Source organism: Acinetobacter sp. UC24323, assembly GCF_024151445.1.
In the GTDB taxonomy this organism is placed as follows: domain Bacteria; phylum Pseudomonadota; class Gammaproteobacteria; order Pseudomonadales; family Moraxellaceae; genus Acinetobacter; species Acinetobacter baumannii.
Genome location: NZ_JAHIBY010000011.1, coordinates 1 through 115343 on the forward strand (window position 1 = coordinate 1; position 115343 = coordinate 115343).

Consider the following 115343-nt stretch of genomic DNA (forward strand, 5'->3'; position numbering starts at 1 on the left):
TAACTCTTTTGAATGCTTCGGAATTGGCATAGGGCACACCTCATAAGTTTAAAAAGTCTAACTTATGGGGTGCAGTTCAGGACGGGAGAGGGACACCTTCGGGTGTGCTGGCGTCTAACCAGTCTGTCAACCTTCTCTCGTTCTGCCACCATAATCATTTGACAGTGATTCGGTAGAACTTCTTTAGACATGAGGAGTTTTCTATGCGTACTATTTCTTCTTATTTATTGGCCTTTGCCAAATTCTCTCTATTTATACCGCCTAAACAGTCATTAAAACGGCTCAATAGACCGTAGGTTTTCTACGCCTTAAGCATCGTTACGACTCAAAATCATAGCAACAATAAACCCGAGATAGGCGAGCACACCATTTTGTGCGGTTTTCGCATGCCTGTATTTAGCACTCATTTTAAGAGTGACGGCATTTTTATCTCTTTTTACATACAACAAAAAATTATTTTAAGCGGTATACATGAAAAATTTAATCACTTCATTTAGAGCATTACACGTGCTCCACATAGCATCGGATTTATTTAAACAATACGGGTTTCATAAGGTTGGGGTAGACCGAATTATTAGCGAAACTAAAATTTCCAAAGCTACTTTTTATAACTACTTTCATTCAAAAGAACGTCTGATTGAAATGTGCCTTCTACTTCAAAAAGACACATTAATGGAAAAAGTAAGAGTGGAGATAGAAACGACTCACTATTCAACTTTCGCTCATAAACTCAGGCAAATTTATCTCTTACATGCCAATTTAAAGAGCGCTTATTATCTGTTGTTTAAAGCAATTTTTGAAATTAAAACGAGTTATCCTACAGCTTACCAAACGGCGATACGTTATAGACGATGGATTAAAAATGAAATTTTCTGCCTGCTTATGGAAACTAAAAAAGCCGTTTCATATGCCGAAGCGGAAATTTTTATATTTATGATAGATGGGGCAGTTTTAGGACTTTTGACTTCAGACAGAGTCGAAGAACAAACCAAGTTGTTAGATTACTTTTTAGTGAGGGTTGACTAAATTGATTTAGCTAAAGATTCACTATTTTAGAATGAATTAACTATCTTTTTATTTTGAAATAATGGTTTCTTAATTAAAAATTAACATGATTTATCTTTTATTTTATTGTTCTAGATTTTAAAAAGGACAAGTTATTTAGACTGAAAACTCACCAAATACTAAGAAAGAGTGAGTTTATAAAATCTGAAATAAAAATAGATGAAGACTTAACAATATAAATTTTTGGAGAAATTCGTGGATGATCATCATTTAAAAAGAAAAGTCGGCACGCTTGAAATGGTCGTAGCCATGCTGCTTTCAGGGAGTATTGGTCTATTTGTGATTAAGTCAGGTCAATCACCCGTTAATATTGTATTTTTCCGTTGCCTTATTTCAGCACTGTGTTTAATACCGATTTGTTACTACTATGCTCATTTTAAAAAAGTATACTTCGGTAAAAAAGAACTGTTTTTAATGGTGACTTCGGGCCTTCTAATTATTTTTAACTGGGTTCTACTGTTTGCCGCTTTTCCTAAAACTTCTATTTCTTTAGCGACGATTGTTTATCACGTGAACCCGTTTGTCATTTTATTTTTAGGGGCTTTGGTCTTTCATGAAAAGCTCAATAAAAATGATGTGCTATGGACCATCATTGCTTTTATAGGGCTAATCGTGATTATAGGCTTAGGTAGTGCTTCGGTGAACTCTAATGAGTTAGTCGGCTTGGGGCTGGTTCTTATTGCCACAACACTTTATTCAATATCGGTATTAATCACTAAAAAATTAAGTAATACACCGCCGTTATTAATTGTATTTATACAAACTCTGAGCGGGGCGATTGTCATGGCTCCGTTTATTTCGGTTTTTGAAAACCCGCCGATCGGTCAACAATGGCTGTTTGTGGTCGGATTGGGAGTTTTGCATACTGCATTTCTCTACTATTTAATGTATTCGGCAATTAAGAAAATACCTTTAAATAATATTGCGATCTTATCTTTTATTTATCCAATATCGACCATAGTGATTGATTATTTCTTCTTTGATCATGTGTTGACGAGTACTCAAGTTTTAGGTGCAGGTTTAATTTTATTAGGCGTATTGGGTGTGAAGTTGCATTGGAATATTTTTGCGTTGAAGAGCGCCTAATTTTATTCAAATACAATATCCATTTAATTTTAAACGTGTTAAAAGCTCCTTTGAGAAAAGGGGCTTTTAGTTCTTTTTCTTTTATTTAATAAGATAATTCATTGATGCGGTCACTAATTTTTTCTTGAAGAAATGAGATTAGTTTGGCACATTGCTTATAAATACTATTTTAGGCAAGCGTTATAGCAAGCAGTTATTAGCACAGTAAAACGATAAATCTTAGAGTATAACTATGAAGCTTAAAGAATTAGCAGGTTGTGAGGAGTGCGATACTGTCTATCGTAGAGTCCCGCTTGCTTACGGGAAAAGAGCTTATTGTGTCTGCTGTGGTGCAGAGCTTTATCGGCATACCAAGCCTTTTACTACATTGTTAGCTCTAATTTTAACGGCCCTCATTGTATTTGTTATTGCCAATAGCTTTCCCATTGTCAAAATTGAACTGCAAGGCAATATATCTGAAACCACTTTACTGGGCGCTGTGTGGGTAATGTTTCATTACGATCGGGCATTTGTCGGTGTTCTTATTTTAATTACTACATTCATTGTGCCACTTACATATTTGTTATTGCTGGGTTATGTACTTGGTACGGTCAGTATATTAAAGAAACGGCCTCAATTTTTAGTCGGTGCCTTGCGAACACTTTATTTTATGAGAGTGTGGGGAATGGTTGAGGTGTTCCTGATTGGAATTCTGGTCACGCTTGTAAAACTAATGGGCATGGTTCTTGTTATTCCGGAAATTGCTCTATGGGCATTTGCGGTCTTGAGCCTATTAATGGTTTATATTACTTCCGTAAAGGTGAGTGATATATGGAATGAAATTGATAGGTCACAGCCATGGCAAAAATAAAAAATGTGACTCCTGAAAAAATCACAAATACCAATATGGTTTTAAAACAATATCCAAGAGCCAAAGATCTTTCACTGATATTGTGTCATTGCTGTGGCTTATTGAATTCTTCAAAAGTAAATAAAACTGATGCTCATAAAAAACAAATTCTCCGCTGTGTTAGATGCCATAGCGTTTTGCACGAGCGTAAGCCGGGAAGTTTAAATCGTACCTTCGCTTTAGTGGTGGCTGCGACCATTCTCTATATTCCTGCAAATGTCCTTCCTATGACGGTAACTGACTCTCTTTTGGGCCGTCAGCAAGATACCATCATGAGTGGGGTCATTTACTTTTGGCAAAGTGGAGACTATTTAGTATCGGTGGTCATTTTTATGGCGAGTATTTTTATTCCGATGCTAAAGCTTCTTATTTTGTATTTCCTGTTGTTGGTTGTATATATACAGTCATCCGCGGCGTGGAAGTTTGCACCGGAGCAATGCATTAAACTCTACCGCATTGTTGAGTTTGTAGGGCGCTGGTCCATGATAGATGTGTTTGTGGTAGCCTTACTTACCGCTCTCATTCAAATTCAATCACTTGCAACTATTTTAGCGGGACCGGGTTCAATTGCTTTTGGTGCGGTTGTGGTTTTAACCATGTTTGCATCTTTAAGTTTTGACCCACGTATTATTTGGGATAATTTTTATGCATCTCAAAATACAAATAAACCTAACCGTGTTTCTTCGGAAAAAAACACAATTATTCAGGCAGAACATTCGCCTTTGAATAATGATTCCATTAATCCCAGTCAATAAAAGAACAATGAGTATGTCTGAAAACAAAACAACCAGTGAGACCTCAGATCATCATGAAACAGATGTTGAACTGGAAAACATGAATGATTTACCAGAACCCCAAGAAAAGAAAAATCGGTGGAAGCCTCTACTAATCTGGATTATTCCACTTATTGCGCTGCTGATTGCGCTTTCTTTGGCGGTGAAAGCATTACTTTCTAATGGACCAACCATTGAAGTATCTTTTCGTACCGCCGAAGGTTTAGTCGCAGGTAAAACAACAGTGCGCTATAAGCAGGTAGACATTGGGGTGGTACGGCAAATCGATCTTGCAGAAGACCGATCTCATATTATTGCGCGCATTGATTTACGTAAGGATGCAAGCAATTTTGCTGCTCAAGATTCACGGTTCTGGGTAGTGCGTCCACGGATTGGGACAAGTGGGGTTTCAGGCATCGACACTTTATTGTCGGGTTCATATATTGAAGTAGATGGCGGGAAATCACCCGAGAAAAAACTTGAATTCACAGGTCTGGAAATACCGCCAGTGATTACGTCCGATGTGCCGGGCAAAGAGTTTTTCTTGAAAGCCGATGATTTGGGATCTTTAGATATTGGTTCGCCAATTTATTACCGGAGAATTAACGTAGGACAAATTACAGCTTATAAGCTATCTGATGACGGTAAAAGCGTAGAACTTCAGACGTTTATCCGTGCGCCGTACGATAAATTTGTAACGACTGACACACGTTTCTGGCAGGCAAGTGGTATTGATGTGACGTTAAATGCTTCAGGCTTTAACTTAGATACTCAATCGCTTGCAAGTATTGTGGCTGGTGGTATTGCGTTTGGTTTCCCTGAAAACTCAAATGCGACTGTCGCTGCTAACAAGAGCCGTTTTAATCTTTGGGACTCAAAAGCTGAAGCATTAAAAGAGCCAGACGGTCTACCACGTGGCGTGATTATGTATTTTGATCACTCATTACGTGGTTTGGCTGTGGGTGCGCCAATCGACTTCATGGGAATTGAAATTGGTAGCATTAAATCAATTAATGCAGAGTTTTATAACAACTATAAGCAGATTCGCATGCGTGTTGAGGCAGTGATTTATCCTTCACGTGTTGAAAACGGCCAAGCACTTAATCCAAATAGCGACATTTTCAAAGATTTTGTTGAGCATGGATGGCGTGCCCAAATGAGAACTGGCAACCTCTTAACGGGTCAAAACTATATTGCTTTAGATAAGTTCCCTAAAGCAAAACCTGCAACTCTACAAATCTTGAATGATGGCCGTGTAGTAATTCCAACCACTGCAACAGAGTTAAGTGGTTTACAGGCACAGGTTTCCCAAATTGCTGATAAGTTAACGAAATTCCCACTAGTCGAAATTGGGCAGGATGTTCGCAAAACGCTTAAGAATATGAATACAGCCATTGAGTCTACCGACAAGCTGGTTAAACAGTTAGATGGTAAAGTTGCTCCTGGTTTACAAGCAACCTTAGACGATGTTCGTAAAACTGTAAGATCTTCCGAGTCTATTTTGTCGAGCGATGCGCCGTTACAACAAGACGTACGTAAAGCACTACAACAAATGACTCGTGCGGCTGCGTCATTACAGTTAATGGCAGACTATATTGAACAACATCCTGAATCTATTATTCGTGGTAAGAGACCAGAGGCCAACGATGAAAAATAAAAAGAACCGATCATTGCAACACTCTAAAGTAGCCAAATGGCTGCTTGGGAGTGGAGTGCTTTTGACAGCAATAGCCATGACAGCATGTTCTAGTTCACCAACACCAAACTATTATACGCTTACACCTAAAGTGACTCCGGTCTCGAACTCGACCGTGCAGGTGATTGAGGTCTTGCCGGTCGGGATCCCAGATCGTTTAGACCGTGCACCATTGGTGCTACAAGAGAGTAATGGTAAGTCGACTGTACTTGATAATGAGCGCTGGACATCGACTTTGGGTACACAATTACGCGATACCTTATCGGCGGGTTTGCAGCAAAAATTAGGAGCAATTGACAGTTATAGCAGTGGGCTTTCTGGAAACAATCAGCCTCTATATCGAGTTTCTACTGACTTTTCTCATTTTGATATTGTAGATAATAGCAATATCAACGTTGCCGTATCTTGGGTAGTGAAGCGTCAAATACCGCCTACTCAACTAGAATCAACGAATCCGAAAGTAATCTCGAATAGAGGAGCTCAGCTCAATTGTAGAATTGCGTTTAAACAGCCGATTGATCAAAAAGCTAAAAAAATGGAAGCAATTGTAAGTGCTTCAAATGAAGCGATGAGTCAAATTATTAATACCATCTCTTCTTCAATTATGGCGCTAGATTCAAATAAAAAGATGAACATCAATAACGGTATATGTTCATCTTAATAAAGGCTTATTTGTTATACGTTTAATTTAAAGCTCCTTATGGCTAAGGAGCTTTTTAAGTTAAAAGCATGTGAGGAAAAAATTACTCAATGTGAGTGTTTTGAATCCCATCCTTTTTCGATACAAATTTGATCAAATGATTTTGCAAGATCGGCTAGGGTAGTTCCTTTTAAGCGCTGGATCAAAATCGCCTGTGCAGCTTGAATACTTGCATCTAGAGCTGCATTGACGACTTGTTCTACTGCACATTCTGGATTTTGTCTTTCATTGCCGATTGCAAAAATTGTAGGTTCACCAACAGCATTATAAATATCAAAAAGCGTAATTTTTTCTATATCACCAATTAAATGCCAGCCACCACCAGGCCCTTTTTCTGATTGTACGAAGTTAGCCTGTTTTAATCCAATCATAGTGCGACGAATGACTACAGGATTAGTTGATAGCATTTTTGCAATTTCTTCAGAAGTAAAACTGCGATTTTGCCTTGCCATATGTAAAAGTACGTGAAGTATTCGGGAAAGTTTATTGTCTGTACGCATAAGCAAAAAAAACAGCGCAATTAATAGGATGGATAAAATGTAACATGAAAAGTTGCAAATTAAAATAAAAAGCATTAGTGTAACTTCATAAGTTACTTATTAATGGTGCACAAAATGCTTTACGACGTTACGATTATCGGCGGCAGTTATGCGGGTTTATCAGCAGCAATGCCGTTAGCCCGCGCACGTAGAAATATTGCGATTATTGATGCAGGGCAAAGAAGAAATCGTTTTGCTGAACATTCTCATGGGTTCCTTACCCAAGATGGAACTCGAGCTAGTGAAATTGTTGAAATTGCAAAAAATCAATTAGAAGCATATAGCACTGTTCACTGGAAAAATGGATGGGTTAAACAAATCGCAAAAATAGATGAAGGCTTTTGTATTTGTATTGATGGGGTAGTTTCTATTCAGACAAAAAAAATTATTATTGCGGCAGGAGTTAACGATCAGTTGCCGGAAATATCTGGTTTGGCTGAGAGATGGGGAAAAACGATTTTTCATTGCCCATATTGCCATGGATATGAATTACAACAAGGGAAAATCGGTATTTTGGCCACTTCTGAGCACAGCCTGCAATTGGCGATGATGTTGCCTGATTGGGGGCCAACTACACTTTTACTTAATGGAGATGATCAACTCATCCATACAGAATGGCATACTTCCTTGCAAAAACGTGGTGTAGTTGTAGAACCAGGTTTTATTCAGGAAATTAGAGCGAATGCTGAGGTAGTTTTTACAGATGGAAAGATTATTGCCCTGGATGGACTGTTTGTTCCTACACGTACCTATATTACTCAACCTTGGGTGGCTGAGCTTGGATGTGAAGTCGAAGACACACCGTTTGGACAAATAATCAAAACAAGCGCGACAAAAGACACCACAGTAAATGGAGTTTTTGCTTGTGGGGATATTGCACGTTTAGGTGGTTCAGTACCATTCGCAGTTGCAGATGGAATGATGGCTGGGGTGAGCGCTCACCGTTCACTTGTTTTTAATGTGTAATTTTAAAATACCTTAAAATTTTAGAATAAAGCTTGTACATTCTTCACATATACATAATCACGCATCGATTTTATTTAGGCAATTGCTGGCTAAAAAACCTATGTGCTGATTGGTAACTATTTCTGCAAAAAGCTCTGCTACTCCTTGGTTACAGCAGAGCTTCTTTTTCATTTTTTAGTAAAAACTATTAAGAAGTACAATTGTCCCCCCACTTAAAATGCTAAAAGTAGAAAGAATGTAAAAAAGCAATTTTATTCTAACTGTCTATTTATCTAAGAAGATATAGATAAGCTTTAGATTCAGCAAAAGGTTTAAATAATGAAAACAATTGGTTTACTCGGCGGCATGAGCTGGGAGTCTACAGCACTTTATTATCAACAAATTAATAGAATGGTTCAGAACAAGTTAGGGAAACTACATTCAGCCAAAATCATTCTAAATAGTGTCGATTTTGAAGAAATAGCAGCCTTACAAGCGAAAGGTTTATGGCAAGAAGCTGGAGCCTACTTAGCTGAGCAAGCACAAAATTTAGAAAAAGCAGGGGCAGATTGTATTTTAGTCTGTACTAATACCATGCATAAAGTAGCGCCTCAAATTGAAGATGCCATTACGGTTCCATTTATACATATTGCTGATGCCACAGCAAAAGAAATTTTAAGTCAAAATATCCGAAAAGTTGCACTGTTGGGAACCGCTTTCACCATGGAGCAAGACTTTTATAAAGCCAGATTACAAGATCTTGGAATTGAGGTGATTATTCCAAATGATGCAAATCGGAAAATAGTACATAGCATTATCTATGACGAGCTTTGTTTAGGTGTGATCAACCCCGATTCGCAACATAAATACACGACCATTGTTGAAGAGTTGATTGGGCAGGGTGCCGAGGGCATTATTTTGGGGTGTACCGAAATTTGTATGTTGATTGGTGATATCAAATTTTCTGTGCCTCTATTTGATACCACCACCATTCATGCGAAAGAAGCTGTAAATTTTGCATTAAAGCAAAAAACGGCAGCCCGTTCTATTGCTGCTGGTTCGGTATAAATACTCATCAGCTTTTAATTTATTCTGAAATAGGAACGAATCACAGCCCAATTTGTTGAAAGCCAGCAGATAAGTGAACCCGCCGTGACCATGGCTGTACCTTGCCAAAAGCTGATTGATAATTCTGTCTGTAAAACCAGCATGGCAAGTAAAGATGAAATGATGGGGGTAAAATAAGAAGCAACCACTAGCATGGTAATGTTGCCATGAATAATGCCAATATTCCATGCTGCATAACCGAGACCAATTGCAGCAGAAGCAACGATTAAAGATAAAATTGTATTTAAATCGAGTGAAGGCAAACTCACTTGGCCGCTAAAAAGCAATTTTAGCCATAAGGTTATGGCAACACCAAGAAAGAAAATAGAAATAGGGTTTTGTCCTTTACCCATTTTCTTGGTCAACACACAGTAAAAAGCCCAAATAATGGCACCTATAAAGGCCAAAACATAACTTAAAGGATTACTATGAAAATTATCGACAACACGACCTAAACTAAAATCTCCGTTCCCGGTCTGAATAAAAATGATACCGGAAATTGAAATGAGTAATCCTAAAATAATAAACACATTAAATTTTAACTCTCTAAAAATCACAAAAGCTAAAACAGTCAGGCTTGGCCAAAGGTAGTTCACAATACTTACTTCAATCGCTTGTTGCGCCGTCTTTGAATAGGCAAGTGCAAACGAAAAGCAAAGCTCATAAGCAATAAATAAAATTGCCCCTAAAATTAAGTATTTTTTAGAAATTAATTTAAAATTTGGCACCCTAAAAATAATGAGCAGGAGTAAAGCACTTAAGGAATAGATCAGCGTAATGCCAACATCTGGACCGATTGCGGTCGTAATATGTTTTACGAAGCCTACCATAGAGGCCCACATTAAGATGGCACTTAAACCAATCAAGGTTGCTAAATTTTTTGACATAAGAAATAAATGAACTTAATTGAACACCTGAGCTACAGTGAAAGTTAAAAATAATTAAAGTAAGTCAGGGTAATGGAATTTTTAATTAAAAAATAGGCACGATAGACCAAATTACCTAATAAGTATTATCAGCCAACATAAATACTTTTGGTAATTAAACTAAATGCCAAGTATTAATTTATAGCTAAGCATTAGGGTAAGCTAAACCTCTAGAAAACACCCAGTTATGTATTAAAATTTTAAAAATATAGACTGTAATGCTCAGTACAGTTAAATAAATCAACTATAAGTCTCTCTTCTAAAGCATTACCCTGTGTTTATTGCGAAAAAATAAAAAATGGAGATAAAAGATGCTTACACGTTTTTTACTGCCGATTTTGGGCACTACCGTTTTAGTTACAGGCTGTGCTTCTTCCTCTCAATATCCGATTAACGAGAGTTATGGTCCGGAACCAAAGTTGCCTGAACCGAAAACAAGCTTATTTCCAACCGTAAATATAGCACCGGCACAAGGTTGGCCAAGTGGTGTTATGCCGACTCCAGCAGAAGGTTTAAAAGTAAAAGCATTTGCTAAAGGACTTGAGCACCCACGTTGGCTCTATGTATTACCAAATGGTGATGTGCTGGTGGCTGAAACGGATGCTCCGCCTAAACCTGAAGACAGCAAAGGGATTAAAGGCAAGATTATGACCTTCGTAATGAGACGGGCAGGATCATCTCATCCAAGTGCAAACCGAATTAGTTTACTCCGTGATACGAATGGCGATGGTATAGCTGACCAAAAAACGATATTCCTTAAAAACCTAAACTCACCGTTTGGTATGGCACTGGTAGGTAATCATTTATACGTTGCCAATACGGATTCACTCATGCGTTTTCCTTACCAAGAAGGTGAAACCCATATTACTTCAACCGGTACTAAAGTATTGGACTTACCGGGTGGGCCTCTAAACCACCATTGGACCAAAAATGTTATTGCCAATCGTGAAGGTACAAAGCTCTACATTACCGTTGGCTCCAATAGTAATGTGGCCGAAAATGGTCTAGATCAAGAAAAAGGCCGTGCACAAATTATGGAGTTTGATATTGCAAGTGGTCAGTCACGTCCATTTGCAACAGGACTGCGTAATCCAAATGGTATGGCTTGGCAGCCTCAAAGTGGCAAACTTTGGACAGTTGTAAATGAGCGCGATGAAATTGGTAGTGATTTAGTGCCCGACTATATGACGTCGGTACAAGATGGCGCTTTTTATGGCTGGCCTTATAGTTACTATGGTCAACACGTAGATGTACGAGTCAAACCACAAAATCCTGACATGGTAGCTCGTGCAATTAAACCAGACTATGCTCTAGGTAACCACACTGCTTCGTTAGGTCTTGCATTTTATACAGCCGAACTCATGCCACAATTTAGAGGCGGAGCATTTATTGGACAGCACGGTTCTTGGAACCGTAAACCACATAGTGGATATAAAGTCATTTTTGTGCCATTTAGAAGTGGTCAGCCCTCTGGTCCACCGCAAGATATTTTGACAGGATTTTTAAGTGAAAAAGGCAAAGCGTATGGGCGTCCTGTCGGGGTAGCAATTGATTTTTCCGGTGCAGTATTAGTCGCAGATGATGTTGGTAATACGATTTGGCGTGTCTCACCAGTTGCTGAAACAACTTATGAGAGTCCAACCCAGCAATCCATTCGTAGTTCAGTAACTCAACCTTAAAAAGGTTGGGCAAAATAGGTTTATTTTATGCAAATATTACGGTTATCTGATTACCCTCAATACAAAGAAATGGCTGCACAGTGGTTTTCTGAAAAATGGCAAATCCCTGTGGAAGCCTATCTTGAGAGTATTCAGATTTCCATTGATCAAAGGCATGCTATTCCACAGTGGTACATTGTTTTAAATGAAAATAAGCATTTAATTGCTGGAGCAGGAGTCATTGATAATGACTTCCATGAGCGTAAAGATTTAACACCAAACTTATGTGCTTTATTTGTAGAAGAGAACTATCGAAACCAAAATATTGCAAAACAGATTTTAGATTTTGTACGTGAAGACTTGAGTAATCAGGGCATCCAAACACTTTATTTAATAACAGACCATACCGAGTTTTATGAAAAATGTGGTTGGCGGTTTTTAACGTTGGTAAAGGATGAGGAAGGCGAGATGGTACGTATGTATGTAGCAGATACTTTTTAATAGAACTTAAAAAATATTAGATAAAAAGCCTTTAATATGAAGGCTTTTTTAACTATCTTATGTAATTCATGAAACTTTTGAGTGGAATAAAGCATTTAAATTTGAGTAAAAAATATGATTAATAGATATTGACTCACTCTCTTGTAATATTCCGTTATATAAAATACCCATCCAGATGGGAGCCACAATAAGTAGTGCAAATTCTGCAGGTGTACAGGTTAGAGAGATTTCTTTACGCTCGTGGGCAATCGTAGCTAATTTTTCAAACTCACGTAGATATGGAGTCACCATCTTATTAAAATAAATTTCTTTAAGCTGAGGAAAGTTTTGTCCTTCTTTAATCACTAATTTAGAAATACCATCACGTCCTGATGAATAGATAGATTCAATAATCTGTTCAAAATGTTTATATAAAAACTCATATACGCTTTGATCTGGCTTTAGAGTATCCGCTTTAACCACCATAAATTCTTCATTCAACATAATATTAATGACCCCTTCAAAGAGATCTTCTTTGGTTTTGAAATAACAATAAACAGTGCCCACCCCGACTTGAGCCAAATCCGCAATATCTCTAATTTTGGTATTTGCAAAGCCGACTTCTAAAAATTTTTTTAAAGCGGCCTTTAAAATTGAATTTTTAGTAGCTTCGGTTTTTTCTATGCTTGGACTACGATTTCTTTTAACAGTATTCATAAATAAATATATATAAGAAAGATCCCATACAAAAATAGCCTCTATATAGAGGCTATATAACTAATAGTTAGTTAATTATTTTGCAGGAGCAGCTTCAGATGCAGCTACTTCCGAAGCTGCTTTATCTGTATTAGCTACAGGTACTTCAACAAATTTTGATGGAGAAGCTTGGGTAGTTGGTGTAGCTGTAGTTTGCTCAGCAGCAAAAGTTTGAACTGATGCAAAAAGAGCAAGACCCGCAAAAGATAATTTAACTAATTTCATAACTATACCTTTAAATTAAAACATACACTACAGAACGGAATGTTTTTAATTGAATTAATAAAATTGAACAAAAGTTCATTTTTAATTTTATTTTAAGACTAGATTCTAAGTCAATGTGTTAGAAATAAAATTTAAGAAAAACTTAATAATTTAAGGAGTTATTTAATCCTTAAACTGAATTATTTAATTTTTAAATAATTGAACAAAAAAAATACTAATTGGACTTTATAAGCCAACTTCTCAAAAATGAATATGTGAAAACGATAATGATGTTTAAGGAACAAACACATGAATACATATATTCGAATTGCCGTGGTTGGTGGTGGTATTGCTGGTCTGGCTTTAGCAAGTAATTTAAGTAAACACGCCCATTTAGACGTGCAAATGTTTGAATCTGCACCTCAGTTTTCTGAAATTGGGGCAGGGATTTCTTTTGGTGCCAATGCAGTTAAAGCGATTGAACTGTTAGGTTTAACCAACGAATATCATGCGATTGCAGATAAAGTATCGGCTCCATTTCAAGAGGTTTGGTTTCAATGGCGCAATGGCTATACCGATAAATATTTATCTGCATCTATCGCGGCAGGTGTAGGGCAGTCATCTGTTCATCGTGCTGATTTTCTAGATGCAATTATTCCTCACATGCCTACGCAAAATGTCCATTTTTCTAAACGTCTAGAGGCGATTGAAGAACAAGATGATCAGGTGATTTTGCATTTTAATGATGGTACTCAGCATGAATGTGACTATTTGATAGGGGCGGACGGTATCCGCTCTGTGACACGCCAATATGTTTTAGCTTCTCATCATTTACCACCAGTTCATCCTCGTTTTTCAGGAACTTGGGCATATCGTGGCATTATTTCTCACGCTTCATTTAAAGAAGCTTTGCAGCAAATAAATGGCGATACAGATTTAGCAGATATTCCCCAAATGTTATTGGGCAAAGATAAACATATTTTAACGTTCCCAATTCGTAAAGGGGAGCAAATTAATATCGTTGCTTTCTGCTCAAACCGCGAAGATACGGTATTACCAGCCGATACACCGTGGACTAAGCCTGTAGATAAAGCTCAAATGCTTTCCGATTTTTCAGACTGGAGTGAAAGCTGTCAAACATTACTCGGTTTAATTGAACAGCCTACTATTTGGGCCTTACATGAAATTGAAGAACTCTCGACTTATCAAAGCGTCTCGGGACGTGTGATTCTTATGGGTGACGCTGCACATGCCATGTTACCTCACCAAGGTGCAGGGGCAGGCCAAGGTCTTGAAGATGCATTAATCCTTGCAACTTTATTGTCGACAAAGAACTTACAAGCAGATCAATTAACCGATGTGTCTGCCATCTATGAAAATTTGCGTTTAAAACGCGCTTGTCGTGTTCAACAAACTTCTCGTGAGTCTGGCGAAATTTATGAATGTTATTCAGCTCAATACCCAACATTTGCCGCAATTGGCGAACATCTTGAACATCGTTTTGACTGGTTATGGCAACACGATCTAGAACAGGATGTTGCAGAAGCACAGCAACAATTACATCAGCTAGGAATGGCAACTATTTAAATAATTTTTTGTTTTACACACAATTTGCTAAGGAAAGCAATTATGGAAAAACTAAATGCAAATCAATTGATTGATGATGCAAGATTAACGTCCTTACATTGGCGAGTGATCTTGCTGAGTGCACTCATAATTATTTTTGATGGCTATGACTTAGTCATTTATGGCGTTGCATTACCCAAGCTTATGCAACACTGGCAGTTAGATAGTATGACTGCTGGATTGCTGGGCAGTGTCGCATTATTTGGCATGATGTTTGGTGCCATGATTTTCGGTAGCTTAGCTGACAAATTAGAGTCCTATGGCTTTAGCCGTAAGCGTTTAATTATGCTGTGTGTCCTTATTTTTAGTGGTTTTACGGTGTTATGTGGTTTTGCCAACAGCCCCAAAGAGTTTGCCATTTACCGTTTTATTGCCGGCCTGGGTTTGGGCGGAGTAATGCCGAACGTTATTGCTTTAATGACCGAATTCGCCCCAAAGAAATTAAGATCAACTTTGGTATCGCTCATGTTTAGCGGCTATGCGATTGGCGGGATGAGTTCAGCACTTTTAGGCATGTGGTTGGTTCCTAAATTTGGTTGGCAAATCATGTTTATTCTGGCGGGTATTCCACTCATTTCATTACCGATTATTTGGAAATTTTTACCTGAATCAATTGATTATCTGGTTCGCCAAAAAAAATGGAATGAGGTGCGTGACTTACTTCAACAATTAGCACCAGAACAAAGCATAACTGATCATACGAGCATCGTATTACACCAAGAAAACCAACAAACTGCGGCTCGGCCTTTGGTTGCTCTATTTACCGAGAACCGTGCTTTAGTCACTGTATTTTTCTGGCTAAGTGTATTTATGGCTTTACTCATGGTGTATGCGCTCGGCAACTGGATACCAAAACTCATGGTCGAGGCAGGATATGATTTATCAACCAGTCTGGTCTTTTTACTGGCACTAAACTTGGGCGGGATGCTGGGCGCAATCGGTGGAGGATACTTTGCTGATCGTTTTCACCTTGGTAAGGTCATTTGTTCACTCTTCTTTGCAGGTGCAGTGTCGCTCTACTTGCTAAGCTATGCTTTACCCATGGTCATTTTATATTTCTGTGTTGCCATTGCAGGTGCAGCGTCTATCGGTGGGCAAATTTTATTGCTCGCTTATATGGCTCAGTTCTATCCTTCACCAATTCGCAGCACTGGCATTGGTATGGCTTTGGGTGTAGGTCGGATTGGGGCGATTTTAGGTCCGATTTTATGCGGTTGGCTTTTAAGTTTGCATCTACCCATTGAATATAATTTTATCGCGCTAGCCATTCCTTGTGTGCTAGCAACCTTAAGTGTTATTGCCATAAGTATTTGTAATCGAACCAAACGTGTAATGCTAAATTCAAGTATATCTCCATAAGAATTAAGCATTTTTATTCCTGTAAAAAGAACTAAACTCTAAGCAAAGAAGTTAAAGTCTTTGTTTAGAGTATTTAAAGGATCAGAACCATGGATTTAGGTTTGATTAAAGTTTTTGTCTGTATTTACGAGTCTCGGCATATTAGTAAAGCTGCGGATAAATTGAATTTGAGCCAGCCTTCTGTAACTTATAATTTGAATCGTTTACGCCGTCAGTTAAATGACGAGTTGTTTACCCGAAGCCGAGGCGGTGTCGAGCCGACAAAAGTTGCACATGAGCTTTATCCAATTTTTCATCAAGCAATTTTTAATATTGAGTCAGCGATTGCTCAAGCACAGGAATTTCATCCTCAAAATTCAAATAAAACTTTCAGAATTGGATTGTCTGACGCAGGGGAAATTTGTCTCTTGCCTAGTCTTATGGCTTTTTTGCAGAAAACAGCACCCTCTATTCAAATTGAGATTGAAGAGATTCAGTCGTCTAAGGTTGAGCAGTGGCTTATTGATGGCTTTTTAGATCTGGCCGTATTTAATAGTACACAGACCATAATGCCCAAAATAGAAACACGTACTTTATTTGAAGAAAGATATGTATGCATTGCTAGAGCTGACCATCCAAGGCTACAACAGCAACTGACGTTAGAACAATATTTGCAAGAAGATCATGTTGCCATCAAGTCATCGACAGGGCATATCCAAGTTGAGCAATATTTAAAAACAATGGATTTGAAGCGACGAATTCGTTTAGAGGTTCCACATTTTAGTGTTTTACAAGGTGTTTTGCAGAGTTCAGATATGTTGGTGACCTTACCGTCGCGAGCAGCTCGGCATTATTTAGCTCATGGTAATGTCCAAATGTTTGAATTACCTTTTGCTATGGATTCTTTTAAAGTGAGCTTAAACTGGTTTAATCGTAGTGATGATATTATTGCCAGAAAATGGCTGATTCAATCTGTAGGTCAAATATTTGAAGTTTTATAAGAACAATTTACAGCTATTTAAAATTTTATTTTCAGATTAAGAGGTTTGATCTAAGAGGTTAAAGTTATTTCCAATTTATTATTAAACTTTGATAGCATTCGCGTTATATATAATAAGAACTTTATATGAATTATGACCGATCAATTAAGAGCAAAATTTGAAAATTTAGAGCTTAATGCTGGTTTAGGAAAAATTAGTGCCTTTATCTCCATGGTATTAAGTTTACTTTGCTTATTTGGTGCTTTATGTTTTTTATTTCCCAGTGTGTTGACAACTCCTGAGTTACGTCCACTTTATGCAAAGCACTATAGTCTTTTTTATTATGGCCTGATCACAGGCATTATTATTAGCGCAGGTTTTGGAGCATTTAGTGCAATCATACGAAAAAATAGATATGGCTTTTATGGTTTATGCTTTGCATTCATAGCAGCAGTATTAGGCTGTGGTGTAATTCATGCTCCAGTCATTCCAAGTGTACCATTTTATGCAGGTATTGATTATTTTGTACTTACCTTAGTCATCTTGGCTTTTATTTTCATACCCCTTGAAGGATTTTTTGGTAAAAACCCTGAACAAAAGATCTTAAGAGTGGGCTGGGTGACTGATATGAAATATTTCATGGTCAGTCATATTGGCATTCAACTATTTAGCTTCTTAACGGTTATGCCAATTCAATATTGGATTACACATTTGCCTGATAATCCAATTGTGCCGTATGTTCAAGCTCAACCAATTTGGCTGCAATTCATTGAATTGCTCATTGTGGTTGATTTTACAGTGTATTGGTTGCATCGAGCCATGCATGAAGTTAACTTTTTATGGCGGTTTCATGCGATTCATCATTCGACCGAGTATATGGATTGGTTAGCATCTTCCCGTTTACATGTTGTTGAAGTCTTAATGACTCGTTTTATTGCCACTTTACCGATTTTTCTTTTAGGGTTTCATACTTCTGCTGTTTTTGCTTATTTAATTTTTATTTCGTTTCATGCGATTTTTATTCATTCGAATGTACGTTTTCGCTTTCCATATCTACGTTGGTTTATCGCAACACCAGAATTTCATCATTGGCATCATTCTTCAGAAAAACCTGCGATTGATAAAAATTATGCTGCTTTTATTCCACTCTATGATGTCATATTTAAAACCGTATATATGCCGAATCACTTGGCAAGTGTATATGGAACAGTAGGTTATAAAATTCCAAATAGCTTTGTAAAACAGTTTACTTGGCCATTTAAAAAATACATGAAAAGCTTTTTAAAGCATTGGCGTGATCAGTAAATAAAAAATAGCCTCTAGTGAGGCTATTTTTTATGGCTTATTTATTTTTAAAATTTTTAATAATCATTAGAAGGGCGACCAGTGACAATAAGATAATAAAACTAATATAACTATTTGCCGTACTCATCAGCCCAATTTTACCTACAAAATAGCCAGCTAAAATTGCAGGAATACTAAAAGCCAAATAGCTTTCAACAAAAAAAGCAGCCATAAGACCCGCACGTTCTTCGGGAAGCGCCAATGGCATTACACTACGAATAGCCCCCATAAATGCTGTACCAAAACCAACACCAGTAATAATAGAACCTAAAAATAGAACTACAGCATTGGTTAGATTAATGGCGATGAATAAGACAATGGCACCAATAGCAATCGATAGCGTACCGGTTAATAAAATACGGAAATTTGTCGACTTCCTAAGCGTTAATATACCTACCGCACCGGAAAGGGCGAGCGCCATAAACATAATCCCGTTTAGCCATGCCGATGACGTGTGGAAAATTTTTGCCAGTAAAGAGGGCATAAGCGATAGGAAGAAACCACTGACCATCCAAAGTGCAATGTTAATTGGACTAATACTCAATAAAGCGCTTTTTGTCTGTGGCGGAATGGCCATATTGGGTTTTAATGAAGCAAGTGCACCGGATCTTCTTTGTGCGGTTTCTGGAGTAAGAAAACTTAAAATGAGTTCACAAATAAGAAGAAAACATAAGAACTCAAAAACAAGCTGTAAGGGGTGGGCAGAGAATTGCAAAATAGAACAAGTCAGAAATATACCAACAGCCATACCTATCATTGGTGCAATACTATTAATTAGTGAACCATGAAGCTTACTAAAATCTAAAATTGCTGCGCCTATAGCTGAAACAGCAAGCCCTGTTGCGATTCCTTGTAAGCCTCGTGCAATGAATAACATCGAAACATCTGAAGCAAATAAGAAAAAGCTCATTGAAATAATTTGCAGAGAAATAGCTGCAATAATGACTGGGCGGCGTCCAATATAGTCAGACAAAGAACCAATAATGAGTAATGAGCCAAGCAGCGTAAAAGCATAGGTGGCGAAAATCAAAGTCAATGTAACTGGTGAAAATTGCCAAAGCTGTTGGTATAGGCGGTAGAGTGGTGTCGGCGCACTAGATGCAGCCATGAATGTCATGAGCGTGATGGTATTAAGTGTCAAAGCACTTGCTGCATCTAATTGAAAAACAGCTCTTGACCGTTTTGAACTTGAATTGTTCATATAAGATGAATAACATAAAAGCAAATATTTAGCTTTTATACATTATTTTTCCACTAAAGCAAATCCTTAGCTTTAGTGTATTTTGTATATAGTTATAAATATTTATAAGTTTTTTGATCCCTTTACAGAGTTTATAAATGGCAAAAGTTGTTACTGGATTACGCCCTGGTGGACGCAGCGAAAGAATACAAACTGCGGTACATCAAGCTGTAAAAGAACTACAAAAAGATTTTGAGCAGAGCCAAATTACTATTCCTATGATTGCAGCGCAGGCAGGGGTTACGCCTTCAACCATTTACCGTCGATGGGGTGACATCAATCAATTATTTTCAGATGTAGCTTTAAATGAACTCAAACCTGACATGGAACCCAAAGATTTAGGCTCGTTCCAACAAGATATTACAGCATGGGTTGAGCAATATTTTGAAGAATATGCTTCAGAGGTTGGGCAAGACTTATTGCGAGATGTACTCTATACATCAAACTCGGATTCTAATGCCCGTAAATGTGAGACTTTAATTATCCAGCAACTCGATATTATTCAAAACAGGGCAAAATTACGTAATGAGCTTACTATACCTAATCAGGAAATCATCGAGGCAGTAATTGCACCTATGTTATTTCGAATTTTATTTACCAATCATGATCTTAGTCTTGACTATGTATATGACCTTTTAAACCGTCTTTTTATAAAAAATAAGTAGATAAAATCTATAAAAGGACTAGTCCCTTGTTTTTATTAAATAAATATATATCAATCTTTCTTATTATTTAAAAAATAAATTCTCATAATTTAAGATTGATATGAGGGTGAGTTAATCATTTATTTTTAAAATACTTGTTCTGGTCATTTAAAAATCAAAAATAAACATAGATAATGCATGATGTAATTAATTAAATTATTTTATAAACATGCATTTATATAAATTTTTAAAGACTGCGAGTTTTATGAAACTTATTGAGATAAATATTTTCTATACAAAAATATGCATGGTTTTTAAATTTTACATTTTTTAAATTTATGACACAGAGTGTTTTTTATTCTTTACAATGGCTCCACTTCATTTAAAGCAGCTTGTGGTGCACGCTTTATATTTTATTTTTTTATCCCCATCGAAAAGGTATTTAGATAATGGATTTCAATACCCTTGACCAAGAAACGGTACAGAAAAAACAAAAGTTTCATCAAATTTTGTATGTACAGGTCATCTTTGCAATTATTTTGGGCATTTTAATTGGTCATTTTTACCCAGAACTTGGCGAGAGCTTAAAACCGCTTGGTGATGCATTCATCAAAATCGTCAAAATGATTATTGCTCCCGTAATCTTTTTGACAGTGGTTACTGGTATTGCCAGCATGACAAACATGAGTCGAGTTGGGCGAGTGACAGGTAAGGCAATGCTATATTTCCTTACTTTCTCTAGCCTTGCGCTTGTGGTTGGTATGATTGTGGCTAATATCATTCAACCTGGTAAAGGCCTAAATATTGACCCGGCAACCTTAGTCAACGATAAAGTAAATAGTTACGTTGAAAAGGCTCATGCTACAAATATCACTGACTTTTTCATGAATATTATCCCGCAAACATTAGTGAGTCCGCTTGCTGGTGGTGAAATTTTGCAGGTTCTATTTGTGGCAGTCCTATTTGGTATTTCTTTAGCTGCATTGGGTGACCGTGCACGTCCAATTACTGATTTTTTAAATAACCTCACGGCTCCGGTTTTCTATTTAGTTGGCATGTTAATGAAACTTGCACCAATTGGAGCTTTTGGTGCTATGGCATTTACTATCGGTGCGTATGGAATTGAATCAATCGGTAATTTATTACTATTGATTATGACCTTCTATATCACGGCAGTGCTGTTCGTATTAATCATTTTAGGGGCTGTAGCACGCTACAATGGCTTTTCAATTATCGATTTAATTCGTTACATCAAAGACGAACTCTGGTTAGTTCTAGGTACAAGTTCTTCTGAAGCTGCTTTACCATCTTTAATGGATAAAATGCAAAAAGCAGGTTGTGAAAAATCTGTAGTAGGTCTAGTCATTCCGACAGGTTACTCATTTAACCTTGATGGAACTAACATCTATATGACTATGGCGGCTTTATTTATTGCACAAGCATGTAATGTTGATTTATCAATTGGTGAGCAGGTTGCATTGCTTTTAGTGGCAATGGTGAGTTCTAAAGGTGCGGCAGGGGTAACGGGCGCAGGCTTTATTACACTCGCAGCTACTTTATCGGTAGTACCTGCTGTACCAGTGGCAGGTATGGCGCTTATTTTAGGTATTGACCGTTTTATGTCGGAGTGTCGTGCATTAACCAATTTAATTGGTAATGCATGTGCAACCATTGTGGTTGCCCGTTGGGACAAAGCTCTGGACAAGGACGTTCTAGATAAAGCTTTACGCAAATCGAAAACGAATTAATTTTTTAATTCGAAATAAAAAACCTGTAGCAACTGGCAAATCGGGAGAGGTGCTGTGCTACAGGTTTTATTATTTAATGATCAAAAAAATATAATTTAAAAACTATCTACTCATTAATAGTTATTAAGGAAAGCCACTATAAAAATTTCACAAATTTTCGTATAGAACTACTTTTTAAAAAGCAGAACTTTTGAGTTATCTACACTATAAAAATAGTATACAAACTAGCCTAGGTTTATGCTTTTAAGTGATCCTCAAATTCTTCACCTAACTGCATTGCTAAAGCATTACCTGCCAAATCACAGGTCACTAAGCCATATTCTTTTTTAAAACTGAAAGTAAAACCTTTTCCATCAGCAAGGTTTTTAACCGAATACCCTAATTTTTCTAACCAAATACGGAACGCAATTAAATTTTTCGCTTTAACAACCTTTTTCACGTGAGAACTCCTTCTATCCGTGTCTTACACCTTATTTATTAATAGGGATTTACTCGAATTTTTTAAAGGGGGAAAACTTTGTTTTATTTTGCATCTTGTAAAAAAAGTAAAATAGATAAAGCAATATCCTTCATTTTATAAATTTATTAAGTTTTTATGTAATTAATCTGGATATTTATAAATTTTAAGTTTTTGTTTTTCATATAGATTTTAAAATAATGATATTGGGTTAAAATTTAATCAATTTAAATTAATCTAAAATCAATAAATGTAAAAAATAATTTCATGCAACATGCTTTATTCAAAAAGATACAGTTCTTAAAATTAAACTGTATCTTGGTTGAAAGCTTATAATTTTAAAAATTGTCTTTTAAGCTACGTAAGTGAGCGAACTCATCTACACTTTCAGCACGTAAAAAGGGATTTGTTGCTAGTTCAAGTTCAATACTACTTGGCAAGGTAATTTTACCTTCTTGACGAAGCATACGGACTTGTTCAGCACGTTCTTGCAGTGCGTGGTTTTCAGGCTCTACACTCAAGGCAAATTCCGCATTAGAAAGTGTATATTCATGTGTGCAATACACTTTTGTTGCAGTGGGTAGTGCAGCAAGACGATTTAGTGAGTGGTACATCTGTTCTGCTGTACCTTCAAATAGTCGCCCGCATCCCATTGCAAATAAGGTATCTCCACAAAAGAGGGCATTAAGCTCTTCAATAAAATATACAATATGACCTAAGGTATGGCCTGGTGTTGCAATAATCTCTACTTTTAAATCATTAAATTTTAGATGATCATCGTGTTGTAAGGGATGAGTAATGCCAGGGATTTTACTTAGTTCATCTCTTGGGCCATATACCGCCATAGGCGTGTTAGCCGTTAAATCAGCAACACCGCCGATATGGTCTTTATGCCAATGGGTAAGCCAAATCTGTTTTAGAGTTAATTGATGTTCTTGGCAAAAGTGGGTGACTAACTCAGCCTCTGTTGGATCAACTGCAACAGCTTCATGAGTCTCAGTATCTTCTAAAATCCAGATATAGTTTTGTAGGGCATTTTGCACATCAATATAATGAATTCTATAACGCATTTTTTTATCCTGAAACTAAATCCAAAAGCAGTATCTACGGGCTAATTTTGATAATAACAGAAATTACCTTGAGTAACCTGTCTAATAAAATGCTCTATAAATTAGACTCTCTAAAATAAAAAAAGCCCTCATAAAAGAGGGCTTTTTTAGGAGTTCAATTAGCGCATTTTTGCGAGCCAATTTCCTAGCATTTGAACGATTTGTACCAAAAGTAATAATACAATAACCGTTAAAATAACGACGCTTGTATCAAAACGTTGATAGCCATAAGAAATTGCCAAGTCACCAATACCACCAGCACCAACTGCACCAGCCATAGCGGTTGCACCAATAAGGCTAATCGTAGCAGTCGTTAAGTTCAAAATAAGCGAACTACGAGCTTCAGGTAAGATAAAGCGCGAAATAATCTGCCAAGGAGTTGCACCCATAGCTTGAGCAGATTCGATAATTCCTTCATTTACTTCAAGCAGGGAAGTCTCAATAAGACGTCCCATATATGGTCCAACGTAAATTGTTAAAGGAACGATCGCTGCCCATGTACCAATTGAAGTTCCTACCAATAATTTGGTCAGTGGAATAACTGCAATAAGTAAAATAATAAATGGCAGAGAACGTAAAGCATTTACAATTGGGTTGAGTAAATGATAAATGAATTTATTCGGCAAAATGCCTTCTGGGCGGGTTACAAGTAGAATAATCCCTTGAATGAAGCCCCAAATACCACCAAATAAAAGCGCAAAGAACACCATATGGAAGGTTTCTTGCAATGCAGTTACAAACTGGTCAATTGAAAGAGAACTGTGCCAGAAAGGTTGAGTAAGTTCAGTTAACCACTGTACGATTAAATCTCTCATACTTGATCTCCTGATTGAACTACACTCACTTCATTTTTCTCTAAAAACTCAATCGCCTGACGAATCAACTGTGGATCACCTAAAAGCTGTACAAACATCTGACCAATGACGGTGCCGTTAATTTCAGTCATATTGGCAAATAAGATATTTAAACTAATATCAAATTGTTTAATAAGCGACTGAATCACAGGCTCTTGTGCTGAACGCCCTAAGAACTGTAAGCAATAAATGCTGTGATGATGCTGGTTTTCCAGTTGATTTAAAATATTTACAGGCAACTGCTGATGTAAAACAGTTTGTATAAAGTTTTTAGTTGTCGGATGTTGTGGATTACTAAAGATATCAATGGTTGAGCCTTGCTCAATCACTTTACCAGCTTCCATGACAGCAACATGGTCACATACAGTCTCAATCACATCCATTTCATGAGTTACCATGACGATTGTGATTTTTTGCTCTTGGTTAATTTTCTTTAATAATTCTAAAACCGACTTTGTCGTTTGTGGGTCGAGGGCAGAGGTGGCCTCATCACACAAAAGAATTTTAGGGTGGTTGGCTAAAGCACGAGCGATACCAACACGTTGTTTCTGACCGCCAGATAATTCATCCGGATAAGCATCTTTTTTATGCTTAAGATCAATGAATTCAAGTAACTCATTTAAACGCTTTTCACGTTCTGCTTTGCTGTAATTTAGCAGACGCATTGGCATTTCAATATTTTCAGCAACTGTTTTGGTTTGAAGCAAATTGAAGTGCTGGAAAATCATACCAATATTTGCACGTTCCTGACGTAATGAACGCGCATCCAAAGCAGTGAAGTCCTTTTGATTAATGATAACCTGACCTTCATTTGGTCGTTCAAGTAAGTTAATCAGGCGGATTAAAGTACTTTTACCTGCACCACTATAGCCGATAATGCCGAAAATACTGCCTTCAGGAATTTCCAAATTAATTTGGTCCAGTGCACGTATAGTTTGGCCTTTAAGCTGATAGTGCTTTGAAATGTTTTTAAATTGAATCATGTCGTCAAAAACTATGCTAAAAAGAAAAAACAGGCAAAGAGTCTTTGCCTGTTTCGCGTTGCAGCTATTATATTACTATTTAGCTTGCGTGAGGTAGCTGATTGGCTGATTCACGTCAACTTTTGTACCACCAAAGTGTTGTTCAACGTATTTTTTAACAGCTTCAGTGTGGTAAAGCTGACCAACTTTCTGAAGAACAGGGTCATCTTTACGTGATTCAGCAGTTGCAAGAATATTTACATTCAGCTTTGTACTTTGGTCAACTGGCTCATAATAGATAGAATCTTTAAGCACATTTAAACCACCTTCCATTGCTAAAGTATTACCTAAAACAATTGCATCAACTTCGTCTTTTACACGAACAGCAGTTGCCATTTGAATTGGTTTAATGTCAATTTTTTTGCTGTTGTCAGTAATATCGCTTGGAGTGCCTTTCGCTGGATCAAAGTCAGCTTTAAGCTTGATTAGACCTGCGCTTTGTAACAATAACAATGCACGAGCTTCGTTCGCTGCATCATTAGGAATAGCAATGCTTGCACCTTGAGGGAACTCATCAACTTTTTTGTATTTACTCGAGTAAATACCCATTGGTTCAAGATAAGTTGTAGCAACAGGAGCAATCTTATCTTTATTTGAAGCATTAAATGCAACAAGGTAGGCATAAGATTGGAATGCATTTAGGTCAACTTCTTTGTTTGCAGTAGCTGTATTCATTGCAACATAATCTGTGAAGTTTTTTACCTCAAGTTTAAGACCGGCAGCTTTAGTTTCCGGTAAAGTTGCAATATAGCGCCAAATATCAGCGTCAGAACCAGTTGAAGCAATGACTACAGTTTGTAACTGAGCAGAGTCTTTGCCATTTTGTGGTTCATTTTGCTGTTTGCCGCAAGCTGCAAGTAATACTACAGACACGCTTAAAAAAAGACTGATCAGCTTTTTCATGTAAAAAAAGTCCTGATTATGAGAGATCCCAACCATCCGGGTTGGCTCTCAGCTGGGAAAATTGGTGATGTTGAAAGTTCCAACGGTTTAACCAATCATAACAATAAAAACATATTCAATATAGTGGACATGTTTCGTTCTTATTAATCAGAATTGAATAAAAATTAAGATTAATATGAATATTTGTGATAAGTGAATAAGCAAAATAAAAAAGCCCTCATAAGAGAGCTTTTTTACTATTTAAATTTTTATTCAGCTTTTTCACGAGCAATAGCACGGTAACCGATGTCACTGCGGTATTGCATACCTGTGAAGGTTACTTGCCCACATACTTCTAAAGCATTGATTTGTGCTTCAAGAACGCTGTCACCTAGAGCAGTCACGCAAAGCACACGTCCGCCAGAAGTAACAATATGGCCGTCTTCACGAGTAGCAGTACCTGCATGGAAGATTTTAGTATCTTCTGGTGATTGACCGATACCTGAGATAACGTCACCTTTACGCACGCTGTCTGGGTAACCTTCTGCTGCAAGTACAATACCGATTGACTTACGCTCATCCCATTCTGCTTCGCTTGGTAAGTTACCTGCGATACCTGCTTCAACCAAATCAACAAGAGATGACTTCAAACGCATCATGATAGGCTGAGTTTCCGGATCACCGAAACGGCAGTTAAACTCAATTACGCGTGGTTGACCTTGTTCATCAATCATTAAACCAGCATATAAGAAGCCAGTATAAACATGTCCATCAGCAGCCATACCATCAACAGTTGGGCGCATAATTTCATTCATTACACGCTCAAAAACGTCTGGAGTCACAACTGGAGCAGGAGAGTAGGCACCCATACCACCTGTGTTAGGACCTTGGTCACCTTCAAAAATACGTTTGTGATCTTGTGAAGTTGCCATTGGTAAAATGTTTTTACCGTCAATCATACAAATGAAAGAAGCTTCTTCACCAGCAAGGAACTGTTCAATTACAACACGTGAGCCTGCATCACCAAATTTGTTGCCTGCAAGCATGTCATCAATTGCTGCAAAAGCTTCTTCATTGGTCATTGCAACGATAACGCCTTTACCAGCCGCAAGACCGTCAGCTTTAATTACAATTGGTGCGCCATTTTTTTCAACATAAGCTTTTGCTGCATCAACTTCCGTAAATACTTCATAAAAAGCAGTTGGAATGTTGTGTCGTTTTAAAAAGTGCTTAGCAAATGCTTTTGAACCTTCAAGCTGTGCTGCATATTGAGTAGGTCCCCAAATTTTTACGCCTGCTTCACGTGCAGCATCAACAACACCATTTACTAATGGCGCTTCTGGGCCAACAACAATCAGTTCAACATTATTTTCTTTAGCAAAAGCAATAATTGCAGGGTTGTCTAAAATATCGAGCTGAACGTTAACGCATTTTGGTTCTGTTGCAGTTCCTGCGTTACCAGGTGCAACGAAAACTTGAGTAACTTTGGCATCTTGCGCGATTTTCCATGCTAAAGCATGCTCACGCCCACCACTACCTAAAACTAAAATATTCATTTTTAATTTGTTCCTTAACTTTAATCCTTTTTCATCCCCCTCTATTTCTCAAGGTGGAGAGATAGTTCCATTATTGTGGAAAACCCTCCTGAATAAAAGGAGGGTTAGGGAGGACTAAATTTAAATTAGTGGCGGAAATGGCGCATACCAGTGAAGACCATTGCAATGCCAGCTTCATCAGCAGCTGCAATAACTTCTTCATCACGCATAGAACCACCCGGTTGAATAATACATTTAATGCCAGCTTTCGCTGCATTATCAATACCGTCACGGAACGGGAAGAATGCATCAGATGCCATAACTGCGCCTTCAACAACCAGACCAGCATGCTCAGCTTTAATTGCTGCGATACGTGCTGAGTTAACACGGCTCATTTGACCTGCACCTACACCAATAGTTTGACGGTTTTTCGCATAAACAATAGCGTTTGATTTTACGTATTTCGCAACTTTCCATGCAAAAATAAGGTCATCAATTTCTTGTTCAGTTGGTGCACGTTTAGTCACAACTTTAAGATCATCTTTAGTAATCATGCCCAAGTCTTGGTCTTGAACAAGTAAACCGCCGTTAACGCGTTTATAGTCAAGTTGTGGAGCACGTGCATCAATTGCAGGTAATTCACCACATACTAAAACACGAACATTTTTCTTCGCGCCAGTAACTTCAAGTACACCATCAGCAATACTTGGAGCAATAATTACTTCAACGAATTGGCGGTCTACAATTGCTTGGGCAGTAGCAACATCTAACTCACGGTTAAATGCAATAATACCGCCGAAAGCAGATTCTGGATCTGTTGCGTAAGCTAAATCATAAGCAGCTTTAATACCGTCTAAAGAAACGGCAACACCACAAGGGTTAGCATGTTTTACGATGACACAAGCTGGTTTTGCAAATGATTTCACGCACTCAAGGGCAGCATCAGTATCAGCAATGTTGTTATAAGACAATTCTTTGCCTTGTAATTGTTTTGCAGTAGAAACAGAAGCTTCTTGTGCATTTGCTTCAACATAGAAAGCAGCAGATTGGTGTGGATTTTCGCCGTAACGTAAATCTTGTACTTTGTTTAATTGGGTATTGAACGTACGAGGGAATAAATCTGCTTCACCTTCGGCCTTACCAACGCGAGCGCCTAAGTAAGAAGCAATCATGCCGTCATATTGAGCTGTATGTTCAAATGCTTTAACCGCTAAATCGAAGCGTGTTTCGTAAGAAAGTGAACCAGAAGCTTTTAATTCGCTAATAACTGTATCGTAATCTGAAGCATTTACCACAATACCGACAGATGCATGGTTCTTAGCAGCAGCACGTACCATTGTTGGACCACCGATGTCGATATTTTCGATAGCATCAGCAAGAGAACAGTTAGGTTTAGCTACTGTAGCCGCAAATGGGTAAAGGTTAACGACAACTAAATCGATTGGATCGATGTTGTGCTCTTGCATAACAGCTTCGTCTAGACCACGACGAGCCAAAATACCGCCATGAATTTTTGGATGTAGTGTTTTAACACGGCCATCCATCATTTCCGGGAAACCGGTATGTTCAGATACTTCAACAACAGCAATATTATTATCTTTAAGCAACTTGTATGTGCCGCCTGTAGATAATAATTCTACCCCTAAAGCTGCAAGGTTTTGAGCAAATTCGACAATTCCTGTTTTGTCTGATACAGAAATCAAAGCACGTTTAATAGTCATGATGTTCAAGTCAACAATTTCAAGTCTACGGATTAAAACCAATTAGAAGCACAAAAAAAATGCCCACGAAGCCGTGAGCATTTTATCATTTATTCACTCATTAAACCGTGAGCTTTTAACTTTTTACGTAAAGTGCCACGGTTGAGTCCAAGAATTTCTGCGGCACGTGTTTGGTTACCACGAGTATATTCTAGAACTACAGATAAAAGAGGTTTCTCCATTTCTGCTAGCACCATGTCATATACCTGAGATGGTTGCTCACCTTGCAATTGTGCAAAATAATGGCGAACTGCGCGATCCACGTGGATGCGAAGAGCAACATCAGATTGTGCAGTAAAAATAGGAGATTTGCTATTCATGCGAGTTAATCCGAAAATCAAATACTAGCTTGGGTAAAGTAGTATATAAATGTGGTCTAAAAATACGGAGTCCTGTTTTAGATCCTAAAACAGTGACTCTAAAACATAAGAACAATTAGCTTGCCATATTTCTTCGTATTGAGTAAAAAATAAGCGTAACAATAATTAAATATTTGTTACAGCCCCCTCAAAAACAAAAAAAGTTAGGCTATGCGCTTAATGTAGAAAAGCACACATGCTTAACAGTATATTTTTTGAATTGAGAGCGAGGAGTATATGAGTCAAAGCTTTCGTGGCGCGTATCATACCATTGTCTAGGAAAAAGTGAGCAAATTAACTGCATTTTTTTTTAATTTTTTTTCACTTTTTTTACAAATTAGGGGTGGACAATTTCTAATCGATAATTTACTAGGCTTTTTTTGCTTTTATTTAGCTCAACTTGGAATCTAAAAGGTGTATTGGTCGGAATACGTTGAATACCCCGTAAATTTTCGACCAAGTATTGTTGAGGGGTAAAAATGATTTCTTCTTGATCGGTTTCTTTGCCAAAGCTGAGTTTTAGGTTGGGCAACTCAATACTTTTATTATTCTGATTTATGAGAACACCTGAAAGTTGAGTATGCTCTGTACCAATTTTACGTAGCTTTACCTTTTCTATATAAAGAAGTTGATATTGTTCAGCTGACTTGTTGCAATGCAATATTTGACAAACATAATTAAAGGCATGGCTAATCGCAGGGCTTTGTTGCATGAGTTTAGGGTTAAACCAAAGAATCTGAAAAGTAAAAACCAAAATCAGAATCAGATTTGCAGAACTCCAAAGCGTATAGTACAACCAGCTATGCTTTTTACCGTTATCTTGTTCAGGAGAGGTTGCTTGCTCAGCCAAATTAAGATTAGGAAGAGCATTAATAGGTTCATTATGGAAGTAATTTAAATTATTCAAATAAGTCAAAAGATCAATATTAGAGTTTTCAACTTTTTGATCAAAGATATCTAACACATGAGAATGGGTCATATATCGTGTTTGCATAGAGCCATGAGCTAAAGCAGATGAGTTTACCGTTTCCGGCTGCTCAACATTTACTAAATTAGTCAGAGCATTAAAATTTAAATTACATTTAGGGCAACAAACCATACCCTGAGCAACAGTTAACTGAGTAAGAGAAACTTTATAAACTGTTAGACACTTAGGGCAGCGGGTTTGTTTTTCATTCATGAGTTAAAACATCTCAATTTGTTGTTTTACGTTTTCCTGAAATGCGGCACCAGTTTTCTTCGCGCTTTTCGACATCTAATATATCAAAAAATTCAGAATAAACACCTGAAACATCAGCAACTTGCTCTTCGATTACACCAGCAAGTGCGAAGTCACCATCAGATTTAAGTAATTTTGCAAACTCTGGCGCAAGTGCCATTAAAGGACCCGCTAAAATATTTGCGACTAAAACATCTGCTTGTTGAGGTTTGAATTCTTGATCAAACTCTTCAGGAAGACCTACATATAAACGGTCTAATACACCATTGAGTTCTGCATTTTGTTTAGTTGCTAAAACTGCTTGTGGGTCGATGTCTGTCGCATAGACTTTCTTAGCGCCTAATAATAAAGCTGCAACACCTAAAATGCCTGAGCCACAGCCATAATCAATCACGATCTTATCTTTAACATCAGTTTTACCTAACCATTGTAAGCATAAGAAAGTACTTGCATGATTACCTGTACCAAAAGCAAGGCCTGGATCAAGCTTAATATTTGTAGCATCTGCTTCTGGTGGCTCTAACCATTCAGGAACAATCCAGAATTTTTCCCCAATCTGAATTGGTTCATAATAATCCATCCATGCGCGTTCCCAAACTTGATCTTCAAGTTCTTCATGACGCATTGGCACATCTGGAAGTTGTGCTTTTAAGAAAGCTTCTAAAGTATCAACATCAATTGGGTCTTGTTCGTCTTGTTGGTAAATACCAGTAACAATGACTTTGTTCCAGAGTGGTGTTTCACCTGGTAATGGTTCCAGTAAAGCCTGATCTTCGGCATCATCCAAAGTTACGCTTACCGCACCTAGAGACATTAAAAGTGTTTCTGTGAATTCAACTTGTTCTTGATCAACGGTAATGTGTATTTGTAACCACTTCACGAAAAGGACCTAAAATTTTATTTAAAGGCATATTGTAGCCGACTAGAGTAGTTTAAAAAAGAAAACGGCCCATCTTTAATGGACCGCTTTTTGAAAATGATGATGTGATATAGAAGAATATAAAACGATTTCTCTATATCTTAAGTCAAAACTGTATTAAGGAGCAGGGGCCTTGAATTGTAATTTGCCATTTTCGTTCGGCTGGCAAGTACCATTAAAGGTTACACCGTTGTGATTGTAAGAAACCCATTCACCTTGCTGTTTTTTTGCACACACTCGAATTTGTTTTTGAGTTTCGGCTTTGCTCGTGTCAGCAGCGTGTGTAAAAGTGACGCCTGAAAAACAAATTAGAGATGCTGTTAAGATTTTCAACATGGTCGTTTTCATTTTGTGTTCCTTCTAGTTGCGTTAATTTTAAAGTCATAGAAGTGCTGTACGTTTTTTATTCTAAAATGAAAAAGTTTTAAAAACATTCACTTTGTATTGAATTCATGAAACAAAATGTCAAAACATGTGGCTTACCGTAAATCATGTCACGACAATTTTGTAATTATGTACATCTATAACCAGATAATTTTGCTATAATGTTCCGTCTTTTTTTTCTGGTGTTTTTGTACTCATGCACTATCCTAAAGTTTATGATGTTATCGTTATCGGTGGCGGTCACGCAGGTACGGAAGCGGCGCTTGCTGCTGCGCGTATGGGACGACAGACTTTGCTTTTGACCCATAACATTGAGACTTTGGGTCAGATGAGCTGTAACCCAGCGATTGGTGGTATTGGTAAGTCACACTTAGTTCGTGAAATTGATGCGCTTGGCGGTGCAATGGCTTTAGCTGCCGATAAAGGCGGTATTCAATTCCGTATTTTAAACTCGCGTAAAGGTGCAGCAGTACGTGCAACGCGTGCTCAGGCTGACCGTGTTCGCTATAAAGCTGCGATTCGTGAGACCTTAGAAAATCAAGCAAATCTTGATATTTTCCAACAAGCGGCTGATGACCTGATTGTTGAAGGCGATACAGTTAAGGGTGTTGTGACCCAAATGGGTATCCGCTTTGATGCAAAAACTGTTGTGTTAACTACTGGTACATTCTTGGGCGGTGTTATTCACGTTGGTTTAGAGAAATCAAGCGGCGGTCGTGCTGGTGATCCTCCTTCTATTGCTCTTGCTCAGCGTCTTCGTGAGTTGAAATTACCGGTAGGCCGTTTAAAAACAGGTACACCTCCACGTATTGATGCACGTTCAGTTGATTTTTCTGTTATGACACCACAACCAGGCGACTTCCCGTCTCCGGTAATGTCGTTCATGGGTGATGTGGCTATGCACCCAGAACAAGTGAACTGCTATATCACGCATACTAACGAAAAAACTCATGACATTATTCGTGGTGGCTTAGACCGTTCACCAATGTATACCGGTGTTATTGAAGGGGTAGGTCCACGTTACTGTCCTTCAATTGAAGATAAGATTCATCGTTTCTTTGATAAAGACTCGCATCAGGTATTCTTAGAGCCAGAAGGCCTTGATACACATGAACTTTATCCAAATGGTATTTCGACTTCATTACCATTTGATGTTCAGTTTGAACTTGTGCGCTCGATTCGCGGTATGGAAAATGCCCATATCTTACGTCCGGGTTATGCAATCGAATATGACTATTTCAACCCGCAAGCTTTGAAATTTACCCTAGAAACCAAAGCAATTAACGGCTTGTATTTTGCAGGGCAAATTAATGGTACTACCGGTTATGAAGAAGCGGGTGCCCAAGGTTTACTTGCAGGCTTGAATGCTGCACGCCGTGCATGGGAACAAGAAGAATGGACACCTAAACGTGACCAAGCTTATATGGGTGTATTGGTTGACGACTTGATTACCCTAGGTACGAAAGAGCCATACCGTATGTTCACTTCACGTGCGGAATATCGTTTGATGTTACGTGAAGATAATGCCGATCAACGTTTAACAACTATTGGTCGTGAGCTTGGTTTGGTTGATGATGTTCGTTGGGCGGCTTATTGCGAAAAAATGGAAGCAGTTGAGCGCGAAACATCTCGTTTACAACATTTATGGGCGGCACCTAACAACCCAATGGGTAAAAAGTTTGTTGAAATGACAGGTGCTGACTTAAGTAAAGAATGTAGTGCGATTGATTTGCTTAAACGTCCTAATATTAATTTTGCTCAAATTGCGGAACTTACAGGTTCTGAAGTTTCACAACAGGTCGGCGAGCAAATTGAAATTGCTGTTAAATACGAAGGTTATATCAACCGTCAGCATGAAGATGTGGCTCAATTAAAACGTCTTGAAGAAACTAAAATTCCTGCTGATTTTGATTATGACGTCGTTTCAGGCTTATCTCGCGAAATTACTCAGAAGTTGAAAACAGTTCGTCCGGAAACATTAGCTCAAGCGAGCCGTATTCCTGGTGTTACCCCAGCCGCTGTTCAACTTGTAATGATCACGATTCGTAAAAATAATATGACGAAAAAAACGGCTTAATTATTTAAGCGTGTAAAAAAGCCCGGTTAAGACTGGGCTTTTTTATTTTCTGATCAAAAAATATATGGAATTTTCCTAAGCATCAAAAGAGATTTTGCATCCTTTTTTTCTTATTTCACAAGTTTTAAAGCGAAAGTTATATTAAATTCACGTTCAAACAAGAGGGCTTTAAACATGACAATGAAATCAATTCGCTACAATGGATATGAAATGGCATGCCAATGCTCATGTTCAACATAGCGCAAAAGAAGAAGCAGATCAGTTTTGGTGGGGGAAAACACATTGATCTGAAAATAAATAAAAGTATAAATGCCAATATAAAATTAAGAAAATTACAATTCAAAATCTAAAGAGAACCATATGGTTCTCTTTTTTATATCTACTGATTATTTGCTATCAGGCTCAATTTCTCGCACAGCATTGTGTACTTGAACTGGCTCAATATGAAGCAGTTTTTTACCAAAACTCCGTAACCACCATACGAGTTGGGATGTAAATGGAACGGTCGCCGTAACTTCGACAATATTTTCTTCAATTGGGGTAATGGTCTGATCTTTACTTAACTGACTTTCATAAAAAGTTTTAGCAGTTTGCTCGGTCATGGTTAAAGTAAGCTGAATAGATTCAGTGGGTTGGTTGTAATCTACTCTGAAACCTAAAGCCCCTGAGTCAATATAATGGTCAATATCGAAATTGACAGGGTGTAAAGCCCGACTTTCTAAAACTTTAGCGGATTTGAATCGATGCAAGGCAAATGTTTGTACTTCAGTTTTATCATGGCGAGTACAAATTAAGTAAATCACAGCACCTTTTTGGACCAAAGCAAGAGGATTTAAAATATAAGTTTTATCTTCACCTTGATTTACACGGGCCCGATAGACACACTCAATCTGTTTGTCTTGTAGTAGACCTTCATAAATTGCCTGCTGAGCGGCACGGTCCACTACAGGTGGAATAAGAGGTTGGCTTGCTGGCACAATACGGACACGATTAATCCACTGTCTTACATTATTTTGTGTAGATAGACTACGTTTTGCCAAATCGAACCAAGGCCCCATCTCATCAAGTAGACTGGGTGGAAGTAAATGTTTGAGATGTTCCTCAACCATCATAAAAGTTACAGCTTGAGAGCTTGTCATATGCGGTAAGCTTTGAATTGGTGCATCTGATTGCCAACGCCAGCCTTGAGGTACAGCTTTATTACTTTCAATTGGAAAACGCTGAGCAATTTGGTTTAAATCACGCTGAATAGTCCTTAAACTGATTTCAATACCTTCACGCTCAAGCATTTCTTGCAATTCTCGAGTTCCGATCCATTTACCGGTAGGAAGGCGAGATAGAATCTGCCATTGGCGATATAAACTATTTGAAGTTTCTTTTTCTGTTACAGACATAAGCGTAATACATCTATATCCAATTGCTTTGGTGTCAACACAATAAAAAAACTTTACAGATTTAGCAAGTTTGTCAGATTCGGTTTATAGCAGCTTTTACAATCAATGCTAAAATTTAGAAGAAAGTTATAACAATGATACTCAATAAGCATTATAGATATATAAGTGGCACTGAAATTGCTTATTTAAAAATGAAATATAGATAAATGATAAGACGAGGTTGCTATGTCAGAACAAGAGAAAGACCTACAAGCCGATATTGATTATTTTTTACAGGAACAGGCGACCAACGCATTACTTAACCAAACTTCGTTTATAGAAAATCTTTCCGTACAGTCGAACCTATTTGAACAACTAAAATCGCAGTTTTTTAATGAGATGTTGGATGATGCGACGTCTAATGGTGTGGCCTCTAAAAAAATTGAACAATGGCTGAGCATTCGTACTTTGGATGAGTTGAAACAATTAAATGCGGAGGCTAAGCAACATTTTCTCTATCACGGCATTACATTTAACGTATACGGTGATAAGGAGGGAGTGGAGAGAACGATACCTTTTGATCTCATTCCAAGGGTTATTGAAAAAAAACAGTGGGAAAAAATCGCAGCTGGCTGCGCACAGCGAGTTAAAGCGCTTAATTATTTTTTAGATGACATCTATCATGGTCAACATATTTTAAAAGAGCAATTAATTCCGGAAAGTCAGATTATTTGTCATGAGGCTTTTCAGCCCCATATGCTTAAACACACGCTTAAAGGCAAAATTTATTCTCAAATTAGCGGAATAGATATTATTCGTGATAGTGAAGGCGAGTTTTTTGTACTTGAAGATAATTTAAGAACACCATCGGGCGTATCTTATATGATTGAATGCAGGAATATTAGTCAGCAACTCATGCCTGAGCTCTGCGCTGCTAACAATCTGCAAGGTATTGAACACTATCCAAGCTTATTAAAAGAAATACTTCAAGAAAACTCTGAAGTTGATCAGCCTTTTATTGTGGTCTTAACGCCAGGACGTTTTAACAGTGCTTATTATGAACACGCTTTTTTAGCACGTGAAATGGATGTGCCACTGGTTACCAATCGAGATTTATTTGTAGAAAATGATCAAGTATTTGTAAAAACGATTCGCGGCCGTCAAAAGGTTGATGTGATTTATCGCCGTTTAGATGATGATTTTTTAGATCCACTTGCATTTAGACCTGATAGTGCTTTAGGTGTGGCAGGTTTAATGTCTGCTTATTTACAAAAAAATGTAGTGATTGCTAATGCACCCGGCACTGGAGTAGCTGACGATAAATCGATTTATCCATATGTTGATCAGATGATCCAATATTATTTGGGTGAAACACCAATTTTGAAGAATGTACCTACTTACCAGTGCCGTGAGAAAGAACATCTGGACTATGTACTGGCTCATTTAGATCAATTGGTCATTAAGGAAGCTCAAGGATCGGGTGGATATGGCATGTTAATTGGTCCTAAAGCAAGCTCATGTGAAATTGATGAATTTAGACAAAAACTGCTTGCTACACCGCATGAATATATTGCCCAGCCAACATTGGCTTTATCGGTTGCACCGACTTTAACTACAGCAGGGGTGGCTGAGCGCCACATCGACCTACGCCCGTTTGTACTCAGTTCTCCTTATCGGACCGAAATTGTGCCGGGAGGTTTAACACGAGTAGCCATGCAGGCAGGTTCTTTAGTCGTTAATTCCTCACAGGGAGGAGGTATTAAAGATACATGGGTCGTTGAAACGCTACATTCTTAATGGTTGGTTAAAGAGGAAATTTATGGTTTTACTCAATTCGAGTGCGCACCACATTTATTGGTTGGGTCGTTATTTAATGCGAATTCAATTTGCTGTATCACATTTGCCATTTACAGATAATGCTAAAGCAGCCCAATTTGCAGCAGCATTTGGGCTAGTCATTGATCAAGCAGAATTACTGAATTGCTATATGTTGGATACGAAACAAACATATTCGTTACTGAATCAGTTCGCTATTGCTAAAGATAATATTCAAGAGTTAAGAGGAATATTATCTTCAAATGCCTATGCAGAATTAAATCATGCGATTAAGGGAGTCCAAGCTCATCCTGATTCATTAAAGCAGGCTTTAGCGAAATGTAATCAAATACTTGATGCTGAACATGAAGATATAGCGTTATTTCTGCATTTAGGACAAAAGATAGAATTATTTGATATACAACTACGTTTTCAGCAAGACCTTACACAGCTCTTGCAGGAGTTAGAACAATTACTTCAACAGCTGAATGACTTAGGGTGGAATAAATTAACTCAACCATGGCAATTATTAAAAGATCATCCAAATTGGGAAGCTTATTATAATTTTACCCAGCAGTTGGAATATATGTTCGAGGCATAATTATGAAATTGATGGTTAATCATCAAACGCATTATAACTATACTGAAACTGCTAAAAACAGTATTCAGTATATCAAGATGATGCCTCAAACATCGCTGCATCAACATGTTATGAATTGGGCAATCAGTGTGCCTGGTGACAAGACGCTCAAAAGAGATATTTTTAATAATATTTGGATAACGGCTAGCCAGCGTTATGAGTATCAGCACCTTACTTTTATGGCACAAGGTATTGTAGAGCTTCTAAATACAGAAATAGGAGGAGTAGATGTATCTATACCAATAAATCTATTTCTCCAAAGTACAGAGGCCACTAAATATGATGCTGAAATGTTGGATTTTGCCCAGAGAATTGTAACTGTCAAAGATCGACAACATATTGCTTTGCTCAGTGAAAATATTCTGCAAAAGATGCCATATCAACCGGATAGTACATCTGTTCATACAACGGCTACGCAAGCCTTTCAGGCAGGTCAGGGGGTGTGTCAAGATCATGCACATGTTTTAATCGCTATGTGCCGTGCGTTACAATTACCAGCACGTTATGTCTCTGGTTATCTATTTGATCAAAATTCTCCACACCTTGCCAGTCACGCTTGGGCGGAGGTATTTTTAGATAATCAGTGGTATTGTTTTGATGTGAGCAATCAATTGTTTACACCAAAGCATCATATTTATCTTGCTGTTGGTCGGGACTATCTCGATGTTGCGCCCATTAGGGGAGTGCGAGAAAAAGGTGGTACTGAAAATATGATGTCTGTGGTTCAAGTGCTGGCTTGTTGAATGTAAAGAGAACGAAATGACCTATTGTTGTGCGCTGAGATTGGAACAGGGTTTGGTGTTTATAAGTGACACTCGAACTAATGCCGGGGTCGATCATATTTCTGTGTTCCGTAAACTGCATACTTTTGGAGTAACGGGAGAGCGGTTTATTGCCTTGCAAACAGCAGGCAATTTAGCAACTACACAAGCGGTTATCGGGCATTTGCAAAATGCACTTATTTTGCAACAAGAGCCTAATTTATATAGCATTAATACTATGTTTGAGGTGGCTGATCTAGTCGGTAAAACCTTGAAAAGCGTTTTAGAAGATATCAGTTCAGATACCCAAGAACAAATGAATTATGCCTGTAGTATTTTAGTGGGTGGGCAAATCAAAGGCGGAGATATGCAGCTTTATAATGTTTATCCGCAAGGCAATTTTATTTGTGCCACCACAGATACGCCTTACTTTCAAATTGGCGAAAGTAAATATGGCAAACCTATTTTAGATCGAGCTTTATATTATGCGATGCCATTAGATGATGCTCTTCGTTGTAGTTTAATTTCATTTGATTCTACATTGCGTTCTAATGTCTCTGTTGGTTTGCCGTTAGATGCATTGGTTTATAGTAAAGATAGTTTTGTGATCCCTATGGGTAAGCGAATTACTGAAGATGATCCATATTTTTCACAAATTAGTCGTCAATGGTCAGATACGTTACGCCGTGGTTTACAGGAAATGCCAAAACCTACAGATGATTATTGGCGCTAAAATTTATTCAAAAAAAATCCAAGCAGTGCTTGGATTTTTTATTTAGTGAACTTTAAGTACCCTGACGGACTGGGCGAGAACTTAGACGGCAAAGTAATTCATAGCCGATTGTGCCATTTGCTTCAGCCACATCATCAACTAAACGGTGATTTCCCCAAAGTTCAACTTGGGTGCCAAGTTTTACTTGAGTATTTGTGACATCAATCGCAATCATATCCATACTTACACGGCCCACAACTGGGCAAAGTTTGCCATCAATAGCGACAAAATTTTGCTTAACATAAGCTCTTGGATAACCATCACCATAGCCAATAGAAACAATGGCGATATCCATAGCCTGTTGAGCACAAAAAGTAGAGCCATAACCTACGTGTTCACCAGCTTCAATATGGTTTAACGCTATTATTTCTGCAGTAAAAGTCATGACAGGTTTCAAATCAAGATCATGCACTGTTTTATCTGCAAAAGGTGAAGCGCCGTAGAGCATAATACCAGGACGTACATAGTCAAAATTTAGTTCTGGCCATTTAAAGATGGCAGCTGAATTACAGCATGATGCTAAAATTGGATCGCAAGTTTCTTTAATATGCAAAAATTGCTGTTTTTGTTGTTCATTTAAAGGGTGATCTACATCTGCATTTGCAAAATGCATAGCAAGTACACATGTAAAACCTTCAGACTTTAATGTCTTAATCACTTCAATAATTTCTGGGTCTTTAAAACCTAAACGGTTCATACCGCTATTTAATTTAACCCATACTTTTAAGCCTTGGGCAATATATGCTTGTTTGTGTTTAATTAACCATTCAAACTGTTGTTGATGGTGAATGACGCATTCAAATTTTTGTTCAATTGCGACGGGCATTTCATCTTCAGAAAATACCCCTTCAATTAAAGTAACTGGTTGTTCGAAACCGAGTTCACGGATTTCTAATCCTTCTTGTAGGCAGGCTACACCAAAGGCATCTGAGGCATTTAAGGCTGCTAAACAGTCTTTGACTCCATGTCCGTATGCATTGGCCTTTACCATGCTTACGATTTTTGAATTTGCTGCGAGTTGTTTGACACGGTTTAAATTATATTGAAGCGCTTGGCGATCAATATAAACTGTTGCTTGACGCACCCTCATTTACTCCTTTGGGCTAGAGATAGAGTTTATTCTTCATCATCATATTGGCTGTAATACTCAGGAGAGAGATTACTAAAACGAGTATATTGGCCTTCAAAGGCAAGGCGAACGGTACCAATTGGACCATTACGCTGTTTACCGATGATAATTTCTGCGGTGCCTGCTTCTTTCGATTCTTTGTTATAGACTTCATCACGGTAAATAAACATGATTAAGTCGGCATCCTGCTCAATCGCACCAGATTCACGTAAGTCAGACATTACTGGACGTTTATTCGGTCGATTTTCCAGACTTCGGTTAAGCTGAGATAGTGCAATCACAGGACAGTTCATTTCTTTAGCTAAAGCTTTTAAGCTACGTGAAATTTCCGAGATCTCACCAACACGGTTGTCACCCATACCCGGAACTTTCATCAACTGTAAATAGTCGACCATGATACAGCCAATTTTACCATCATGCATTTTTGCGATACGTCTAGCTCGGGCACGAACTTCAGTAGGTGGTAGGGCAGAGGAGTCATCAATATACAAATGCATTTGTTGAAGTTGCAGAATGGTACCCGTTACTTTAGTCCATTCATCAGCATCCAAATTACCTGAACGTAAATGCCCTTGATGCACTTTACCCATAGCTGAAATTAGACGCATCGCAATTGAGTCTGCTGGCATCTCCATAGAGAAGACGAGAGCTGGGAGTTTATTGTATTGCAAAACACTTTCAACCAAGTTCATGGCAAAAGTAGTTTTACCCATAGACGGACGTGCTGCGACAATAATCAAATCACCCGGTTGCATACCAGAGGTTTTATTATCGAGCTCTAAGAAGCCAGTCGTTAAACCAGTAATATTTCCGTCTAATTTTGAAAGTTCATCAAGTTTACTAATTACATCGGCAGTTACAGAACTAATTGCTTTAGGTCCAGAATCTTTTTTATTGTTGTTATGTTGTTCTGCTAAAGAGAAAATACTCGTTTCGGCTAAATCTAAAATTTCACTTACACCTCGACCTTTTGTGTCGTAAGCATTTTGTAAAATTTCAGTACTTACCTTAATCATACTGCGTAGTGTAGAAAATTCTTTAATTTTAGTCGCATAAGTTTCAAGATTATAGAAACTCGAAGGTGAGTCAGCCATAAGCTGCATCAAATATTCTTCACCGCCAATCGCATCGAGTAAGTTTTGTTTTAAAAGCCAGTCGTTGACCAAAACCGCATCATACGGTGAGTTTTCCTGTGCTAATTTTTCAATTGCACGATAAATATATTTATGGCGAGTGGCATAAAAATCATTTTCTTTGAGTAAGTCACTGACTTGTTCAAAAGATTCAGCAACGGTCATCAGCGCAGCAAGTACAGCTTGCTCAATGGCTAAATTGTGTGGGGGAGTGCGAAACTCTTTAAGTTGGCCTGATTCACTCGTCTTATTTTCTGTTGGAGATGAAAGGGTTAAAGAAGTGGCATTCGCCTGAGACATAATTAGACCTGATGATAAAATGTGTACACAAAAAGGGTTTTAAGCCGAGAACTATCTTAAAACAAAACTAAATAAACTACCTAATTAAAAAACCAATTAAACTGAAGAACTGATCAGGAATTAATATATCTAATTTTATTGCTTAAATTTAAGAGATAAAAAAAGAGCATGCGTAAGCATGCTCTTTTTTTGATGAGAAATTACTCAGATACGATAGTAACGAGAACTTCTGCAACAACATCATGGTGCAATTGAATTGCGATGTTGAATTCACCAGTGTGACGAAGCGCACCGTTTGGTAAACGAACTTCTGCACGGTCAACTGTAAGACCAGCATTCGTTAACGCGTCAGCGATGTCACGAGTACCGATAGAACCGAAGAGTTTACCTTCGTCACCAGCTTTAGCAGTGATAACGATGTTAACTTCGTTCAATTGTTCAGCACGTGCTTGAGCAGCAGCTAATACTTCAGCTTCTTGCTTCTCAAGTTCAGCACGACGAGCTTCGAAAGCAGCAGTGTTAGCTTCAGTAGCTGCAACTGCTTTACCTTGAGGGATAAGGAAGTTACGGCCGTAACCAGCTTTAACTGATACTTTATCGCCTAATTTACCAAGGTTCTTAATGCGTTGTAATAAGATAACGTCCACAGATCACCTCACTTATGGTTGTCAGTGTACGGAATCAAAGACAAGTAGCGAGCTTGTTTGATAGCAAGCGCTAATTGACGTTGATAACGAGCTTTAGTACCAGTGATACGGCTAGGAACAATCTTGCCGTTTTCAGTGATGTACTGTTTTAAAGTATCGATATCTTTGTAGTCGATGTACGCAACATTCTCAGCTGTAAAGCGGCAGAACTTGCGACGACGGTAAAAACGTGCCATTGATGTTCTCCTTATTCAGCTTCTTGAGCAACTTGCTGTGCTTCTTCACGTTGAGCTTTACGCGCACGCTTTTCTTCAGCACTCTTAGCAAGCAATGACTCTTCAGTGATTGCGTGTTCACGACGGATGATAAGGTTACGAATGATCGCGTCGTTATAACGGAATAATTCTTCTAACTCATCAAGCGTAGATTGACCACATTCAACATTCATAAGAATGTAGTGCGCTTTGTGAATTTTGTTAATTGGGTAAGCCAATTGACGACGGCCCCAATCTTCTAAACGGTGAATTTGACCATCAGCTTCTTTGATCTGAGAGATATAGCGTTCAACCATACCTACAACTTGATCGCTTTGGTCTGGGTGTACCAAAAGTACGATTTCGTAATGACGCATTGTCAGCTCCTTACGGTTTAAACAGCCCCTAATAAAATTAGAAGCAAGGAGTCATAGCTAAAAATATAAATAGCTACGTCGCAAAAAATGCGAAGGCTGAATTATAGGTAAAAATTAGACTAAAAACAAATCTTTTGATGAGAAATATAAAAGTTATTTGAGAGAGGAGGAAATCCTCCCTTAATTAAAAGAGAGGAAGATTTGGAGCAGAGGATTGATAGGTAAAGCTAAAACTTAAACTTAGCAAAGTAATTAAGATTACTGAGTAAAGGAAAAAGCGTTTAGCCCAAAGTTGGTCGTTTTCAGCTTTAAATCCAATAATTGATAAATAAAACCAGTATGCGGTCAAAGCATTAAAGGTAATCAAGAAAAATACATTGGTGTAGCCAAAACAATATAACCCATTCAAAACAGCTGCAAATAACAGGATATAGATTACACATTCAATTTTCGTGCGATAAATGGAACGTGCTACAGGCAAGATAGGAATTCCCGCATTTTTGTAATCATCAAAACGATAAATTGCAATTGCCCAAGAGTGAGGCATTTGCCATAAAGCGTATGCTAAAAACAAAAGCAAGGCTGCCACATCAAATTGATGAGTTACTGCTGTATAACCAATAACAGGAGGGCTCGCTCCGGAGATACTACCAATGACGGTTTGGTGGATTGAGGTACGTTTAGTCCACAAACTATAAAAACCGACATAGACAATAAAACCAATCATTGCAAACAAAAATGCGTAACCATTTACACCAAACCACAAAATGCTAAAACCCATTACTCCGAGTACGAAAGCATATACAAGCGCAACAGTAGGAGAGATGGTTTTTTTAACAAGTGCACGGTTTTGAGTGCGCTGCATCTTTGTATCAATATCTTGATCTATAACATTATTAACCACACAACCTGAAGCAACAACTAATGTTGTTCCAATGAGAGTGAGCAATAATAATAAGATGTCTATAGAGCCTTGGGCGGCTAAGAAGAAGCCGCCCAAGGTGGTAATAAAATTACCGAAGAGAATTCCTGGTTTAGTCAGGAATAAATACTTTTTCAACATGACAATCAGTTTAGATCATCATATTGTAGTGAAGGTAATTCATAATCCACACAGAACCGATTAAAAGTACAGCGATACATAGGATTGTGTAGATAAATGCAATCATATTCCAACGTTGTTCAGATGATGTATTCATGTGTAAGAAGTACACAAGTTGTACAAGAACCTGAGCAACGGCAGTGATTGCAATCACTGTAACCAAAAGACCGCGGCTGAAACCACCCGCCATCACCATCCCGAATGGGATGATGGTAAGGATGACAGAAAGAATAAAGCCAACAGTGTATTGCTTAAAGTTACCGTGTGACGCACCAGCAGCATTATGCTCATGACTACTCATTAGAGAACTCCCAGTAAGTAAACGACGCTGAATACACAGATCCAAACGATGTCAAGGAAGTGCCAGAACAAGCTTAAGCAAGCAAGACGACGTGTATTCGGTAAAGTCAAACCTTTAGTTTTGATTTGATACATCAGTACCAACATCCACACTAAACCAGAAGTTACGTGGATACCGTGCGTACCTACCAAAGTAAAGAACGATGATAAGAAAGCACTGTGAGTTGGACCATGACCTTCTTCTACAAGGTGATGGAATTCATAGAGTTCCATCCCGATGAAGGTTGCACCAAAAAGGAATGTAATAAATAACCAAGTGATCACTTGATTTACATTCTTTTTATAAGATGCAAGTACCGCAAAACCGAAAGTCACCGATGAAATCAATAAGGCAAATGTTTCAGTTAACACGTAGCCTAATGATTCATGGAACAGGTCATATGCACTTGGAGTTCCTGGTGGAACATGACTGCTTAATACAGCGAACGCAATGAAGAGTGATCCGAAAAGAATCAAGTCACTCATCAAGTATGTCCAGAAACCAAAGACCGTTAAGTCAGTATCATCATGTTCATGATGACCATCATGGCCGTGGTTGTCGTGATGAAGTACTTCAGCCATTTCCTTAGTCCTTCTTCAAGTGTTTTTCAAGTAAAGCATAGCGTTCGTTTTCAATACGCTCAACTTCTGCAGCTGGAACATAGTAATCAACATTCTTAGTGAATGAGCTTACGATCAAGCTAACAACAGCTGCAACGAATGAAACAACAACGAGCCACCAAATATGCCAGATGAGTGCAAAGCCAAGAAGAGTAATGAACATTGCAATGACAAAACCAGCAGCACGATCAGTCGGCATGTGGATGTCTTCATATTTAGTATTACGTGCGTATGCTACACCGTTCTCTTTGTCAGTCCAGAAACGGTCAATACCGCTTGCATCTGGTTCATGAGCAAAGTTATAGAATGGAGCAGGGGAAGAAGTAGCCCATTCAAGTGTACGAGCATCCCATGGATCGCCTGTGTAGTCCATGTTTTGGTGACGTTGTAAGAAACCAACGATGATTTGCATTAAGAAACATGCAATACCAATCGCAACAAGAACAGCACCGAATAATGCAATCGCAAGGTATGGGTCCCATTCAGGGTTGTCATATGTATTCAAACGACGAGTCATACCCATGAAACCAAGGATATAAAGTGGCATGAATGCAAAATAGAAACCGAAGAACCAGAACCAGAATGCAGCTTTACCCCATGCTTCATTGAGCTTCCAACCAAACATTTTTGGCCAGTAGTAAATGATGCCGGCAAACATACCAAACACCACACCACCGATAATTACGTTATGGAAGTGAGCGATCAAGAATAATGAGTTGTGTACAAGGAAGTCCGCAGGTGGAACAGCCATAAGTACACCAGTTAAACCACCGATACCGAATGTTACAAGGAAGCCAAGCGTCCATAACATTGGAGTAGTAAAGGTGATGCGACCTTTATACATGGTGAATAACCAAGAGAAGATTTTCACACCAGTAGGAATCGCAATAACCATGGTCATGATACCGAAGAACGCGTTAACGTTCGCACCAGCACCCATGGTGAAGAAGTGGTGAAGCCATACAACAAATGCTAATACAGTAATTGCAATTGTCGCATATACCATAGACTTGTAACCGAACAACGCTTTACGAGAGAAGGTTGCAACGATTTCTGAGTATAAACCAAATGCTGGTAATACCAAGATATATACTTCAGGGTGACCCCATGTCCAGATCAAGTTCACATAAAGCATTGGGCTACCGCCAAGCTCATTTGTGAAGAAATGGAAACCGAAGTAACGGTCTAATGTAAGCATCGCAAGAGTACCTGTTAATACAGGGAAAGATGCAATGATTAATACAGCCGTACAAAGTGAAGTCCATGTGAAAATAGGCATATCCATCAATTTCATGCCAGGCGCACGCATTTTGATGATGGTAACGAAGAAGTTAACACCAGATAAAAGCGTACCTAGACCAGAAACCTGAAGTGCCCAGATATAGTAGTCAACACCTACACCAGGAGAATATTGAATACCAGACAGAGGAGGGTAAGCCATCCAACCAGTCGCAGCAAATTCACCTAATACAAGTGAAAGCATCATTAAACCAGCAGCACCAGCGAATAACCAGAAGCTTAAAGAGTTTAATAATGGGAAAGCAACGTCACGAGCACCGATCTGTAAAGGTACAGAGATGTTCATCATACCTACAACTAGACCCATTGCTACGAAGAAGATCATGATTACACCGTGTGCGGTGAAGATCTGGTCGTAATGGTCAGGATGTAAATAACCTTCACCACCGCCTTTAGCGAGGAAAAGTTGTAAACGCATCATGATCGCATCGGCGAAACCACGCAAAAGCATGACAACAGATACGATGATATACATGATACCAATCTTTTTATGGTCTACAGTTGTAAACCATTCTTTCCACAAATATCCCCATTTTTTGAAATAGGTGATACCGCCAAGCACAGCAATTGCACCAAGTGCCATAAAGACCATGGTGACAAGTACGATTGGCTCTGTCGGGATAGAGTCCCAACCCAATTTACCAAAAATCATATCCATGTCTTATTCCCCTTGAGCAGCGTGTTCAGCTGCAACATGAGTTTCTGCTGTTGTATGTGCAGCAGAGTGGTCAGCACCATGATAGTTACTCATATAGTGGTTGATAATTGTTTCAAACAATTTTGGTTCAACTGAAGAGTAATAAGTCACAGGGTGTGGCTTAGTCGGGAACGGTTTCATCGCTTCTGCTTTAGCAAGCGCTTCTTGGTCACCAGCAGCTTTAGCACGATTTACTAAATGCTCGATTTGGTGCTTAGAACGATCGCCATCACGTAAGGTTGCCAATTCAGCTTGGTCAAGCGTAGTTTTTTGAACTGCTTCTGGGTTAATGGTTGTACCATTACCTGCTTTAACAGCCGCTACCCATTCGTTGAATTGTTGCTCTGTAACGCTATGCGCTTTGAAACGCATTTGAGAGAAACCATAGCCTGAGTAGTTAGAAGAGAAACCACGATATACACCAGTTTCATTTGCTAACAAATGAAGGTGAGTTTGCATACCTGCCATTGCATAAATCTGACCGCCTAACTGTGGAATGAAGAATGAGTTCATCGTGAAGTTAGAAGTGATTTTGAAACTTAACGGAGTTTTCTCTGGGAAACGTACTTCGTTAACAGTCGCAATGTTTTGTTCAGGATAAATAAAAATCCACTTGAACTGTTCAGCAATAACCTGAATAGTTAAAGGTGCTTTATCTGATTCTAAAGGACGGTATGGGTCATACTTGTGGGAACCCCACCAAGTTAACCAAGCTAAAATACCAATAATAATGACAGGAATACCCCATACTACAACTTCAATTGCAGTTGAGTGTGCCCATGTAGGTTTATAGTCTGCATCTTTATTTGACGCACGATATTTCCAACCAAACCATAATGCCATGATGATTGAAGGAATCACCACAAGTAACATTAAATAGATCGCAGTCATCATAAGGTCACTTTGACCTTGACCAACTGGACCTTTAGAGTTTAGAAGTACCATATCACCACCACACCCAGTCAAAAGTGCGGCAAGCGTTGATAAAGACAATACAGCTAAAATCGTTTGTCTCATTTTACAACCTCGGTGAAGAGTCCCATTCCCTAATTAAATATGGGATAGCGATTAAAGTGTCGCATGATTGAGAACGCTAGTCTTAAAAATTAGACTTCTCAATGATGTGACACCGCTACGTTGTAGGGCATTATGCCTCATATCGACAAACTAAGCTACACATAAAGTCGTCTGAAATAATTGTTTTAAAACCCGATTTTTTTTGTAGGGTATCTAATTTCAACAGAGCTTTTATTTAAATATCAACTCTCTATGGAAAAAAAGGAGGCGAGGTGCCTCCTTTTTTTTAGACATTAAATGAATGAGTCATTTACTATCATTTGATCACTTTTGTTCTTGCAATTTTGTCATGTAGAGCTTGTCGCTTTTGTCCTAATGCAAAAGCATAGTCAATAATTGTACTAATAGGCATAAATAGTAAGTTTAATATAATGAAAACGACACTTCTTAGAAGGAAGATACGCGTTAAATTAACTTTACCATTGGTTTCGGCATCGACAATTCTAATTCCGACAATTTTTTTACCAATACTTTGCCCAAACTTGGTCAATAAAAATGCTTGAATAGCGAGCATTATCACGACATAAAGTAGCATTGTGTGCCAAGCTTCTATAGGAATAAGGGTAAAAAGCTGCTGTTGAAGTTCAGCTGCTTTAGTTGATGCAACTTCTGCAGATTGCATCTGTTTTTGTAACTCAAAAAGTTGTTTATATTGAGCTTCATTAAAGAAAAAAGACGGAATAGCTGCAATAGGTAGCCAAAGTAATAAGTCAATAATTTTCGCAAGAGCACGAGACGAAATTGAAGCAAGCTCGTGTGTTTTAGTTTCTACACGAATGTGCTGAATGGTCTCATTATAAGGCGTATTTGTATTTGCTGAAAAAGCAGAATAACCAGTAGGTTGATATACAAGTTTACCTTGGGTTAATTCTCCTAAAGCTTTCCATTCTGTCATGCCTTCATGCCAAGCTAAATCAGTAAGCAAAACTTGTTGACTTGCCAACATTTGATTTAGTTGTTCTAAGGTATAAGGCCCAGCTTGTTGATTATTACGTGCCAAGTAAATTTGCATAAGTAAAAATTCTCTATTCTAAAGATGAAAAAAGACCCACGGATGGGTCTTTTTTTATAACAAATTAGATTTGCTTGATTTTTTCTTCAGCAAGGAAGAACCATGTGTCTAAAACCGAGTCAGGGTTAAGAGATACTGATTCAATGCCTTGCTCCATTAACCATTTTGCAAGGTCAGGGTGGTCTGATGGTCCTTGACCACAGATACCGACATATTTACCCGCTTTACGACAAGCATGAATTGCCATAGAAAGGAGAGCTTTTACAGCAGCATCACGCTCATCGAACAAGTGAGAAACAATACCAGAGTCACGGTCAAGACCAAGTGTTAACTGAGTTAAGTCGTTAGAACCGATAGAGAAGCCATCGAAGTGTTCAAGGAATTGTTCAGCTAACAATGCATTAGTTGGTAATTCACACATCATGATGACTTTTAAGCCATTCTCACCACGCTTCAAGCCATTTTGAGCTAATAACTCAATAACGCGTTTCGCTTCAGACACTGTACGTACGAATGGGATCATGATTTGGATGTTAGTTAAACCCATTTCATCACGAACTTTTTTAAGTGCGCGGCATTCAAGCTCGAAACAGTCACGGAAATTATCCGAAACATAACGGCTTGCGCCACGGAAGCCAAGCATTGGGTTTTCTTCTTCTGGCTCGTATAACTTACCGCCAATAAGATTCGCATATTCATTTGACTTAAAGTCAGACATACGAACAATAACTGGTTTGTCAGCAAATGCTGCTGCAAGTGTAGCAATACCTTCAACTAGTTTTTCAACATAGAATTCTACAGGTGATGCATAACCAGCTGTACGGGTCATTACCGCAGCACGAGTTTCGCGAGGCAAGCTTTCAATGTTCAGAAGAGCTTTAGGGTGAACACCGATCATACGGTTAATAATGAACTCTAGACGAGCAAGTCCAATACCTTCGTTTGGAATTTGAGCAAAGTCAAAGGCACGGTCAGGGTTACCTACGTTCATCATGATTTTGAATGAAAGTTTAGGCATAGATTCGATAGAGTTACGTTGAACTTCAAAATCTAACGCGCCTTCGTAGATGAAACCAGTGTCGCCTTCAGCACAAGAAACAGTAACTTCTTGACCGTCAGTCAATACTTCAGTTGCGTTACCACAACCTACGATTGCTGGTACGCCAAGTTCACGGGCAATAATTGCAGCGTGACAAGTACGGCCACCACGGTTAGTAATGATGGCAGCAGCACGTTTCATTACTGGTTCCCAATCTGGGTCAGTCATGTCTGATACAAGTACGTCACCGTCTTGTACTTTGTCCATTTCTTTAATTGAGTTAACAATACGGACTTTACCGGAACCAATACGTTGACCGATTGAACGACCTTCACAAAGTACAGTACCTTTTTGCTTGAGTAGGTAGCGTTCCATTGTGCCGACATTTTGACGGCTCTTTACAGTTTCAGGACGAGCTTGAACAATATAGATTTGACCATCGTCACCATCTTTTGCCCACTCGATATCCATTGGAGCGCCATAGTGCTTTTCGATAATAAGCGCTTGTTTCGCTAACTCTTGTAACTCGTGATCATTTAACGCGAATTGTTGACGTTCTTGTTTTTCAACGTCTACAACTACAACAGATTTACCCGCTGAACCTTCTTCACCATAAATCATTTTCTGGTGCTTAGAACCAAGGTTACGGCGTAATACCGCGTGTTTACCTGCATTTAATAATGGTTTAGAAAGATAGAATTCATCCGGGTTAACGGCACCTTGTACAACCATTTCACCTAAACCGTAAGATGCAGTAATAAATACAACATCACGGAAGCCAGACTCAGTATCAAGGGTAAACATTACGCCTGCAGCGCCAGTTTCAGAGCGAACCATACGTTGAACACCAGCAGAAAGCGCAACTAGACTGTGTTCAAAACCTTGGTGAACGCGATATGCAATAGCACGGTCATTAAATAATGATGCAAATACTTCTTTTACAGCAATTAATACGTTATCAATGCCGCGAATATTCAAGAAAGTTTCTTGCTGACCGGCGAAAGAAGCATCCGGTAAGTCTTCTGCAGTAGCAGACGAACGAACAGCAACAGCAATATCTGGGTTACCATTTGAAAGTGCAGCAAATGCTTCACGAATTTCTTGTTCTAAGCCAGGTGTAAGTGGAGTCTCTACAATCCATTGACGAATTTTAGCACCAGTTTCTGCTAAGGCATTTACATCGTCAACGTTAAGCTCTGCAAGTTCTGCTTGAATTCGAGCGTTAAGACCGCTTTGGTCTAAGAACTCACGATAGGCATCAGCAGTTGTTGCAAAACCACCAGGTACCGATACACCAGCATTTGATAAATGGCTGATCATTTCACCCAAAGATGAGTTTTTCCCACCTACGAGTTCGACATCGTGTTTCCCTAATTTTTCTAGACCGATTACGCGCGCTTCCAAAGTTTTCACTCCACTTTTGCAGTATTAATGTCTATCTTGGCATGAAATTAAAAAATAAAGTGCTTAGTTGAGAATTTTACTAAGCGACAGTCATGTAAGATCAGTTTACTATAAAGATTATATAGCACTAAGACAAATGTTTAAGGAGAATTTTAATGTCAGAAAGTAAACAATTTAAGCGGAGTGTTTTTTTTATTTCTGATGGAACTGCGATTACTGCCGAGACCCTTGGACATTCGTTATTAGCTCAATTTCCTAACGTAGATTTTGATATTCACATCATGCCTTACATCACCACTGAAGAGGCCGCAATGGCAGTGGTGGTCGAGATTAATAAGTGTCAGACCAGAGATGGTTGCCTGCCATTAGTATTTGATACTTTGGTCGATCCGCATGTGCGAGAAATTATTAATACGGCTAAAGCGGTTAATCTGGATGTGTTTGAAGGGTTAATTAGTAAGCTGGAACAGGAGCTTGGAACCCCGCCTACAACTTTAGTAGGGCAGACTCATGCCGTGACCGATTCGGAGTATTACAAAGCCCGGATTGATGCTGTTCATTTTGCGCTTGATAATGATGATGGAGCACGTACCCGCCATTATGACAAAGCTGATTTAATTTTAATTGGCGTGTCTCGTTCCGGTAAAACACCGACTTCTATTTATCTATCTTTGCAATTTGGTATCCGTGTTGCTAACTATCCTTTAACCGAAGAAGATTTAGACGATAATCGTTTACCGGCAGTCTTAAGAGAGCACCGCAGTAAATTATTTGGTTTGATGATTGATGCAGAGCGCTTGGTTGCCATTCGAAGTGAACGTAAAGCGAATAGCCGATATGCAAGTTTTAGCCAGTGTCAGATGGAGTTGCGAGCTATTGAAGGTATTTATATTTCTGAGGGAATTAAATACTTAAATGTTACCGAAATGTCGATTGAAGAAATTTCTACTCGTATTTTACAAATGACAGGTTTAAAACGTCGTATTGGTTAATTAAGTCAATTATTTATTTTAACCATTCAATTTAAAATTTATTAATATGATTAAATTGAATGGTTTTAAATATAAAACAAATTAAAAATAAAAGTTTTAAATATAAAACTGTTTATATAAAAATGTTTTTGATTGGTTAATGTTAGGTATGTTTTGTGCAAATTAAATATATTCAAAAAGAATAATTTTGAAAAGAAATGTATATAAAAGAATAATCTATATTTTTATAAATGTTTGTTTTTAGGTGGCTTTTAAAAAAACAAATACTTTTTTTCTCCATATTTATTATTTGTGATTAAAGTTGCTAGTTATTTGATTATTGTGATGTATGTCACATTTTTAACTATACTTTCCCATCTCGATATGGGACTATTCGATTCTCAAAATGCTAAAGAAATGTGTTTTTTCATTGGTCTATCTCTTGCCAATTCATTTATACGCTGCTCAGGTTGATGTATTGCGTGAGCAAGCTATTCAAAATTATAGAGCAGGACAAACTCAACAAGCTGTATCCCAACTAGATCAATTGCTAAATAAATACCCGCATGATCAAAAGCTGCTTGCTGATTATCTGTTTATTATGTCAAGTGAAAAAAGGGATCTTACGAATTTTTCACGGTTTTTGGTAAATATTAATTATGTAGACTTTCCAGAATATGCAAAGTTACCTTTAATTCAAAATTTCCGTGATTTTAAGCATTTTAAAACTGCAATTGAATGGTCAAATAAGTTCAATATTCAAAAGTCAGTTGATGGGTGTATTTTATTATCGGTTTTGTATGCTGAAGCTCAAGATGTGGCGAATGCTAAAGATCAGTTGTCGAAGATCGATATTAAAGGTTTAACTGCTGATCAGTTGGTACGGGTTGCATATGCTTATCGTTTAATAAATTTACCAGTAGATGCTTTAGCTACAGTTGAGCATGCTTATCAACAACAACCAAAATCCTCATCCGTTTTACAAGAATATGTTTACGATCTAATTGCTATTGGCTCATATAAGAAGGCACAGCAATTGCTGCAAGCGAGCGAAAAAACTGAAAAAACAGTGCAAATGCTGCAGACTTTACAAGTTAGTGAGTTTTCTCAACATATCAACAATGCAATTGCTCGATATAAATATTTAAATCGCGAAGGTCTATCCGATGCCGAAAGCTTTGCTGAATTAGATAAAGTGCTGGAGCAAGGACAAAAAATGCATCAGCAAATGAATCCTTCCGATCCTAATTACTTACGGTTTTATTACGATTATTTATATGGATTAGATTTTAGAGGGCGTTCAAAAGCGGTTATAGAGAGTTTCACCCAGTTGAATATTCCACTCGAAAAATTACCGGCATATGTACGTCATGCAATTGCGGATAGTTATTTGGCGGAGCAAAAACCGAAACAGGCCGAGTTTGCTTATAAAACGCTTTTAAGTGAAAAGAATTATCCGGATATGACCGTTTATACGGGACTGTATTATTCTTATATTGAACAAGAAAAATATAAGGAAGCTGAACAACTTCTCGCTGAAGTTGATCAGCTTATTCCGACTTATAAATATAGTCAGGCTAAGGGTGTAGATAAAACCAGTCATCCTGATCGTGATGATTATATTGCTTTACAAGGAATGCATTTAGCCTACGCTAATCATCTGGATCAAGCTGAAAAGCATTTTCAAAAAAAAGTAGAGCAGGCGCCTGCGAATGAGAGCCTGATTAATAATCTTGCGCGTGTAGAACGTTGGAGAGAAAAACCGCTAGAGGCAAAAAAAACAATTTCTCGGTTAAATGGTATAGATCCGATTGCTAAAGACACCCGCATTAATGAAATGCAAAATGCTCAAGCTTTAGGTGATATTCCGACATGGCGAAAAACCACACAAAACTTAGTGCAATATTACCCTGATGATAGTGGGGTCATTAAAAGTCGAAAAGAATTAGAAGATCGTAATAAAGCCACAATTTCACACTCAACTACTTGGGGCCAAAGTAAAGCCGACAGTCACGATACTGTAAGTGGGCAGAATGGTTTAAAAGACCGTGAAATGGAAACGCGTCTTAATAGCCCTTGGATTAAGGATAATTATCGTTTATTCGCTTGGCATCAAGATCGTTATGGGGAGTACCGTTTTGGCGATGTGCATGACCAGCGTTATGGGATCGGAGCAGAATGGCAGGCGAACCGTAAGGCGTTGGCGGCAATTGTGTCGCAAAGTACGGATGGTGGGCAAGCAGGAGTCCGTCTTGATTGGTCCCAATGGCTAAATGACCATTGGCAGTATCAATTGCAATATAACAGTCAGGCTGACATTCCTTTACAAGCCCTTGATGCAGGGGAAGATGGTCAATCTTACCGAGCTGCTGTTACATGGCAAAAAGATGAATCTCGCCAGATTGGCGCGAGTTACGGTTTAACTGATATTAGTGATGGTAACAAACAACAAGAATTTTCAACATTTTGGCGTGAAAGGCTATTCGACGCACCTCATCATATTACTTATGGCACTGTTCGAGGTTTCTACGGTACTAACAGCCAAGATCAAACAGCTTATTTTAGTCCAAGTTCACATTACAGCGCTGAGTTGAACTTAAGTCATGACTGGGTGACTTGGCGTGAATATGAGCGTTCATTTAAGCAGCATTTTGAAGCGGGTGTAGGCCTTTATAAACAGGCCGATTACTCTGCTAAACCTACTTACTCTTTGCAATATCAACATCAATGGCAGCTATCACGGACATGGCAGCTCAATTATGGAATTGGTTGGCAATACCATCCTTACGATGGACATGATGAACAACATACCTACGGTATTTTTGGATTTGAAGGGCGTTTTTAATGAATAATTTATTGTCGAAAATGTTGGGCTGTGCCTTGGTCTCAACATTGTTGCCTCTGCAATTTGCATATGCCCAGATAGAAAAAGATTTACCAAAAAATCATACGGTTTCTTTAACCTTTCATGATGTCAGGGATGATGTCTTAAAAGAAGGGGATCGGGATATTTATGCAATCCAAACGAAAAATTTAGCACAGTTCTTTGACTGGTTAAGTCAATCTGACTGGAAACCAATTCGCTTAAAAGATATTGAAGAAGCGCGTAAACAAGGTAAGGAATTACCTCATAATTCTATTCTATTAACTTTCGATGATGGCGCTTTAAGTAGTTATAGCCGTGTATTTCCATTACTTAAGCAATATCAGATTCCGGCAGTATTTGCACTTCCGACCAGTTGGCTAAATGGGAATACACAAGCTGGCTATGAAGCTTATGGACAAGGAAATCTAGTCAATTGGAAGCAAGTGCGAGAAATGCAAGCTTCGGGCTTAGCCGAGTTTGCAAGTCATAGTGATGATTTGCACCATGGAGTATTGGCTAATCCCCAAGGGAATGAACAGCCTGCTGCGACTTCTTACGCGTATTTAAAATCACAAAAGCGTTATGAAACGGATGTGGAATATCAACAACGTATTTTGCAGGACTTAAAAAAATCATACGCCGTTTTAAAGAAAGAAGTGGGTGTTGAACCTAAAGCAATTATTTGGCCTTATGGTGCTGTGAATGAGCAATTAGAAAAATTGTCTCAAGAAGCAGGCTTTATTTTTTCTTTCAGTTTAGGGCGTGATGGAATGAATAGAGTGAGTGACTCGACTTTTAAACGTAGTTTAGTCACTAATAATCCTACAGCTGAGCAGTTAACAGAGGGTATGATCAATATTCTCAACTTTGAAGAATTAGATTTATTTAAGCAACCTCGCCACTTTGTGAGTATGGACTTAAAACAATTAACTGCTTCAACTAATACTCAGTCAGATGAGAAACTAGGGTTATTGTTATCTAAGCTTTATAGCTTAAAAAATAACACATTGATATTGAAACCTTTAGATGATCAAGATGGCGATGGGCAGTATGACATTGCTTATTTCCCAACAACTCAACTAAGCGTTCAGCAAGATATTTTGAACCGAACTTTATGGCAGGCACAAACTCGTGCCGGACAGTCGGTTATTTTAGAGTTGCCTGTATATCCTCAAAAAAATAAACCGTTTTTGGTGGCAGATTTAGCGAAGGATATCGCACGTTTCAATAGTAATTTAAGTGGTATTCAACTTAATGCTGGAACCACTTTAAATTGTGCTATGCAAAGCACAACAATAAAAGAAAATGCCTGTGCTAACCAATTAAAACAGCTTACATATGTGAGCCAGCTTACTCAAAAGGCTGTGAAGCATTATTTAAACATGAGTAATCAGGCTCAGTTTAGTTTATTGCTTACACCTGATTTTGAACATATTGAAAATTTACCAACGCTTTTAAAAACGCTGTTATCCCAACATGATTTAGTAAATCTTAAGTTCAATATAGTGGGTAAGCAAAAACAGTTTAATCACGTATTAGCAATTTTAAATACGCTTGATTCGAAATATAAACAGCGCATTATGCTGACTTTATCATTACCCGAAAATAGTCAGCAAAATGCCTGGCAAGAAGTGAAACAAGGTCTTTTCAATATTCAGCGCATAGGTATTCAGAAATTTGGGGTTGATGGCTATACCAATGAAAACTCAAAAAATATTCATGAATATTTATATAACCCGATTAGTTTAAATTCGAGTTCGGTCATGTATCAGCCCTTTGCAGGTCTCGCGACTGAGGGGAAAAAGTAATGAAAGTATTACTCGATATTTTATTTGCTTTTGCCTTTTTATATCCGTTGTTGATGGCTTGGACATGGATGGTAGGAGGTCTCTGGTTTTTCTTTAAAAGGGAATATCATGAGCAGCAACTGCCTGAGCCATCAAGTGAAGGGTGCAGTATTATTATTCCTTGCTTTAATGAAGAAGCTCAGGTCCGACAAACGATTCGTTATGCCTTACAGACAAAATATCCGAATTTTGAAGTCATTGCTGTAAATGACGGAAGTAGTGACAGCACTGCAGAAATTCTTGATGAACTGGCAGCTCAAGATGTCCGATTAAGAGTTGTGCACCTGGCAGAAAACCAAGGTAAGGCCGTAGCTTTAAGATCGGGAGTGTTAGTAAGTAAATACGAATATCTAGTTTGTATTGACGGAGATGCTTTATTACATCCTCATGCAGTACTTTGGCTTATGCAGCCTTTTTTAAATTTTCCAAGAATTGGTGCTGTAACTGGTAATCCTAGGATTTTAAATCGCTCAAGTATTTTAGGTAAATTACAAGTTGGCGAGTTCTCTTCAATTATTGGCTTGATTAAGCGCGCACAAAGAACATATGGCCGTATTTTTACAGTATCAGGCGTAATTGCAGCTTTTAGAAAGACCGCTTTGGTTCGCGTGGGCTTTTGGTCTGATGACAAAATTACGGAAGATATTGATATCTCTTGGAAGCTCCAAATGGACCATTGGGACATTCAATATATTCCTCAAGCACTTTGTTATATCTATATGCCGGAAACCTTTAAAGGCCTTTGGAAACAGCGTTTACGCTGGGCACAAGGTGGGGTAGAGGTATTATTAGAATATATTCCGAAAATGTTCAAACTGCGCTTGCGCCGTATGTGGCCGGTAATGCTCGAAGCTTTAGTCAGCATTATTTGGTCATATGTGATGATTATGATTTTTATTCTATTTTTTGTGGGATTGTTTGTGGATTTACCGCAACAATTTCAAATTAATTCACTCATGCCGCAGTGGTATGGCGTGATATTAGGTGGAACATGTCTTGTCCAATTTCTAGTAAGTTTATGGATAGACCATCGTTATGATCGTGGTCGGCTTTTTAGAAATTATTTTTGGGTAATTTGGTATCCATTATTTTTCTGGTTACTGACGTTATTTACCAGTGTTGTTGCAGTACCCAAAACTATATTTAACACCAAAAAACGTGCTCGTTGGGTAAGCCCTGATCGAGGCTTCCGTGGAGATCACTCATGAAAAATGATACAAATATCGACGTAGAAGTTTTAGATATACCTGAATATATTGATCAGCCTGAATATGTGAAAAATAAAACTGCAAACTATACGTTACAAACAATAGGTTGGTTTTGTTTAATGTGGCTGCTTTTTCCACTCGTTTCATTATTTTTATGGATTTTTGAAGGGCATCTCATCTATGACTATGTGTGGGTAGATCATGTTTCAGAAGTGAAAACTTTATTGCATTTACTTCTATTAATAGGTTTAAGCGCGCTCATTTTAATTTTATGGGCAAGTTATAACTGGCTTAGATTTCATGGGGATGATCGCCGCAGCAAAGCTCCGAATAGCTCTGTTGAGTTGCTGGCCTCACAATTTATGGTCAGTACCGAATCATTATCAGAATTACAAAAGTCTCAGCGCATCATCTTACATTATGATGAGCAGGGGTATTTAACTCGATATGATTTGAAATGAGTAAAAAAAGCATGGTCTATCAACCATGCTTTTTTATTTTTAAGGTGTAGTTCTGATAATGATATCAACGGGTCGTTGAGTGCCATCCATACTATAAATGGCTGTATCGGTAACTTTTACAATCGGCCAAGTTTGTAGTTTGCAATTTGCTCTTTGCAATGCAGTATAGTAGCTATCCGATTTAAAAAATGTTTTATTTGCCCGTGCGGTATTGGGCGTCAAAAGTCGTTTAAGCCATGTTTCATTTACTTGGGTTTCAAGAAAACGTAAAGCTAAGATGCTTTTAACACGATTGTTAAATAACCTCCGGTTCTTGGCAATAAGTGGATGGGTAATTAATCGATGTATACCGATTTGACTGTGAGGTAAAATAAAGTGAGGCGTAATTTGAAATACAGTTACAAATTTTGCCTGTTGGCAGATTTTTTCTAAATGCGTTACGGTCTCCTGATCCGTTCCAATAATGGCTACATTTAAATGAGAAAAATCAAATTCTTTAAGTTGATTTGATGACAGAATTTGACCAGTGAAGGCTTCAAAATCCTCAACTGTATTTTGAAAAATAGCTGATTTAGCGACATTATTTTTAAGGTCAATACTCATTTTCCAAAAGTCCTTTTGGTTTTCATTTATGATGATTTTTATCGTTTTAATATAAATAACCAAGCAAGGAGTCTGGGTAAAGTATTTTCAGATAGGTGGTTATCTCATGCTTGATATAGATTCAAACATGAGATGTTGCATATATATTAATTGCCTGATTTTACTTGCATTAATTGGGTAAAACTATCTAAGCGTTTAGCTGTGTCGTATACATCACAAGTAAAAATAAACTCATCGACTTCATAAGTGTCCAGAAGTTTTTGCAGACCTGAACGTACTGTTTCAACTGAACCGATTTGTGCCATCGTATAGAAGTTTTCAACAGACAGTTGTTCTGCCGTGTTCCATAATCCCTGCATAGATGTAACTGGTGGCTTAAGTTTGAGGCTTTCCCCACGAATTAATCCTAATACACGTTGATAAGCACTTGTTGCCAAGAATTGTGCTTCTTCATCTGTGCTTGCAACGACAACTGGAACACCCATTGAAACGTAAGGTTTATCTAGATATTCAGAAGGCTCGAAATTCTCACGATAAAGTTCAATGGCTTGACCAAGCATACGTGGTGCAAAATGTGATGCAAATGAGTAGGGTAAGCCAAGTTTTGCAGCCAACTGAGCACTAAATAAGCTTGAACCTAACAACCAGACAGGTACATGAGTATTTTGTCCAGGTGTCGCAATAATCTTTTGGCCCACTTGAGGTGCTTTGAAATATTGCAAGATTTCTACAACATCTCTCGGGAACTGATCTTCTGTTTCCTGATGTCCGCGGCGTAAGGCACGCATGGTGACCTGATCTGTACCTGGAGCGCGACCTAAACCTAACTCAATACGGTCTGGATATAAAGTAGCTAATGTACCGAATTGTTCTGCAACCACTAAGGGAGCATGGTTTGGCAGCATGATCCCGCCTGAACCTAAACGAATGCGCTGGGTATGAGCCGCGATAAAACCAAGTAAAACAGCTGTTGCCGAACTCGCAATTCCATCCATATTATGATGTTCTGCAAGCCAAAAACGGTCATAACCTAACTTTTCTGCATGTTGGGCAAGCTCAAGTGCATGACGTAATGAAAACTCAATAGTTTTATCATCACGTATAGGGGCAAGCTCCAAAATTGAAAATTTAGTATCTTGAAGTGATCGCATGCGATATTCTCGGAAAACGTTATATCGAAATAATACGATATAAAGAAGCCAATGTATATCGTTTTTTTTCGATATGGCTTTCTTCCTAAAATAAAAAAGCACCACTAGGGTGCTTTTTTAGATTGATATATAAATTAACGATGTTTGTACCAACCACGGTGTAAACCGTTGTCATGACGGTAGTTACCACCTCTGTAATAACGGCGATCACCATCATAATATCTACGGTCATCACGATCATAACGACGGTCATAACGGTCATCATAGTTACGATCTTGGGCAACTTTACGACCTAGAGCAGAACCACCAGCGGCACCAACTGCTGCACCGATATATCCGCCATTTGTACCGCCCATGTTTTTACCAACGGTGTAACCTGCGCCACCGCCTAAAGCACCACCAATAGCCGCTTCTGTACGATTACGACGGTCACTTGCTGCTGCTGCACCACCAGCACCACCTAAAGCTGCACCAATTGTTGCACCTGATGTACCACCGATACTTTTACCGATTGCTGTTCCTACTACACTACCTAGAGCAGAAGTTGCCGCTACACGGGTACCATTATCTGCATGAGCAACTGTAACCATAGATGTTGTTGCGATTAATGCACTTGCTAACCAAACATTCATTTTCATTGTGGAACTCCATGCTCTTTTCAATAACGAGCAATCTTTATGTCTTGAGCTAAATGTAATTAAAAATTTCGAGAAAATTATGAAGAAGGCACATGCTGATACGATAGTTTTGTGTCTGCTTTGTATTGTTTCTATTAATATATGGATAAACTATGAGCAACTATCTTAGAAACCAAAATTTTTAGTTATAAAAAAACACCCGAAGGTGTTTTTAAGCCGATTTCATCACAGTAATTAGTGACGATGATGACGGTGTTTTTTCTTCCAATACTTAGAAGAACGATCTGCATCACGGTCTTTAGAAATTTTATTACCTAAAGCAGAACCACCTGCTGCACCTAAAGCAGCACCGATGTAACCACCGTTTGTACCACCCATGCTTTTACCAACAGTATAACCTGCACCGCCACCTAAACCACCGCCAATTGCAGATTCTGTACGGTGACGACGGTCACTTGCAACTGCTGCACCACCAGCACCGCCTAAAGCAGCACCAATTGTTGCGCCAGATGTACCACCCATGCTTTTACCAATTGCAGTACCAGCAACACTACCTAAAGCAGAAGCTGCTGCTACATGAGTTGTGTTGTCAGCATGTGCTACAGTTACCATAGAAGTAGCTAAAACAGCACTACATAATAAAGCATTTAATTTCATCATTTACTCCGTGTCCCAAGTTACAGGACCTTAATATCTTTCGTTACGGCAAATGTAACAAAACACTTCTCTTTAAATGTGGAGAACCTTCACTCGATTATTGGAGTTTAGTGTCTTCTTTGTATGCTTTCTATTAAAATAGAATATTTACTATTCACCTAGAAAAATTAAATACCATTTACATATATTCAGTTTAGCTAGTCATCATTTGAACATAAGAAATCAATTAAAGCTCGGGTAGCAGAGGACATGTGTTTATGCTGCGCATATAACAAAGAAAAAAGACGTGTATGGCCTGCATATGTAGTAAGTATAGGTTGTAGTTTTCCTTGTTGAATTTTTTCATTAACAATAAAGTCGTAACTTTGACATATACCTAGCCCGCTTTCAGCAAGAGTTACCACACCCACAATATCTTCTTTTACTAAAATTCGATTTGTTGGTATCCATTGAATTTCCTCATTATCATTTTTTAAAAACCATGGGGTTATTTTGCCGTTACTGGGCAATTCAAAGGCAATACATTGATGATGTTTTAATTCTTCCAAATTTTTTGGAATACCCATGCGTTTCAAATAAGCAGGTGAGGCAACAAGTTTTAAAGGTGCTTGCTCTAAAGGTCTAGCAATAAGGGTGCTGTTAGGAAGTTGTCCTTGACGGATGGCTAAATCAAAACCCTCAGCAATTAAGTCAACGTTTCGATTAGAAATACTAATTTCAATTTGAATGTCCGGATATTTCAAAAGAAATTTTTCTAATAAGGGGGGGAGACGATAGTGCCCATAAGTCGTAGGTACACTTAATTTAATTTTTCCAGAAATTTGTAGTTGTTCACCTTGAACCACGCGTTCAGCATGGTCAATTAACTGAAAAGCATGTTGCATTTTTTCATAGTAAAGCTGGCCTGCTTCGGTCAGACTTAAATGGCGAGTAGTTCTTCTAAAAAACTGGATACCTAATTTTTTCTCGAGTCTTGTAATTGTTCTACTAATGACCGAAGGCGTTGTAGATAAATCAATAGCAGCTGCACTAATAGAAAGCTTTTCGGCCACAATTAAAAACACTTCAACATCGGCAAGATGATCAAATTGGCGAGACATTTTGTCCTCAAACGCAAAAAAGATTTGTGAAATGAGTTGTTTTTCTACCTCTGGCGTAAAAATAGAATATATCCATCCCAGTTATAAATCCAGCAAATGCTTGGAATGAAGGTCGAATAATGAAGAAGTTAAATCAAATAATGTTTGCAATGATTGCAGCTTCGGCAGCATTAAGTGCAAATGCCGCTCATGTATTGGTTGTATTGTCTGATGAAGGACAGTTAGAGCTAAAGAATAAGCAGGTTTTTAAAACGGGTTTTTATCTTAATGAGTTGATGCAGCCTACAAAGATGCTTTTAGATGCAGGGCATACCGTAACGTTTGCCACTCCAAAGGGGAAAGCTCAACGTTAGATGAGTCATCAAATAATGCAATGTATTTTAATCAAGATGAAAAAGCATTAAAGCAGTATGCTGGTTTATTACATGATCTAAAGTTAACTTCTGCTCAAGATTCTCCTGTTGTAAGTCTGGCGCGTATTGAGCAAATTGGTATAGATCAATTTGATGCTATTTATATTCCGGGCGGACATGCGCCTATGCAAGACCTATTAAAAGATAAACAGCTTGGAAAAGTACTTACAGCTTTCCATAAAGCTGGAAAACCTATTGCATTGGTTTGTCATGGTCCTATAGCCCTGATGTCAACTTTACCTCATGCTGCGGAAGCCGTTAAGCAACTTGAACAAGGTAAAAAAGTTAAAACTGGAGAATGGATTTATAAAAATTATCAGATGACAGTAATTAGCAATCAAGAAGAAGAGCAAGCGAAGAGCTTGTTAAAAGGCGGTGAGATGAAGTTCTATCCACAAACTGCATTAGAGTCACTTGGAGCAAAATATCAAAGTAATACGAAAGCTTGGTCGCCAAATGTAGTGGTGGATCGTGAACTTATTACTGGACAAAATCCAGCTTCGGCTGTTCTTGTCGGTAAATCTTTATTAGAAAAATTAAAATAACTATAGCGGTTAAAGAGGCTTTATAAATAAAGTCTCTTTTATTATATGGATTTGGAAAGTTAACGTTTTAAAGGATTACATATGTTATTTAATCGGCATAAACTGTAAACTATGCGCTATTTTTATGATTTGGCTTATCTTCTTATATTTATCTAGATAAGTTTTTTGGACTTTTGAGATATTTCCTCTTATGAAAGCGTCACTCCGTTTACGTCTTGATCAACTCTGTGATCGTCATGAAGAACTTACTGCATTGCTTGCAGATGCAGAAGTGATTTCCGATAACAAACGTTTCCGTAAACTGTCTCGTGAACATAGTGATTTAACTGAAATTACCGAAGTTTGGGGCAAATACCGTCAAGCAGAAGAAGATATTGAAACTGCTGAAATGATGAAGTCGGACCCTGACTTTAAAGATATGGCAGAAGAAGAAATTCAAGCAAATAAAGCATTGCTTGAAGAATTAGAAAGCCAGCTTAATATTTTGATGATTCCAAAAGATCCAAATGACTCTAATGCTGCATATTTAGAAATTCGTGCCGGGACGGGCGGTGATGAAGCTGCAATTTTCTCAGGCGATTTATTCCGTATGTATAGCAAATATGCCGAATCGCAAGGTTGGCGTATTGAAGTCCTTTCTGAAAATGAAGGCGAGCATGGTGGTTTTAAAGAAGTCATTTGCCGTGTAGATGGTGATGGTGTGTATGGCCGCTTAAAGTTCGAAAGTGGCGCGCATCGTGTACAACGTGTTCCAGCAACTGAATCACAAGGTCGTGTGCATACGTCAGCTTGTACAGTAGCAATCTTGCCTGAAATTGACGTTGATACTAACGTTGAAATTAACCCGGCAGATTTGCGTATTGATACTTACCGTGCGTCAGGTGCGGGTGGTCAGCACATTAACAAAACCGATTCGGCAGTACGTATTACTCACATTCCAACGGGTACAGTGGTTGAGTGCCAAGAAGAACGTTCACAGCATAAAAACAAAGCTAAGGCGATGGCATTGTTAGTATCACGTCTAGAAAATGCTAAACGTGCAGCAGCCGATGCAGCAACTTCTGAAATGCGCCGTGATTTGGTCGGTTCTGGTGACCGTTCTGAACGTATCCGTACTTATAACTACCCGCAAGGACGTATGACGGATCACCGTATTAACCTAACTTTATATAAGTTAGATGCCATTATGGAAGGTGATCTAACGGAATTGCTCGATAGTTTACATCGTGAATATCAGGCAGATCAGCTTGCGATGCTTGCACAGGAAAATGGCGGCTAATGAATATTGCTCAAGCGCTTGCAATTCGTGGTGAGCCTGACAGTTATGAACGACAGGAAAATGCTTGGTTACTTGAGCATTTTCTAAAAATCAATTCACTCGAATTAAAGTTCAGACTTGAGCAAGAGTTAACAGCCCAACAAGAGCAAGATTACTTGGCTAGTCTTGAACGTATCCAAAATGGTGAACCTTTAGCTTACGTGACAGGTTCACAACCATTTTGGACGCTCGATTTAAAAGTAACGTCGGATACTTTAGTGCCACGACCAGATACTGAAGTTTTGGTCGAAACTGTTTTAAATCTAAATTTGCCAAAGAATGCAAATATCGTGGATTTGGGAACGGGAACAGGTGCAATTGCGCTTGCATTGGCAAGTGAACGTCCAGATTGGTTCGTCACAGCAACTGATATTTACGCACCTACTTTAGATGTTGCAAAAGAAAATGCACAAACACACGGCTTGCATCATGTGAAATTTGCTTGTGGCGCTTGGTTTGAAGCACTGGAACCCCAACAATTTGATTTAATTGTTTCTAATCCGCCGTACATTGACCCTGAAGATGAACACATGCAAGCTTTGGCAACAGAGCCGCGCCGTGCATTGGTTGCAGACTATCATGGGTTAGCCGATATTGAAATTATTATTGCCCAAGGCAAAAACTGGTTAAAACCACAAGGCTGGATTGCACTGGAACATGGTTACGATCAGGGGCAAGCTGTTCGAGGCATTTTCGCAGAGCATGGTTTTAGTGAGATTAGAACTATACAAGACTATGGCCGAAATGATCGAGTCACTTTGGCATCATTATTAATAAAATAAGCATAACTTAAGCTGTAGAGTTAAGGGTTGCTTCCCGATAAGCGCCGGGGCTGACACCCGTCCATTTTTTAAAAGCACGGTGAAATGCGCTCGGGTCATGGAAATTTAAGTCTTCACTAATGTCTTGTATTGAATCATTGCTTTTGCTTAAACGTTCAATTGCAATATCACAGCGAATTTCATTTTTGATTTGCTGATAACTCACTCCTTCATGTTTAAGTCGGCGTTGAACGGTAGCTTCTGAAATATTGAGCTGCTGTGCGACATCTTTGAGTTCAGGCCATTCGGCTGGGTGAAGTTTTAATAAATGACGCCGAATAACAACACTCAATGCATTTTCATTTTTAAAACGAACTAAAAGATTTTGTGGAGTTTGCTCTAAAAAATCATAAAGCGCTTTTTTATCTTTTTTAATTTTAATATCTAAATAGTGGGCATCAAATTCAATCTGATTTGTCTCGGCATTAAATTGTATATCTTCACAAAAGCGTACCAAATAATCTTGAATATCGTTCGGTTTTGGACAACGTACAGCAATACGGTTTAAGCCAATTCTTTGATCGACTAACCAACACATAAGCCCATGTACCAACATTAAAAAGGTTGCGTAGGTAAACATACGTTTGGGTTGTTCTTGATCATGAATCACCAAATAAGCTTTTTTTTGTTCTCGAATGAGTTCTCCTCGTATATCGTCAAGCACAAAATTAAAAAACTTCAAAATATCGTAGAGCGCTTTTTCTAAAGTTTCAGCCGTACTGACGAGTTTTGTAAGTAATTTATAACTACCACGGCGCATAGGGTGACTATCCATGCCAAAAAACTCGTCATCCATGGCATTGGCAAGTTCTATCCATAATTGTGCATACGTTGCTACCGGAACACGTGCTTTAGGTGTCATAAGTAATTCAGCAGGAATGCCAGCTTTATTCAAAATAATTTGAGTATTGAGCCCTTTGGCATAAGCCGCACTTAATGCTTCATGTACCAGTGCAATCGAAATTGTTCCTTTACTTAAAGAAGATTGGACAACCATGTCAAAGACTCATTTTTTTACGTATTTCAAGTGAGATATTTCATATTCAAAATTTGGATTGATCAAAAGCTGCAAGCATTTTGAGGTTTTTTGAAATTGTATCGGAAAAAAACAACTTTTACTCTCACTACTAAGCGTAAAGAACATTTCTATAGGACATTACATAATGAAAATTCAAGGAAAACATTTTGTGATTACAGGTGGTGGCTCTGGTTTAGGGGCTGCAACTGCTGAGTATTTGGTAAAGCAGGGTGCCTCAGTCACATTAGTAGACATGAATATAGAAGCAGGTGAGCAGCAGGCGAAACAGTTAGGGCCAAAAGCTGACTTTGTAAAACTTGATGTAACCGATGAAGCAGCTGCTGAGCAGTTCTTTAAAGATGTGTTGGTTAAACATGGTCATTTGCATGGTTTGGTGAACTGTGCCGGTATTGGCCCTTCTGCAAAAGTAGTTGGTCGTGAGGGCGTTCATGACTTGGGATTATTTGCAAAGACTTTAAATATTAATGTCACAGGTACATTTAACATGTTGCGTTTTGCAGCAGATGCAATGAGCAAAAACACGGTTGAAGAAGGTGAAGAGGACCGTGGCGTCATTGTTAACACTGCTTCTGTTGCAGCATTTGACGGTCAAATTGGACAGGCAGCTTATTCTGCATCAAAAGGCGCTATTGTTGCGATGACTTTACCGATCGCTCGTGAGTTAGCACGACATGCCATTCGTATTATGACCATTGCACCGGGAATTATGGAAACTCCAATGCTTAAGGGTATGCCACAAAATGTACAAGATGCTTTGGGGCAAATGGTGCCGTACCCATCTCGTTTAGGAAAACCAGAAGAGTTTGCTCGTTTGGTTGCCCATATTGCTGAAAACTCTTACTTAAATGGTGAAGTCATCCGTTTAGATGGTGCAATTCGCATGGCAGCAAAATAATAAAATAAGGATGTTGAAATGATTCTAAATGCTGAACAAAGTATGGTTCAGGAGATGATGCGTAACTATGCGCAAAATCAGTTAAAACCAACTGCTGCACATCGCGATAAGACCCATGAATTTCCGGCTCAGGAATTAAAAGACTTAGGCGCCCTAGGCGCTATGGGGATGACTGTGCCCGATGAATGGGGCGGTGCCGGAATGGATTATGTATCTTTGGTACTCGCAATTGAGGAAATTGCCGCAGGCGATGGTGCTATTTCGACAATCGTAAGCGTACAAAACTCTTTGATTTGCGGTATTACACTGGCATACGGTTCAGAGCAGCAAAAACAAACCTATTTGCCAAAATTTGCTTCTGGTGAATGGCTAGGATGCTTTTGTTTAACTGAGCCACATGTCGGTTCCGATGCGAGCGCGATTTTATGCAAAGCTGAGCGAGATGGCGACCATTGGGTACTCAATGGCGTAAAGCAATTTATTACCAGTGGTAAAAATGCTCAAGTGGCTTTGGTATTTGCGGTTACAGATAAACAGGCTGGCAAAAAAGGAATTTCGTGTTTTCTTGTACCCACGAATACACAAGGCTATTTGGTGACTCGTATTGAAGACAAAATGGGTCAACATGCTTCGGACACCGCAACCATTACGTTAGAGGACTGCCGGATTCCTTTAGAAAATTTGGTGGGACAAGAAGGTGAAGGTTATAAAATTGCGTTATCTAATTTAGCGGCTGGACGTATTGGTATTGCGGCTCAATCTGTCGGTATGGCAAGAGCGGCTTTTGATGCAGCCGTGCAATACGCAAATGAACGTAAGGCCTTTGGTGTAGAGCTGGTTCAGCATCAGGCGGTTGGTTTTCGCTTAGCCGATATGGCAACTCAGATTGAAGCGGCGCATCAGCTAGTTTTGCATGCTGCAACTTTAAAAGATGCGGGACTACCTTGTTTAAAAGAGGCCTCAATGGCGAAACTCTTTGCATCAACTATGGCTGAGCGAGTATGTTCGGATGCAATCCAGATTCATGGCGGTTATGGATACGTCAGTGATTTCCCTGTTGAGAGAATTTATCGGGATGTTCGTGTAAGCCAGATTTATGAAGGTGCTTCTGATATTCAGCGCTTGGTGATTGCTCGTGAAGTGGCTCAAGTTTAGATCATAAGGTATTGAGTTTTTAAACTTAAAACTGCAAGAAGCCGCACACTATGTGCGGTTTCTTGCAATTGAAATGATGCATTTTTGCTATTAGTTTTGTTTGAAATAGATGGAAAAGTTGAAGAAATATTCTTCAAGCTTTAGCTAAAACAATAACAGTCAGGACAGATTTTGTGGCCTTACACAAAATCAATCATCAAACGGAATGAAGGTGAGCATCATGAAAACTTTGGCAGAAGCTTATCAGCAATTTGATCTTACAAGGCTCATCGAAGAGCAACTTGTTGGGCATCCCCAAGCAATAAATGCTTATGTTGAGTGCTGTGAGCGTTATGTAGGAAAAAATAAAACAGCGCTTATCTGGGAAGGAAAAAACGGGCAGGCAGAGCACTATACGTTCGAACAACTTGCTGAACTTTCTGGAAAACTTGCTAACTTCTTTAAAGCACAAGGAATTCAAGCTGGAGATTGTATTGCAGGACTTCTACCAAGAACGCCTGAGTTATTAATTACAATTTTGGCAGCATGGCGTATAGGCGCTATTTATCAGCCTTTATTTACTGCCTTTGAAGCAAAATCGATTGATCACCGAATTACGACCGTTCAAACTAAATTGATTGTGACCAATGATGAACAGCGCCCTAAACTGAATACCTTGAATGTTCCGGTTATTGTCACTGTTCATCAAACAGGTCTTTTATCTGAGCATGACTTCGATTTTTGGCAATCTTTACAACGCTATTCTGAGCAATGTGAGCCAGTAAATCGTAGCTTTGATGATGACTTTTTAATGATGTTTACCTCTGGCACAACTGGACTTGCGAAGTCTGTACCTGTTCCACTAAAAGCAATTTTGGCATTTAAAGGTTATATGACCCATGCCGTCGATTTGCGTGAAGAGGATATGTTCTGGAATCTGGCAGATCCGGGCTGGGCATATGGTTTGTATTATGGCATTACCGGGCCTTTAAGCTTGGGGCATAGCATTATTATGGATGAGCGTTCATTTAATGTAGATCAGGCAATAGAATTAATTAAAAAATATAAAGTAAGTAATTTAACAGGATCGCCTACAGCATTTCGCATGTTGTTTGGTTTTAAGGAAAAATTTGACCCTTCAATTAAACAACATTTACGCGTAGTGAGTAGTGCAGGTGAGCCATTAACTCCTGAGGTTGTGAACTGGTTTAAGCAGGATTTAGAGGTCAATATTTTTGATCAATATGGCCAAACTGAACTAGGGATGGTGATTGCAAATCATCATGCTCTTGAGCATCCATTAAAAGTAGGTTCAGCTGGTTTCGCAATTCCTGGACATCGTTTTGCGGTGTTAGACCAAAATTATCAAGAATTGCCAACTGGTGGTGTTGGTATTTTGGCAATGGACTCGGAGCAATCTCCATTGATGTGGTTTAAAGGTTATGGTGGCAATAATCGCAAAGCCTTTGTTGGCAAATACTATTTAACTGGTGACACGGTCACTTTAAACGAACATGGGGGCATTGATTTTGTGGGTCGTGCTGACGATGTCATTACAACTTCGGGCTATAGAGTTGGACCATTTGATGTTGAAAGTACTTTATTAGAGTGTGAGGCCGTATTAGAGTCAGCAGTAATTGGTAAGCCAGATCCGGAACGAACCGAAATAGTCAAAGCTTTTGTGGTACTTAAGCCTGCTTATCAAGCGTGTGAAACATTAAAAGATAAGTTACAGCAATATGTTCGTAACCGTTTATCTCGTCATGCTTATCCAAAAGAAATTGAGTTTGTGGACAGTCTACCGAAAACCACGAGCGGAAAAATTCAAAGAGGACTGTTGAAGCAGCAAGAAATTGCAAAAATGCAGCAAGCCTACGCAAGCTAATTTGAACAAAGGGAAATATTTAGAATTTCCCTTTATTCTTTATATTAAAGATCGGCTTTCACTTCCTCACCAATTAAATAAAATGTTCCACCAGCAATATAGTGCAGGCTACGAAGTTCTTTTGGTGCATCTTGAAAATGCCAGTGCCCATCTCTAAAAACGCGGCTATCTGCCCATGCACCTACAACAGAACCAATAAATAGGTCATGAGCTGACTGATTATGTGGTTCAGGAATAAGTTTACATACCAGCCATGCGATACAACCTGATACAAGCGGACTGGTCAGATCTTTTTGATAAAACAGCTCAACCCCGCAGTGTTCAAGTTTTTGTGGGTCATCTAATTTGCTAATGGTACCAAGTTGCTTGGTCATATTGAGCTGTGCATAGCAAGGAACTTGTAGTGTGAAATAACCACTTTGCTCAACCAGATGTCGGGTTTTAGTACTTTTATCTAAAACGACAGTCACTTTAGCAGGCTTAAACTCTAAGGCACATGCCCATGCGGCAGCCATCACGTTACGGTCATCACCATGCTGAGCAGAGACTAGTACAGTTGGACCATGATTTAACAAACGATAAGCTTTTTCTAACTCTACTGGTGCAATATATGATTGGGACATATTTAGCCTAAGTAATACAGAAAAGGGATAGCTCTATTGTTGCAGAAAGCATGTGAGAAGTAATGTAATAGGGGATTAACTGAATAAAAAAGTTGTTTGCATTTTATAGCTTTCCTAATGACGAACTTAGTCATAAAATCACTTGGCTTCTAAGTGAAAGGATTAACGTGTGACCGAGCTTCAAGATATCGATTTTGTAGAGTTAAGTGATGAAGAAATGCATCTCTATAGCCGTCAGATTTTACTTGATGGATGGGATATTGAAGCTCAGGAAAAACTCAAACTTGCTAATGTGCTAATTGTCGGTGCTGGCGGAATAGGCTGTAGTAGCGCGGAACTACTTGCACGAGCAGGGGTTGGGAAAATTACCCTCATTGATGCAGATACCATTGAGATAAGTAATTTACAACGACAAATCGCATTTGGTCATGAAGATATTGGACGTTATAAAGCTGAAGTTTTAGCTAAACGGTTACAGAAAATTAACCCTTATATCTGTGTTGAATACTTTAATGAACGTTTAGACGAACATAACATTGATAAACTAGTTGAACATCAAGACGTCGTTTTAGATGGCTGTGATAACTTTACAACGCGTTATTTAGTGAATGCAGCTTGTAAAAAGCATCAAGTCGCATTAATTAGCGCTTCTGCAATTGGTTTTCAGGCGCAAATGTTTATGGTTGAAGGTGATTCAGCTTGTTATGAATGTTTGTTCCCAAAAGAACAACATGCCAATGAAGGGCTGCGATGTGCGGAATCTGGTGTGCTTGCGACCACACCTGTAATGATCGCGTCATTACAAGCACATCACACTTTATTGTATTTAGGACTAAACAGAACGCCGCTAAAACAAAAACTGTTACTTTGGGATGGGTTAAATATGACGCAACGCATTGTTAGTTTTGATAAAGACATAAATTGTCCACTTTGTCAGGCAAGCTAATCAGCAAATAAACCAAAATTTGCTACACTTGATTTGAATATTCTGGTTTTAAAGAAATATGAAAAAAAATATTTTATTTGATGGATTGCGCTCCGTTGCCCGCATCGGTGAAACCGCAGTAGTTGCGGCTAAAGCCGGTATTAAGTATGCAACTGATAAGCCAAGTAATGCCAAACTCATGCGTGAGACTTTTGAGTCGCTTGGTTCAACATATATTAAACTTGGTCAGTTTATCGCGAGTACCCCATCGCTATTCCCACGTGAGTATGTAGAAGAATTCCAAGGCTGTTTAGACCAGACCCCAACTTTACCTTTTAGCTATATTCAAGGTGTACTTGCGTCTGAGTTTGAAGGGCGTGATTTAAGCCAGATTTTTAGTTATATCGATGAAACACCACTAGCTTCTGCCTCAATTGCTCAGGTTCATGCGGCTAAACTAACTACTGGTGAAGATGTCGTTATTAAAGTACAAAAACCGGGCGTTGAAACCATTTTGTACACTGACCTAAATGTGGTGCATTGGGCTGCTAAATTGCTTGAACGTGCGGTACCTAAAATTAAATTTGCCGCTCTTTCTGACATTGTTGATGAAATTAAAACCCGTATGGTGCGTGAAGTCGATTTCATTGAAGAAGCACAAAATTTAGATGACTTTGTGGAATATCTAAATATTTCCCAAAACCAAGCTGCTACTGCACCTAAAGTTTATCATCAGTTTTCTACGCGCCGTGTTTTGACCATGCAGCGTTTATATGGGGTACCTTTGACAGACTTTAGCGTGGTTAAACAATATGCTAAAGATCCATCGCAAGTACTCATTACTGCCATGAACACATGGTTTGGTAGCTTAATGCTATGCAAGAGCTTCCATGCGGACTTACATGCTGGAAATCTAATGCTGCTTGAAGATGGCCGTGTTGGTTTTATTGATTTCGGTATTGTAGGGCAGTTAAAGCCGGAAGTTTGGACAGCATGTATTGCATTTATGGATGCCTTACAAAAGACCGATTATCAGGCAATGGCTGAAAATATGCTCAAAATGGGTATGACCCATAATAAAATTGACGTTCAGGTTTTAGCACAAGATCTAGAGCGTTTATTTAATGGTGTGTTAATGGCTGATCCACAGCAGATTTTGGCTTCTAATCCAGCCGATTTAAATGACATCATGATGGATATGGTAGCTGTTGGTGAGCGTCATGGTATTAAATTCCCTCGAGATTTTGCCTTATTATTTAAGCAAATGCTTTATTTCGATCGTTTTATGCGCGTACTCGCACCTTATACTGATATTTATGCAGACCAACGTTTGAAAATGGTTCAAAATATGGAACCTGCTTCGTTGTTAAAGCACTAAGGTCAGTTTAAATTTATGGATGCCATTATTATTGAAGGCTTGAAGGTTGAGACAGTGATTGGCTGTTTCAACTGGGAAAGACAAATCATTCAACCTTTAATGTTGGATTTAACCATCCATAATGATTTGAGCCGAGCTGCAGCGTCTGACAAGCTTGAGGACACACTCAACTATGCCCAGATTTGTGAGTTATCGGCTCAAACCATTCAGAAAGCCAAGCCTGAATTAATTGAGCATGCAGCACATCTCGTTCTGCAATGTCTGTTTGAAACCTTTCCAACAATTGAAAAAATTACCATAACCATCCGTAAGCCAGCCATCATTGCAGAAGCAAATGCTGTAGGAATTCGTCTTGAACGCACCAGAAACAATTTTTGCGCTCGCTCTAGCGAGTAATTTAGACGCAGCACAACACTTTACTTTTGCTTATACGCAATTAGCAACTTTGGGGAAAGTGCAGTTTTCATCTGTTTATCAAATTCCATGCCGAGATGGTATTGGAGATGATTACTGGAACTCAGCGTGTCTATTAAAAAGCACCTTATCATCTGAACAAATTGAATCTTTTTTAAAGAAACTTGAGTCAGATTCTGGGCGTGTTCGACCATCACATCATATTTCTTTAGATGTAGATTTGATTGCATGGGGAAGTGATCTGGACCATATGCAATTTAATTCTAAAAAATTGCCGTTAGCACTCGATGTAAAAATTCCTTTATATGAACTTTGGGATTGTGAAACCTTAAAGGCTGATAGCACACTTTATCCAGTCGTTAATTTTAAAGTTTAATGCCTTTCAAACTAAATTTTACGCAAACTTTACGCGGGTTTTGACTTCTTCAATAGAGAATTTACGGGCATTTTATCGATACTGAAATTCACTAAATTAGTGTTATTTCAGGACAATAAAGATGCTTATAAATTCTCAAATGCGCATCTTGCATCAGTCTGGCATTGTCTTATGCGGACTTAAAACAAATGATATTTCTTCATCTCTCCTTATTTCCAGCTTGGCAAATCAAGCCAAGGGGTATAGAGGAGAATAGCCATGTTAGAACTTATACTTGTTTTATTTATTGCTATTTTTCTAGCATGGTGCCTCGGTAAATATCTATCCAAAGTGATGAAAAATCAGCCGAAGTGGGGTGATGGATTATTTCGCTGGATTGAAAATCCTGTATACCGCTTATTAGGTGTATCTCCCCAACAACAAATGAACTGGAAACAATATTCTTTAGCATTTGTTGTTAGCTGTATTTTTTTAGCTGTAGCCGTTTTTGCTATTTTTATGACGCAAGCATGGCTACCATTAAACCCTAACCATGCACCAAATATGAGTTGGGATTTAGCGTTACACACGGTTATTTCATTTTTAACTAATACCAATCAACAGCATTATTCTGGGCAAGCTCAATTGTCTTATTTGTCTCAAATGACAGGTGTTGTGGGTTTACAAGTCATTACGCCCATGATGGGGCTGGCTTTGGTTGTTGCAACATTAAGAGCTTTCTTTTATCAGCGTCCAAGTCATATTGCGGCCGATGTTGCCGAGCAGCCAGATCAAATTTTAATTGGTAATTATTGGGCAGATGTAATTCGTCCTACAGTTCGCTTTTTGCTTCCACTCTGTTTTGTCTGGTCATTATTGCTTAACAGCCAAGGCGTGCCAGCAACTTTCCAAGGCGGGCCAGAAGTACAGCTTATTGATAAAGCCAATAGCGTTGAAACTCAAAAAATTCCTTTAGGGCCAGTTGCGCCAATGGTGGCGATTAAGCAATTAGGTAGTAACGGTGGTGGTTGGTACGGTCCAAATAGTTCTGTGCCTTTAGAAAATCCAACACCACTTTCTAATTTACTAGAAATGATTGCGATCTTACTTATTCCAATCACAGTCATTTTTATGGTAGGGCATTTTACTCAGCGTAAAAAGTTTGCTTACTTTGTGTTTGGTAGCATGCTTTTCATGTCGATTATTTCAGGTGCAGCGGCTGTCTGGTCTGAGAGTATGTCATCGACAGCATCTCAATTTGCCGTAATGGAAGGTAAAGAACAACGATTTGGACCAGTAGCATCAGCAGTTTGGGCAGCGCTTACTACACAGGTAAATAACGGCTCGGTCAATATGATGCATGATTCTTCTGCGCCGCTTACTGGGCTGGTTGAACTCATTAACATGCTGATTAATGCCATTTGGGGTGGTGTGGGCTGTGGCCTGCAACAGTTTATGATTTATCTGTTACTCGCCGTATTTATTGCAGGTTTAATGACAGGTCGTACTCCTGAATTGTTTGGGCGCAAGATTGAAGCGGCAGAAATTAAGTTGCTCGCGATTATTATCTTGATTCAACCTTTAGTCATTCTTGCGTTTACTGCATTAAGCCTCAGCATTCCAAGCATATCTGGAATTAGTAATCCAGGACCACACGGTATTAGCCAAGTGTTCTATGAATATGTTTCTGCGTTTGCTAATAACGGTTCAGGTTTTGAAGGTCTTGGAGACAACACTGTATGGTGGAATGTCACTTGTAGTATCGCTCTACTGTTAGGACGTTTTCCGACCTTAATTTTGCCATTAATGATTGCGACACGTTTAGCAGCAAAAAGAAAAGCACCCGAAACAGCAGGTAGTCTTCAAGTTGAAACGCCAACCTTTGCTTTAATGCTGATTACGATCGTTGTGTTGCTTACCTTATTACAATTTATGCCAGTTCTTGTCCTTGGGCCTATTGCCGATCAACTTTTATTGGTTAAAGGCTAAGGAGGCGAGTGAAAATGAATACACAAACTCATGTAAATAGCCATAAACAAACCATGGCAGTGCCAAATTTTGAAGTTTGGAAAAATGCATTTGTGAAACTGCTACCGCAGCATGCAATTAAAAACCCTGTGATGGCAATTGTATGGCTTGGAACAGTGGTTACTGCAATTAGTACAGTCTTGGGTTACACCACGCTGTTATTTGGTTTCGCGGTTACAGCAATTCTGTTTATTACCATTTTATTTGCTAACTATGCTGAAGCAGTTGCAGAGGCCAGAGGCCGTGGGCAGGCATCTTCATTACGTGCAGCAAGAGAAAATTTAACGGCTCGAAGACTCAACTCTTTGACAGACCGTCAAGCGACTCAAGTTGCAGCGACCGAACTTCATTTAAATGATTTTATTGAAGTACATGCAGGTGAGCTTGTTCCAGCCGACGGTGAGATTGTAGAAGGCTTTGCAACTATTAATGAATCGGCTGTTACAGGTGAGTCAGCACCTGTGCTACGTGAAGCTGGAACAGACCGTTCAGGTGTTATTGGTGGAACCAAAGTACTTACAGATTGTATTGTTGTGCAAGTGACTGCTGAATCTGGTCAAAGTTTCTTAGACCGTATGATTGCTTTGGTTGAAGGCTCAAATCGCCAGAAAACTCCGAATGAGATTGCGCTTGGCTTCTTGTTAATGGTGATGACAATTACGTTTTTAATTGTCGTGATTAGCTTGCCATTTATTGCCAAGTATTTGCATATTGAACTTGATCCAGTTGTGCTCGTGGCGTTATTGGTCTGCTTGATTCCTACAACCATTGGGGGCTTGTTACCTGCGATTGGTATTGCGGGGATGAACCGTGCACTCAAAGCCAATGTTTTGGCAAAATCAGGTAAAGCGGTAGAAGTTGCGGGTGACATTGATGTGCTTTTACTCGATAAAACAGGAACCATTACTTATGGTGACCGTCAAGCGACTTCTTTTTATCCTTTAACTTCGGTAACCGAGTCTGAGTTGAGAGCTGCTGCTTGGGTGAGTTCACTTGCCGATCCAACACCAGAAGGGAAATCGATTGTTAAGTTAGCAAAAGAACAAGGTTTAAAACAGCAAGAACCTGAGCAAGCCGAATTTATCTCTTTTAGTGCTTCGACTCGAATTTCTGGCGTGAATTTACCGAATGGCGACCAAATTCGTAAAGGTGCTTTAGATGCAATCTTGAAATTTGTAGATGAGGATTATTCTCAAGATTTAGAATTAAAAGCGCGTGTTGAACAAGTTGCCAAAAAAGGAGCAACGCCTTTAGTCGTCGCTAATCAACATCATGTATTGGGCGTGATTGAGCTTTCAGATGTGATTAAACACGGCATTAAAGAACGTTTTTCTCGTTTAAGAGAAATGGGCATCAAAACCGTTATGGTTACAGGTGATAACCCATTAACTGCGGCCGCGATTGCTGCTGAAGCTGGTGTAGATGATTATATTGCCGAAGCAAAACCAGAAGACAAATTGGCTTGTATTCGCACCGAACAACAACAAGGTCGTTTAGTTGCAATGGTCGGTGACGGAACCAATGACGCGCCAGCATTAGCACAAGCAGATATTGGTTTAGCCATGAACTCGGGTACACAAGCTGCAAAAGAAGCTGGCAATATGGTTGATTTAGACTCAGACCCAACCAAATTACTTGCTGTGGTCGAGATTGGGAAACAGCAGCTGATTACCCGTGGCGCTTTAACAACATTTTCGTTAGCAAACGACGTCTCTAAATACTTTGCCATCTTGCCTGCATTGTTCGCTGCTGCGATTCCACAAATGCAAGTATTGAATGTAATGCATTTAGCAAGTCCAAACAGCGCGATTTTATCTGCATTAATTTTTAACGCGATTATTATCCCACTATTAATTCCAATCGCACTCCGAGGCGTCAAATTTAAACCTTCAACTGCAACTCAGTTATTACGTCGAAATATGTTGATTTATGGTGTGGGCGGTGTGGTTCTGCCATTCCTTGCCATTAAAGCGATTGATGTAGTGATTGTTCAATTATTTGGTTTGTAATCTGGAGTTTGAAATGAAAACTTATGTACAAAATTCAGAAGCAAATTTGGGTCAGACCTTAAGAGCATCTTTCGGACTTCTAATTTTTACCTTAGTTGGCTGTGGCGCTGCTTATAGTGCGATTGCTACAGGTGCGGGACAGGTGTTATTTAATAATCAAGCAAATGGTAGTTTGATTGAAATAGAACATAAAGTTTTAGGGTCAAAATTAGTTGCTCAGCCATTTGTTGGAGAGGCTTATTTTCATCCACGTCCTTCAGCAGTCGCTTATGACCCGATGGCGATGGCAGGTACAAACTTAGCTCGTACTAATCCTGAACTACAGCAACAAATTGATGCTCAGATTCTTGCGGTAAAAAAACAAGACCACACGGGCAATACACCTATACCAAGTGATTTGGTGACTAAATCTGGTAGTGGTATTGATCCGCATATTAGTCCTGAATCTGCTCAGTTACAGGTTGCCAGAGTGGCTCAAGCTCGTCATTTAGACCCTAAGATTGTGGAAGAGCTTTTGCAAAAGTATGTTGAACCGAAGCAGTTTGATGTATTGGGGCAAGCCCGTGTTAATGTATTACAGCTCAATATTGCTTTAGATCAATTACAATCTACACATTAACTTAAAAATAAAGTTGTTAGTTTACCGGATGATATCAAGTGCAAAGCAATCGCGAAAATCAGGCTGAGGCCTTATTAAATCATGTCAACAGATATCAAGCCGGTCGACTAACGGTCTTTCTTGGTGCGGCACCGGGTGTAGGAAAAACCTATGCCATGCTCGCCCGCGCCAAAGAATTATTTCAACAGGGCACAGATGTCGTTGTTGGTATTGTTGAAACTCATGGACGAATAGAAACTCTAAAAATTTTGGAAGGGTTGCCTCAAATTGCTAGAAAGGAAATGCAATATCAGGGGCATACTTTAGAAGAAATGGACTTGGATGCTATTTTACTTAGGCATCCGCAAATCGTTTTAGTTGATGAACTGGCTCATCGCAACGTCCCAAATAGTCGCCATGAACGACGTTGGCAAGACGTCAATGAATTGCTAGACGCAGGTATTGATGTATTTACCACTATAAATATTCAACATTTAGAAAGCCTGAATGATGTGGTGTACCAGATTACGGGCATTCGAGTAAATGAAACGGTACCAGATCGGGTATTTGATCGTATTCGAGACATTCGTTTAATTGATTTACCAGTCAGTGAGCTCATTGAAAGGCTCCACCAAGGAAAAGTCTATGTGCCAGAGCAAGCAAATCTGGCATTACAAGGCTTTTTTAGCATTTCAAATTTAACGGCATTACGTGAACTGGCAATGCAATGCGTTGCTGAACATGTCGATTCAGATTTAAAAGAGAGCTATGCCTCTAAAGGTTTGAAGTCTATCTCGTTGCAAAATGAATTGATGATTGCGATAGATGGGCAAGGCTCTTCTGAATATTTAGTGCGAGCAGGCTGTCGTTTAGCAGAACGTAATGGTGCTACATGGACTGTAGTAAATGTTGCTAAAAGTTTGGACTTTGGACAGAGTTCAGTGAGTTCTTATAAAAAAGAATATATTGAGATTGACCGTGCGTTTGAGTTGGCTCGACAACTAGGTGGTCGAACTGAAGTTTTATATGGGCCGCGAGTTGCATCAGTGTTAATGGATGCCGCCGTTGATCGAGGTATTTCAAATCTGGTTATTGGCAAAAGTATTTCACCGTGGTGGTTAAAGTTATTTAAGAAAAATTTAGCTCAGCAATTATTAAATCAAGAAAACTCGATTGCTTTAACAATATTGCATCCAGAACAAGGCACTAAAAAGACAACTCAACTTGAAAAGCCATCATTTTTATCATTAAAAGAAAGCATTTTTGTTTTAGCTGTGACGTGCGGTAGCATTTTTATAGCTCACTTCGCCGAAGTTCTATTTGGTATTGAAGACTTCTCTGTCATTTTTATTATTTCTGTTTTAATTGTTGCAACTAAAACCCGAATGTTAGCTGCCGTAGTGGCAGCCTTAATATGTTTCTTGGCCTATAATTTTTTCTTTATTGCCCCGCGTTATACCTTTCAGATTTCAGCACACCAAGGGGTAGTCACCGTTGTTGCTTTTTTTGCAGCAGCTTTAATTGCTGGGCGTTTGGCTTCTCAGTTACGCCAGCAAGTTTTGTCTTTAAAAGCTGCGAATGCTTATACTACGGTAATGCAAGACTTGGCACGTAAGCTTTCTAGTGCAGTGAATCTTGAAGAAGTCATGCAAACAGGACGTATGACTTTAGAAACACAACTTCAAACTAAAGTGTGGATTTCTATTCGAGATAAAATAATTTCATCTGATATTGAGCTAAACGATAAAGAAAAAGTAGCCGCAGAATGGTGTTTAAAACATCAACAACCGTGCGGGCGTTTTACCGATACACTTAGTCAATCAAACTGGTGGTTTTTACCTCTTTTAGAGCAGAAAAATAGCCTAGGTATAGTGGGAATTTACTTTAAGGATGAAGTGGTTTCCTTAAATTTTGAGCAAAAAAAATTGACTGAAAGTGTAATTGAGTACATTGCACAGGCAGCACTTCGAACCCAATTGGTCAATGAACTTGAACAAGCAAAAGTCACCAGTGAAACAGAGCGCTTACGTTCTGCTTTATTATCTTCGGTATCGCATGATTTACGCTCGCCACTCGCTTCTATTATTGGGGCAGCAGACACACTTGCCAATTTTAAAGCTGAAATGACAGAACAAGACCAACAAGATCTGCTTGAAACAATTCATTTAGAAGGTGAGCGCTTAGACCGTTATATTCAAAACTTGCTTGATATGACCCGTTTGGGGCACGAAGGTCTAACTTTAAAAAGAGACTGGGTTGGCGTAGATGAATTAATTGGTTCGGCAACCCGCCGTTTAAAGCGTTATAAACCAGATACGCAAGTGGTCGTTCAGTTACCTGAGCAACCGATTAGTTTGTATGTTCACCCAGCACTGGTAGAGCAAGCTATTTTTAATGTTTTAGAAAATGCGGCAAACTTTTCACCTCCAGATGAGCCAGTCATGATCCGTACTCATCTTTTGTCAGAAGATGAAGTAAAAATAGAAATTGAAGATAAAGGTGCAGGAATCCCTGAAGACGAAAGACACCGCATTTTCGATATGTTTTATACTATGGAGCGTGGAGACCGTGGAAAATTCGGTACAGGTTTAGGGCTAACAATTGTAAAAGCGATTATTGGTGCTCATATGGGTACAATAGAAGCATTTTCAGGGCGCCAAAATAAAGGTACTTTAATTCAAATCAGATTACCCATTCATCCAGTAAAAGAATAAGTTGTAAATTAATGATAAGTCCAGAAACATCACCTGTAGAAACACGTATTGTGATTATTGATGATGAGCCTCAAATCCGTAAATTTTTAGACATTGCTTTAAGAACTCAAAAATACAAAACCACACTCTGTGAAACGGGTTACAAAGGCCTAGAGACTTTGGCAACCCAAGGGGCTGATTTGGTGATTCTAGACTTAGGCTTACCCGATTTAGATGGAAGAGAAGTGCTTCAAGAATTACGTAGCTGGTCGAATGTTCCCGTTATTGTGTTATCTGTACGTGCTGATGAATATGAAAAAGTTGCTTTGCTCGATGCTGGCGCAAATGATTACATGACCAAGCCGTTTAGTGTGCAAGAGCTTTTGGCACGCATACGTGTCATTCTAAGAAATCAACCGATTCAGCAAGAAGCTCATGTGTATGACGATGGTTATCTCAAAGTCGATGTCATGCAACGTTTGGTTTGGATCGAGCAACAACCAATTACTTTAACTCGAAAAGAGTTTCAACTTTTGACCTTATTAATGCGCTATCAAGGGCAACTTTTAACACAGCCACAGCTTTTAAAAGAACTATGGGGTCCAACCCATCAGGAAGATACGCACTATTTACGTATTTTAGTGGGCAAGTTACGTAGTAAACTGAGGGATAACGCGATTCAGCCACGTTATATTGCTACTGAACCAGGTGTTGGGTTACGTTTTTTAGCTAAACAGAAAAATCACTAGATATAAAAAAACCTTAGGGTATTTCTCCCTAAGGGTTTGCAAAGTGGTTTATAGTTTTTTTGCTTTTTTTATTTATATATCCCAATGTTGTTCTGCTTCAGTCATCTGACTATAAATGTTTTGATATTCAGCCTGTTTAACCGTGTACCAATGTTCTACAAAGTCTGCCCCTAAATACCCTTTTAAAATAAGACTTCCTTTAAATATTTTTAAGGCTTCCGGCTGATTGTTGGCTAATAAAATGTGCTCGTCTGGAAATTTTAAAAGATGTGCAGGTTTTGGTAGCGGTAACTTATGAGATAAGCCATAAGACGCGCCCGCTAAAATAGTCGCTGTCACCAGATAGGGGTTACAGTCAGCTCCAGCAACACGATATTCTAAGCGTTGATTTTGTACATCTGAGCATGGAATTCGGATTGCAACATTTCGGTTATTAGTATCCCAATTGGCTTCTAATGGCACGTGATGACCAATTTTAAAACGTCTATAAGAATTAATATTAGGCGCTAAAATCGCCATAGATGCAGGCATTAACTCAATTAGGCCACTAATCGCGCTCAATAATTTGGCTGAAAGCTCATCTTTTTCTACTTCTGAACTAAATATATTTTGATGGTATTGATTCAGCATACTCATATGAAAATGCATACCACTACCAGCCTTTGCCAAGTTTGGTTTCGCCATGAAACAAGCGGTTAAGTCATGCTTTCTTGCAACTTGTTTAACAATTCTTTTTAAGGCATTAATTTGATCGCAGAGTTTTAAAATGTCATGGCTGTGTTGAAGGTTTAATTCATATTGTCCAGGGGATGACTCTGCAACAATAGCGGTAATTTCAATTGATTGTAGTAGGGCTGCTTTTTCAACTTCATCCAGAACTTGCTGATAATTATTTGGCGCATCTATATCAAAACATTGGTTTTCTGAACATATCTCGAATTGATGCTGAGGTGAGAAAAGATAAAACTCAAGCTCGGCAGCCATGACAGGGAAATAATTATTAGCATGTAACTGATTTAATAATTTTTTTAATATATTACGTGGTTCATAGCGACAGTCAGAACCATCTTCTTCTTGCATGGATAGGTAAAGCTGAGCATTTAATTCTGGGGCTAAGGCACTGGGTTGCAAGCTGCCTAAAATGGGCAGGCAAAGTCTATCTGGTTCACCAATATATTTTCCCAGGCCTGTTTCTTCAATCACTTTTCCATCAAGGCTCATGGCATAAACAGAAAGTGGAAAATAACATCCATTCGATAGATTTTTCAGACTCTTAACGTCAATACGTTTGCCACGAATATGCCCGTTTAAGTCATGTAGACAAATATCGATGTGCTGAGTGTGAGGGTATAAACTTAAATATTCATCAACTTCTTTTAAAAAAAGCTCTGAGTTGAACGTATGACTTTGTGTCTGTGGAATAAAATCATCTGATATTTTAAATGCCTTAAAGTGAGGATCTTTTAAGTTTAAATTTGGGTAAATAAGCGTACTCATTATAAAAAACCTTGGTGGTTATTTAGCTCAAATCCTACCGTAGCCTTTGACGTTAATCCCGTAAAAAAACAGTAAAATAATAAATAGTTTATTTATAAGTGAATTTATTTTTTTATATTAATAATCAATAGGTTAATTTTTGTTTTTGTGGTAAGGTTTTAAAGTAAAATTAACGTATAAGGACCATTAAAGAGTTGTCTGATCGTTCATGATTTCGCTTTTAAAATTAAACATAATTAGGAATTGTGATCCTTAAATTTGGTGAGATGGTCAAACTGCTTTAAACTTAAAATCTTATCCAGTTAAATATTTATGTATAAATCTTGAATAGAGCAAGGCTTATATAGCACATGTACTGGAATTTTATTTTTTGCGTTTTTTAATTTTTATTTTTGAGTTCTCTTAATATGAAAAATATCGGTTTAGCCATTTTAGCAATCAGCCTTTCAGGTTGTGCTGCAATGAGCGTAGAAGAATGTAAGACTGCGAATTGGTCATTAGTAGGTGAGAAAGATGGTTCAAAGGGGTCTTCGCCGCGTTTAGATCAATATTATAAAGCGTGTGGGAAAGCTAATATTGTTCCAGATCAAAAGTCATATGAACGTGGATATAAAGAGGGCTTAGGATATTATTGCCAGCCATCAAATATTTTTTATAACGCCTTAGAGGGTAACGGCAATATTAATGTATGCCCAGTTGAGCAGCGTAATCGTTTAAGACCTTATTATCGTGCAGCTTCCGATTACTACAATGCAAAAGCTGAATATGATCGTTATGACAAAAAATTTAAGCAATATTCTGATAGCGCTTACAACGAAAAATTAAAGCCAGAAGAACGCGAACGCTATCGTAAACTTTTAAGAGAATTACAAATTGATCGTGACCGTATTAATAGAAACTATTGGAACTCAATTCGAGATATTGAGCGTTTTAAATATGATCATGGTTTAAAATAATATTTTAAAAAAGGATTGATCCGAATGGGATCAATCCTTTGTTTTTTCAAAGATAATAACTCGTTTTTGTCATTAACTTTGAAATAGCAGTCATTGTGATTTTTACTGCATATGGTAATTCAACACCACCTGCTTCAAGTGCAGTATGACGGTGATGCAATTCATCTTCATTCATTTGCTCTAGAATTTTGCGCGAGCGTTCATCTTGAGCTGGTAACTGGTTTAAGTGATCTTGCAAATGTAGACTAACTTGACGTTCAGTTTCAGCAACAAAACCTAAGCTATATTTATCACCTGCAATACCGGCAAGAGCACCCATACCATATGAAAGGCCATACCAAATCGGGTTCAATAAGCTTGTATGACTATTTAGCTCTTTTAAACGGTCTTCACACCAAGCTAAATGGTCTTGTTCTTCAATCGCTGCCTGTTGCATTTCGCGGCGTACATTTGGCAATTTCGCTGTCAATGCTTGCCCATGATAAAGTGCTTGAGCACACACTTCACCACTATGGTTAACACGCATTAAACCTGCAACATGGCGAGCATCTTCTACACCAAGTTTTGCTTCTACTGTTTCAGCTGGATTTTGGCGCTGTGCTGCTGTTGCACCCGGAACAAGACTACGTAATGCTTGATCAAAAGAGTTAATAAGTTGATCAATTCCAGTATAGTGGCGCATAAATTAGTCCTCCAAAGAAAGATGTGCTGTGGCAAGCATTGGTTTTAGTCGGGCAAGAAGCCATATACTAAAGATTGCACTAAGTACAGCTGTAATAATAAATAGTATTTTAATATCAATTTTTAAAACACTTAAGATTAAGATTGAGAAAATTGCAGAAGAAACCATAAAAACGGCATTTAAGATGTTATTTGCTGCAACCACTCGGGCACGATGTGAGCGTGGTGAGTAAGCCTGCATCATGGCATATAGGGGAACAATATAAAAACCGCCACTAATACCCAATAAAGTCACAGCAATCATGACATGGTAGTAAACCCAGCCTTGGGTAAAAACATCTTTTAATGTCAGTAATGCTCCAGTTCTTTCAGGTACAAAAGCCAGACTGGCTGCAAGGTAGAGCGCAAAAACAGTAAGGCCAACTGCACCGATTGGCACCATTTTAATATTAATTTCTGAACCACCAATTTTGCGGCAAAGAAGAGAACCCACACCAATACCGACTGAAAAGAAAGTAAGTAATAGGCTAACCACATTTTCCGATGCATGAAGGTTTTGCTGAGTCAACTGCGGAATTTGGGTTAAATAAGTCGCTCCATAAAACCAGTACCATGAGTTACCTAACAAAATTGTAAACACTAACGGTAAGCTTTTGGCATATTTGATAGTTTGAAAGCTTGTACGAATAAAGTTCCAGTCAATATCTAAATCAGGTGCGGCAACTTTTTGTGGCAAGATGAAACGGCTGAATAAATAACCTATGCAAGCAATCGCTACTACAGTAATACTAATCCACAATAAGTTTCCATCTGATGACGCAATTACGGCACCACCCAAGATCATTCCGAATAAGATAGCCATGGATGTACCAGACTGAAACAGGGCATTGCCAGACATGAGTTCATGTGGTTTTAAGATTTCTGGCAAAATGGCATATTTAATAGGACCAAAGAAAGTCGAATGTGTGCCCATCAAAAATAGGGCTAAAAGAAGCAACCATAAATGCCCCAATAAAAAACCGGCAGAACCGATGAGCATAATAATGATTTCTAAAATTTTTATGCCACGGACAAGTTGTGAGCGTTCATACTTATCAGCAATTTGTCCGGCAGTTGCTGAAAAAAAGAAATATGGCAAAATAAACAACAATGCTGCTAAATTATTGAGTGTGCTTACTGGTGCAGATTGTTGCTGAATCCAACCATAAGTAATGACTAACAATAAAGCTTGCTTATAAACATTGTCATTTAATGCGCCAAAAAACTGGGTAAAAAACATCGGTACAAACCGACGTGATGTCATCAGGGATTCATCTTGTTTCATCATGTGCAAGCTTCATTGAGTTTTATAAAAAAATGTGACGGAGTGTTAATTTGCATCTAAAACCATGTATGATATTTTTAACGCTTGATTAAATGAAAAATCAATGGTTTTGAGTGAGTTTTGTCCTCATATTGGTGCGTTTATTAAAAAATAAGTTTAGAGTTTTTCATGCCTTCTAAAATTAAGTTTAAACAGTCAACTCTTTCTCACTCTATGCATTTAATCTTAAAAATGCAGAGTATACCTAAACTTATTTGTAGCAGCTTATTATTAAGTTTATGTGTTACTCCTTGTTATGCTCAAAGTTCGGCTGAGACCGTTACACCAGAAGCAAACCAGACGGTAACAGATTCATTGGTACAACAAACTAATACAAATAACCCAAGTGATGTTCCAATTACCGATGTCGCTACTCTTGTAACTCAAGCACAGCAACAACAAGATAGCTTGGCTATATTGCAACAACAAGAACAATTTCCGAATCAGATTGAAGAATTTAAGCCAATTACGCTTGATAATCTTGAAGACTTACCGGTTATGCCTGTTGACCAGAATATGGCAAATGAAATTTATCGGGTAGCAGAAGAGGCAAAAAACGAGGCTCAAAACTTCCAAAATGGTACGCAAAAACAACCAGAAATGGTGGTGAATGACGCATCACAAGCAGAATTACATGAAATTAATCAGGCCCCTGTAAATATTGACCAGCTCATGCATGAGATTCAATCTGATAGTAAGATTGTGGTTGAAGCCAATGAAACAGGAAAAACTTTACCTGAGCTTACTGCTGCCGTTGAAGAGCCACCCGAAGAAAAAGGTTTCTTTAGACGTATATTCAATAAAATCCGTCCACCTCGGGTAATTCCAATGGAGCAGATACCCCGTATTACTGCTGAGGTTACGGGTGCGCCAGATGATTTAGCTAAAAATATCAAAGGTAAATTATCTACATTTACCCAAGAATCATTTGAAGATTTTAATGCAGCGCTACCGCAACTTAGGAGCTTAAGTAATCAGGCTGCTCAAGCTGTAGGCTATTACAATGCTGAGTTTCGTTTTGAAAAGTTAAGTGCCAGTCGCGTACGCGTTAATGTAACGCCAAATGAACCAGTACGGATTAATGAACAAAACATTGAATTTACTGGTGCTGGTGCAAAACAGCCACAATTTCAGGTCATTCGTTTAGTTCCTGACCAAGATGTAGGTGATATTTTTAATCATGGTCTTTACGAAACCACAAAAAGCCGAATTGTCGATGCTGCATCGGATAATGGTTATTTTGATGCGTATTGGCGTTTACATGACGTAAAAGTGAGCCAACCTGAAAATAAAGCGGATATTAACCTCAAGTATGAGACGGGGGAGCGTTATAAGCTTGGTAAGGTTGAGTTTCGCATGAGCGATCCATCAAAACCATTACCTTTAAATATGAATATTCTTGAAAGCATGGCACCGTGGAAAGAGGGTGATGACTATGCTTTTTGGCGTGTAAATGTTTTAGCAAATAACCTGACTAACTCACGTTATTTTAACTATACCTTGGTCGATTCAATTAAACCCGACCCAATTGAAAAACCACTTGAGTTACCACCCGATTTACAAGCGTTGGTCGATCAGCAGAATGTTGATATTGATGAATCGAAGCTGCTTCCTTTAGAGCAACAACAACTTGCCAAAGCACGCCAGTTGGCTTCCTCAAGTAAAGAAGTGACACAAAATGTGGTAGATGAAAAACAATTTGCCGGAACTGAAAGTGTACAAGCCGCACCCGCATCTTTAAAAGCTGCAACTGTACAGCATGAAGAACAAGAGTCTGAACAAGACCGTTTACAGGCTCAAGCCCGGGAAGAAAAACGTATACCAGTGATTGTGACGTTAAATGCCGATAAACTAAATAGTCTGGAAACAGGTATTGGTTATGGTACCGATACTGGTGCCCGTTTACGTAGCCAATATAGACGTTCGATTGTAAATAAATACGGTCATTCATTTGATGCTAACTTAGAAGTTTCTGAAATTCGTCAATCTATAGATGGGCGCTATAGTATTCCTTATAAACATCCGTTAAATGATTACTTTAATATTGTGGGTGGTTACGAGCGTGAGACGAGGGATGATATTGGTCCGGATGTAAGTTTACTTACAGAATCGGCAGTTTTAGGTGGAGAACGAGTTATTAAAAAACCGCTCGGAAACTGGCAACATACCATTGGGGTACGTTATCGTCTCGACCGCCTAACTCAAAAGGGGAATGTGGATATCTCTGAGCTACCAGACGCATTTAAAACTGCTGCATCAGAGCAAGAAGCATTATTATTTAGTTATGAGACCTCTAAAACCTCAAGTAATACACGCTTAAACCCGACCAAAGCTTTTAAGCAAACTTATAAATTAGAATTAGGTAGCGAAAGTTTACTTTCAGATGCCAATATGGCAATTGCAACAGCGGGCTGGAGATTTATTTATTCTTTAGGTGAAAATGATGACCATCAGTTTGTTGGGCGGTCCGATTTTAGTTATATTTTTACCGATGAGTTTGATAAAGTTCCATACAATTTAAGATTCTTTACTGGTGGTGACCAGACAATTCGTGGTTTTGATTATAAAAGTCTTTCACCAGAAGATAATGGATATAAGATTGGTGGACAGGCTCTAGCAGTAGGCTCTTTAGAATATAACTATCAATTCAAAGAGGGTTGGCGAGCAGCTGTTTTTTCTGATTTTGGTAATGCTTACGATAAGAGTTTTAGTAATCCGACGGCCTATAGTGTGGGTGTTGGTATTCGTTGGAAGTCCCCAATTGGACCAATTCGTTTAGACGTGGCTTCTGGTATTTCTGATGATAACCATCCGATTCGTTTGCATTTCTTTATTGGTCCACAACTTTAAAAATAAAATTTTATTAGGTTTATTTTATGGCGGAAGTAGAACAGCAGCCCACTTCGGCACCTAGCTCTCCTAAGAAGCGACGTATTTTGCGTAGCTTCTTGCTGACAATCTTGATCATACTTTTATTACTTGTTGCTTCCATCATTATTATGATGTCGACTGACCGTGGAAGTCGTTTTTTATTAGATCGTGTTTTACAAGCTCAGCAAGTCATTAAATACGAGTATGAGGGGGGTAATTTACTCAGGGGAATTATTCTTAAAAATATTATTGTTCAGTTAAAAGAAGTTGACGTTACTTTAGATAGAGCTGATGTCCGTTTAGGGTGGCGTTCTTTAATATTAGAAAAAGAAGTGCATTTGAGCAATGCAGATGTCCGTAACCTAGTTATTATTAACAAAGCTCCGCCATCGGATAAGCCATTTGAGTTTAAACCCATTAAATTACCATTTGTGCTTCGTGTAGATGTTGGAGATGTTGATCATTTAGAAATTAAAAATTCAGGTTCTGTCGTAAATTTCCATGATGTTCATCTAAATGATGCTTTGTGGTCAGAGACAAAACTGAAATTTGAAAATTCAAGTATGGATATGGGGTATCTTTCTGTTCATAACGCAACAGGAAATATGGACTTTAGCGGCAAATACCCACTGAATGCGACTGCAGATTTAAGAATTCCTTCTTTAAAAAGTTTAAACATCCAAAATATTAAGGTGGCAGCGCGGGGTAGTTTAGATACTTTGCAAGCCGGTGTAGCAACGACAACACCAGATTTATTAACAGGTTGGGTTGTTTTACATCCTGTTCGTCATGAAGTGCCTATGCAAGGTGCATTGTTACTCAAAAATTATCACTTGCCTTTACTGGTTGAGCAAAAATTATTTGCTAAAAACGGTGTAATTAAATTTCAGGGTGATATTAAGCAACTCAACTTAGCACTTGAGACAGATTTAAAAGGGGAGAATTTACCTGAAGGCCAGTACAACGCCTTAATGAATACTGATCTGGTTCATCAGTTGAATATTACTGATTTTAACGGGCAGGTCATGAAGGGTGCAGTTAATCTTAAAGGATTAGTGAACTGGAAAGATCATGTCACTTGGGACATCAAAGGTCGCCTAGATCATGTTAATCCTAAAGACAAAGCTATTCCACAGGTCGTTCAGGATTTCTTGCCGCCAAGTCTAGATGCAGCCGTTTCTTCAACTGGCTCTTTGGAAAAAGGTACGGAAGTATTTGCCAATGTAGACTTTGACCGCTATGAATCTTGGAAACTTAAACTAAACCAAGCACCTGAAAAGAATAAGAAGCCACAACCTATGTTTATGAATGTGGCTTGGGCAAATATAGATCGTGCTATGCCATATATAGGTTGGTTAAGTAGTGATAGTGGTCAAGTTGATTTGACTTTGCGAGATGGTCAGCAAGATATTAAAGTTTCGACAAAAGTATATCAGCATGAACAGACCTTATTACCGGCTGGACAATATTTAGCAACTTTGAATGTTAAAGATAATATTCTTAATGTTCCTAGTTTTAGTTTTGCGGCTCAAAAGGGTAGCCTCACAGGTCAGGCCAAAGTCTTATTACCAAGTGAAAAACGTCAGCTGGCATGGAATGCATTATTAAATGCAAAAGACTTTAATCCACAAAGTATACATACAGCGGCGCCTGTTAACTTGCTCAACGGATCAATTAAAGCCAGCGGTTTTGCAAAGCCAAATCAACAAATTATTCAGCTTGAAAAAATTGATTTAAAAGGTCGCTTGGCTCAAGCAGGTCAAGAAATGGTTGCGCTAGCTGGAAAAAGTACAGCAGCTTTATTATTTAATGATGTTAAAGCAGGTGGTGGTTTTAAAGGCTTTGCGGTCAATTATGACGGATCTTTAAAAGCACTTAATCAAGCCAATGGACTATTAAAGTTTTCTATTGCAGGTACTCCAGAATTTATCCGAATTAGTCAGTTACAACATGATGGTGTTGCTGGGAAAATCTATGCGACTGGGGCATTAAATTTAAAAGACCGTATTGCTTGGGATATTAATAGCTCGTTAGTACGCTTTAAACCTCAATATTTTGCCTCCAGTGTAAAAGGTGAAATTTCAGGAAATGTAAAAACACAAGGCATCTGGTCTGACAAGTTAAAGCGTATTGATATTCAACAATTGAACCTTGCGGGTTATTTGAATAATAAGCCAGTCAGAGGTAAAGGTAACTTATCCATACTTATGGATTCGAACCAAAAAGGCTTTTTACCTCAGCAATTTGAAGCAAATAATCTATTTTTAGTTTATGCGCAAAACCAGTTGCAGGCGACTGGTAATGCACAGAATTTAAAAATTAAGCTGAATGCACCTGCGCTTTATGAGTTGTATCCGGGTTTAAGTGGGCGTGCATATGGAGACTTGAGTGTCCAATCTCAACCGCGTTTGAAAGCTACGGCGAATATTGCGGTTGATAATTTTGCATTTAATACATTAGTCAGTATTAAAAAACTTCGTATCCAGGGTGAATTGCCTACTTCCGAAACAACACCAACTCAGTTAACAGCAAAATTAGACAATTTACGTAGTGGTAGCCGTCAAATTCAGTCTGCTGAAGTGAATTTAACAGGAACAAGAAAAGCCCATTTATTAAAAGTGCAAGGAAATAATAATGTTTCTAAATTCTATGTTCAGTTAGCCGGTGGATTTAATGCGAAGAATGATTGGTTAGGGCAAATTCAAAAAGGAAGTTTTGATTCACGCCGAATTCGTCTAGCACAAAATCAAAATGCACCAGTTGTTTTCTCATCGGCACGTTCTGAATTATATGTTGGGCAACATTGCTGGCAAAGTACAAATAGCCAGTTGTGTCTTGACCAGCCTGTGCGTGTGAGTAAAGCACAAGGTAATATTTCATTTGTTACTCAAAATCTAGATTTAGGTGATTTTGCTGCGTTCATGCCGGAAGGTTTGGCTATGACAGGCCAACTTAATGGTTATGCTAAAGCTTCTTGGGTAAATGGTGGGCATCCTAAGCTTGATGCACGCTTAGTGACCAGAAAAGGTGAACTGGGCCTAGCAGCGGAAGACCCGCAAGATCCACCGACTACTTTGGCTTATGATGAACTGAGTGTAATTGCAAAAAGTATTTCAGAAGGCTTATTGTTCCGTGTCGATGTAAAAACACCTGATATTGGTACAGGATATGCGAATGTTATTATTAATCCATACCAATCATCTATGCCAATGCATGGTGAGGTAGCTTTTAACGATGTACAGTTAAAAGTGTTAAAACCATTCATTCAAGATGTACGTTCAATGAGTGGTACCTTAGCCTTAGCTGGCAAAGTGAATGGTACTTTGACCCAGCCACAGTTTACGGGCGAAATGCGTTTGAAAAACGGGGCGATCAGTATGATTTCCCTGCCAGTTAATTTAACCAATGTACAGGTGTATTCATCTATTCGTCAGGACATGGCAACAATTGATGGTGCATTCAATAGTGGACAAGGTGTAGGGTTACTTAAAGGTAGTTTTGACTGGAAAAATGCACCGCGTCTACAGTTAAACTTAAAAGGCGATAACTTACTTGTACGTCAAGCTCCATTAATTACGGCTATTGCAAATCCGAATTTGACACTTGATATGTATCCTTTTGATAAGCGTTTAAGCTTGAAAGGATCAGTAGATGTTCCTCGTGCACGTATTTCAATGCCTGAAACAACTGCACCAGTGGTTAACACATCTTCAGATGTTCGTATTGTTCGCCAAGGTCAGGACCCACTTGCAATTTTACGTGCGGCAAAACCGTGGGATATCCGTGCAGATATCTCGGTAAATATTGGCAATCAAGTCATCTTCCAAGGCTTTAACAGTAATATTCCTTTAGTGGGGCGTTTGAATTTAACCCAACGCGGTTATGAAACGGCAATGCGAGCAATGGGTGCTATTGGTGTAAGTCAAAAAGTGAAAATTGAGGCCTATGGTCAAAGCCTGGATTTAAACCGTGCAATTGCCCGTTTTAATGGCCCATTAGCAAACCCGACGTTAGATATTGATGCGAATAAAAATGTTCAGGGTAGTATGGTGGGGGTTCGTGTCACTGGTACTGCTTCGTCACCAAACATTCAAGTTTATAATGATGCAGGCCTTTCTGAACAAGAGGCATTAAATGCACTCGTGACAGGGCGTATTAATGAAGGTGCAAGTGGTTTAAGTAATGCAGAAGGCTTTAAATCTGATGTGAACAATACAATTGCTGCTGCCGGTATTAGTATGGGCTTGGGTGGTACTCGTGCTTTAACGAATCAAATTGGACGTACTTTTGGTTTGAGTGGTCTTGCATTAGATGCTCAAGGTACAGGAGATGATACTCAAGTAAGTTTAACTGGGTACATTACACCTGATTTATTTATTCGTTATGGTGTCGGTGTGTTTACTCCAGTCAATAAACTGACGTTGCGTTATCAAATGAACCGTCGTTTGTATTTGGAAGCAAGTCAATCTTTAGAACGAGCAATAGATTTATTCTACAATTGGCGCTTCTAAAGGTTTGAAGAACACTAAAAACCGAGATGCAATCATCTCGGTTTTTTATCGAAGTTGGGCAAAAATAAAGACATATAAGTAGAATTTTTGCAAAGTCTGCCAGATTCAGTATGATGTGGGCAGCATAGTCTGTGTAGAGTAATGATGAAAAAAGTTTTATTTGTTTTAATGGGCATGTTAATAGTCGGCTGTACAGAAAAAAAGCCTTTAACACCTGAAGAGCAATGGCATGGCTATTGTACAAGTGTGGGGAATGCAGCAAGAAGTATTCTGTTTGATCGTCAGCAAGCAATTGAAAAGTCTCAAGCCATTGAGCATGCTAATAAAATTGAAGACGAAATTACGAAAAAATTCATCTTTAATATTATTGAAAAAGTTTACGCCATTCCACAAGACGAATTAAAAACGAATCCAGAAGCCTTGCAAGAAAAGATTAGAAAACAAATGACAGATGAGTGTTTGGTTACCCCACATGACAAAATGCCAAACTACAAAAAATTCTAAGTGTATAAGACATCGTCAAACACTCCACTAAGGTGGAGTGTTCTTTTAACTTAAAATACCGCATGATAAATCCATTATTAAGATCATTATTTATACACGGGTATTTAGTTACAAAATAATGGGCATCACGGAGAAACACCCCGCGCTCATTAACTTTTGGCTTGAACTCTAGTAAAATTTTGTAGTCCATATTACTTGTGAAGCTTTGTGAAAGCTGGAATTTACAAGTAATTTTTTAAAAAAAGAGGAATGAACACCGTGCTAGAAGCTTACCGCCAACACGTTGCTGAACGTGCCGCACTCGGAGTCCCACCGAAGCCACTTGATGATGCTCAAACTGCTCAACTTGTTGAGTTATTAAAAAACCCACCGGCAGGTGAAGAAGCATTCTTGGTTGATTTGCTTGAAAACCGTGTTCCTGCAGGTGTTGACCAAGCAGCTTACGTAAAAGCAGCTTTCTTGGCAGCGATTGCAAAAGGCGAAGCGACATCTCCGCTAGTTTCTAAAGAACGTGCAGTTTATTTACTAGGTACGATGCTTGGTGGCTATAACGTAGCGCCTTTAGTTGAGCTTCTGGATGATGCTGAATTAGGTAGCTTGGCTGCTGAAGCTTTGAAAAAAACATTACTTGTATTTGATGCGTTCCATGACGTAGCTGATAAAGCTAAAGCTGGCAATGCAAATGCAAAAGCTGTTTTACAATCTTGGGCTGATGCTGAATGGTTCACTAGTCGTAAAGATGTACCAGAAGAAATCAAAATCACTGTGTTCAAAGTAACAGGTGAAACAAACACTGATGACTTGTCTCCAGCTCAAGACGCATGGAGCCGTCCAGACATTCCATTGCATGCAAATGCAATGTTGAAAAATGAGCGTGATGGTATCAACCCTGAAAAACCAGGTGAAGTTGGTCCATTAAGCCAAATTAAAGAACTCATTGCTAAAGGCAATCAAGTTGCTTATGTTGGTGACGTTGTTGGTACAGGTTCATCTCGTAAATCTGCAACAAACTCTGTTCTTTGGTTCTTTGGTGATGAAATCGCTCACATTCCAAACAAAAAAGACGGTGGTGTGTGCTTAGGCGGTAAAATCGCTCCGATCTTCTTTAACACAATGGAAGATGCAGGTGCATTACCAGTAGAGATCGATGTTTCTAACATGAACATGGGTGACGAAGTTACTCTTAAAATCGATCATGCTGCTGCAAAAGTCACTGCGTTCAAAAATGGCGAACAAATCGCTGAGTCTGAACTTAAAACTCCAGTACTTTTAGATGAAGTACGTGCTGGTGGTCGTATTAACTTGATCATTGGTCGTGGCTTAACTGCTAAAGCACGTGAAGCTTTAGGTTTAGCTCCATCTACATTATTCCGTACTCCAGTACAACCGGCTGACACTGGTAAAGGTTTCACTTTAGCTCAGAAGATGGTTGGTCGTGCATGTGGTCTACCAGAAGGTCAAGGTATCCGTCCAGGTACTTACTGTGAACCTAAGATGACTACAGTTGGTTCTCAAGATACAACTGGTCCTATGACTCGTGATGAGTTAAAAGACTTGGCTTGCTTGGGCTTCTCTGCTGACTTAGTAATGCAGTCTTTCTGTCATACTGCTGCTTATCCAAAGCCAGTTGACGTACAAATGCAACATACACTTCCAGACTTCATCATGAATCGTGGTGGTGTATCTTTACGTCCAGGTGACGGTATTATCCACTCTTGGTTAAACCGTATGCTTCTTCCAGATACAGTAGGTACTGGTGGTGACTCGCATACTCGTTTCCCAATAGGTATTTCATTCCCAGCAGGTTCTGGTCTTGTAGCTTTCGCTGCTGCAACTGGTGTAATGCCACTTGATATGCCTGAATCAGTTCTTGTTAAGTTTAAAGGTAAAATGCAGCCTGGTATCACTTTACGTGACCTTGTACATGCGATTCCTTACTATGCAATCAAAGAAGGCGATCTTACTGTTGAGAAAAAAGGTAAGAAAAACATCTTCTCTGGTCGTATCTTAGAAATCGACTTAACAGAAATGGAAACTGACTTAACAGTTGAGCAAGCATTCGAACTTTCTGATGCTTCTGCTGAACGTTCAGCTGCTGGTTGTGCAATCACACTTTCTGAAGAGAAAGTTGCTGAGTACTTACGTTCTAACATCACAATGCTTAAGTGGATGATTTCACAAGGTTATGGTGATGCACGTACGATGGCTCGCCGTGTTGAAAACATGGAAAAATGGTTAGCAAACCCAAGCTTACTTAAAGCTGATGCTGATGCTGAATACACTAAAGTGTATGAAATTGACTTGTCAGAAATCAAAGAACCTATCCTTTGCTGCCCGAACGATCCAGATGATGCGAAACTTCTTTCTGACGTTCAAGGCGACAAAATTGATGAAGTATTCATCGGTTCTTGTATGACTAACATTGGTCACTTCCGTGCTGCTGGTCAGTTACTTGAGAAAGTACCAAGCGGTTCATTAACAACTCGTTTATGGTTGGCTCCACCAACACGTATGGACGAACATCAGTTAATGGAAGAAGGCTTCTATAACACTTATGGCCGTGCTGGTGCGCGTACAGAAATGCCTGGTTGTTCATTATGTATGGGTAACCAAGCACGTGTTGCGCCGAACACAACTGTTGTTTCGACTTCTACACGTAACTTCCCTAACCGTTTAGGCCAAGGTTCTAACGTTTACTTAGCGTCTGCTGAGCTTGCATCTGTTGCTGCTGTACTTGGTAAATTACCAACTCCGGAAGAATACCAACAATATGCAGCTCAAATTGACAGTATGTCTGCTGACATCTACAAATATTTGAATTTCGACCAAATGGGCGAATATACAAATGCTGCTGATAAAGTAGATACTAAGAAAATTGCCGCTGCTCAGTTGACTTAATAGGTCGATTTAGTACAAAAAAGGAGCTGATTATTCAGCTCCTTTTTATTTTAATGAGAATTGGTACATATTTTAATTATTAAAATAATAAATTAATCATGTTTTATTCTAATAAAATGTAAAAATAAATATAACGCTAGATATTAAAGAAGATTTTGTTTTAAAATATTTGTATGAACTTAAAAATAATTAAAAAGAACATGGGTATTTTATATATGGAATTTAAAAATGCTAAAGACAATTGTTGAATTTAAATTTGATGATTATCAGCTATATGATCAAAATTTATCAGCAGAAGACGGGAATACTTTAGTACAGAAAACTGAAGATATTGCACAATATATTTATAGTATATTAAAAAATAGATATCACTTAAATATTGAGTTAAATGCTGAGCGTTGGGGCTGGGAAATAGAAGTGCCATTACCTGAGATTACGATGTATATCGGTATTAGCGTTTATGAAGAATACAGTAATGGTTTTGCAATATTCATTTCACCAAATACACCAATTTTAAGAAGATTTCTTTTTAGAAAGTTAGATATTACTCACCATATTATGTTGCTACAAAATTATATTAATGTCATTTTGAAGTCCCATGCCGGTATATATGATGTGCAATGGTGGGAGGAAAATGAGTTTAGATATGTTGCAGCGCATTAAAATATAATTAGTAAATATGAAATATTATTTATGATTGTTTAGCTAATACAATTAATAAAATATTTTATTGGCTGCTATAGTGGTGAATTTACGTATGTGAGCTTAATATATGTTCAATATAACGTGGTTCAGATCCGTATGCGAATTTTAGCATGGAAGACAGTACGTCGGTTCTTCTATAACAACCTTCATAATCATGATTACGAAACGACAGTAAGTAGATGTATTAACTACTTTTTAGTTTTCTTAATTATTGGGAATGTAGTTGCTGTATTACTAGAAACAGTAAATGATCTGTATTACAGCTACCGTATATGGTTTGACTACTTTGAAAATGTCTCAATTGCAATTTTCAGTATTGAATATCTCTTACGGCTCTGGAGTATAGTCGAGCGTGATCCGACACAAGCTGCATGGAAGCAACGTTTAGCATGGATGAAAAGTGGTGAAGCACTGATTGACCTCATGGCAATTTTGCCTGCGTATCTAAATTTCTTTGTACGAATAGATCTTCGTATGTTAAGAATTTTACGGTTACTTCGATTATTAAAATTAACTCGTTATTTCATCTCACTACAAATATTGCTATGTGTGATTAAGCGAGAAAAAGGTTCCTTTCAGGCAGTGATTTTTATTTTAATCATTATGATTATTATGACTGCCTCTGGTATTTATGTTGTTGAGAATAAAGCGCAACCGGAAGCTTTTAGCTCTATTCCTAAAGCAATGTGGTGGGCGGTTGTGACTTTAACTACAGTCGGATACGGCGATGTCACACCAGTAACTAGTCTAGGAAAATTATTGGGAGCCTTAATTACAATTCTAGGGGTAGGGATTGCTGCTTTACCGGCTGGTATTTTAGCTTCTGGTTTGGCCAATGAACTTAACCAGCGTAATCAGCGCCTTGAACAAGAGTTCCGAGAGTTACTTCAAGTGCGTGGTATTGATATCATGCATGATGAAGTTGAAATAGAACGTATTCGACAAAAAGTAGGGCTACCAAAAGAACAAGCGCATAATCTGATTATTCAAATTATGCGCGAAAAAGTATTAGAAGAGAAAGAAGCTGTTAGAGAGAAGAAATGTTATTGCCCGCACTGTGGTGAAAAGTTAACAGATTAGAGACTCAACGAAAGCCTGATCATACTCAGGCTTTTTGAGTTGCTTTTTCTACAGCAAATGCAATGAGTAAGATAATAAGGCCACCAAGGCTCAGTACAAAACCTACCCAGATTGGTGCAATCCAACCCATCTGATGGCTCAGTACCCAACCACCTAAAAAAGCGCCTAATGCATTAGCAAGATTAAAGGCGGAGTGGTTAAGTGAAGCTGCTAGCGTTTGTGCATCACCTGCAACATCCATGAGGCGTGTCTGTAAAGCCCCACCTAAACCCATAACGGTTAGGCCAATTAAGAATAAAGAGCCAATTGCGCTATAGATATTACTCATTAGAAAGCTTGCGACTACAAATGCGATCGCTGAGCTAATGAGTACGCCCACAATAGTTTTATTGAGGTTTTTATCTGCAAGCCAACCCGCAGCTAAACCACCAATCACCATCCCGATGCCCCACAGCGCTAATGCAATAGGAACAATCTGGATATTAACTTTAGTGTATTCAGTGAGAATTGGTGAGACATAGCTATATACCGAGAACATGCCCCCGAAGCCAATTGCGCCGACTGCAAGGGTTAACCACATATTTATATTTTTAAGCCCAGCTAATTCTGTTTTTATGCTGGCAGTAGCTTGAACTGGAATATTCGGTACAAAGCAAGCTACAGCAATTAAAGTAAAGAATGCGATCGTTGCTGAAAATTCAAAACCTGCTCTCCAGCCAAAATGTTGACCTAACCATGTTGCTAAGGGTACGCCAATAACGGTAGCAACGGTCAGCCCCATCATCATTTGCGCAACTGCTGAAGCTCTTCGTGAAGGGCCTGCTAGTTCAGCCGCGACTAAAGCGCCGACACCAAAATATGCGCCATGAGGTAAACCTGCAATAAAACGGGAGACTAAAACGGTTTCTGGGGTATGTGCTAAAGCTGTGCATGCATTGGCAATACCATAAAACAGCATGAGGCAAAGCAATAGGGTCTTTCTAGGTACTTTGGCACCCAAAATGGCAATAATAGGGGCACCAATAACAACACCTAATGCATAAGCACTAATAAAATGCCCAGCTTCAGGTACTGTAATTTTTAAATTGTGTGCAATTTCCTGAATAAGACCCATTGCGACAAATTCTGTAGTGCCAATACAGAAACCGCCTACTGCAAGAGAAAAAATTGCCAAGAAGAGTGAGTAATGTCGAGGGGAAGAAGAAGGGGATTGGGGTGACGCCATAATAAATTAATAAAAGGAAACTCAAAAAAGAAAGTATAAGGGAAAAGAGACCAAAATAATAAAAAACTAGAATCTCGAGAGGAAGTTTGCACATTTAAAACCGGAACATTTTATCTTTATATTGAATAATTTATCGAATTCTTTTATCAAATTGGATATGATGAGCGCGTAATACTTTAAGCATTACAATAATTTGTATAAATACTTAAGAAATAGAGAAGTTAAATCGTGAGAAAATTATGTATTGCCTGCCTTATTGGTATGGCTATGTTATCTATGTCTGGTTGTGCCGTATTTATGGCTGGCAATCAACCAAGTAAAAAAAATTTAAATGTTTTAAATCCGGGTAGCTCTCGTAATTATGTTATTGCAGAGTTTGGGGCACCTGTATTGTCTGAGTACCGTGATGGGACAAGAGTTGAAATCTATACATTCCAGCAAGGCTATTCAAAGTGGGTGAAAGTAGGTCGTGCATTTGGGCATGGGGTTGCAGATGTTGCCTCAATAGGTTTATGGGAAGTATTTGGAACTCCAGCTGAAGCATACTTTAATGGTAAAGAAACAACTTATGAAGTGACTTATGGCGAAGATGATTTAGTAAAAAGTTATAAGCTCATTGACTTTAATCAAGCTTTTCCAAAAGTAAAAGAACAATGAGGTAATGAAAGAGGCCACTTGGCCTTTTTCTTTTTATATAAAAATCTTTAACTTAAATTTATTAATGATAATAAGAATTATTTTTATTTGTGTATAATACATTTGCTTATGATTTGTCTGTAAAAATTTAAATTTTCCTAATTAGGATTGAGAAATAATGAATAGATTATTAGTAACATCACTTGTTTTTGTATGTAGTTACAGCCTTGCTCATGAACCTTATGTTGCGCCATTAGCGTATAAAACTGAGCAGACACAAGTACCGGTAGTAGCTGGTTATGCTGAAGAAGCACTAAATAGTGAATACGCTTTAAAAGATGCCAAGCTTACCGTCATTACCCCTAAACACGATCCTAAAGTTATTAATGCTGAAGCTCTACATAAATCTGTAACTGTTTTCGATGTTGCTTTACCGGAAGACGGTACATATATTCTGCAAACTCAGGCGAGTTACCCTTTAAAATATGTATATGATCAAAAGGAGTGGCATTTATTTTTTGATTTACCAGCAGATAAAGCTCCGCCAAAAAAAGAGCGTGACTATCTAATTCCTGCTGATCTTAAAACTAAAAAGATTAAAACAGAGGAAGTAACAAGAGAATGGGTATTACAAAGTTATCTTTCAAAAGGTAAAGTTTCAGATATTCAACTTCCAAATACACCAGTTAAAGTTAATTTTTCTGTTCATCCTAACCAGCTTAAAGTTACTCAAGCAGTTCAGCTAACCATAAGTGAAAAAGGCCAGAACCTACCTTATGCTGAAATTAATTTAAGAGAAAAAGGTGCAACTGATAAACAAGTACTACATTTTAAAGCTGATGATAAAGGACAAGTTGAACTTAAATTTCCAAAAGCTGGAGAATATTTAATGGAAGTCACAGCTCCAGTGGATTTAAAGTTAAAGCCTAAAAATCAAAATTATACGATTGTTAGCTTACAAGTGACCGAGTAAGAATATTCTCATTTTATAAAAAATAGATCTGAATGGGTCTATTTTTTATTTGTTAGCAAAGTCCATATCTAATTAACAAAAACTTATGTTGAGACAAATTAATTAATTTTGTGATAAGATGAATGGTATTCATTAGTGATGATTTATCTCCGTAACTCTGTTTAGTAATAAACAAGAGATAACTTAAAAATTTATAGATAAATTTATGTATTCAGGCTTGTGCCCATGTTAGAAATTCGACACCTTAAAACTTTAGTTGCTTTACGTGAACATGGTTCACTGGTCGCTGCAGCTAATGACCTATGCTTAACGCCCTCGGCTATTTCTCATCAATTAAAAGAATTAGATCATTGGTATGGGGTAGAGGTAGTTAACCGCCGCAGTCGACCTGTTAGTTTTTCTAATGTAGGACAGCGCCTACTTAAGTTAGCTGATGATGTATTGCCGCAAATTCAGATTACTCAGAGTGATATTACACGTATTGTGCATGGACAAACGGGCAGAATTATTTTTTCATCTGAATGTCATAGCTGTTTTGACTGGCTAATGCCTTTGCTCAATCAGTATCGTCAGCAATATCCAGACGTCGATTTAGACTTTGCTTCGGGGTTTGAAGCGAATCCACATGAACTTTTACAAAATGCTGAGTTTGATTTACTTATTACAGCCGATCCGATCGCGCTAAAAGGAATCGAATACTTCCCGATTTTTGAATATGAGTCGCGTTTGGTTTTATCAAATACTCATCGATTGGTTCGTGCTGAAAATATTACTGTTCAGGATCTCGCAGAAGAGGTTCTTATTACTTACCCGGTTGATAAGCACCGTTTAGATATCATGTCGAAACTGTTTATACCTGCAAATATTCAACCAAAACAAATCCGAACAACAGACTTAACGCAAATGCTTATTCAACTCGTTGCGAGTGGCCGAGGTATTGCTGCTTTGCCAGATTGGGTAGTCAATGAATACGAACAAAAGGGTTGGGTGACTAGCCGTCGTCTAGATTGTGTTTCTCCAGCAGGTTTAAGACGTACATTGTATGCAGGTTATCGAACTGAAGAAAAAGAGAAGAGCTACTTTGAAGGTTTCTTAAAGCAGCTAGAAAAGTTTTCTTTAAAACGCACTTCTTACTATTCAGGCTAAAAGTACTTATTTAGCCTAAGCATTTATTAAAAGGTACCTTCGGGTGCCTTTTATTTACCTATAAACAAAGATAATAGACCTGCTGCAATCAGCGGGCCAACAGGTACACCACGGAGTAACGCTACACCTGCAACCGTACCAATAAGTAAGCCTGCCACAACATCAGGTTGGCTCGACATAAGTTTTACACCACGACCACCTAGCCACGCGACGAGCAGACCAATTGCAATAGCGACTAAAGATTTAAAACTAATAAAGGATTTTAAAATACTCTCTCCACTAAGCTTGCCACTTGCAATAGGGGTGAGTACGCCAATTGTTAGAATAAGTATGCCTAAGTTTAAACCATGGGCCTGAATATAAGGAAAAAATTGATTTAATGGCGTGATTTTTATGATGATTAAAACGCCTGCTGCGATGGTTACAGCTGCATTTTGACTTAGTAAACCGCAGATAAGTAAAACTAATAAAACAACTAAATTAACATCGAATTGGGCAAGCATGAGAAGCGGCAAGAAAAGCAAATAATTTGAATTGTATAATAATTGAGAGCCAAAATGTGAGAGCTTTTAAGGTTGAAAAAGATCAAACAAAGATTTTTTAGTGGAGATTTTCTTGTATATGACTCAATGATAAAGAGTTTTATCTGTGGTTACGCTTGGAAACAATGTTATATAAATTAACAACTTAAAAAGTATTCTTTTGAGATAGTGTGATATAAAAATAATCACTACTCATGAGTACAGGATTAATCTTATGGATATTATAGATATCAAGATCAAAGACCAATTTGATCAAATTCATGATGCGAAAGCTCAATTAAAGAAGAATTTAGTTGAACATGAAAATGAGCCTTTAAAGCTAAGTCAGCGTATCGAACATATTATTGTAGATAATGAGGTGATCTTACCCACTACAGAATTGCTATTTGAAAGTGAACAAAACGAAAAAATTTATCGTGTCATTGAAGAATAATTCGAAGTTAATGAAGTTAAATGCGAAGATGATAAAGCAGAAGGTAATAAAACACTAAAATTACGTTAAAATAATGGTTTCGTTTTAAAGAGAAAGCTTTATGCTGCTGGAAAAAATTTTACAATCACAAGGGTTTGGTTCACGTAAATATTGTCAGCAGTTAATAAAAAATGGTTCAGTAAGTATTGATGGGGAGGTTGTGAGTGATCTCAAAAAGCAGTTCTCCCCAGAAAATTTTGAGTTTTCCGTTTTTGGTCAAAATTATCAATATAGAGAAAAAATTTATATTGCTCTAAGAAAACCTCAAGGTTTTGAGTGTTCTCATCATCCTCAGCATCATCAAAGTGTTTTTAGCCTAGTGCCTGAGACCATGATTCATCGTGGTGTGCAGGCGGTTGGACGCTTGGATCAAGACACAACGGGTCTGCTTTTACTTACTGATGATGGTAAATATCTACAAGCTTTAACTCATCCTCGTAAACATGTACCAAAGGTTTATCACGTTACAACTTACGACCCCGTAACCCCTGAGCAAATTGAAATGCTTACTCAAGGTGTTAATTTACACCAAGAAAAGGGGGTATTTGCTGCCACAGATGTAGCACTACTAGGAACTCATCAATTAACGATGACTATTCATCAAGGTGTTTATCATCAAGTTAAAAGAATGATTGCAGCCGTAGGCAATAAAGTCGAGAAGTTACATCGACATCAAATTGGTCAATTGGTTTTACCTGAAATTGAGGAAGGGGGCTGGGTATATTTGTCGGAGCAGGAAAAACAACTCGCTCAAAATATTATTTAAGAAAACAATGAAATGTCTGAAACTCACTGTCTCGGATGAACCCCATTTTTTCATAGAGGCGGTGAGATTCATGATTACTCGATTGGGTTTCTAGGCTAATACGTAAAGCATTTTCTTGTTTTGCAAATAAAATCGCTGTATCAATGAGTTGTTTTGCCGAGCCTTGACGACGGAATAGGGGGGTAACATATACATCATCTAAGATGTAGTAAGTTGAACAAGCAACTGAAGAAAAACCTAAATAAAGCAATACGAACCCAGTAATTTTTTCGTCCTTAATATGGATAAAAAATACGCTCTCTTTATTCTCAAAACGTTGTTTTAAAAAATGATGAGATTCTTCTAGATTAGAAGATGCACCATAAAATTGACGGTATTCATCAAATAGGACAGCGAGTTGGCTTAGGTCTTCATAGGTCGCTCGTCTTACAATCATTAGGTGCTCCTTGTATTTATGTTTATATTTTTACAAAGAGAGCATAACTAAAAAAGAAGCGAATTGACGTTAAAAGTTGTTTAAAAATGCAACACCGTTAAGTTTTGTCACTTTCACCTAATAGTGCATTTAACTCTTCAAATAAATCTTCGTGGTCATCATCTTCATTTAAAGTTGAAGCGTTTTGATTTAATGAAGATGCTTTTGCTTTTCTCAGTTTTAATAATTGTTCCATATTAATATTCTGGTTTTCGATCGCAAAAGGAATAGATTTGGTTAAGACGACTTGTTTAAAGAACAGTCGTACTGCTTGGGCAGGGGTAATCCCCAATTGTTTAAAAACAGCAAAAGCCTGTTTTTTCTCTTGGGAGTCAAGTCGAACCTGATAAACTTCTGTTTTTCGCATGAATAACAAAACCAAATGATTTTTAATTTTTAGGGATTTATTTTAAACCATCGGAATGTAATTTCAATGTCTTTCAGCATAAAAAATAATCTTTTTGTCATTACGATGAGATTACAGTGTCAATTCAAGCTGAGAATTGAAAACCATTTCCTGTTTTGTTAGCGGGTCTATAAAAGAAATTTGCTTAGCTAGAAGCTGTAAGGGCTGAGAAAAATCATCATCGGCTTTATGTTGAACTATTGGATAAAACGGATCATTTTTAATCGGAATTCCCAAATGATTTAAATGGACGCGGAGTTGATGCTGTTTTCCGGTGGTTGGCGTTAAACAATATTTAGCCCATGAGTGATTATGTTCAATCAGCTCAATTTTAGTTTCGGTATTGGTTTTTGTATGTGCAATCACCTGCATTGTATAAAAGGGTGTACCTTTATCTAAATACAGTTTTAAACTCTGAGGAAATTTTAATTCAGCTTTATATGGAGCGATTGCATGGTAAATCTTATTGACTTGACGATCTGCAAATAACTGTTGGTAAATTCCACGTGACTGCGGTCGTTTGCAAAATAAAACGACACCGGCAGTTTCACGATCTAATCGGTGGATCGGGGTTAAAAACTCATTGCCAGTTTGCTTTTTTAGTCGGACTAATAATGTTTCTTGTACATATTGCCCTGTTGGGCTAATCGTTAAAAAATGGGGTTTATCTACAACAAGCAAGTCATCATTTTCAAATAAAATCTGATGCTCAAAGGGAACATGTACTTCGTTAGCAAGGAATCGGTAATAAAAAATATGCGTGTTTGCTATATAAGGGCTGTTTAATGTTAATTTTTCGCCATTTGCCGCGTAAATAAGCCCATCTTGAAAACGCTGCTGCCACTCTGTTGCTTTTATATGTGGAAAATTTTCGCAAAGAAATTGATAGATGGTTTGTGCTGTCGTTTGTGGAGGAAGATAGACTTGGCTTGCGCTTACGCCATCAATCATAGGTGGGAAAAATTCAATCGGGCTAGACATAAAAGTGTGTCAATATTTAATAAATGTGATGTAAAAAAAGCCAACTTTAAGCACTTAAGTAGGCTTTAAAGCAGGGCAATGGTATCATATCGATTATTTTGAATCATGTTATGTGTGTTATGTCGTATTCATTGAAAATGGTCTTAAATCATGAAGAAGATACTCAGCGTTTAGCTCAGGCATTAGCGCAGCATGTTCAAGCTGGCGTGATTTATCTGATTGGAGATTTGGGCGCCGGTAAAACGACATTGACCCGTTATTTTTTGCAAGCTCTAGGGCATAAAGGCTCGGTTAAAAGTCCGACGTATACGTTGGTTGAACCATATAAAATCAATAATAAAGAAATTTTTCATTTTGACTTATATCGTCTCAATGACCCGTACGAACTTGAATTAATGGGAATCCGTGATTATCTAGATATTCAGGATGCACTATTTTTATTTGAGTGGCCATCGAAAGGTGGAGACGAAATCCCTGAAGCAGATATCGTCATTGATATTCAAAAATCAGATGATGAACTCAATCGTTTCGTCACCTTAACTTTACCAACAGAGCATTTATACCAGACTTTGCAGGAACAGCTTCATGACTGATGAAAAGCTAACACAACGTCGTATTCATACATTAGACGCCGCGTTAGCCAACCAGATTGCTGCCGGTGAGGTGATTGAACGTCCTTCATCGGTCGTAAAAGAATTATTAGAAAACTCAATTGATGCAGGTGCAACCGAATTAATTGTGCGGATTGCACAAGGCGGCTCAACATTAATCGAGATTATTGACAATGGACATGGGATTCATCCTGATGATTTACCATTGGCAGTGATGCGCCATGCAACCAGTAAAATTAAAACAGCAGAAGATTTACACGCGATTGTTAGCTTAGGTTTCCGTGGTGAAGCACTTGCTTCTATTGCAGCAGTTTCACGATTGACTTTAACCAGTAGCCAAGATGAAAGCGGAATTGGTCATCAGGTTGAGGTGAATGGTACCGCCTTTGATCATCAACAAGTCCAAGCTGTTGCTGCACAAAAGGGCACTCATATTCGAGTTCAGGACTTGTTTTTTAATGTACCTGCTCGCCGTAAATTTTTAAAAAAGCCAACCACTGAATTTGGGCATATTGAAGAAATTGTACGCCGTTTGGCTTTAACGCATTTTGATATACGTTTTGTACTTGAGCATAACGATAATATTCGAATTAATTTACCAATAGCAGATAGTGGTGAATTAAGATTTCAGCGTGTACAGCAATTATTGGGTCAACAGTTTGTTCAAAATGCTTACTGGATCGATGCCGAAAGTATTAACATGCGTTTGTCAGGTTGGCTAGGGCATCCTTCAGATGCACGTGCCCAAGCAGACTTACAATATGTGTATGTAAATGGCCGAATTGTGAAAGATAAAACCATTTCACATGCTTTAAGAATGGCATATGACGGTATTTTACATGGCCATCAGCATTCATCTTATTTACTTTTCTTAGAAGTTGATCCTGAAAATATTGATGTTAACGTTCACCCGACAAAACATGAGATTCGTTTTCTAAATCAACGTGAAGTACATGAGTTTGTAAGACATTATGCTAAAGAAACATTAGCACAATTTCAGACAGCTAGTGCTGATTTAGCACAAGCCATGAAAGTGGATGATATTCAAAATCTTTCGGTACAACCTCAGCCTAAATACCAAGAACAATTTACATTGCACCGTACAGCGCAAGCCGCTGATACAGCAGTAGACAAACCAAATGGTTATCAGCCTTCTACTGAGCTTTTAACTGATTTTAATAATAGTCGTCCCCAAGCTGTTCATTATGCGGAACAAACTCCAAAATATAATGGTTCTGCGCAGTTAAATAATGCATTAAAGACTTACTTGGCTCCATTACGTGATCAACCTGCTAATTTTTCAGTTGATGAAAATATTGAGCCTGTCGCTAAGGTAGATGAATTTCCATTAGGTATCGCAATTGCCCAGCTTCATGGAATTTATATTTTGGCGCAAAATACTGAAGGCCTGATTATTGTTGATATGCATGCAGCACATGAGCGTATTTTGCTGCAACAAATGAAAAATGCTTGGGATAAACCTGAGTTCTGGACATCTCAACAGTTGCTTATCCCTAAAGTGATCTCAATTAGTCGTATGCAAGCTGTTCGTGTTGAGGATTTAAAACCTCAGCTTGAACGCTTAGGGTTAGAGATTGATTTATATGGCGATGAGCAAGTCATTGTGCGTGGTGTGCCGGCTATTTTGCAAAAAGCGGATTTTGAAAATCTTATTCCCGAACTTCTCAATGACTTAGATCCAAATGATGAAGCACAAGGTTTATTGCAAAAGCGTGATGAACTGTTAGCAGGTATGGCGTGTCATGGTGCAGTACGTGCTCATCGACAACTTAGTCTCTCAGAAATGAATGCTTTACTTCGCCAAATGGAACAAACCGAATTTGCGAGCCAATGTAACCATGGTCGCCCAACTTGGCGTGCATTTCCATTATCTCAACTAGATAAATTATTTGCTCGAGGAGAGTAGTTTTACATGTCAAATCAATTGCCCGTCATCAATTTAATGGGACCGACTGCAAGCGGAAAAACCGCTTTGGCATGTGAACTCTATGAACGTGGAAATTTTGAATTAATTTCAGTTGATTCTGCACTTGTATATAAAGATATGGATATTGGTACGGCTAAGCCAACGCGTGAAGAGCAGGAGCTATATCCGCATCATTTAATTGATATTATTACTCCACTTGAGGTCTATTCGGCTGCTCAGTTTGTTGAAGATGCTTGCGCTTTAATTGATGAGATGCATTCACGTGGCAAAACTCCTATTTTGGTAGGAGGAACCATGCTGTATTTCAAAGCTCTCTTAGAAGGATTATCAAGTAACTTGCCAAGTGCAGATGCAAATGTTCGCGCAGCAATTGAAGAAAAAGCAGCAAATGAAGGGTGGCAAGCTGTTTATGATGAGCTGGTGGCAGTAGATCCGGCGGCTGGAGTGAAGTTTAAGGTTTCTGATAAACAAAGAATTATTCGGGCGTTGGAAGTTTACCGTATTACAGGTCAACCAATTACCAAATTGCAGGCAGAACAACCAAAAAATGTACCATATCGATACACATTTCATAACTACGCTTTACTTCCAGATCGGTTAGAATTACATCAACGCATTGAGCAAAGATTAAGCAAAATGTGGGATATCGGTTTTTTGAGTGAAGTCGAGTCTCTAATTGAAAAATACGATTTAGATGAAAATTTACCCTCTATGCGTTCTGTTGGTTATCGACAAGCTCTAGAATTTCTATTAAAAAGTGATATGAGTCTCAAAAAAAAGCAGGAAATGGAGGATAAAGCCTTATTTGCAACACGACAACTTGCCAAACGTCAATATACGTGGTTACGTTCTTTGCAAGAAATACACGATTTTAAAACTTACTTGACGATAAAGCAGGCGAAAGAAGACTTGCGAAACTCTTATGGATAAAGCAAAATTTGCACACTGTCTTTTTATAATTTTTAGTTGAAAAATAAAGATAGTTTTTTTGCGCTGATTTAAAAATTTTTTTTTGGAGTTAAAAATGTCTAAAGGTCAAACTTTACAAGATCCGTTCTTAAATTCTCTCCGTAAAGAACGCATCCCAGTTTCTATTTTCCTTGTTAACGGTATTAAATTACAAGGTCATATTGAATCTTTTGACCAATATGTTGTTTTATTAAAAAATACTGTAAGTCAAATGGTTTACAAACACGCAATTTCTACAGTTGTTCCAGCTCGTAACCCACGTCCAGCAGGTGCACAAGGTGCAGGTTTCCCAGCTCAGGGTGGTAGTCAAGGTGGCTTCGGTGGTCAAGGTGCTGGCTTTGGTGGTGCTCAAGGTGCTGGCTTCGGTGGTCAAGGTGGCTTCGGTGGTCAAGGTGGCTTCGGTGGTCAAGGTGGCTTCGGTGGTCAAGGTGGCTTCGGTGGTCAAGGCGGCTTCGGTGGTCAAGGCGGCTTCGGCGGACATCAAGGCGGTTTTGATAACGATTCTAAATTTGAAGATGGTCAAGACGACGAAAACAATCGTTAATTGATTAGCTTGAAAAAAACCAGTCAGTGATGACTGGTTTTTTTATGGCTTTAAAAATATAAAAAAGCATATTAAAGCTACCTGCGGTCCATCTCTGTTTCTTAAAATTTAGATTAATAGGTTCTTTGCAAATGGTATTAATATTTGCTGCAGCATTGTGCAGTGTTCTGGTTTCTGTACTACTTAAAAATTTAAAGAAAAAGGGATATCAACCCATGCAAATGATTGCATGGAATTACGCAAGTGCCAGCTTGCTATGTTATCTGTGGTTTAAGCCAGATATTCAGCATATTTCTATACAACATACACCTTGGTGGCTAATTGTGGCGTTAGGCGTCATTCTACCGAGTATCTTTTTATGCCTTGCTAAATCTTTAGAGTACGCAGGTATTGTCAAAACCGAAATTGCTCAGCGGCTGTCCGTGGTACTTTCTTTATTGGCGGCTTATTTCTTTTTCCAAGAGCAGTTTAATTCTCTTAAATTATTAGGGATAGGTTTGGGAATTTTTGCTGTTCTCTTAATTTTATTAGGTCATTTCAACGAGTCTTCCGGATCTCAATCAAAAAAAGCAATTTTTGCTTTGATGAGTGTTTGGTTTGGATATGCCGCTGTAGATATCTTGTTAAAATATACGAGTAGCTTAGGCCTACAGTTTACTTTGACTTTAAATCTAATTTTTATAACGGCCTTTGTTTTATCGATTATTTATTTAATATTTCAAAAAAATTCAGCATGGCATTTTAAAAATACTTTTGCTGGGTTAATGCTAGGTGTACTAAATTTTTCAAACATTGCCCTATACGTTAAAGCGCATATTTTACTCAAAGATTCTCCGGCCATTGTCTTTGCGAGTATGAATATTTTGGTTGTGTTACTTGGAATAGTTTGTGGCGTAGTTTTATATAAAGAAAAATTAAAACTCCCAACGATTTTAGGAACGATTTTGGGAATAAGTGGATTGGTTTGTTTAGCCTTAGCTATGAAATAGGAGTTCAAAAGACTGTTCTTTTGAACTCCACTAAATTCTTATAAATGTGTAAAAATCACTTCATCCGGCAGACGAGATTTTGGCAATTTCGCATTGAAGTCATTTTCGCTTCTATAACCCAGTGAAACAATTACAGAGCTACGCAAACCTTTTTCTTTTAAGCCAAATTCTTCATTTAAAACATCTTCGTCAAAGCCACCCATTGGAGTTGCATCTATACCTTCAAGACCAGCTGCAAACAGTAGTTGTCCTAAAGCGATAAAAGTTTGATTTTCCATCCAGCCGAATAAGTTCTTTTGCTCATTACGGTAAAACTCAACATAGCCATGACGAGTATCCTTTTGACCAAGTTTGGCTTTCTCATCTTTAAAACGACCACTTAAATCATCTTGTTCAAGTAACTGGTTTAAATATTCGGGTGAAATATCTGTTCTTGTACAAAATACAAGGGTATGTGATGACTCAAGAACCTTGGGTGCATTGTAGGCATATCGTCCTGTTAAGGCTTTGGTAATGCGTTCTTTAGCAGTAGGATTGTCTGCAACCAAGAAATGCCAAGGTTGAATATTCACTGAAGAAGGGGTAAAGCGTAAAATTTCTAATAACTTATTGAATTTTTCTTGAGGAATTTTTTTCTCGGGATCGTACGCTTTGGTAGTGTAGCGACTTTTAACCGTATTTAATAAATCCATACTTTACTCCATATCAATCTTATTACAATGGAAGGGTTCTAATCTTTGGCATCATACGCGATTTTAGAGAAAAACATCTGCATTTTAATGTGATAAAGAAATATAATACTTATATAAATTTTTTACTAATTTATTGAAAATGTTTGAATTAATACCAATTAATCGAAAAAGTAAGCTGCGAGAAATTAGAATTATTAAAGCCTTTCTAATTTTTGCATTTGTATTGTGTCTTTTAATTTTATATATCGAATATCAAAAGTATGCACATATAAACTGGAAATTTGTATTTATTACCTGTCTATGTATGATTTGGGATTTTGATTTAAATAAGCAAGCTAAGTATTTGAAAAAATAACTGAATATTAATTAATAATACCAATCGGTTAGTTTGATTTGCTGCAGATGTGAAGAGGGATCAATTTCTAAAATTTGTGCATGATCTTCACGCCAATCGCCAAGAACAATCCGCTGTTTATGTTGTAATTGATGAATTGCTGGACGGTGAGTGTGTCCATGAATAAGTATATCTACATCTGTGAGGGCAGAGACAACAGCTTGTTCATTTACATCCATAATTTCATAACTTTTTTGCTGTTTGTCTGAATGACTTCTTTTGCGAAAACCATTGACCAGTTTTGTACGGAAACTCAAGGGGGTGCGGCGTAAAAAAGCAACTAGGAAGGGATTTCGGATAATTTTTTTAAATCTTTGATAGGAAATATCATCAGTACATAACGCATCGCCATGTTCCAAACGGTATTGGTGACCTGCAATGTTGAGATAATAAATATCAGGAAGTAATACACCATTAAACTTATCAAGGAAAACCTGATTTAAAGCAAAGTCTCGGTTACCCACTTGGAAATAAACGCGATTCCCTTTTTGGTTAAATACTTTCAAAGCCTCGACAATTTCGTCGAGCCAAGGCGCTGAATAGTCATCACCAATCCAAGCATTAAACCAATCACCTAAAATATAAAGCTGTGTTTGTTTATTTTGATAATGTACCAACAAATCTAAAAACCCTCGAACGAGTCGAGGGTGTTCAGGTGACAAGTGTAAATCTGAAATAAACAGATAAGTCACAGCTTTATCCTAAAATTATTCAGAAATAATTTTAGCAGATTCGATAACAACGTTTTCTAAAGGAACGTCAGCGTGATAACCACGGTTACCTGTACGTACGCCTTTGATTGCTTCTACAACGTCCATACCTTCAACAACTTTACCGAATACAGCATAACCCCAACCTTGTGCAGTTTTTGAAGTATGGTTCAGGAAAGAGTTGTTTTTTACGTTGATGAAGAATTGTGCAGAAGCAGAGTGTGGAGCTTGAGTACGTGCCATTGCAATGGTACCTACATCGTTGCTTAAACCGTTGTCAGCTTCATTTTCAATCGCATCACGAGTTGCTTTTTCTTTGAAGTTTTCGTCAAAGCCACCACCTTGGATCATGAAACCGTCGA

The 115343-nt window shown here is 38.3% G+C and carries 105 protein-coding genes and 1 pseudogene (1 of these 106 running past the window's edge); 59 read left to right on the plus strand and 47 right to left on the minus strand.

Going from position 1 to position 115343, the window contains the following annotated elements:
• The first annotated feature begins 471 nt into the window (after positions 1-471).
• From KNQ97_RS14660 to KNQ97_RS14685, 6 genes are all read left to right on the plus strand, one after another.
• Complete coding sequence (locus KNQ97_RS14660; protein WP_253612403.1) at positions 472-1026, plus strand: TetR/AcrR family transcriptional regulator; 555 nt, start codon at positions 472-474, stop codon at positions 1024-1026.
• Positions 1027-1260: 234 nt separating this feature from the next.
• Positions 1261-2151 carry a DMT family transporter gene (locus KNQ97_RS14665; RefSeq protein ID WP_253612404.1) on the plus strand — a complete coding sequence of 297 codons (891 nt, stop codon included), beginning with the start codon at positions 1261-1263 and terminating at the stop codon, positions 2149-2151.
• A 232-nt stretch (positions 2152-2383) separates the two neighbouring features.
• Positions 2384-3001 (plus strand): paraquat-inducible protein A, encoded by a 618-nt coding sequence (locus KNQ97_RS14670; protein ID WP_000768111.1) that lies wholly within the window; start codon positions 2384-2386, stop codon positions 2999-3001.
• Positions 2989-3795 (plus strand): paraquat-inducible protein A, encoded by an 807-nt coding sequence (locus KNQ97_RS14675; RefSeq protein WP_065184661.1) that lies wholly within the window; start codon positions 2989-2991, stop codon positions 3793-3795. Before KNQ97_RS14670 ends, KNQ97_RS14675 begins: the two co-directional genes overlap by 13 nt.
• A 7-nt stretch (positions 3796-3802) precedes the next feature.
• On the plus strand, positions 3803-5470 hold the full coding sequence (locus KNQ97_RS14680; protein WP_002016783.1) for an intermembrane transport protein PqiB: 1668 nt from the start codon (positions 3803-3805) through the stop codon (positions 5468-5470).
• Entirely contained in the window at positions 5460-6170 is a 711-nt protein-coding gene (locus KNQ97_RS14685; RefSeq protein ID WP_125267595.1) for a membrane integrity-associated transporter subunit PqiC, read from the plus strand. Before KNQ97_RS14680 ends, KNQ97_RS14685 begins: the two co-directional genes overlap by 11 nt.
• A gap of 86 nt (positions 6171-6256) precedes the next feature.
• Here the strand turns inward: KNQ97_RS14685 and KNQ97_RS14690 are convergent, their stop codons facing one another.
• Complete coding sequence (locus KNQ97_RS14690) at positions 6257-6709, minus strand: Rrf2 family transcriptional regulator (RefSeq protein ID WP_004712927.1); 453 nt, start codon at positions 6707-6709, stop codon at positions 6257-6259.
• 105 nt (positions 6710-6814) lie between these two features.
• On the opposite strand from KNQ97_RS14690, the gene KNQ97_RS14695 reads away from it, so the two are divergent.
• Positions 6815-7714 carry an NAD(P)/FAD-dependent oxidoreductase gene (locus KNQ97_RS14695; RefSeq protein ID WP_085941335.1) on the plus strand — a complete coding sequence of 300 codons (900 nt, stop codon included), beginning with the start codon at positions 6815-6817 and terminating at the stop codon, positions 7712-7714.
• Positions 7715-8032: 318 nt separating this feature from the next.
• Complete coding sequence (locus tag KNQ97_RS14700; protein ID WP_000848602.1) at positions 8033-8761, plus strand: aspartate/glutamate racemase family protein; 729 nt, start codon at positions 8033-8035, stop codon at positions 8759-8761.
• Positions 8762-8775: 14 nt separating this feature from the next.
• On the opposite strand, the gene yddG is transcribed toward KNQ97_RS14700, so the two are convergent.
• Positions 8776-9687: an aromatic amino acid DMT transporter YddG gene (gene yddG / locus KNQ97_RS14705; protein ID WP_070171007.1), complete on the minus strand. Its 912-nt coding sequence runs from the start codon at positions 9685-9687 to the stop codon at positions 8776-8778.
• 350 nt (positions 9688-10037) lie between these two features.
• Here yddG and KNQ97_RS14710 point away from each other — a divergent pair, with 350 nt between their 5' ends.
• Both KNQ97_RS14710 and KNQ97_RS14715 read left to right on the plus strand, forming a co-directional pair.
• On the plus strand, positions 10038-11405 hold the full coding sequence (locus KNQ97_RS14710) for a sorbosone dehydrogenase family protein (protein WP_000957795.1): 1368 nt from the start codon (positions 10038-10040) through the stop codon (positions 11403-11405).
• A 27-nt stretch (positions 11406-11432) separates the two neighbouring features.
• Positions 11433-11885, plus strand: coding sequence for a GNAT family N-acetyltransferase (locus tag KNQ97_RS14715; protein ID WP_001166576.1), 453 nt, complete (start codon positions 11433-11435; stop codon positions 11883-11885).
• A gap of 66 nt (positions 11886-11951) precedes the next feature.
• On the opposite strand, the gene KNQ97_RS14720 is transcribed toward KNQ97_RS14715, so the two are convergent.
• On the minus strand, positions 11952-12581 hold the full coding sequence (locus tag KNQ97_RS14720) for a TetR/AcrR family transcriptional regulator (RefSeq protein ID WP_103236651.1): 630 nt from the start codon (positions 12579-12581) through the stop codon (positions 11952-11954).
• Positions 12582-12656: 75 nt separating this feature from the next.
• The gene (locus KNQ97_RS14725) at positions 12657-12845 is read right to left on the minus strand and encodes a hypothetical protein (protein WP_000780012.1); all 189 of its coding nucleotides are present in this window, start codon (positions 12843-12845) and stop codon (positions 12657-12659) included.
• A 288-nt stretch (positions 12846-13133) separates the two neighbouring features.
• On the opposite strand from KNQ97_RS14725, the gene salA reads away from it, so the two are divergent.
• The 4 genes from salA to KNQ97_RS14745 all read left to right on the plus strand — a co-directional run bounded on the left by salA (position 13134) and on the right by KNQ97_RS14745 (position 18073).
• Complete coding sequence (gene salA, locus KNQ97_RS14730; RefSeq protein ID WP_103236650.1) at positions 13134-14411, plus strand: salicylate 1-monooxygenase; 1278 nt, start codon at positions 13134-13136, stop codon at positions 14409-14411.
• A 42-nt stretch (positions 14412-14453) separates the two neighbouring features.
• Positions 14454-15809, plus strand: a complete 1356-nt coding sequence (locus tag KNQ97_RS14735; protein ID WP_079548780.1) for an MFS transporter — start codon at positions 14454-14456, stop codon at positions 15807-15809.
• Positions 15810-15898: 89 nt separating this feature from the next.
• The gene (locus KNQ97_RS14740) at positions 15899-16789 is read left to right on the plus strand and encodes a LysR family transcriptional regulator (RefSeq protein ID WP_000363046.1); all 891 of its coding nucleotides are present in this window, start codon (positions 15899-15901) and stop codon (positions 16787-16789) included.
• A gap of 132 nt (positions 16790-16921) precedes the next feature.
• A complete protein-coding gene (locus KNQ97_RS14745) occupies positions 16922-18073 on the plus strand; it encodes a sterol desaturase family protein (RefSeq protein WP_103236649.1) in 1152 nt (383 codons plus the stop codon).
• A gap of 37 nt (positions 18074-18110) precedes the next feature.
• Here KNQ97_RS14745 and KNQ97_RS14750 read toward each other — a convergent pair whose 3' ends face one another.
• Positions 18111-19313 carry an MFS transporter gene (locus tag KNQ97_RS14750; RefSeq protein WP_001066100.1) on the minus strand — a complete coding sequence of 401 codons (1203 nt, stop codon included), beginning with the start codon at positions 19311-19313 and terminating at the stop codon, positions 18111-18113.
• A 137-nt stretch (positions 19314-19450) separates the two neighbouring features.
• Between KNQ97_RS14750 and KNQ97_RS14755 the strand changes: the two genes are divergently transcribed.
• Both KNQ97_RS14755 and KNQ97_RS14760 read left to right on the plus strand, forming a co-directional pair.
• Complete coding sequence (locus KNQ97_RS14755; RefSeq protein WP_001151696.1) at positions 19451-20017, plus strand: TetR/AcrR family transcriptional regulator C-terminal ligand-binding domain-containing protein; 567 nt, start codon at positions 19451-19453, stop codon at positions 20015-20017.
• A 428-nt stretch (positions 20018-20445) separates the two neighbouring features.
• Positions 20446-21744 carry a dicarboxylate/amino acid:cation symporter gene (locus KNQ97_RS14760; RefSeq protein ID WP_000347180.1) on the plus strand — a complete coding sequence of 433 codons (1299 nt, stop codon included), beginning with the start codon at positions 20446-20448 and terminating at the stop codon, positions 21742-21744.
• 235 nt (positions 21745-21979) lie between these two features.
• On the opposite strand, the gene KNQ97_RS14765 is transcribed toward KNQ97_RS14760, so the two are convergent.
• The 11 genes from KNQ97_RS14765 to KNQ97_RS14815 form a co-directional block, all read right to left on the minus strand.
• Complete coding sequence (locus KNQ97_RS14765) at positions 21980-22183, minus strand: hypothetical protein (protein ID WP_000758190.1); 204 nt, start codon at positions 22181-22183, stop codon at positions 21980-21982.
• Between the two features lie 356 nt (positions 22184-22539).
• A complete protein-coding gene (gloB, locus tag KNQ97_RS14770) occupies positions 22540-23271 on the minus strand; it encodes a hydroxyacylglutathione hydrolase (protein WP_001270564.1) in 732 nt (243 codons plus the stop codon).
• A gap of 158 nt (positions 23272-23429) precedes the next feature.
• Entirely contained in the window at positions 23430-24125 is a 696-nt protein-coding gene (locus tag KNQ97_RS14775; RefSeq protein WP_001205190.1) for a methionine ABC transporter permease, read from the minus strand.
• Positions 24122-25147 (minus strand): methionine ABC transporter ATP-binding protein, encoded by a 1026-nt coding sequence (locus tag KNQ97_RS14780; protein WP_000614025.1) that lies wholly within the window; start codon positions 25145-25147, stop codon positions 24122-24124. The genes KNQ97_RS14775 and KNQ97_RS14780 overlap by 4 nt, the downstream gene beginning before the upstream one ends.
• Positions 25148-25222: 75 nt before the next feature.
• A complete protein-coding gene (locus KNQ97_RS14785; RefSeq protein WP_000733779.1) occupies positions 25223-26089 on the minus strand; it encodes a MetQ/NlpA family ABC transporter substrate-binding protein in 867 nt (288 codons plus the stop codon).
• A 248-nt stretch (positions 26090-26337) separates the two neighbouring features.
• Positions 26338-27624 carry a phosphoribosylamine--glycine ligase gene (gene purD, locus KNQ97_RS14790; protein WP_001024112.1) on the minus strand — a complete coding sequence of 429 codons (1287 nt, stop codon included), beginning with the start codon at positions 27622-27624 and terminating at the stop codon, positions 26338-26340.
• A 125-nt stretch (positions 27625-27749) separates the two neighbouring features.
• Positions 27750-29324: a bifunctional phosphoribosylaminoimidazolecarboxamide formyltransferase/IMP cyclohydrolase gene (gene purH / locus KNQ97_RS14795; RefSeq protein ID WP_110981934.1), complete on the minus strand. Its 1575-nt coding sequence runs from the start codon at positions 29322-29324 to the stop codon at positions 27750-27752.
• 89 nt (positions 29325-29413) lie between these two features.
• A complete protein-coding gene (gene fis / locus KNQ97_RS14800) occupies positions 29414-29683 on the minus strand; it encodes a DNA-binding transcriptional regulator Fis (RefSeq protein WP_001086304.1) in 270 nt (89 codons plus the stop codon).
• A gap of 376 nt (positions 29684-30059) precedes the next feature.
• Complete coding sequence (locus KNQ97_RS14805; protein ID WP_001003277.1) at positions 30060-30902, minus strand: zinc-ribbon and DUF3426 domain-containing protein; 843 nt, start codon at positions 30900-30902, stop codon at positions 30060-30062.
• A gap of 13 nt (positions 30903-30915) precedes the next feature.
• The gene (gene prmA, locus KNQ97_RS14810) at positions 30916-31821 is read right to left on the minus strand and encodes a 50S ribosomal protein L11 methyltransferase (protein ID WP_000871703.1); all 906 of its coding nucleotides are present in this window, start codon (positions 31819-31821) and stop codon (positions 30916-30918) included.
• Between the two features lie 156 nt (positions 31822-31977).
• Positions 31978-32208, minus strand: a complete 231-nt coding sequence (locus KNQ97_RS14815; RefSeq protein ID WP_000859008.1) for a hypothetical protein — start codon at positions 32206-32208, stop codon at positions 31978-31980.
• A 232-nt stretch (positions 32209-32440) separates the two neighbouring features.
• On the opposite strand from KNQ97_RS14815, the gene mnmG reads away from it, so the two are divergent.
• Positions 32441-34321 (plus strand): tRNA uridine-5-carboxymethylaminomethyl(34) synthesis enzyme MnmG, encoded by a 1881-nt coding sequence (gene mnmG, locus KNQ97_RS14820; protein WP_253612405.1) that lies wholly within the window; start codon positions 32441-32443, stop codon positions 34319-34321.
• A gap of 386 nt (positions 34322-34707) precedes the next feature.
• Here the strand turns inward: mnmG and KNQ97_RS14825 are convergent, their stop codons facing one another.
• Complete coding sequence (locus tag KNQ97_RS14825; RefSeq protein WP_000117148.1) at positions 34708-35715, minus strand: YafY family protein; 1008 nt, start codon at positions 35713-35715, stop codon at positions 34708-34710.
• A gap of 225 nt (positions 35716-35940) precedes the next feature.
• Between KNQ97_RS14825 and KNQ97_RS14830 the strand changes: the two genes are divergently transcribed.
• From KNQ97_RS14830 to KNQ97_RS14845, 4 genes are read left to right on the plus strand one after another with little or no spacing between them, the layout of a single operon-like run.
• Complete coding sequence (locus tag KNQ97_RS14830) at positions 35941-37491, plus strand: circularly permuted type 2 ATP-grasp protein (protein WP_001295019.1); 1551 nt, start codon at positions 35941-35943, stop codon at positions 37489-37491.
• Positions 37492-37513: 22 nt separating this feature from the next.
• Complete coding sequence (locus KNQ97_RS14835; protein WP_199969881.1) at positions 37514-38110, plus strand: alpha-E domain-containing protein; 597 nt, start codon at positions 37514-37516, stop codon at positions 38108-38110.
• Between the two features lie 2 nt (positions 38111-38112).
• Complete coding sequence (locus KNQ97_RS14840; RefSeq protein WP_000772592.1) at positions 38113-38892, plus strand: transglutaminase family protein; 780 nt, start codon at positions 38113-38115, stop codon at positions 38890-38892.
• A gap of 16 nt (positions 38893-38908) precedes the next feature.
• The gene (locus tag KNQ97_RS14845; RefSeq protein ID WP_000220477.1) at positions 38909-39643 is read left to right on the plus strand and encodes a proteasome-type protease; all 735 of its coding nucleotides are present in this window, start codon (positions 38909-38911) and stop codon (positions 39641-39643) included.
• A gap of 52 nt (positions 39644-39695) precedes the next feature.
• Here KNQ97_RS14845 and alr read toward each other — a convergent pair whose 3' ends face one another.
• The 12 genes from alr to ppsA form a co-directional block, all read right to left on the minus strand.
• Positions 39696-40766 (minus strand): alanine racemase, encoded by a 1071-nt coding sequence (gene alr / locus KNQ97_RS14850; protein WP_001248169.1) that lies wholly within the window; start codon positions 40764-40766, stop codon positions 39696-39698.
• 32 nt (positions 40767-40798) lie between these two features.
• Positions 40799-42244 carry a replicative DNA helicase gene (dnaB, locus tag KNQ97_RS14855; RefSeq protein WP_000075891.1) on the minus strand — a complete coding sequence of 482 codons (1446 nt, stop codon included), beginning with the start codon at positions 42242-42244 and terminating at the stop codon, positions 40799-40801.
• A gap of 200 nt (positions 42245-42444) precedes the next feature.
• The gene (gene rplI, locus KNQ97_RS14860) at positions 42445-42891 is read right to left on the minus strand and encodes a 50S ribosomal protein L9 (RefSeq protein WP_000382591.1); all 447 of its coding nucleotides are present in this window, start codon (positions 42889-42891) and stop codon (positions 42445-42447) included.
• An 8-nt stretch (positions 42892-42899) separates the two neighbouring features.
• Entirely contained in the window at positions 42900-43127 is a 228-nt protein-coding gene (gene rpsR, locus KNQ97_RS14865) for a 30S ribosomal protein S18 (RefSeq protein ID WP_000090661.1), read from the minus strand.
• 11 nt (positions 43128-43138) lie between these two features.
• Entirely contained in the window at positions 43139-43522 is a 384-nt protein-coding gene (rpsF, locus tag KNQ97_RS14870; RefSeq protein ID WP_001216679.1) for a 30S ribosomal protein S6, read from the minus strand.
• A 184-nt stretch (positions 43523-43706) separates the two neighbouring features.
• The gene (gene cyoE / locus KNQ97_RS14875) at positions 43707-44585 is read right to left on the minus strand and encodes a heme o synthase (protein WP_253612406.1); all 879 of its coding nucleotides are present in this window, start codon (positions 44583-44585) and stop codon (positions 43707-43709) included.
• A 10-nt stretch (positions 44586-44595) separates the two neighbouring features.
• On the minus strand, positions 44596-44925 hold the full coding sequence (locus tag KNQ97_RS14880; protein WP_000094534.1) for a cytochrome o ubiquinol oxidase subunit IV: 330 nt from the start codon (positions 44923-44925) through the stop codon (positions 44596-44598).
• Positions 44925-45545 (minus strand): cytochrome o ubiquinol oxidase subunit III, encoded by a 621-nt coding sequence (gene cyoC, locus KNQ97_RS14885; protein ID WP_000852577.1) that lies wholly within the window; start codon positions 45543-45545, stop codon positions 44925-44927. Before cyoC ends, KNQ97_RS14880 begins: the two co-directional genes overlap by 1 nt.
• 4 nt (positions 45546-45549) lie before the next feature.
• Positions 45550-47541 (minus strand): cytochrome o ubiquinol oxidase subunit I, encoded by a 1992-nt coding sequence (gene cyoB, locus KNQ97_RS14890; RefSeq protein ID WP_000367186.1) that lies wholly within the window; start codon positions 47539-47541, stop codon positions 45550-45552.
• Between the two features lie 3 nt (positions 47542-47544).
• Positions 47545-48597 (minus strand): ubiquinol oxidase subunit II, encoded by a 1053-nt coding sequence (gene cyoA / locus KNQ97_RS14895; RefSeq protein WP_001250044.1) that lies wholly within the window; start codon positions 48595-48597, stop codon positions 47545-47547.
• A gap of 316 nt (positions 48598-48913) precedes the next feature.
• Entirely contained in the window at positions 48914-49669 is a 756-nt protein-coding gene (locus tag KNQ97_RS14900; RefSeq protein ID WP_001167811.1) for an RDD family protein, read from the minus strand.
• A 64-nt stretch (positions 49670-49733) separates the two neighbouring features.
• A complete protein-coding gene (gene ppsA / locus KNQ97_RS14905) occupies positions 49734-52121 on the minus strand; it encodes a phosphoenolpyruvate synthase (protein ID WP_000853480.1) in 2388 nt (795 codons plus the stop codon).
• A gap of 146 nt (positions 52122-52267) precedes the next feature.
• Here ppsA and KNQ97_RS14910 point away from each other — a divergent pair, with 146 nt between their 5' ends.
• The 5 genes from KNQ97_RS14910 to pgaD all read left to right on the plus strand — a co-directional run bounded on the left by KNQ97_RS14910 (position 52268) and on the right by pgaD (position 59465).
• Positions 52268-53104 carry a pyruvate, water dikinase regulatory protein gene (locus KNQ97_RS14910; RefSeq protein WP_000004354.1) on the plus strand — a complete coding sequence of 279 codons (837 nt, stop codon included), beginning with the start codon at positions 52268-52270 and terminating at the stop codon, positions 53102-53104.
• A 385-nt stretch (positions 53105-53489) separates the two neighbouring features.
• On the plus strand, positions 53490-55928 hold the full coding sequence (gene pgaA / locus KNQ97_RS14915; protein WP_253612407.1) for a poly-beta-1,6 N-acetyl-D-glucosamine exporter porin PgaA: 2439 nt from the start codon (positions 53490-53492) through the stop codon (positions 55926-55928).
• Positions 55928-57757, plus strand: coding sequence for a poly-beta-1,6-N-acetyl-D-glucosamine N-deacetylase PgaB (pgaB, locus tag KNQ97_RS14920; protein WP_253612408.1), 1830 nt, complete (start codon positions 55928-55930; stop codon positions 57755-57757). The genes pgaA and pgaB overlap by 1 nt, the downstream gene beginning before the upstream one ends.
• Positions 57757-59004, plus strand: a complete 1248-nt coding sequence (gene pgaC / locus KNQ97_RS14925; protein WP_031993118.1) for a poly-beta-1,6-N-acetyl-D-glucosamine synthase — start codon at positions 57757-57759, stop codon at positions 59002-59004. The genes pgaB and pgaC overlap by 1 nt, the downstream gene beginning before the upstream one ends.
• Positions 59001-59465, plus strand: coding sequence for a poly-beta-1,6-N-acetyl-D-glucosamine biosynthesis protein PgaD (pgaD, locus tag KNQ97_RS14930; protein WP_000786881.1), 465 nt, complete (start codon positions 59001-59003; stop codon positions 59463-59465). The genes pgaC and pgaD overlap by 4 nt, the downstream gene beginning before the upstream one ends.
• Before the next feature lie 39 nt (positions 59466-59504).
• Here the strand turns inward: pgaD and KNQ97_RS14935 are convergent, their stop codons facing one another.
• The 5 genes from KNQ97_RS14935 to KNQ97_RS14955 all read right to left on the minus strand — a co-directional run bounded on the left by KNQ97_RS14935 (position 59505) and on the right by KNQ97_RS14955 (position 63614).
• Positions 59505-60068, minus strand: a complete 564-nt coding sequence (locus tag KNQ97_RS14935) for a hypothetical protein (RefSeq protein WP_000020770.1) — start codon at positions 60066-60068, stop codon at positions 59505-59507.
• Positions 60069-60214: 146 nt separating this feature from the next.
• On the minus strand, positions 60215-61219 hold the full coding sequence (locus KNQ97_RS14940; RefSeq protein WP_001257208.1) for an LLM class flavin-dependent oxidoreductase: 1005 nt from the start codon (positions 61217-61219) through the stop codon (positions 60215-60217).
• 134 nt (positions 61220-61353) lie between these two features.
• Positions 61354-61857 carry a hypothetical protein gene (locus KNQ97_RS14945; protein ID WP_000783724.1) on the minus strand — a complete coding sequence of 168 codons (504 nt, stop codon included), beginning with the start codon at positions 61855-61857 and terminating at the stop codon, positions 61354-61356.
• Positions 61858-62091: 234 nt separating this feature from the next.
• The gene (locus tag KNQ97_RS14950) at positions 62092-62514 is read right to left on the minus strand and encodes a glycine zipper domain-containing protein (protein WP_000772607.1); all 423 of its coding nucleotides are present in this window, start codon (positions 62512-62514) and stop codon (positions 62092-62094) included.
• Between the two features lie 197 nt (positions 62515-62711).
• The gene (locus KNQ97_RS14955) at positions 62712-63614 is read right to left on the minus strand and encodes a LysR family transcriptional regulator (RefSeq protein WP_253612409.1); all 903 of its coding nucleotides are present in this window, start codon (positions 63612-63614) and stop codon (positions 62712-62714) included.
• Between the two features lie 119 nt (positions 63615-63733).
• On the opposite strand from KNQ97_RS14955, the pseudogene KNQ97_RS14960 reads away from it, so the two are divergent.
• From KNQ97_RS14960 to prmC, 3 genes and pseudogenes are all read left to right on the plus strand, one after another.
• A pseudogene (locus KNQ97_RS14960) lies at positions 63734-64572 on the plus strand (type 1 glutamine amidotransferase domain-containing protein).
• Positions 64573-64762: 190 nt separating this feature from the next.
• On the plus strand, positions 64763-65851 hold the full coding sequence (prfA, locus tag KNQ97_RS14965; protein WP_000648005.1) for a peptide chain release factor 1: 1089 nt from the start codon (positions 64763-64765) through the stop codon (positions 65849-65851).
• The gene (prmC, locus tag KNQ97_RS14970) at positions 65851-66672 is read left to right on the plus strand and encodes a peptide chain release factor N(5)-glutamine methyltransferase (protein ID WP_125267586.1); all 822 of its coding nucleotides are present in this window, start codon (positions 65851-65853) and stop codon (positions 66670-66672) included. The genes prfA and prmC overlap by 1 nt, the downstream gene beginning before the upstream one ends.
• Positions 66673-66679: 7 nt before the next feature.
• Here the strand turns inward: prmC and KNQ97_RS14975 are convergent, their stop codons facing one another.
• Positions 66680-67708: an AraC family transcriptional regulator gene (locus tag KNQ97_RS14975; protein WP_253612410.1), complete on the minus strand. Its 1029-nt coding sequence runs from the start codon at positions 67706-67708 to the stop codon at positions 66680-66682.
• Between the two features lie 166 nt (positions 67709-67874).
• Between KNQ97_RS14975 and KNQ97_RS14980 the strand changes: the two genes are divergently transcribed.
• The 3 genes from KNQ97_RS14980 (at position 67875) to KNQ97_RS14990 (ending at position 71664) form a co-directional block, all read left to right on the plus strand.
• A complete protein-coding gene (locus KNQ97_RS14980; protein ID WP_021510412.1) occupies positions 67875-68645 on the plus strand; it encodes a 3-hydroxyacyl-CoA dehydrogenase in 771 nt (256 codons plus the stop codon).
• Between the two features lie 18 nt (positions 68646-68663).
• Positions 68664-69800, plus strand: a complete 1137-nt coding sequence (locus tag KNQ97_RS14985) for an acyl-CoA dehydrogenase family protein (RefSeq protein WP_000602467.1) — start codon at positions 68664-68666, stop codon at positions 69798-69800.
• 220 nt (positions 69801-70020) lie between these two features.
• Positions 70021-71664, plus strand: coding sequence for an AMP-binding protein (locus tag KNQ97_RS14990; protein ID WP_253612411.1), 1644 nt, complete (start codon positions 70021-70023; stop codon positions 71662-71664).
• Between the two features lie 44 nt (positions 71665-71708).
• Here the strand turns inward: KNQ97_RS14990 and KNQ97_RS14995 are convergent, their stop codons facing one another.
• Complete coding sequence (locus KNQ97_RS14995; protein ID WP_253612412.1) at positions 71709-72287, minus strand: flavin reductase family protein; 579 nt, start codon at positions 72285-72287, stop codon at positions 71709-71711.
• 169 nt (positions 72288-72456) lie between these two features.
• Between KNQ97_RS14995 and KNQ97_RS15000 the strand changes: the two genes are divergently transcribed.
• From KNQ97_RS15000 to KNQ97_RS15040, 9 genes are all read left to right on the plus strand, one after another.
• Entirely contained in the window at positions 72457-73233 is a 777-nt protein-coding gene (locus KNQ97_RS15000; RefSeq protein WP_000137900.1) for a HesA/MoeB/ThiF family protein, read from the plus strand.
• A gap of 58 nt (positions 73234-73291) precedes the next feature.
• Complete coding sequence (locus KNQ97_RS15005) at positions 73292-74590, plus strand: AarF/ABC1/UbiB kinase family protein (protein ID WP_000739367.1); 1299 nt, start codon at positions 73292-73294, stop codon at positions 74588-74590.
• Positions 74591-74605: 15 nt separating this feature from the next.
• Positions 74606-74986 carry a dihydroneopterin aldolase gene (gene folB / locus KNQ97_RS15010; RefSeq protein WP_000338780.1) on the plus strand — a complete coding sequence of 127 codons (381 nt, stop codon included), beginning with the start codon at positions 74606-74608 and terminating at the stop codon, positions 74984-74986.
• Positions 74943-75380, plus strand: coding sequence for a 2-amino-4-hydroxy-6-hydroxymethyldihydropteridine diphosphokinase (locus KNQ97_RS15015; protein ID WP_000993393.1), 438 nt, complete (start codon positions 74943-74945; stop codon positions 75378-75380). The genes folB and KNQ97_RS15015 overlap by 44 nt, the downstream gene beginning before the upstream one ends.
• Positions 75381-75638: 258 nt before the next feature.
• Entirely contained in the window at positions 75639-77348 is a 1710-nt protein-coding gene (gene kdpA, locus KNQ97_RS15020; RefSeq protein WP_130036701.1) for a potassium-transporting ATPase subunit KdpA, read from the plus strand.
• Between the two features lie 8 nt (positions 77349-77356).
• Positions 77357-79396: a potassium-transporting ATPase subunit KdpB gene (gene kdpB / locus KNQ97_RS15025; RefSeq protein ID WP_139101036.1), complete on the plus strand. Its 2040-nt coding sequence runs from the start codon at positions 77357-77359 to the stop codon at positions 79394-79396.
• A gap of 13 nt (positions 79397-79409) precedes the next feature.
• The gene (gene kdpC, locus KNQ97_RS15030; RefSeq protein WP_253612413.1) at positions 79410-80015 is read left to right on the plus strand and encodes a potassium-transporting ATPase subunit KdpC; all 606 of its coding nucleotides are present in this window, start codon (positions 79410-79412) and stop codon (positions 80013-80015) included.
• A 38-nt stretch (positions 80016-80053) separates the two neighbouring features.
• Entirely contained in the window at positions 80054-82708 is a 2655-nt protein-coding gene (locus KNQ97_RS15035; protein ID WP_253612414.1) for a sensor histidine kinase KdpD, read from the plus strand.
• An 11-nt stretch (positions 82709-82719) separates the two neighbouring features.
• Positions 82720-83436, plus strand: coding sequence for a response regulator (locus tag KNQ97_RS15040; RefSeq protein ID WP_253612415.1), 717 nt, complete (start codon positions 82720-82722; stop codon positions 83434-83436).
• 72 nt (positions 83437-83508) lie between these two features.
• On the opposite strand, the gene KNQ97_RS15045 is transcribed toward KNQ97_RS15040, so the two are convergent.
• Positions 83509-84933 (minus strand): glutamine synthetase family protein, encoded by a 1425-nt coding sequence (locus KNQ97_RS15045; RefSeq protein ID WP_253612416.1) that lies wholly within the window; start codon positions 84931-84933, stop codon positions 83509-83511.
• Between the two features lie 407 nt (positions 84934-85340).
• Between KNQ97_RS15045 and KNQ97_RS15050 the strand changes: the two genes are divergently transcribed.
• On the plus strand, positions 85341-85889 hold the full coding sequence (locus KNQ97_RS15050; protein WP_253612417.1) for a DUF2799 domain-containing protein: 549 nt from the start codon (positions 85341-85343) through the stop codon (positions 85887-85889).
• 46 nt (positions 85890-85935) lie between these two features.
• On the opposite strand, the gene coq7 is transcribed toward KNQ97_RS15050, so the two are convergent.
• A complete protein-coding gene (coq7, locus tag KNQ97_RS15055; RefSeq protein ID WP_001216787.1) occupies positions 85936-86571 on the minus strand; it encodes a 2-polyprenyl-3-methyl-6-methoxy-1,4-benzoquinone monooxygenase in 636 nt (211 codons plus the stop codon).
• A gap of 3 nt (positions 86572-86574) precedes the next feature.
• Positions 86575-87897 (minus strand): MFS transporter, encoded by a 1323-nt coding sequence (locus tag KNQ97_RS15060; RefSeq protein ID WP_000977590.1) that lies wholly within the window; start codon positions 87895-87897, stop codon positions 86575-86577.
• Between the two features lie 165 nt (positions 87898-88062).
• On the opposite strand from KNQ97_RS15060, the gene KNQ97_RS15065 reads away from it, so the two are divergent.
• The 6 genes from KNQ97_RS15065 (at position 88063) to KNQ97_RS15090 (ending at position 100502) form a co-directional block, all read left to right on the plus strand.
• Complete coding sequence (locus KNQ97_RS15065) at positions 88063-90783, plus strand: autotransporter assembly complex family protein (RefSeq protein ID WP_065184272.1); 2721 nt, start codon at positions 88063-88065, stop codon at positions 90781-90783.
• A 26-nt stretch (positions 90784-90809) separates the two neighbouring features.
• Complete coding sequence (locus KNQ97_RS15070; protein WP_000852513.1) at positions 90810-95315, plus strand: translocation/assembly module TamB domain-containing protein; 4506 nt, start codon at positions 90810-90812, stop codon at positions 95313-95315.
• 141 nt (positions 95316-95456) lie between these two features.
• Positions 95457-95819 carry a hypothetical protein gene (locus KNQ97_RS15075; protein ID WP_000976734.1) on the plus strand — a complete coding sequence of 121 codons (363 nt, stop codon included), beginning with the start codon at positions 95457-95459 and terminating at the stop codon, positions 95817-95819.
• Positions 95820-96077: 258 nt separating this feature from the next.
• Positions 96078-98717: a bifunctional aconitate hydratase 2/2-methylisocitrate dehydratase gene (locus tag KNQ97_RS15080; protein ID WP_000888596.1), complete on the plus strand. Its 2640-nt coding sequence runs from the start codon at positions 96078-96080 to the stop codon at positions 98715-98717.
• A gap of 228 nt (positions 98718-98945) precedes the next feature.
• The gene (locus tag KNQ97_RS15085) at positions 98946-99380 is read left to right on the plus strand and encodes a hypothetical protein (RefSeq protein ID WP_000920881.1); all 435 of its coding nucleotides are present in this window, start codon (positions 98946-98948) and stop codon (positions 99378-99380) included.
• Between the two features lie 138 nt (positions 99381-99518).
• Positions 99519-100502 (plus strand): ion transporter, encoded by a 984-nt coding sequence (locus KNQ97_RS15090; protein ID WP_001221035.1) that lies wholly within the window; start codon positions 99519-99521, stop codon positions 100500-100502.
• A gap of 25 nt (positions 100503-100527) precedes the next feature.
• On the opposite strand, the gene KNQ97_RS15095 is transcribed toward KNQ97_RS15090, so the two are convergent.
• Positions 100528-101727, minus strand: a complete 1200-nt coding sequence (locus KNQ97_RS15095) for an MFS transporter (protein WP_002014361.1) — start codon at positions 101725-101727, stop codon at positions 100528-100530.
• A 228-nt stretch (positions 101728-101955) separates the two neighbouring features.
• Here KNQ97_RS15095 and KNQ97_RS15100 point away from each other — a divergent pair, with 228 nt between their 5' ends.
• The 3 genes from KNQ97_RS15100 (at position 101956) to KNQ97_RS15110 (ending at position 104482) form a co-directional block, all read left to right on the plus strand.
• Positions 101956-102384: a membrane protein gene (locus KNQ97_RS15100; protein ID WP_001228338.1), complete on the plus strand. Its 429-nt coding sequence runs from the start codon at positions 101956-101958 to the stop codon at positions 102382-102384.
• A gap of 157 nt (positions 102385-102541) precedes the next feature.
• A complete protein-coding gene (locus KNQ97_RS15105; protein WP_199969867.1) occupies positions 102542-103336 on the plus strand; it encodes a DUF4198 domain-containing protein in 795 nt (264 codons plus the stop codon).
• Positions 103337-103561: 225 nt separating this feature from the next.
• Positions 103562-104482, plus strand: a complete 921-nt coding sequence (locus tag KNQ97_RS15110; RefSeq protein WP_000890088.1) for a LysR family transcriptional regulator — start codon at positions 103562-103564, stop codon at positions 104480-104482.
• A gap of 50 nt (positions 104483-104532) precedes the next feature.
• On the opposite strand, the gene KNQ97_RS15115 is transcribed toward KNQ97_RS15110, so the two are convergent.
• Positions 104533-104985 (minus strand): DUF441 domain-containing protein, encoded by a 453-nt coding sequence (locus tag KNQ97_RS15115; protein ID WP_032038701.1) that lies wholly within the window; start codon positions 104983-104985, stop codon positions 104533-104535.
• A gap of 253 nt (positions 104986-105238) precedes the next feature.
• Here KNQ97_RS15115 and KNQ97_RS15120 point away from each other — a divergent pair, with 253 nt between their 5' ends.
• Together KNQ97_RS15120 and KNQ97_RS15125 are read left to right on the plus strand one after the other, a co-directional pair.
• Positions 105239-105457: a hypothetical protein gene (locus KNQ97_RS15120; protein ID WP_000351255.1), complete on the plus strand. Its 219-nt coding sequence runs from the start codon at positions 105239-105241 to the stop codon at positions 105455-105457.
• Between the two features lie 100 nt (positions 105458-105557).
• Positions 105558-106262 (plus strand): pseudouridine synthase, encoded by a 705-nt coding sequence (locus tag KNQ97_RS15125; RefSeq protein ID WP_253612418.1) that lies wholly within the window; start codon positions 105558-105560, stop codon positions 106260-106262.
• Here the strand turns inward: KNQ97_RS15125 and KNQ97_RS15130 are convergent.
• From KNQ97_RS15130 to KNQ97_RS15140, 3 genes are all read right to left on the minus strand, one after another.
• Positions 106255-106698, minus strand: coding sequence for a GNAT family N-acetyltransferase (locus KNQ97_RS15130; protein WP_032038696.1), 444 nt, complete (start codon positions 106696-106698; stop codon positions 106255-106257). The genes KNQ97_RS15125 and KNQ97_RS15130 overlap by 8 nt on opposite strands.
• Positions 106699-106795: 97 nt before the next feature.
• The gene (locus KNQ97_RS15135) at positions 106796-107104 is read right to left on the minus strand and encodes a type II toxin-antitoxin system RelB/DinJ family antitoxin (protein WP_001232531.1); all 309 of its coding nucleotides are present in this window, start codon (positions 107102-107104) and stop codon (positions 106796-106798) included.
• A 111-nt stretch (positions 107105-107215) separates the two neighbouring features.
• Entirely contained in the window at positions 107216-108124 is a 909-nt protein-coding gene (locus KNQ97_RS15140; protein ID WP_000097947.1) for a pseudouridine synthase, read from the minus strand.
• Positions 108125-108243: 119 nt separating this feature from the next.
• Between KNQ97_RS15140 and tsaE the strand changes: the two genes are divergently transcribed.
• The 5 genes from tsaE (at position 108244) to KNQ97_RS15165 (ending at position 113185) form a co-directional block, all read left to right on the plus strand.
• Complete coding sequence (gene tsaE / locus KNQ97_RS15145; protein ID WP_002049012.1) at positions 108244-108717, plus strand: tRNA (adenosine(37)-N6)-threonylcarbamoyltransferase complex ATPase subunit type 1 TsaE; 474 nt, start codon at positions 108244-108246, stop codon at positions 108715-108717.
• Complete coding sequence (gene mutL, locus KNQ97_RS15150) at positions 108710-110662, plus strand: DNA mismatch repair endonuclease MutL (RefSeq protein WP_000129002.1); 1953 nt, start codon at positions 108710-108712, stop codon at positions 110660-110662. The genes tsaE and mutL overlap by 8 nt, the downstream gene beginning before the upstream one ends.
• Before the next feature lie 6 nt (positions 110663-110668).
• The gene (gene miaA / locus KNQ97_RS15155) at positions 110669-111613 is read left to right on the plus strand and encodes a tRNA (adenosine(37)-N6)-dimethylallyltransferase MiaA (protein ID WP_000070779.1); all 945 of its coding nucleotides are present in this window, start codon (positions 110669-110671) and stop codon (positions 111611-111613) included.
• A 94-nt stretch (positions 111614-111707) separates the two neighbouring features.
• Positions 111708-112196 carry an RNA chaperone Hfq gene (hfq, locus tag KNQ97_RS15160; RefSeq protein WP_000033648.1) on the plus strand — a complete coding sequence of 163 codons (489 nt, stop codon included), beginning with the start codon at positions 111708-111710 and terminating at the stop codon, positions 112194-112196.
• A gap of 131 nt (positions 112197-112327) precedes the next feature.
• A complete protein-coding gene (locus KNQ97_RS15165; RefSeq protein WP_031380062.1) occupies positions 112328-113185 on the plus strand; it encodes a DMT family transporter in 858 nt (285 codons plus the stop codon).
• Between the two features lie 38 nt (positions 113186-113223).
• Here the strand turns inward: KNQ97_RS15165 and nfsB are convergent, their stop codons facing one another.
• Complete coding sequence (nfsB, locus tag KNQ97_RS15170; protein ID WP_021510422.1) at positions 113224-113877, minus strand: oxygen-insensitive NAD(P)H nitroreductase; 654 nt, start codon at positions 113875-113877, stop codon at positions 113224-113226.
• Between the two features lie 139 nt (positions 113878-114016).
• On the opposite strand from nfsB, the gene KNQ97_RS15175 reads away from it, so the two are divergent.
• On the plus strand, positions 114017-114232 hold the full coding sequence (locus KNQ97_RS15175) for a hypothetical protein (RefSeq protein ID WP_114158788.1): 216 nt from the start codon (positions 114017-114019) through the stop codon (positions 114230-114232).
• An 11-nt stretch (positions 114233-114243) separates the two neighbouring features.
• Here the strand turns inward: KNQ97_RS15175 and KNQ97_RS15180 are convergent, their stop codons facing one another.
• Both KNQ97_RS15180 and KNQ97_RS15185 read right to left on the minus strand, forming a co-directional pair.
• Positions 114244-114963, minus strand: a complete 720-nt coding sequence (locus KNQ97_RS15180; protein ID WP_031380064.1) for a UDP-2,3-diacylglucosamine diphosphatase — start codon at positions 114961-114963, stop codon at positions 114244-114246.
• Positions 114964-114978: 15 nt separating this feature from the next.
• Positions 114979-115343: the 3' portion of a peptidylprolyl isomerase gene (locus KNQ97_RS15185; protein WP_000009660.1), read on the minus strand. Its footprint extends 145 nt past the window's final position; 365 of the gene's 510 nt are visible here — the last part of the coding sequence; the start codon falls outside the window, past its right edge — the gene reads right to left on this strand; the stop codon is at positions 114979-114981.

Excerpts from the sequence above, each read along its gene's own strand:
- salA (WP_103236650.1), top strand. The coding sequence starts at position 13,134 with ATGAATACATATATTCGAATTGCCGTGGTTGGTGGTGGTATTGCTGGT.
- KNQ97_RS15005 (WP_000739367.1), top strand. The coding sequence starts at position 73,292 with ATGAAAAAAAATATTTTATTTGATGGATTGCGCTCCGTTGCCCGCATC.
- KNQ97_RS15045 (WP_253612416.1), bottom strand. The coding sequence starts at position 84,933 with ATGAGTACGCTTATTTACCCAAATTTAAACTTAAAAGATCCTCACTTT.
- prfA (WP_000648005.1), top strand. The coding sequence starts at position 64,763 with ATGAAAGCGTCACTCCGTTTACGTCTTGATCAACTCTGTGATCGTCAT.
- cyoE (WP_253612406.1), bottom strand. The coding sequence starts at position 44,585 with ATGTTGAAAAAGTATTTATTCCTGACTAAACCAGGAATTCTCTTCGGT.
- rpsR (WP_000090661.1), bottom strand. The coding sequence starts at position 43,127 with ATGGCACGTTTTTACCGTCGTCGCAAGTTCTGCCGCTTTACAGCTGAG.
- KNQ97_RS14715 (WP_001166576.1), top strand. The coding sequence starts at position 11,433 with ATGCAAATATTACGGTTATCTGATTACCCTCAATACAAAGAAATGGCT.
- kdpA (WP_130036701.1), top strand. The coding sequence starts at position 75,639 with ATGTTAGAACTTATACTTGTTTTATTTATTGCTATTTTTCTAGCATGG.
- KNQ97_RS14725 (WP_000780012.1), bottom strand. The coding sequence starts at position 12,845 with ATGAAATTAGTTAAATTATCTTTTGCGGGTCTTGCTCTTTTTGCATCA.
- KNQ97_RS15060 (WP_000977590.1), bottom strand. The coding sequence starts at position 87,897 with ATGATGAAACAAGATGAATCCCTGATGACATCACGTCGGTTTGTACCG.
- KNQ97_RS14940 (WP_001257208.1), bottom strand. The coding sequence starts at position 61,219 with ATGCGATCACTTCAAGATACTAAATTTTCAATTTTGGAGCTTGCCCCT.
- mnmG (WP_253612405.1), top strand. The coding sequence starts at position 32,441 with ATGCACTATCCTAAAGTTTATGATGTTATCGTTATCGGTGGCGGTCAC.
- KNQ97_RS14670 (WP_000768111.1), top strand. The coding sequence starts at position 2,384 with ATGAAGCTTAAAGAATTAGCAGGTTGTGAGGAGTGCGATACTGTCTAT.
- KNQ97_RS15050 (WP_253612417.1), top strand. The coding sequence starts at position 85,341 with ATGAAAAATATCGGTTTAGCCATTTTAGCAATCAGCCTTTCAGGTTGT.
- KNQ97_RS14990 (WP_253612411.1), top strand. The coding sequence starts at position 70,021 with ATGAAAACTTTGGCAGAAGCTTATCAGCAATTTGATCTTACAAGGCTC.
- KNQ97_RS15070 (WP_000852513.1), top strand. The coding sequence starts at position 90,810 with ATGGCGGAAGTAGAACAGCAGCCCACTTCGGCACCTAGCTCTCCTAAG.
- KNQ97_RS14980 (WP_021510412.1), top strand. The coding sequence starts at position 67,875 with ATGAAAATTCAAGGAAAACATTTTGTGATTACAGGTGGTGGCTCTGGT.
- KNQ97_RS15165 (WP_031380062.1), top strand. The coding sequence starts at position 112,328 with ATGGTATTAATATTTGCTGCAGCATTGTGCAGTGTTCTGGTTTCTGTA.
- KNQ97_RS15105 (WP_199969867.1), top strand. The coding sequence starts at position 102,542 with ATGAATAGATTATTAGTAACATCACTTGTTTTTGTATGTAGTTACAGC.
- coq7 (WP_001216787.1), bottom strand. The coding sequence starts at position 86,571 with ATGCGCCACTATACTGGAATTGATCAACTTATTAACTCTTTTGATCAA.
- KNQ97_RS14690 (WP_004712927.1), bottom strand. The coding sequence starts at position 6,709 with ATGCGTACAGACAATAAACTTTCCCGAATACTTCACGTACTTTTACAT.
- hfq (WP_000033648.1), top strand. The coding sequence starts at position 111,708 with ATGTCTAAAGGTCAAACTTTACAAGATCCGTTCTTAAATTCTCTCCGT.
- KNQ97_RS15130 (WP_032038696.1), bottom strand. The coding sequence starts at position 106,698 with ATGATTGTAAGACGAGCGACCTATGAAGACCTAAGCCAACTCGCTGTC.
- KNQ97_RS14825 (WP_000117148.1), bottom strand. The coding sequence starts at position 35,715 with ATGTCTGTAACAGAAAAAGAAACTTCAAATAGTTTATATCGCCAATGG.
- pgaC (WP_031993118.1), top strand. The coding sequence starts at position 57,757 with ATGAAAGTATTACTCGATATTTTATTTGCTTTTGCCTTTTTATATCCG.
- pgaA (WP_253612407.1), top strand. The coding sequence starts at position 53,490 with ATGCTAAAGAAATGTGTTTTTTCATTGGTCTATCTCTTGCCAATTCAT.
- KNQ97_RS15175 (WP_114158788.1), top strand. The coding sequence starts at position 114,017 with ATGTTTGAATTAATACCAATTAATCGAAAAAGTAAGCTGCGAGAAATT.
- KNQ97_RS15125 (WP_253612418.1), top strand. The coding sequence starts at position 105,558 with ATGCTGCTGGAAAAAATTTTACAATCACAAGGGTTTGGTTCACGTAAA.
- KNQ97_RS14745 (WP_103236649.1), top strand. The coding sequence starts at position 16,922 with ATGACCGATCAATTAAGAGCAAAATTTGAAAATTTAGAGCTTAATGCT.
- nfsB (WP_021510422.1), bottom strand. The coding sequence starts at position 113,877 with ATGGATTTATTAAATACGGTTAAAAGTCGCTACACTACCAAAGCGTAC.
- KNQ97_RS14815 (WP_000859008.1), bottom strand. The coding sequence starts at position 32,208 with ATGAAAACGACCATGTTGAAAATCTTAACAGCATCTCTAATTTGTTTT.
- kdpC (WP_253612413.1), top strand. The coding sequence starts at position 79,410 with ATGAAAACTTATGTACAAAATTCAGAAGCAAATTTGGGTCAGACCTTA.
- KNQ97_RS14750 (WP_001066100.1), bottom strand. The coding sequence starts at position 19,313 with ATGAACAATTCAAGTTCAAAACGGTCAAGAGCTGTTTTTCAATTAGAT.
- KNQ97_RS15135 (WP_001232531.1), bottom strand. The coding sequence starts at position 107,104 with ATGCGAAAAACAGAAGTTTATCAGGTTCGACTTGACTCCCAAGAGAAA.
- gloB (WP_001270564.1), bottom strand. The coding sequence starts at position 23,271 with ATGCGTTATAGAATTCATTATATTGATGTGCAAAATGCCCTACAAAAC.
- KNQ97_RS14710 (WP_000957795.1), top strand. The coding sequence starts at position 10,038 with ATGCTTACACGTTTTTTACTGCCGATTTTGGGCACTACCGTTTTAGTT.
- KNQ97_RS14760 (WP_000347180.1), top strand. The coding sequence starts at position 20,446 with ATGGATTTCAATACCCTTGACCAAGAAACGGTACAGAAAAAACAAAAG.
- KNQ97_RS14680 (WP_002016783.1), top strand. The coding sequence starts at position 3,803 with ATGAGTATGTCTGAAAACAAAACAACCAGTGAGACCTCAGATCATCAT.
- dnaB (WP_000075891.1), bottom strand. The coding sequence starts at position 42,244 with ATGTCTCAGGCGAATGCCACTTCTTTAACCCTTTCATCTCCAACAGAA.
- purD (WP_001024112.1), bottom strand. The coding sequence starts at position 27,624 with ATGAATATTTTAGTTTTAGGTAGTGGTGGGCGTGAGCATGCTTTAGCA.
- KNQ97_RS14950 (WP_000772607.1), bottom strand. The coding sequence starts at position 62,514 with ATGAAATTAAATGCTTTATTATGTAGTGCTGTTTTAGCTACTTCTATG.
- KNQ97_RS15095 (WP_002014361.1), bottom strand. The coding sequence starts at position 101,727 with ATGGCGTCACCCCAATCCCCTTCTTCTTCCCCTCGACATTACTCACTC.
- KNQ97_RS14720 (WP_103236651.1), bottom strand. The coding sequence starts at position 12,581 with ATGAATACTGTTAAAAGAAATCGTAGTCCAAGCATAGAAAAAACCGAA.
- KNQ97_RS15090 (WP_001221035.1), top strand. The coding sequence starts at position 99,519 with ATGCGAATTTTAGCATGGAAGACAGTACGTCGGTTCTTCTATAACAAC.
- KNQ97_RS15040 (WP_253612415.1), top strand. The coding sequence starts at position 82,720 with ATGATAAGTCCAGAAACATCACCTGTAGAAACACGTATTGTGATTATT.
- folB (WP_000338780.1), top strand. The coding sequence starts at position 74,606 with ATGGATGCCATTATTATTGAAGGCTTGAAGGTTGAGACAGTGATTGGC.
- cyoB (WP_000367186.1), bottom strand. The coding sequence starts at position 47,541 with ATGGATATGATTTTTGGTAAATTGGGTTGGGACTCTATCCCGACAGAG.
- KNQ97_RS14995 (WP_253612412.1), bottom strand. The coding sequence starts at position 72,287 with ATGTCCCAATCATATATTGCACCAGTAGAGTTAGAAAAAGCTTATCGT.
- cyoA (WP_001250044.1), bottom strand. The coding sequence starts at position 48,597 with ATGAGACAAACGATTTTAGCTGTATTGTCTTTATCAACGCTTGCCGCA.
- KNQ97_RS14985 (WP_000602467.1), top strand. The coding sequence starts at position 68,664 with ATGATTCTAAATGCTGAACAAAGTATGGTTCAGGAGATGATGCGTAAC.
- KNQ97_RS14955 (WP_253612409.1), bottom strand. The coding sequence starts at position 63,614 with ATGTCTCGCCAATTTGATCATCTTGCCGATGTTGAAGTGTTTTTAATT.
- KNQ97_RS14805 (WP_001003277.1), bottom strand. The coding sequence starts at position 30,902 with ATGAATGAAAAACAAACCCGCTGCCCTAAGTGTCTAACAGTTTATAAA.
- pgaB (WP_253612408.1), top strand. The coding sequence starts at position 55,928 with ATGAATAATTTATTGTCGAAAATGTTGGGCTGTGCCTTGGTCTCAACA.
- miaA (WP_000070779.1), top strand. The coding sequence starts at position 110,669 with ATGTCAAATCAATTGCCCGTCATCAATTTAATGGGACCGACTGCAAGC.
- KNQ97_RS14900 (WP_001167811.1), bottom strand. The coding sequence starts at position 49,669 with ATGCAAATTTACTTGGCACGTAATAATCAACAAGCTGGGCCTTATACC.
- KNQ97_RS14935 (WP_000020770.1), bottom strand. The coding sequence starts at position 60,068 with ATGAGTATTGACCTTAAAAATAATGTCGCTAAATCAGCTATTTTTCAA.
- KNQ97_RS15120 (WP_000351255.1), top strand. The coding sequence starts at position 105,239 with ATGGATATTATAGATATCAAGATCAAAGACCAATTTGATCAAATTCAT.
- KNQ97_RS14785 (WP_000733779.1), bottom strand. The coding sequence starts at position 26,089 with ATGAAAAAGCTGATCAGTCTTTTTTTAAGCGTGTCTGTAGTATTACTT.
- KNQ97_RS14685 (WP_125267595.1), top strand. The coding sequence starts at position 5,460 with ATGAAAAATAAAAAGAACCGATCATTGCAACACTCTAAAGTAGCCAAA.
- tsaE (WP_002049012.1), top strand. The coding sequence starts at position 108,244 with ATGTCGTATTCATTGAAAATGGTCTTAAATCATGAAGAAGATACTCAG.
- KNQ97_RS14845 (WP_000220477.1), top strand. The coding sequence starts at position 38,909 with ATGACCTATTGTTGTGCGCTGAGATTGGAACAGGGTTTGGTGTTTATA.
- KNQ97_RS15065 (WP_065184272.1), top strand. The coding sequence starts at position 88,063 with ATGCCTTCTAAAATTAAGTTTAAACAGTCAACTCTTTCTCACTCTATG.
- KNQ97_RS14975 (WP_253612410.1), bottom strand. The coding sequence starts at position 67,708 with ATGGTTGTCCAATCTTCTTTAAGTAAAGGAACAATTTCGATTGCACTG.
- prmC (WP_125267586.1), top strand. The coding sequence starts at position 65,851 with ATGAATATTGCTCAAGCGCTTGCAATTCGTGGTGAGCCTGACAGTTAT.
- KNQ97_RS14835 (WP_199969881.1), top strand. The coding sequence starts at position 37,514 with ATGGTTTTACTCAATTCGAGTGCGCACCACATTTATTGGTTGGGTCGT.
- mutL (WP_000129002.1), top strand. The coding sequence starts at position 108,710 with ATGACTGATGAAAAGCTAACACAACGTCGTATTCATACATTAGACGCC.
- KNQ97_RS14880 (WP_000094534.1), bottom strand. The coding sequence starts at position 44,925 with ATGAGTAGTCATGAGCATAATGCTGCTGGTGCGTCACACGGTAACTTT.
- KNQ97_RS14755 (WP_001151696.1), top strand. The coding sequence starts at position 19,451 with ATGGCAAAAGTTGTTACTGGATTACGCCCTGGTGGACGCAGCGAAAGA.
- KNQ97_RS14775 (WP_001205190.1), bottom strand. The coding sequence starts at position 24,125 with ATGAGAGATTTAATCGTACAGTGGTTAACTGAACTTACTCAACCTTTC.
- KNQ97_RS15085 (WP_000920881.1), top strand. The coding sequence starts at position 98,946 with ATGCTAAAGACAATTGTTGAATTTAAATTTGATGATTATCAGCTATAT.
- KNQ97_RS15075 (WP_000976734.1), top strand. The coding sequence starts at position 95,457 with ATGATGAAAAAAGTTTTATTTGTTTTAATGGGCATGTTAATAGTCGGC.
- KNQ97_RS15140 (WP_000097947.1), bottom strand. The coding sequence starts at position 108,124 with ATGTCTAGCCCGATTGAATTTTTCCCACCTATGATTGATGGCGTAAGC.
- fis (WP_001086304.1), bottom strand. The coding sequence starts at position 29,683 with ATGAATAGCAAATCTCCTATTTTTACTGCACAATCTGATGTTGCTCTT.
- KNQ97_RS14840 (WP_000772592.1), top strand. The coding sequence starts at position 38,113 with ATGAAATTGATGGTTAATCATCAAACGCATTATAACTATACTGAAACT.
- KNQ97_RS14780 (WP_000614025.1), bottom strand. The coding sequence starts at position 25,147 with ATGATTCAATTTAAAAACATTTCAAAGCACTATCAGCTTAAAGGCCAA.
- KNQ97_RS14735 (WP_079548780.1), top strand. The coding sequence starts at position 14,454 with ATGGAAAAACTAAATGCAAATCAATTGATTGATGATGCAAGATTAACG.
- KNQ97_RS14945 (WP_000783724.1), bottom strand. The coding sequence starts at position 61,857 with ATGAAAATGAATGTTTGGTTAGCAAGTGCATTAATCGCAACAACATCT.
- yddG (WP_070171007.1), bottom strand. The coding sequence starts at position 9,687 with ATGTCAAAAAATTTAGCAACCTTGATTGGTTTAAGTGCCATCTTAATG.
- KNQ97_RS14675 (WP_065184661.1), top strand. The coding sequence starts at position 2,989 with ATGGCAAAAATAAAAAATGTGACTCCTGAAAAAATCACAAATACCAAT.
- KNQ97_RS15110 (WP_000890088.1), top strand. The coding sequence starts at position 103,562 with ATGTTAGAAATTCGACACCTTAAAACTTTAGTTGCTTTACGTGAACAT.
- KNQ97_RS15115 (WP_032038701.1), bottom strand. The coding sequence starts at position 104,985 with ATGCTTGCCCAATTCGATGTTAATTTAGTTGTTTTATTAGTTTTACTT.
- cyoC (WP_000852577.1), bottom strand. The coding sequence starts at position 45,545 with ATGGCTGAAGTACTTCATCACGACAACCACGGCCATGATGGTCATCAT.
- rpsF (WP_001216679.1), bottom strand. The coding sequence starts at position 43,522 with ATGCGTCATTACGAAATCGTACTTTTGGTACACCCAGACCAAAGCGAT.
- KNQ97_RS14660 (WP_253612403.1), top strand. The coding sequence starts at position 472 with ATGAAAAATTTAATCACTTCATTTAGAGCATTACACGTGCTCCACATA.
- KNQ97_RS14910 (WP_000004354.1), top strand. The coding sequence starts at position 52,268 with ATGTCAGAAAGTAAACAATTTAAGCGGAGTGTTTTTTTTATTTCTGAT.
- purH (WP_110981934.1), bottom strand. The coding sequence starts at position 29,324 with ATGACTATTAAACGTGCTTTGATTTCTGTATCAGACAAAACAGGAATT.
- KNQ97_RS14700 (WP_000848602.1), top strand. The coding sequence starts at position 8,033 with ATGAAAACAATTGGTTTACTCGGCGGCATGAGCTGGGAGTCTACAGCA.
- KNQ97_RS14740 (WP_000363046.1), top strand. The coding sequence starts at position 15,899 with ATGGATTTAGGTTTGATTAAAGTTTTTGTCTGTATTTACGAGTCTCGG.
- KNQ97_RS14830 (WP_001295019.1), top strand. The coding sequence starts at position 35,941 with ATGTCAGAACAAGAGAAAGACCTACAAGCCGATATTGATTATTTTTTA.
- pgaD (WP_000786881.1), top strand. The coding sequence starts at position 59,001 with ATGAAAAATGATACAAATATCGACGTAGAAGTTTTAGATATACCTGAA.